At 70.3% G+C, this 110,244-nt stretch carries 113 protein-coding genes, 1 tRNA gene and 2 pseudogenes (2 of these 116 running past the window's edge); 51 read left to right on the top strand and 65 right to left on the bottom strand.

Going from position 1 to position 110,244, the window contains the following annotated elements; all coding sequences use genetic code 11:
* The 5 genes from ACFYMO_RS17930 to ACFYMO_RS17910 all read right to left on the bottom strand — a co-directional run.
* A protein-coding gene (locus tag ACFYMO_RS17930) for a hypothetical protein (RefSeq protein ID WP_366773382.1) crosses the window boundary here: on the bottom strand, window positions 1–670 show its start. 980 nt of this gene lie to the left of the window's left edge; 670 of the gene's 1,650 nt are visible here — the first part of the coding sequence; it begins with the start codon at window positions 668–670; its stop codon lies beyond the left edge, outside the window.
* The gene (locus tag ACFYMO_RS17925) at window positions 670–1,581 is read right to left on the bottom strand and encodes an ABC transporter ATP-binding protein (RefSeq protein ID WP_366773381.1); all 912 of its coding nucleotides are present in this window, start codon (window positions 1,579–1,581) and stop codon (window positions 670–672) included. The genes ACFYMO_RS17930 and ACFYMO_RS17925 overlap by 1 nt, the downstream gene beginning before the upstream one ends.
* Window positions 1,582–1,591: 10 nt before the next feature.
* Window positions 1,592–1,927, bottom strand: coding sequence for a hypothetical protein (locus ACFYMO_RS17920; protein ID WP_366773380.1), 336 nt, complete (start codon window positions 1,925–1,927; stop codon window positions 1,592–1,594).
* 164 nt (window positions 1,928–2,091) lie between these two features.
* A complete protein-coding gene (locus tag ACFYMO_RS17915; protein ID WP_388547290.1) occupies window positions 2,092–3,318 on the bottom strand; it encodes a sensor histidine kinase in 1,227 nt (408 codons plus the stop codon).
* Window positions 3,319–3,394: 76 nt separating this feature from the next.
* Window positions 3,395–4,117: a response regulator transcription factor gene (locus tag ACFYMO_RS17910; protein WP_366773378.1), complete on the bottom strand. Its 723-nt coding sequence runs from the start codon at window positions 4,115–4,117 to the stop codon at window positions 3,395–3,397.
* A 597-nt stretch (window positions 4,118–4,714) separates the two neighbouring features.
* Here ACFYMO_RS17910 and ACFYMO_RS17905 point away from each other — a divergent pair.
* The gene (locus tag ACFYMO_RS17905; RefSeq protein ID WP_388547286.1) at window positions 4,715–4,867 is read left to right on the top strand and encodes a hypothetical protein; all 153 of its coding nucleotides are present in this window, start codon (window positions 4,715–4,717) and stop codon (window positions 4,865–4,867) included.
* Between the two features lie 174 nt (window positions 4,868–5,041).
* Here ACFYMO_RS17905 and ACFYMO_RS17900 read toward each other — a convergent pair whose 3' ends face one another.
* The 5 genes from ACFYMO_RS17900 to ACFYMO_RS17880 all read right to left on the bottom strand — a co-directional run bounded on the left by ACFYMO_RS17900 (window position 5,042) and on the right by ACFYMO_RS17880 (window position 9,255).
* Entirely contained in the window at window positions 5,042–5,365 is a 324-nt protein-coding gene (locus ACFYMO_RS17900) for an anti-sigma factor (protein WP_239105456.1), read from the bottom strand.
* Window positions 5,362–5,919 carry an RNA polymerase sigma factor gene (locus ACFYMO_RS17895; protein WP_164184062.1) on the bottom strand — a complete coding sequence of 186 codons (558 nt, stop codon included), beginning with the start codon at window positions 5,917–5,919 and terminating at the stop codon, window positions 5,362–5,364. Before ACFYMO_RS17895 ends, ACFYMO_RS17900 begins: the two co-directional genes overlap by 4 nt.
* Before the next feature lie 510 nt (window positions 5,920–6,429).
* A complete protein-coding gene (locus tag ACFYMO_RS17890) occupies window positions 6,430–7,503 on the bottom strand; it encodes a methyltransferase domain-containing protein (protein WP_239105454.1) in 1,074 nt (357 codons plus the stop codon).
* A gap of 199 nt (window positions 7,504–7,702) precedes the next feature.
* Entirely contained in the window at window positions 7,703–8,452 is a 750-nt protein-coding gene (locus tag ACFYMO_RS17885; RefSeq protein ID WP_164181925.1) for a TVP38/TMEM64 family protein, read from the bottom strand.
* Window positions 8,449–9,255: a class I SAM-dependent methyltransferase gene (locus ACFYMO_RS17880; protein ID WP_203586176.1), complete on the bottom strand. Its 807-nt coding sequence runs from the start codon at window positions 9,253–9,255 to the stop codon at window positions 8,449–8,451. Before ACFYMO_RS17880 ends, ACFYMO_RS17885 begins: the two co-directional genes overlap by 4 nt.
* Window positions 9,256–9,480: 225 nt before the next feature.
* Between ACFYMO_RS17880 and ACFYMO_RS17875 the strand changes: the two genes are divergently transcribed.
* Genes ACFYMO_RS17875 through ACFYMO_RS17840 form a run of 8 tightly spaced genes read left to right on the top strand, consistent with a single transcriptional unit; the run spans window position 9,481 to window position 17,935 of the window.
* The gene (locus ACFYMO_RS17875) at window positions 9,481–10,890 is read left to right on the top strand and encodes an NAD(P)/FAD-dependent oxidoreductase (protein WP_164181921.1); all 1,410 of its coding nucleotides are present in this window, start codon (window positions 9,481–9,483) and stop codon (window positions 10,888–10,890) included.
* Complete coding sequence (locus ACFYMO_RS17870; RefSeq protein WP_164181911.1) at window positions 10,887–11,345, top strand: MauE/DoxX family redox-associated membrane protein; 459 nt, start codon at window positions 10,887–10,889, stop codon at window positions 11,343–11,345. The genes ACFYMO_RS17875 and ACFYMO_RS17870 overlap by 4 nt, the downstream gene beginning before the upstream one ends.
* Window positions 11,345–12,772: a radical SAM domain-containing protein gene (locus tag ACFYMO_RS17865; protein WP_164181909.1), complete on the top strand. Its 1,428-nt coding sequence runs from the start codon at window positions 11,345–11,347 to the stop codon at window positions 12,770–12,772. Before ACFYMO_RS17870 ends, ACFYMO_RS17865 begins: the two co-directional genes overlap by 1 nt.
* Before the next feature lie 26 nt (window positions 12,773–12,798).
* Window positions 12,799–13,587, top strand: coding sequence for an MTAP family purine nucleoside phosphorylase (locus ACFYMO_RS17860; RefSeq protein ID WP_164181907.1), 789 nt, complete (start codon window positions 12,799–12,801; stop codon window positions 13,585–13,587).
* Window positions 13,584–14,258 (top strand): TIGR04282 family arsenosugar biosynthesis glycosyltransferase, encoded by a 675-nt coding sequence (locus ACFYMO_RS17855; protein WP_164181905.1) that lies wholly within the window; start codon window positions 13,584–13,586, stop codon window positions 14,256–14,258. Before ACFYMO_RS17860 ends, ACFYMO_RS17855 begins: the two co-directional genes overlap by 4 nt.
* The gene (locus ACFYMO_RS17850) at window positions 14,255–14,983 is read left to right on the top strand and encodes a TIGR04283 family arsenosugar biosynthesis glycosyltransferase (protein ID WP_164181903.1); all 729 of its coding nucleotides are present in this window, start codon (window positions 14,255–14,257) and stop codon (window positions 14,981–14,983) included. The genes ACFYMO_RS17855 and ACFYMO_RS17850 overlap by 4 nt, the downstream gene beginning before the upstream one ends.
* A 47-nt stretch (window positions 14,984–15,030) precedes the next feature.
* The gene (locus ACFYMO_RS17845) at window positions 15,031–16,707 is read left to right on the top strand and encodes a radical SAM protein (protein ID WP_164181901.1); all 1,677 of its coding nucleotides are present in this window, start codon (window positions 15,031–15,033) and stop codon (window positions 16,705–16,707) included.
* Between the two features lie 22 nt (window positions 16,708–16,729).
* Entirely contained in the window at window positions 16,730–17,935 is a 1,206-nt protein-coding gene (locus tag ACFYMO_RS17840; protein WP_164181896.1) for an NAD(P)-binding domain-containing protein, read from the top strand.
* Between the two features lie 716 nt (window positions 17,936–18,651).
* On the opposite strand, the gene trxB is transcribed toward ACFYMO_RS17840, so the two are convergent.
* Genes trxB through ACFYMO_RS17825 form a run of 3 tightly spaced genes read right to left on the bottom strand, consistent with a single transcriptional unit; the run spans window position 18,652 to window position 20,735 of the window.
* Window positions 18,652–19,632 carry a thioredoxin-disulfide reductase gene (gene trxB, locus ACFYMO_RS17835; protein ID WP_164181895.1) on the bottom strand — a complete coding sequence of 327 codons (981 nt, stop codon included), beginning with the start codon at window positions 19,630–19,632 and terminating at the stop codon, window positions 18,652–18,654.
* Window positions 19,629–20,042, bottom strand: coding sequence for an arsenate reductase ArsC (locus tag ACFYMO_RS17830; RefSeq protein ID WP_164181894.1), 414 nt, complete (start codon window positions 20,040–20,042; stop codon window positions 19,629–19,631). Before ACFYMO_RS17830 ends, trxB begins: the two co-directional genes overlap by 4 nt.
* A gap of 57 nt (window positions 20,043–20,099) precedes the next feature.
* Complete coding sequence (locus ACFYMO_RS17825) at window positions 20,100–20,735, bottom strand: three-helix bundle dimerization domain-containing protein (RefSeq protein ID WP_360379896.1); 636 nt, start codon at window positions 20,733–20,735, stop codon at window positions 20,100–20,102.
* Window positions 20,736–20,810: 75 nt separating this feature from the next.
* Between ACFYMO_RS17825 and ACFYMO_RS17820 the strand changes: the two genes are divergently transcribed.
* The 3 genes from ACFYMO_RS17820 to ACFYMO_RS17810 are packed head-to-tail and all read left to right on the top strand — an operon-like array spanning window position 20,811 to window position 23,289.
* On the top strand, window positions 20,811–21,119 hold the full coding sequence (locus tag ACFYMO_RS17820; RefSeq protein ID WP_164181890.1) for a helix-turn-helix transcriptional regulator: 309 nt from the start codon (window positions 20,811–20,813) through the stop codon (window positions 21,117–21,119).
* Complete coding sequence (gene arsB / locus ACFYMO_RS17815) at window positions 21,116–22,234, top strand: ACR3 family arsenite efflux transporter (protein ID WP_164181888.1); 1,119 nt, start codon at window positions 21,116–21,118, stop codon at window positions 22,232–22,234. Before ACFYMO_RS17820 ends, arsB begins: the two co-directional genes overlap by 4 nt.
* The gene (locus tag ACFYMO_RS17810; RefSeq protein ID WP_388547273.1) at window positions 22,231–23,289 is read left to right on the top strand and encodes an ArsO family NAD(P)H-dependent flavin-containing monooxygenase; all 1,059 of its coding nucleotides are present in this window, start codon (window positions 22,231–22,233) and stop codon (window positions 23,287–23,289) included. Before arsB ends, ACFYMO_RS17810 begins: the two co-directional genes overlap by 4 nt.
* Before the next feature lie 3 nt (window positions 23,290–23,292).
* Here ACFYMO_RS17810 and ACFYMO_RS17805 read toward each other — a convergent pair whose 3' ends face one another.
* The 3 genes from ACFYMO_RS17805 to ACFYMO_RS17795 are packed head-to-tail and all read right to left on the bottom strand — an operon-like array spanning window position 23,293 to window position 25,304.
* Window positions 23,293–23,772 carry a GNAT family N-acetyltransferase gene (locus ACFYMO_RS17805; RefSeq protein ID WP_164181884.1) on the bottom strand — a complete coding sequence of 160 codons (480 nt, stop codon included), beginning with the start codon at window positions 23,770–23,772 and terminating at the stop codon, window positions 23,293–23,295.
* Between the two features lie 53 nt (window positions 23,773–23,825).
* Window positions 23,826–24,200, bottom strand: coding sequence for a helix-turn-helix transcriptional regulator (locus tag ACFYMO_RS17800; RefSeq protein WP_164181882.1), 375 nt, complete (start codon window positions 24,198–24,200; stop codon window positions 23,826–23,828).
* 42 nt (window positions 24,201–24,242) lie between these two features.
* The gene (locus ACFYMO_RS17795; RefSeq protein WP_164184060.1) at window positions 24,243–25,304 is read right to left on the bottom strand and encodes an NAD(P)/FAD-dependent oxidoreductase; all 1,062 of its coding nucleotides are present in this window, start codon (window positions 25,302–25,304) and stop codon (window positions 24,243–24,245) included.
* Between the two features lie 109 nt (window positions 25,305–25,413).
* On the opposite strand from ACFYMO_RS17795, the gene ACFYMO_RS17790 reads away from it, so the two are divergent.
* From ACFYMO_RS17790 to ACFYMO_RS17780, 3 genes are read left to right on the top strand one after another with little or no spacing between them, the layout of a single operon-like run.
* Window positions 25,414–26,817 (top strand): NAD(P)-binding domain-containing protein, encoded by a 1,404-nt coding sequence (locus ACFYMO_RS17790; RefSeq protein WP_164181880.1) that lies wholly within the window; start codon window positions 25,414–25,416, stop codon window positions 26,815–26,817.
* Window positions 26,814–28,094, top strand: a complete 1,281-nt coding sequence (locus ACFYMO_RS17785) for an MFS transporter (protein ID WP_164181878.1) — start codon at window positions 26,814–26,816, stop codon at window positions 28,092–28,094. Before ACFYMO_RS17790 ends, ACFYMO_RS17785 begins: the two co-directional genes overlap by 4 nt.
* 53 nt (window positions 28,095–28,147) lie before the next feature.
* Window positions 28,148–29,083 (top strand): DUF5655 domain-containing protein, encoded by a 936-nt coding sequence (locus tag ACFYMO_RS17780; RefSeq protein ID WP_360379906.1) that lies wholly within the window; start codon window positions 28,148–28,150, stop codon window positions 29,081–29,083.
* 99 nt (window positions 29,084–29,182) lie between these two features.
* On the opposite strand, the gene ACFYMO_RS17775 is transcribed toward ACFYMO_RS17780, so the two are convergent.
* On the bottom strand, window positions 29,183–29,929 hold the full coding sequence (locus ACFYMO_RS17775) for a site-specific DNA-methyltransferase (protein ID WP_047471334.1): 747 nt from the start codon (window positions 29,927–29,929) through the stop codon (window positions 29,183–29,185).
* Between the two features lie 580 nt (window positions 29,930–30,509).
* Between ACFYMO_RS17775 and ACFYMO_RS17770 the strand changes: the two genes are divergently transcribed.
* The 10 genes from ACFYMO_RS17770 (at window position 30,510) to ACFYMO_RS17725 (ending at window position 40,062) form a co-directional block, all read left to right on the top strand.
* Window positions 30,510–31,655 carry a C40 family peptidase gene (locus tag ACFYMO_RS17770; RefSeq protein WP_358721308.1) on the top strand — a complete coding sequence of 382 codons (1,146 nt, stop codon included), beginning with the start codon at window positions 30,510–30,512 and terminating at the stop codon, window positions 31,653–31,655.
* An 88-nt stretch (window positions 31,656–31,743) separates the two neighbouring features.
* A complete protein-coding gene (locus tag ACFYMO_RS17765) occupies window positions 31,744–32,052 on the top strand; it encodes a DUF6112 family protein (RefSeq protein WP_011029048.1) in 309 nt (102 codons plus the stop codon).
* Complete coding sequence (locus ACFYMO_RS17760; RefSeq protein ID WP_388547264.1) at window positions 32,052–32,732, top strand: hypothetical protein; 681 nt, start codon at window positions 32,052–32,054, stop codon at window positions 32,730–32,732. Before ACFYMO_RS17765 ends, ACFYMO_RS17760 begins: the two co-directional genes overlap by 1 nt.
* Window positions 32,733–32,760: 28 nt before the next feature.
* Window positions 32,761–34,170: an ATP-binding protein gene (locus ACFYMO_RS17755; RefSeq protein WP_358721306.1), complete on the top strand. Its 1,410-nt coding sequence runs from the start codon at window positions 32,761–32,763 to the stop codon at window positions 34,168–34,170.
* Window positions 34,171–34,302: 132 nt separating this feature from the next.
* Window positions 34,303–35,769: an SCO6880 family protein gene (locus ACFYMO_RS17750; RefSeq protein WP_358721305.1), complete on the top strand. Its 1,467-nt coding sequence runs from the start codon at window positions 34,303–34,305 to the stop codon at window positions 35,767–35,769.
* A 25-nt stretch (window positions 35,770–35,794) separates the two neighbouring features.
* Window positions 35,795–36,247, top strand: a complete 453-nt coding sequence (locus ACFYMO_RS17745) for a DUF6238 family protein (RefSeq protein WP_096624770.1) — start codon at window positions 35,795–35,797, stop codon at window positions 36,245–36,247.
* A 26-nt stretch (window positions 36,248–36,273) separates the two neighbouring features.
* On the top strand, window positions 36,274–37,779 hold the full coding sequence (locus ACFYMO_RS17740; protein WP_164181866.1) for an ATP-binding protein: 1,506 nt from the start codon (window positions 36,274–36,276) through the stop codon (window positions 37,777–37,779).
* Window positions 37,780–37,811: 32 nt separating this feature from the next.
* Window positions 37,812–38,507, top strand: a complete 696-nt coding sequence (locus ACFYMO_RS17735) for a hypothetical protein (protein WP_239105453.1) — start codon at window positions 37,812–37,814, stop codon at window positions 38,505–38,507.
* A 129-nt stretch (window positions 38,508–38,636) separates the two neighbouring features.
* On the top strand, window positions 38,637–39,200 hold the full coding sequence (locus tag ACFYMO_RS17730) for a hypothetical protein (RefSeq protein ID WP_164181863.1): 564 nt from the start codon (window positions 38,637–38,639) through the stop codon (window positions 39,198–39,200).
* Between the two features lie 97 nt (window positions 39,201–39,297).
* Window positions 39,298–40,062 (top strand): hypothetical protein, encoded by a 765-nt coding sequence (locus ACFYMO_RS17725; protein ID WP_164181861.1) that lies wholly within the window; start codon window positions 39,298–39,300, stop codon window positions 40,060–40,062.
* A 115-nt stretch (window positions 40,063–40,177) separates the two neighbouring features.
* On the opposite strand, the gene ACFYMO_RS17720 is transcribed toward ACFYMO_RS17725, so the two are convergent.
* Together ACFYMO_RS17720 and ACFYMO_RS17715 are read right to left on the bottom strand one after the other, a co-directional pair.
* On the bottom strand, window positions 40,178–40,882 hold the full coding sequence (locus ACFYMO_RS17720) for a cation transporter (protein WP_164181859.1): 705 nt from the start codon (window positions 40,880–40,882) through the stop codon (window positions 40,178–40,180).
* Window positions 40,883–41,218, bottom strand: coding sequence for a helix-turn-helix transcriptional regulator (locus ACFYMO_RS17715; protein WP_056704932.1), 336 nt, complete (start codon window positions 41,216–41,218; stop codon window positions 40,883–40,885). It abuts the gene before it with no gap.
* 311 nt (window positions 41,219–41,529) lie between these two features.
* Here ACFYMO_RS17715 and ACFYMO_RS17710 point away from each other — a divergent pair, with 311 nt between their 5' ends.
* The 13 genes and pseudogenes from ACFYMO_RS17710 to ACFYMO_RS17650 all read left to right on the top strand — a co-directional run bounded on the left by ACFYMO_RS17710 (window position 41,530) and on the right by ACFYMO_RS17650 (window position 50,862).
* Complete coding sequence (locus tag ACFYMO_RS17710) at window positions 41,530–42,381, top strand: hypothetical protein (protein WP_164181850.1); 852 nt, start codon at window positions 41,530–41,532, stop codon at window positions 42,379–42,381.
* Window positions 42,382–42,476: 95 nt separating this feature from the next.
* Window positions 42,477–42,917 carry a hypothetical protein gene (locus tag ACFYMO_RS17705; protein WP_164181848.1) on the top strand — a complete coding sequence of 147 codons (441 nt, stop codon included), beginning with the start codon at window positions 42,477–42,479 and terminating at the stop codon, window positions 42,915–42,917.
* Window positions 42,918–42,996: 79 nt separating this feature from the next.
* Window positions 42,997–44,265 (top strand): type IV secretory system conjugative DNA transfer family protein, encoded by a 1,269-nt coding sequence (locus ACFYMO_RS17700; protein ID WP_202432747.1) that lies wholly within the window; start codon window positions 42,997–42,999, stop codon window positions 44,263–44,265.
* The gene (locus ACFYMO_RS17695; RefSeq protein WP_164181846.1) at window positions 44,262–44,492 is read left to right on the top strand and encodes a hypothetical protein; all 231 of its coding nucleotides are present in this window, start codon (window positions 44,262–44,264) and stop codon (window positions 44,490–44,492) included. Before ACFYMO_RS17700 ends, ACFYMO_RS17695 begins: the two co-directional genes overlap by 4 nt.
* Window positions 44,489–45,661, top strand: coding sequence for a DnaB-like helicase N-terminal domain-containing protein (locus ACFYMO_RS17690; RefSeq protein WP_164181844.1), 1,173 nt, complete (start codon window positions 44,489–44,491; stop codon window positions 45,659–45,661). Before ACFYMO_RS17695 ends, ACFYMO_RS17690 begins: the two co-directional genes overlap by 4 nt.
* Window positions 45,662–45,813: 152 nt before the next feature.
* Window positions 45,814–45,924, top strand: a pseudogene (locus ACFYMO_RS17685) (DNA methyltransferase); the annotation flags it as partial.
* Between the two features lie 121 nt (window positions 45,925–46,045).
* Window positions 46,046–46,942, top strand: a complete 897-nt coding sequence (locus ACFYMO_RS17680) for a DNA cytosine methyltransferase (protein WP_388547415.1) — start codon at window positions 46,046–46,048, stop codon at window positions 46,940–46,942.
* A gap of 93 nt (window positions 46,943–47,035) precedes the next feature.
* Window positions 47,036–47,635, top strand: a complete 600-nt coding sequence (locus tag ACFYMO_RS17675; RefSeq protein ID WP_164181842.1) for a DUF4913 domain-containing protein — start codon at window positions 47,036–47,038, stop codon at window positions 47,633–47,635.
* A complete protein-coding gene (locus tag ACFYMO_RS17670; RefSeq protein WP_164181840.1) occupies window positions 47,632–48,411 on the top strand; it encodes a glycosyl hydrolase in 780 nt (259 codons plus the stop codon). The genes ACFYMO_RS17675 and ACFYMO_RS17670 overlap by 4 nt, the downstream gene beginning before the upstream one ends.
* Complete coding sequence (locus tag ACFYMO_RS17665) at window positions 48,408–48,884, top strand: hypothetical protein (protein ID WP_164181837.1); 477 nt, start codon at window positions 48,408–48,410, stop codon at window positions 48,882–48,884. Before ACFYMO_RS17670 ends, ACFYMO_RS17665 begins: the two co-directional genes overlap by 4 nt.
* Window positions 48,881–49,546, top strand: coding sequence for a hypothetical protein (locus ACFYMO_RS17660; protein ID WP_164181835.1), 666 nt, complete (start codon window positions 48,881–48,883; stop codon window positions 49,544–49,546). The genes ACFYMO_RS17665 and ACFYMO_RS17660 overlap by 4 nt, the downstream gene beginning before the upstream one ends.
* A complete protein-coding gene (locus ACFYMO_RS17655) occupies window positions 49,543–50,370 on the top strand; it encodes a large ATP-binding protein (protein ID WP_358721296.1) in 828 nt (275 codons plus the stop codon). Before ACFYMO_RS17660 ends, ACFYMO_RS17655 begins: the two co-directional genes overlap by 4 nt.
* 24 nt (window positions 50,371–50,394) lie before the next feature.
* Window positions 50,395–50,862 (top strand): helix-turn-helix domain-containing protein, encoded by a 468-nt coding sequence (locus tag ACFYMO_RS17650; RefSeq protein WP_239105452.1) that lies wholly within the window; start codon window positions 50,395–50,397, stop codon window positions 50,860–50,862.
* Between the two features lie 270 nt (window positions 50,863–51,132).
* On the opposite strand, the gene ACFYMO_RS17645 is transcribed toward ACFYMO_RS17650, so the two are convergent.
* The 12 genes from ACFYMO_RS17645 to ACFYMO_RS17590 all read right to left on the bottom strand — a co-directional run bounded on the left by ACFYMO_RS17645 (window position 51,133) and on the right by ACFYMO_RS17590 (window position 64,052).
* A complete protein-coding gene (locus tag ACFYMO_RS17645) occupies window positions 51,133–51,756 on the bottom strand; it encodes a GNAT family N-acetyltransferase (RefSeq protein ID WP_164181831.1) in 624 nt (207 codons plus the stop codon).
* A gap of 54 nt (window positions 51,757–51,810) precedes the next feature.
* Window positions 51,811–52,791, bottom strand: a complete 981-nt coding sequence (locus ACFYMO_RS17640) for a sugar kinase (RefSeq protein ID WP_164181829.1) — start codon at window positions 52,789–52,791, stop codon at window positions 51,811–51,813.
* Window positions 52,788–53,465: a bifunctional 4-hydroxy-2-oxoglutarate aldolase/2-dehydro-3-deoxy-phosphogluconate aldolase gene (locus tag ACFYMO_RS17635; protein ID WP_164181827.1), complete on the bottom strand. Its 678-nt coding sequence runs from the start codon at window positions 53,463–53,465 to the stop codon at window positions 52,788–52,790. The genes ACFYMO_RS17640 and ACFYMO_RS17635 overlap by 4 nt, the downstream gene beginning before the upstream one ends.
* Before the next feature lie 263 nt (window positions 53,466–53,728).
* Window positions 53,729–54,508, bottom strand: coding sequence for a polysaccharide lyase family 7 protein (locus ACFYMO_RS17630; RefSeq protein ID WP_164181826.1), 780 nt, complete (start codon window positions 54,506–54,508; stop codon window positions 53,729–53,731).
* A gap of 59 nt (window positions 54,509–54,567) precedes the next feature.
* Window positions 54,568–55,644 (bottom strand): nitrous oxide reductase family maturation protein NosD, encoded by a 1,077-nt coding sequence (locus tag ACFYMO_RS17625; RefSeq protein ID WP_164181824.1) that lies wholly within the window; start codon window positions 55,642–55,644, stop codon window positions 54,568–54,570.
* Window positions 55,641–56,228: a hypothetical protein gene (locus ACFYMO_RS17620; protein ID WP_164181822.1), complete on the bottom strand. Its 588-nt coding sequence runs from the start codon at window positions 56,226–56,228 to the stop codon at window positions 55,641–55,643. Before ACFYMO_RS17620 ends, ACFYMO_RS17625 begins: the two co-directional genes overlap by 4 nt.
* Before the next feature lie 10 nt (window positions 56,229–56,238).
* The gene (locus ACFYMO_RS17615; RefSeq protein WP_164181820.1) at window positions 56,239–58,281 is read right to left on the bottom strand and encodes a heparinase II/III family protein; all 2,043 of its coding nucleotides are present in this window, start codon (window positions 58,279–58,281) and stop codon (window positions 56,239–56,241) included.
* A gap of 6 nt (window positions 58,282–58,287) precedes the next feature.
* Complete coding sequence (locus ACFYMO_RS17610) at window positions 58,288–60,042, bottom strand: heparinase II/III family protein (protein WP_388547245.1); 1,755 nt, start codon at window positions 60,040–60,042, stop codon at window positions 58,288–58,290.
* Window positions 60,030–60,797 (bottom strand): SDR family NAD(P)-dependent oxidoreductase, encoded by a 768-nt coding sequence (locus ACFYMO_RS17605; RefSeq protein WP_164181816.1) that lies wholly within the window; start codon window positions 60,795–60,797, stop codon window positions 60,030–60,032. The genes ACFYMO_RS17610 and ACFYMO_RS17605 overlap by 13 nt, the downstream gene beginning before the upstream one ends.
* 54 nt (window positions 60,798–60,851) lie before the next feature.
* Window positions 60,852–61,778, bottom strand: coding sequence for a carbohydrate ABC transporter permease (locus ACFYMO_RS17600; protein WP_239105450.1), 927 nt, complete (start codon window positions 61,776–61,778; stop codon window positions 60,852–60,854).
* The gene (locus tag ACFYMO_RS17595) at window positions 61,768–62,583 is read right to left on the bottom strand and encodes a carbohydrate ABC transporter permease (RefSeq protein WP_239105449.1); all 816 of its coding nucleotides are present in this window, start codon (window positions 62,581–62,583) and stop codon (window positions 61,768–61,770) included. Before ACFYMO_RS17595 ends, ACFYMO_RS17600 begins: the two co-directional genes overlap by 11 nt.
* A 179-nt stretch (window positions 62,584–62,762) precedes the next feature.
* Complete coding sequence (locus tag ACFYMO_RS17590; RefSeq protein WP_164181813.1) at window positions 62,763–64,052, bottom strand: ABC transporter substrate-binding protein; 1,290 nt, start codon at window positions 64,050–64,052, stop codon at window positions 62,763–62,765.
* Window positions 64,053–64,214: 162 nt separating this feature from the next.
* Between ACFYMO_RS17590 and ACFYMO_RS17585 the strand changes: the two genes are divergently transcribed.
* The 3 genes from ACFYMO_RS17585 (at window position 64,215) to ACFYMO_RS17575 (ending at window position 67,973) form a co-directional block, all read left to right on the top strand.
* Complete coding sequence (locus ACFYMO_RS17585) at window positions 64,215–65,273, top strand: LacI family DNA-binding transcriptional regulator (RefSeq protein WP_164181811.1); 1,059 nt, start codon at window positions 64,215–64,217, stop codon at window positions 65,271–65,273.
* A gap of 240 nt (window positions 65,274–65,513) precedes the next feature.
* The gene (locus ACFYMO_RS17580; protein ID WP_164181810.1) at window positions 65,514–66,869 is read left to right on the top strand and encodes an MFS transporter; all 1,356 of its coding nucleotides are present in this window, start codon (window positions 65,514–65,516) and stop codon (window positions 66,867–66,869) included.
* A 615-nt stretch (window positions 66,870–67,484) separates the two neighbouring features.
* Window positions 67,485–67,973, top strand: coding sequence for a hypothetical protein (locus ACFYMO_RS17575; RefSeq protein ID WP_164181808.1), 489 nt, complete (start codon window positions 67,485–67,487; stop codon window positions 67,971–67,973).
* A 4-nt stretch (window positions 67,974–67,977) separates the two neighbouring features.
* Here ACFYMO_RS17575 and ACFYMO_RS17570 read toward each other — a convergent pair whose 3' ends face one another.
* Window positions 67,978–68,313: a hypothetical protein gene (locus tag ACFYMO_RS17570; RefSeq protein WP_388547238.1), complete on the bottom strand. Its 336-nt coding sequence runs from the start codon at window positions 68,311–68,313 to the stop codon at window positions 67,978–67,980.
* Between the two features lie 147 nt (window positions 68,314–68,460).
* Between ACFYMO_RS17570 and ACFYMO_RS17565 the strand changes: the two genes are divergently transcribed.
* The 5 genes from ACFYMO_RS17565 (at window position 68,461) to ACFYMO_RS17545 (ending at window position 70,131) form a co-directional block, all read left to right on the top strand.
* Window positions 68,461–68,808 (top strand): DUF317 domain-containing protein, encoded by a 348-nt coding sequence (locus ACFYMO_RS17565; RefSeq protein WP_164181804.1) that lies wholly within the window; start codon window positions 68,461–68,463, stop codon window positions 68,806–68,808.
* An 88-nt stretch (window positions 68,809–68,896) separates the two neighbouring features.
* Entirely contained in the window at window positions 68,897–69,109 is a 213-nt protein-coding gene (locus tag ACFYMO_RS17560) for a hypothetical protein (protein ID WP_164181802.1), read from the top strand.
* An 88-nt stretch (window positions 69,110–69,197) separates the two neighbouring features.
* Window positions 69,198–69,527 carry an esterase gene (locus ACFYMO_RS17555; protein ID WP_358721316.1) on the top strand — a complete coding sequence of 110 codons (330 nt, stop codon included), beginning with the start codon at window positions 69,198–69,200 and terminating at the stop codon, window positions 69,525–69,527.
* 102 nt (window positions 69,528–69,629) lie between these two features.
* The gene (locus ACFYMO_RS17550; protein WP_164181800.1) at window positions 69,630–69,866 is read left to right on the top strand and encodes a MarR family transcriptional regulator; all 237 of its coding nucleotides are present in this window, start codon (window positions 69,630–69,632) and stop codon (window positions 69,864–69,866) included.
* 31 nt (window positions 69,867–69,897) lie between these two features.
* A complete protein-coding gene (locus ACFYMO_RS17545) occupies window positions 69,898–70,131 on the top strand; it encodes a hypothetical protein (protein WP_164181798.1) in 234 nt (77 codons plus the stop codon).
* A 71-nt stretch (window positions 70,132–70,202) separates the two neighbouring features.
* On the opposite strand, the gene ACFYMO_RS17540 is transcribed toward ACFYMO_RS17545, so the two are convergent.
* The 9 genes from ACFYMO_RS17540 to ACFYMO_RS17500 form a co-directional block, all read right to left on the bottom strand.
* The gene (locus ACFYMO_RS17540; protein WP_388547412.1) at window positions 70,203–70,604 is read right to left on the bottom strand and encodes a hypothetical protein; all 402 of its coding nucleotides are present in this window, start codon (window positions 70,602–70,604) and stop codon (window positions 70,203–70,205) included.
* 109 nt (window positions 70,605–70,713) lie between these two features.
* The gene (locus tag ACFYMO_RS17535) at window positions 70,714–72,486 is read right to left on the bottom strand and encodes a relaxase/mobilization nuclease domain-containing protein (RefSeq protein WP_164181795.1); all 1,773 of its coding nucleotides are present in this window, start codon (window positions 72,484–72,486) and stop codon (window positions 70,714–70,716) included.
* A complete protein-coding gene (locus ACFYMO_RS17530; protein ID WP_164181793.1) occupies window positions 72,486–73,151 on the bottom strand; it encodes a MobC family plasmid mobilization relaxosome protein in 666 nt (221 codons plus the stop codon). Before ACFYMO_RS17530 ends, ACFYMO_RS17535 begins: the two co-directional genes overlap by 1 nt.
* Entirely contained in the window at window positions 73,148–73,372 is a 225-nt protein-coding gene (locus ACFYMO_RS17525; protein WP_003972986.1) for a hypothetical protein, read from the bottom strand. Before ACFYMO_RS17525 ends, ACFYMO_RS17530 begins: the two co-directional genes overlap by 4 nt.
* A 102-nt stretch (window positions 73,373–73,474) precedes the next feature.
* Window positions 73,475–74,542, bottom strand: a complete 1,068-nt coding sequence (locus ACFYMO_RS17520) for a DUF2637 domain-containing protein (protein ID WP_164181791.1) — start codon at window positions 74,540–74,542, stop codon at window positions 73,475–73,477.
* Complete coding sequence (locus ACFYMO_RS17515) at window positions 74,539–75,105, bottom strand: WhiB family transcriptional regulator (protein ID WP_109180474.1); 567 nt, start codon at window positions 75,103–75,105, stop codon at window positions 74,539–74,541. The genes ACFYMO_RS17520 and ACFYMO_RS17515 overlap by 4 nt, the downstream gene beginning before the upstream one ends.
* A gap of 119 nt (window positions 75,106–75,224) precedes the next feature.
* Window positions 75,225–75,932, bottom strand: coding sequence for an ATP-binding protein (locus ACFYMO_RS17510; protein WP_164181789.1), 708 nt, complete (start codon window positions 75,930–75,932; stop codon window positions 75,225–75,227).
* On the bottom strand, window positions 75,932–76,951 hold the full coding sequence (locus ACFYMO_RS17505) for a hypothetical protein (protein ID WP_164181780.1): 1,020 nt from the start codon (window positions 76,949–76,951) through the stop codon (window positions 75,932–75,934). The genes ACFYMO_RS17510 and ACFYMO_RS17505 overlap by 1 nt, the downstream gene beginning before the upstream one ends.
* Before the next feature lies 1 nt (window position 76,952).
* Window positions 76,953–77,279 carry a transcriptional regulator gene (locus tag ACFYMO_RS17500; protein WP_164181778.1) on the bottom strand — a complete coding sequence of 109 codons (327 nt, stop codon included), beginning with the start codon at window positions 77,277–77,279 and terminating at the stop codon, window positions 76,953–76,955.
* A gap of 555 nt (window positions 77,280–77,834) precedes the next feature.
* On the opposite strand from ACFYMO_RS17500, the gene ACFYMO_RS17495 reads away from it, so the two are divergent.
* Window positions 77,835–78,707 carry a helix-turn-helix transcriptional regulator gene (locus ACFYMO_RS17495; protein ID WP_164181776.1) on the top strand — a complete coding sequence of 291 codons (873 nt, stop codon included), beginning with the start codon at window positions 77,835–77,837 and terminating at the stop codon, window positions 78,705–78,707.
* 38 nt (window positions 78,708–78,745) lie between these two features.
* On the opposite strand, the pseudogene ACFYMO_RS17490 reads toward ACFYMO_RS17495, so the two are convergent.
* From ACFYMO_RS17490 to ACFYMO_RS17410, 17 genes and pseudogenes are all read right to left on the bottom strand, one after another.
* Window positions 78,746–78,936 (bottom strand): annotated as a pseudogene (locus ACFYMO_RS17490) (transposase family protein); the annotation flags it as partial.
* A gap of 455 nt (window positions 78,937–79,391) precedes the next feature.
* Window positions 79,392–80,564, bottom strand: coding sequence for a NotI family restriction endonuclease (locus ACFYMO_RS17485; RefSeq protein WP_164181774.1), 1,173 nt, complete (start codon window positions 80,562–80,564; stop codon window positions 79,392–79,394).
* 3 nt (window positions 80,565–80,567) lie between these two features.
* Window positions 80,568–81,620, bottom strand: coding sequence for a DNA-methyltransferase (locus ACFYMO_RS17480; protein WP_388547227.1), 1,053 nt, complete (start codon window positions 81,618–81,620; stop codon window positions 80,568–80,570).
* Window positions 81,621–82,111: 491 nt separating this feature from the next.
* Window positions 82,112–82,741 (bottom strand): HAD-IA family hydrolase, encoded by a 630-nt coding sequence (locus tag ACFYMO_RS17475; RefSeq protein ID WP_164181770.1) that lies wholly within the window; start codon window positions 82,739–82,741, stop codon window positions 82,112–82,114.
* Window positions 82,742–83,023: 282 nt separating this feature from the next.
* Entirely contained in the window at window positions 83,024–84,259 is a 1,236-nt protein-coding gene (locus ACFYMO_RS17470) for an MAB_1171c family putative transporter (RefSeq protein WP_164181768.1), read from the bottom strand.
* Window positions 84,260–84,353: 94 nt separating this feature from the next.
* The gene (locus ACFYMO_RS17465; protein WP_388547223.1) at window positions 84,354–84,812 is read right to left on the bottom strand and encodes a hypothetical protein; all 459 of its coding nucleotides are present in this window, start codon (window positions 84,810–84,812) and stop codon (window positions 84,354–84,356) included.
* 573 nt (window positions 84,813–85,385) lie between these two features.
* Window positions 85,386–85,892 (bottom strand): topology modulation protein, encoded by a 507-nt coding sequence (locus ACFYMO_RS17460; protein WP_164181764.1) that lies wholly within the window; start codon window positions 85,890–85,892, stop codon window positions 85,386–85,388.
* Window positions 85,893–85,935: 43 nt separating this feature from the next.
* Window positions 85,936–86,955, bottom strand: a complete 1,020-nt coding sequence (locus tag ACFYMO_RS17455; protein WP_164181762.1) for a thiopeptide-type bacteriocin biosynthesis protein — start codon at window positions 86,953–86,955, stop codon at window positions 85,936–85,938.
* Window positions 86,937–88,163 (bottom strand): lanthionine synthetase C family protein, encoded by a 1,227-nt coding sequence (locus ACFYMO_RS17450; RefSeq protein WP_164181760.1) that lies wholly within the window; start codon window positions 88,161–88,163, stop codon window positions 86,937–86,939. The genes ACFYMO_RS17455 and ACFYMO_RS17450 overlap by 19 nt, the downstream gene beginning before the upstream one ends.
* Complete coding sequence (locus tag ACFYMO_RS17445; RefSeq protein ID WP_164181758.1) at window positions 88,160–91,222, bottom strand: lantibiotic dehydratase; 3,063 nt, start codon at window positions 91,220–91,222, stop codon at window positions 88,160–88,162. Before ACFYMO_RS17445 ends, ACFYMO_RS17450 begins: the two co-directional genes overlap by 4 nt.
* Window positions 91,223–91,314: 92 nt before the next feature.
* On the bottom strand, window positions 91,315–91,512 hold the full coding sequence (gene fxlA / locus ACFYMO_RS17440) for an FxLD family lanthipeptide (RefSeq protein WP_023416956.1): 198 nt from the start codon (window positions 91,510–91,512) through the stop codon (window positions 91,315–91,317).
* Window positions 91,513–91,564: 52 nt separating this feature from the next.
* Window positions 91,565–92,803 (bottom strand): methyltransferase, FxLD system, encoded by a 1,239-nt coding sequence (fxlM, locus tag ACFYMO_RS17435; protein ID WP_164181756.1) that lies wholly within the window; start codon window positions 92,801–92,803, stop codon window positions 91,565–91,567.
* A 154-nt stretch (window positions 92,804–92,957) separates the two neighbouring features.
* On the bottom strand, window positions 92,958–93,623 hold the full coding sequence (locus ACFYMO_RS17430; protein ID WP_239105446.1) for a hypothetical protein: 666 nt from the start codon (window positions 93,621–93,623) through the stop codon (window positions 92,958–92,960).
* Window positions 93,620–93,820: a DUF5999 family protein gene (locus ACFYMO_RS17425; RefSeq protein ID WP_008746445.1), complete on the bottom strand. Its 201-nt coding sequence runs from the start codon at window positions 93,818–93,820 to the stop codon at window positions 93,620–93,622. Before ACFYMO_RS17425 ends, ACFYMO_RS17430 begins: the two co-directional genes overlap by 4 nt.
* A gap of 44 nt (window positions 93,821–93,864) precedes the next feature.
* Window positions 93,865–94,329, bottom strand: a complete 465-nt coding sequence (locus ACFYMO_RS17420; RefSeq protein WP_008746446.1) for a DUF6302 family protein — start codon at window positions 94,327–94,329, stop codon at window positions 93,865–93,867.
* Window positions 94,323–94,781 (bottom strand): DUF6415 family natural product biosynthesis protein, encoded by a 459-nt coding sequence (locus ACFYMO_RS17415; RefSeq protein ID WP_008746447.1) that lies wholly within the window; start codon window positions 94,779–94,781, stop codon window positions 94,323–94,325. Before ACFYMO_RS17415 ends, ACFYMO_RS17420 begins: the two co-directional genes overlap by 7 nt.
* 39 nt (window positions 94,782–94,820) lie before the next feature.
* A complete protein-coding gene (locus tag ACFYMO_RS17410; RefSeq protein ID WP_008746448.1) occupies window positions 94,821–95,294 on the bottom strand; it encodes an ATP-binding protein in 474 nt (157 codons plus the stop codon).
* A 175-nt stretch (window positions 95,295–95,469) separates the two neighbouring features.
* Here ACFYMO_RS17410 and ACFYMO_RS17405 point away from each other — a divergent pair, with 175 nt between their 5' ends.
* Window positions 95,470–96,861, top strand: a complete 1,392-nt coding sequence (locus ACFYMO_RS17405; protein ID WP_239105445.1) for a helix-turn-helix transcriptional regulator — start codon at window positions 95,470–95,472, stop codon at window positions 96,859–96,861.
* A complete protein-coding gene (locus tag ACFYMO_RS17400; protein ID WP_008746450.1) occupies window positions 96,858–97,745 on the top strand; it encodes a phosphotransferase family protein in 888 nt (295 codons plus the stop codon). Before ACFYMO_RS17405 ends, ACFYMO_RS17400 begins: the two co-directional genes overlap by 4 nt.
* Before the next feature lie 89 nt (window positions 97,746–97,834).
* Here the strand turns inward: ACFYMO_RS17400 and ACFYMO_RS17395 are convergent, their stop codons facing one another.
* Window positions 97,835–98,122 (bottom strand): hypothetical protein, encoded by a 288-nt coding sequence (locus ACFYMO_RS17395; RefSeq protein ID WP_164181751.1) that lies wholly within the window; start codon window positions 98,120–98,122, stop codon window positions 97,835–97,837.
* Between the two features lie 91 nt (window positions 98,123–98,213).
* On the opposite strand from ACFYMO_RS17395, the gene ACFYMO_RS17390 reads away from it, so the two are divergent.
* Both ACFYMO_RS17390 and ACFYMO_RS17385 read left to right on the top strand, forming a co-directional pair.
* Window positions 98,214–98,873, top strand: coding sequence for a helix-turn-helix domain-containing protein (locus ACFYMO_RS17390; RefSeq protein WP_008746452.1), 660 nt, complete (start codon window positions 98,214–98,216; stop codon window positions 98,871–98,873).
* Window positions 98,870–100,486, top strand: a complete 1,617-nt coding sequence (locus tag ACFYMO_RS17385) for a tyrosine-type recombinase/integrase (RefSeq protein ID WP_164181749.1) — start codon at window positions 98,870–98,872, stop codon at window positions 100,484–100,486. The genes ACFYMO_RS17390 and ACFYMO_RS17385 overlap by 4 nt, the downstream gene beginning before the upstream one ends.
* Before the next feature lie 89 nt (window positions 100,487–100,575).
* On the opposite strand, the gene ACFYMO_RS17380 is transcribed toward ACFYMO_RS17385, so the two are convergent.
* The 6 genes from ACFYMO_RS17380 to topA form a co-directional block, all read right to left on the bottom strand.
* The gene (locus ACFYMO_RS17380; RefSeq protein WP_164181741.1) at window positions 100,576–101,397 is read right to left on the bottom strand and encodes a hypothetical protein; all 822 of its coding nucleotides are present in this window, start codon (window positions 101,395–101,397) and stop codon (window positions 100,576–100,578) included.
* Between the two features lie 323 nt (window positions 101,398–101,720).
* Window positions 101,721–101,794, bottom strand: a tRNA-Thr gene (locus ACFYMO_RS17375).
* An 83-nt stretch (window positions 101,795–101,877) separates the two neighbouring features.
* Window positions 101,878–103,440 carry an alpha/beta hydrolase gene (locus ACFYMO_RS17370; protein WP_366773400.1) on the bottom strand — a complete coding sequence of 521 codons (1,563 nt, stop codon included), beginning with the start codon at window positions 103,438–103,440 and terminating at the stop codon, window positions 101,878–101,880.
* 345 nt (window positions 103,441–103,785) lie between these two features.
* Window positions 103,786–104,997, bottom strand: a complete 1,212-nt coding sequence (locus ACFYMO_RS17365; RefSeq protein WP_366773377.1) for a DNA polymerase III subunit delta' — start codon at window positions 104,995–104,997, stop codon at window positions 103,786–103,788.
* A gap of 244 nt (window positions 104,998–105,241) precedes the next feature.
* Window positions 105,242–108,658 carry a dTMP kinase gene (tmk, locus tag ACFYMO_RS17360; RefSeq protein WP_388547210.1) on the bottom strand — a complete coding sequence of 1,139 codons (3,417 nt, stop codon included), beginning with the start codon at window positions 108,656–108,658 and terminating at the stop codon, window positions 105,242–105,244.
* Window positions 108,659–108,881: 223 nt separating this feature from the next.
* On the bottom strand, window positions 108,882–110,244 hold the final stretch of the coding sequence (gene topA, locus ACFYMO_RS17355; RefSeq protein ID WP_388547207.1) for a type I DNA topoisomerase. 1,583 nt of this gene lie beyond the right edge of the window; 1,363 of the gene's 2,946 nt are visible here — the last part of the coding sequence; the start codon falls outside the window, past its right edge — the gene reads right to left on this strand; its stop codon occupies window positions 108,882–108,884.

The raw sequence follows: 110,244 nt of genomic DNA, 5'->3' as shown, positions 1-110,244 counted from the left end.
CGCCCTGCTCCGCCAGGCCCGCGCCGAGGGACTGGACGACGCCGTGCACACCGATGCCGCCGAACGGCGCGTGAGGGGACTGGCCGGCGAGCACGAGGACGCTCCAGACGAAGAACCACAGCATGTTGCCGAGGCCCGCCCTCAGCGGCGGAATCGTCTCGAACAGCAGCGCCGCGGCCGCGGTGAGCGCCATCAGCGGCAGCGCGATGAGCACGAAGGGGCTCAGCAGCCGCCCGGGCTCGACCGCCATGGTCTCACCGCGCGCCCACTGCATGACCAGGGCGGTGACCGCGAGGACGCCCAGCATGGAGGCCAGCACCAGCACGCTGCTGAGGAATTTGGCGACCAGATAGGCCCCCGTCCGCAGCGGCGTCGTCGCCAGCAGGCGGCCCACTCCGGTGGCCTCGTCGCGCGCGACCGCGTTGCGCACGACGTAGAACCCGCCCAGCGGGAGCCAGACGGTGGCGGCCAGCGCGACGACCATGCCGGTGTACGCGCTGTTGTAGGTGCCCCGGTAGTCACCCACCTGCATGACCACCCAGTCGGACTCCGGGGCCGGGGTGGCGAGGTAGCCCAGCCCTACGGCCGCGATCAGGACGACGGCGTAGGCGGGCCGACGCACCCGGTCACGGAAGTCGCCGACGGCGAGCCTGAGAACGGTCTCCGGCATCACTGCCACCCCGCAGACCGGTCGGAGGCGGACGGCGCGTACGGCTGCCCGGCCCGGTTCACGATGGCCAGGTACGCGTCCTCGAGGTCGGGGATGACCTGTTCTGCGCCGCCGTACGGCCGGCCCTGCGCCAGCAGCCGGACCCGCACTCCGCCCGCGGTGCGGAGCATCCTGCTGACGAGCTGCCGCCGCTGGACGTCCGGCAGGTCGCCGGGGTCGACGAGGACCTCCCACACCTGTCCCTCGACCGCCGCCAACAAGTCCTGCGGCGACCCGCGGCGCAGCAGCCGCCCCTGGGCGACCACGGCGATGTCGGAGGCCACGGACTCGACGTCGGAGACGATGTGGGTGGAGAGCATGACGACCCGGTCCGCGGCGAGTTCGCTCAGCAGGTTCCGGAACCGCACACGCTCCTCGGGGTCGAGGCCGGCGGTCGGCTCGTCGACGATGACGACCTTCGGATCGGCGAGCAGCGCCTGGGCGATGCCCACCCGGCGCAGCATGCCGCCGGAGTACTTGCCCAACGGCCGTCTGACCGCCTCCGTGAGGTTGACCAGTTGCAGCAGTTCGTCGATCCGGGCACGGGCCGAGCGGGCCGAGAGCCCCTTGGCGGCGGCCAAATAGGAGAGGAACTCCCGCGAGGTGAGGTTCGGGTACACGCCGAAGTCCTGCGGGAGATAGCCGAGGGAGCGGCGCAGCGCCCCGGGCCTGGCCACCACGTCGGTGCCGTGGAACAGCACCCTTCCACCGGTCGGCCGGGTCACGGTCGACGCGATCCGCATCAGCGACGACTTGCCCGCGCCGTTCGGACCGAGCAACCCCAGCATCCCGGTCTCCAGCCGCATGGTCACGGCGTCCACGGCCCGCTTGCCGCCCCGGTACACCTTGGTGACGTCGACGAGTTCCAGCATGGCGCGCCCCCTACTTCCCGCTGCCGGTGAGCTTCGTGGCCCTGCCGCCGCGCAGCACGGTCACCGACTTCGGCACCTCGACCCGGAAGCGCGTGTCGCAGTTGGCGAACCCTTCGCAGCCCGCCTCCAGGTCCAGTCGGCCGCCCTGGAGCCGCCACTCGGAGTGCGGATCGGCCCCGAAGCCGACGTCGAACCACCGGGTCACCTCGATGTCGTCGCGGCCGGTCGCGACGAGGTCCGCGGGCATTCCGTGGGTCCGCACGTCGAGGGTCCTCCCGTCGAAGGCGAACGTCCTCTTCTCGGGTGCCGCGTCGTCGACATCGGCGCAACCGGGGAGAACGGACAACGAAAGCAGGGCGCCGACAGCCAGGACACTCCGTGACAATCTGCGAGAGAACACATGTACCTCCGGAAAGCTCGACAGGCCGTGTCCAGAGTGATCTTTCCGAGCCCGGCGGACATCTGCCGTTCGGCAGATATCCGGTGTCCGGCCGGTGAGCGGGCGCCCGGTCAGCGGCTGCCGGAGGAGGCCGTCGGCGCGGCCGTCGGCAGCGTCCCCGCGACGCGCCATCCGCCGGCGCACGGACCCGACTCCAGCACCCCGCCCAGGCTCCGGTACCGCTCCTCCAGTCCGACCAGCCCCGCGCCGCCGCCCTTGCGGGACGGGAGCAGCGGCCTGGTGCTGCCGCCCCCTTCGTTCACGACCCGGACCCGTACGACGGCACCGCTCGCCGGCTCGACGGCCACCGTGACCCGGCGGGCCCCGGCGGCATGGCGCCGGACGTTGGTCAGCGCCTCCAGCACCAGGACGTACACGGCCTCGTCGACCTCCCGCGGCAGCGCCCCGGCCAGACCCTCGTCCAGGTCCAGTTCAACCGTGCCGGAGACCGTGCCGGAGCCGGACTCGGCGAACCTGCCGACCAGTTCGGGCAGGTCCGCCACGCCGTACACCCGGGTCGACGGATGCGCGGGCTCCTGACCCCCAGCACCCTCGCGCACTTCCTCGGCCCGGCGCAGGGTCTGCAGAGCGCGGTCCATGGAGTCCAGTGCCCGCAGGCCCGCCTCCTCCACCCGGGACAGCAGCGCCCGGCTCTCGCCCGGGTCCTGCGGCGCGACCTGCGCCGCCTGCACGTCGAGCACCATGCCGGTCACTTCGTGGGCGACGGAGTCGTGCAGGACCCGCGCCATCTGCAGCCGCTGCTCCCGCCGGGCCTGCAGGACCGCCCGGCGCCGCCGGTTGTCCGCGAACCGCAGATAGCTGCCGATGCCGACGGCGCAGGCCACCGGCAGCAGCGTCACCAGCACCATGATCACCACGTCGTCGGCCCCGGCACCCGGCTTCCGCAGGGTGAAGCGCAGCGGCAGGGCGAGCGTGGTGAGGACCGCGAGCAGCCCGGCGGGGAGGAGGTACCGGGATCGCGTATGCCGGACGAGACACCCGGTGAGGATCAGCAGCCCCACGCATTCGAAGGGCATCCACAGCAGCGTGAGGCCCGGCCGGCCGGCGTAGAGGACGTCCGTGAGCAGGGAGACCGCCATGGCCGCGAACGCCGCCGCGCTCGGGGGGACCCTCCCCCACGGCCACCGCAGCAGCGGCACCACCACGACGAGCAGAGCCGATACGGAGACGAGCAGCGCACCGGACGGGCCGAGCAGCGCCGGCGGGACCAGGCAGACGCCCGCCGCGCCGACGGCGAAGCTCCGCCAACCCCCCGGCACCGCACGGCTCGTCGTCATACCGGGCAGCCTATGCAGTCCGCGGAGCGGGGCACCCCTGCGCCGGCGGTTCGATCAGCGGGTGCGGGGCGCCTCGTCACTTCGTGACATACCCCTTCTCCCAGGCCCACACGGCGATCCCGACTCTGTTCCGCACACCGAGCTTCCGTTGGATGCTGGCGACGTGCGTCTTGACCGTGCCCGGTGAGATGAACATCTCCGCAGCGATGTCGGCGTTGGTGAGCCCTTCGCCGACCTTCCCGGCGATTTCGCCCTCCCGCTTGGTGAGCGGCTCGACGGGGGCCGCGGGGACGGCGGGAGTGCCGGACCGGCGCCCGGCTCCGGAGCGGGAGCCGGGTCCTGGCGCGGGCCCGCGGCCGGGCCCCGTACCCGGGCCGGTGACGTGCCTGAGCAGCCGTACCGTGATGGAAGGGCTGATCAGACTGTCACCGGCCACCGCCGCACGCACGGCCTCCACCAGCAGCGTGGGTCCGGAGCGCTTGAGCAGAAAGCCCGAGGCCCCGTAGCGCAGTGCCGGATACACGTACTCGTCCAGGTCGAAGGTCGTGACGATGACGACCCTGCCCGGGAAACCGGCCGCGGGGGCGAGCAGACGGCGTGTGACCTCCAGCCCGTCCGCGCGCGGCATCCGGACGTCCAGGAGCGCGACGTCGGGCCGCAGCCGGATCGCCGCCTCCAGCGCCTCCGCCCCGTCCGCGGCCTCGCCGACCACTTCGATGTCCGCCTGCTGCTCGAGAATGCGGCGCATGCTGCGGCGGACCATCTCCTGATCGTCGGCGATGAGCACCCGAGTCGTCATGGCCGGTCATTCTGGCAGGCGGGGATCGACGGGAGGCGGCGCGGAGGCGGCCGGACGGGCAGAACAGCTCGCTCCCGCTCACCTCGTCCCAGGCAGGGAACGGCGGACGCACTTCGAACTGAGCCGCCGAGCGGGCCCACGTCCGAGACCGGGCAGATCCGCGCGGAACGGGCGAAGCGTCGCCGTCGTATCCGCTGAACCACAAAACCCCAGGCCAGAATTGATCTGACCTGGGGTTCCATGTGGAGCCGCCTAGGGGAGTCGAACCCCTGACCTACGCATTACGAGACCGAGAGCGTTCATGCCGGGTGGTGCCACGCGGTGCTGTTGGGTGACGTTCTTCCTGATCAGACCACGTGCGGCAGCCTCCCCCGTGCGGCCTCGTACTGGCTCGTCCAAAGGCGTCTGTCCACCGGCTGTCCACCGGAGCGCGTCTCCGTGTGGCTGTCAGCGACCATCTGCTTGCGCGGGTGGAGCAGCCGCTACCGATCGGTGCGCTTCCCGACGCTCTTGTAAGGGTCCCACAACCGCCGCACACGCTTCAGACGATGGTCGATCGTGCGGCTGGCGTGGGCACCAGTGGGTCACTCCACATCTATGCCCAGTTCGCTGTCGGTACGGCATCGCGGGCGTGGGGCCGTGGTGGCCACGCTGCTGCTCGACTCGGAAGCCCACTCGCGGCTGCGGAGCAGCCACAAGAGGCGGGAGGTGGCCGCCTCCTTCACTGGGCGTCGCGACGGCTGGGCCTGAGGCCGCCGCTCGGCTCGGACGAGGGCTTTCAAAAATGCCCCAGCAGGACCCGGAGCCGAGGCAGGTCAGAAGGTAGGTCGGGCACGGCAAGCACCGTGCAGAGCTGCCCAGCCTGCTGACCGATGCCCGTGCCGATGCGGCCGAGGTCGAGCGGGGCTGTCCAGCGTCATCGAGCTAGGCGCCTGACGGGGGCGTGGTGCCGTGTTCGGCGTCGCCGTCCCCGATCTGCGGATCGCTCAGGAGCGACGCGCCGAAGGCGTGCAAGCGCTCCACCGCCCGGCTTTCGGGCTCTGCCCGGCGCGCGAGAGCGTCGTGGATCTCTTGGTAGACGGACGCTTCGAGGCCGCAGCGGCGGCAGTCCTCCAGGTGCGCGGCGACCCGGCGCGTGGTGACCTCGTTCGTTTCGCCGTCGAGGTAGGACTGCAGCACTCGCGCGACCTGCAGGCAGTTCATTCGGCGCTCGGCCGCTGGACGCCGCCACCATGGACGCTTGCTCACATCACACCTCGCTTCGGTGCCAGTCCTGCTGTGGCCAGTCGCGCCCGTATCCGATTGCGCGCCCGGTGCAGCCGGCTCATCACGGTGCCTTCGGGCACGTCCAGCAGGTGCGCGGCCTCTGCATAGGTGAGGCCGTCGATGTCCACCAACTGCACCACCTGGCGGTGTTTGTCCGGCAGCGCGCCCAGGGCCTCGTCCACCACCTCGTCGAACGCCTCACCCACCACGATCTCTTCCGCCGATCCGCTCGGGCCCGTGGAGCTGAGGCGGTCCAGATCGGTGTCCGGATCGTCCAGGAGGTGCGGACGCCGACGGCGGTGCCGGTTGATCTCCGCCCGCCGCATGATGGTCAGCAGCCACGCGCGCGGATGTTTCCCGTCGAAGCCGTCGATGGCCCGGTAGGCGCGCAGCAAGGTGTCCTGCACGAGGTCCTCGGCGTCCGCCGGCTGCGCGGTCAGCGTCATCGCCACCCGCAGCAGCACCTCCACCTCCGGCAGCACATGGGCGGCGAACGCCTGGCCCTGCGGGTCCGCAGGATCCGGTGGCGCTGTCACTTGGTCTTCCACACGGCGGAAACCCCTTCGGCCTGGACCCGCATTCCATCTTCTTCCTTCTTCTTGTGTCCTTCGGTCACACCGACGCCGTTGTGGACCGAAGGGGCCGGGCGAGGAGCCCAGCGCAAGCTGGAATGCCGCGTACGACTGGAGGGGTTTCCGCTGCATGACAAGGCAGCGTGTTCCTGGGCCAGGGCGAGTGTGGGCCGAGTGCCGGGAGAGGGTCCGGCATGTGCGGCTGCGCGGCGAGGTGGAGGCGTACGCCGACGGGGAGCTCACCGGTGCGAACCGTATGCAGGTGGCCGCCCACGTCGCCTGCTGCTGGGCCTGCAGTGGGAGTCTGCAGCTTCTGCGACTGATCAAGGCGTCGCTCCGGCACAGTCCCCAGCGGACGCCCCCTTCCCTCGCGTCGGCCCGTGTGAGGCGCTTAGCGCAGGACCTCAGCGCGCCGACGGGCCGGAACCGGCCCAGCGGTTGACGGCCGCCGGTCCCGGCCCGCGGGCAGGCTGATCAGCAACAGCCTCGCGCGGCGCCCGGGCCCGGCGCGGCTGCTCCCTCCGCGGGGGCGCAGGGGAACAGGCCGAAGTGCCGGCTCTTGTCACCGGTGACGGTGAAGTGAGCGGCGTAGCGGGTGGCGGCAAGCATGTCGGCGGTGTTGCCGCAGACGAGCGCCGGTTTGCCGGTCTGGAAGCGGTGATGGTCGTCGAGGTCGAAGGCGTGCGGGTACTCGGCGATGGTGCCGTGGTAGACGGCGACCTGGCCGTAGTCCTCGCAGCGGTCCTCCAAGGGAAGTTTGAAAGCACGGACGGTACGGGAGGTGAAGGCGGCGAAGCCGATCTTCCGCTCGATGTCCGGGTCACTGATCGTCACCGGGGAGGCAGCCGAGGTACGGGCGTCAGGGCAGCCGACGCGTTCCAGGGCACGGCGGAAGTCCTCCGTGTACAGGGCGCCGGCGAGGCATTCGCCGACCAGGACCGGGTCGCCGAGCAGTGAGGCGGGCAGGCGCCGGTCGGAGAAGATGTCGGAGAAGTACAGCTCTCCGCCGGGTTTGAGGACGCGGAAGCTCTCGGACAGGACGCGCTGTTTGTCCGGGGAGAGGTTCACCACGCAGTTGGAGACCACGACGTCCACGGAGGCGTCCGGGATTCCGGCCCCGGCCAGGTCCTCGATGTAGCCGTGCCGGAATTCGGTGTTGGCGTGGCCGAACCGTTCGGCGTGCCAGTCCTGGTGGCGGCGGGCGACGGCGAGTTGTTCCTCGGTCATGTCGACGCCGATCACCCGGCCTGTCGGGCCGACCAGTTGGGAGAGCACGTAGGCGTCCCGGCCGCTGCCACAGCCCAGGTCGAGCACGGTGGCTCCTTCCAGGGCGGGCGGGATGGGCGAGCCGCAGCCGTAGAAGCGCTCCATGACCTCGTCGTGGACCTCGGCGAGCGCCGCGGCGATATGGGGTGGCGGTGCCACGTCCGTGCAGCAGGCCGTTGTCTTCAGGTCCGCGGAGGAGGCGAGGACCCTGCCGTAGTAGTCCCTGACCGATTGCGCGACGGAGGCCTCGGCTGCCTGCTGGTCTGTGGATACGTCGGTCATCGCCATGTCTCTCCCTGATGAGTGAGCTGCCGTGCGCCAGCCGGCGCTTCGCCGGGCCGCGACGGAAACCCGCTGCGCGGCCGTCGCCATTCCCTCTCTGTCAGAGGACGACGGAAAGCTCGGCTGGTTCCGCTGTGCCTGCTGCCCGGCTTCGCCCACACCATCGCCTGGGTCCGGGCCGCGGTGGTCACTGTCGTCGTCACCGGCTATCGGCAGCTGCGCTGCCCCCTGCGCCGCGGGAGCGGATCACCCGTGCCGCCCACCAGCCGCCCGCGCTCAGCACCAGCAGAGCGCCCAGCGCGATCCACAGCCCGGGAGAGCCGGGGTCGCCCAGAGATCCGCCGAGCCCGGTGTAGACGAGGGTGCCCGGGATGATTCCCAGGGCGGTGGCCGCGACGTAGGAGGAGAAACGGACACCGGCCACCCCGGCCCCGTAATTGATCACCGAGAAGGGAAACAGCGGCACCAGCCGCACGAGCAGGACGGCCACGAAGCCCCGGCGCGTCAGAAAGGCATCCAGCCGCGCCAGCCGGCCCGAGCCCGCGTACCGGGCGACCACCGGACGCCCCAGCCAACGCGCCAGTCCGAAGGAGAGGGCCGCCCCCGCCGTCGCGCCCACGAGCACCGCGCCGGCCCCCACCGCAAGTCCGAACAGCGCACCGGCGGAGGCGGTGAGCACAGAGCCGGGCAGGAGAGCCGTCACAGCCAGGGCGTAGACGACCGCGAAGACGACCGGCCCCCACATCCCGAGCGAGTCAACCCACTGGCGCACGTCCCGCAACAGGTCTCCGCCCCCCAGCGCCACCCAGGAGCCGAGCGCCAGGAGCAGAGCCACAAGGAAGGCCAGCCGTATCCACGCCGCACGCGCCGGCCGCCGCCTCTCCTCGTCCGGGTCCGTGGAGGGCGGCGGGAGCTCGGTCGCGGAGGAGCTGGCTGCCGGGCGGTTCATGTCGTCTCCTGTGACTGCTGTTCGATCGGAAGTTCGGCCACGACGCGACGCAGTGGCAGTTCCAGACGCCGCCCCGGGGTCGCCCATCTCGCGAGGGAGCGCTTGGCGGCCTGAGCCCGGTGGGTGGTGAGGCCGGGCAGGTAGAGGGCATCTGCCAGCAGGGCCGCCGCGCCGGCCGAGTCGATGGCGAGGGTGAAGACGTGTCGCTCGTCGCGGCGGACGCGGAACCCCGCTGTGCGCAGCAGTGCGGGAAGTCCGTCGCGGGCCTGCGGGTTGGGCCACGGCTGCCGCACGGCGCGCAGGGCCGCCATCACCCGGACCCAGTCGAGCATGCCCGACGGGGAGAGCCCGGACTGGGAGGGCACCAGCGCGGCGAGCACGCCTCCGGGCCGCAGGACCCGCCGGATCTCCCCCAGCGTCTGCGGCAGGGGCGTGACCACCGGCAGGCACATGGCCGCGCAGACCGCCCCGACGCTCGCCGAAGCAGCCGGGAGCGCGTCCGCTGCGGCCCGCAGCAGCGGCCCGCGACCCTGCCGGGCCGCCTCGGCGAGTTCCGCGGCCGAAAGGTCGACCCCGACCCAGTCGGCGTCCGGCAACTCCTGTCGGGTGGGTGCCGAACCGCAGGCCAGGTCGAGGACCGTGCCCTCGACAGCCCGCAGCGGTTCGGCCAGCCAGGCGTAGGGGGAGGTGTCGGCCAGGGAGAACAGTTGCTCAGTGATGCCGGCGTGCTCCTGGTGGTATGCGGTGATGAAGCGCCGCCAGTCCGGTTCGTCCATCCAGCCCTCGCCCCTCCTGTGGCTCATGGAGGCGGCTCGCGCCCCTGTGCTTCCCTCGGGAACCCTGCCGGGCTGTTCACGCATTCCGTTTCGGACACGCCGCGGGCGCGTGGATGAAGCGGGAGGGCCATCGTGACCGTGATCGTGGGGGCGGGGAAGGGAAGGAACCGACTGCGTCAACGGGTTCCCTTCACGTCCCACGCCCGCGCGCCGGCCGTCCCACGACGGCGCACCGACAGAGAGTTCCGCGCCATGAAGAGGTTCGACCTGGTGGTCATCGGCGGCGGCAGTGCCGGTCTGACCGCGGCCCGCACCGCCGGACGCCTCGGCGCCCGCACGCTGCTCGTCGAACGCGACCGGCTGGGCGGGGACTGCCTGTGGACAGGGTGTGTGCCGAGCAAGGCACTGCTGCATGTCGCCGCCGACGTCCAGGCTGCCCGCCGCGCTGCTGCCTACGGGCTCCCGCCGGTGTCCGGCCCGGCCGACCTCACAGCGGCCATGGCGGAGGTGAAGCAGGCGATCGGCGCGATCGAACCCCACGACTCGGCCGACGCACTGGCCCCGTACGGGGTCCACGTCACCCACGGCGCGGCGTCCTTCACCGGCCCGGGCACCCTGACCGCGGGCGAGCGGGAGGTCTCCTTCCGGTACGCGCTGATCGCCACGGGCTCCTCGCCGGCCCTGGTGCCGATCCCCGGCCTGGTCGAGAGCGGGCCGTTGACCAGCGACACGGTCTGGGAGCTGTCCGAACTCCCGCGCCGCCTGGTGGTGCTCGGTGGCGGGCCGATCGGCTGCGAGCTGGGGCAGGCGTTCGCCCGGCTCGGCTCGCAGGTCACTCTCGTGGAGGCGATGGACCGCCTGGTGCCGCGCGAAGAACCCCGGGCCTCCCAAGTCCTGCGCGAACGGCTGCGGTCCGAGGGCGTCACCGTACTGACCGGCTACCGCGCCGAGCGAGTCGGCACCGACGCCGTCCACGGACCTGGTGGTCCTCTGCCCTACGACTCGCTTCTGGCCGCCACGGGCCGCCACGCCGACACCGTAGGGCTCGGTCTGGAGGCTGCCGGTGTAGAGCTGACCGAGACCGGTCACGTCCGGACCGACGCCCGGCTGCGCACCGCTAACCACCGCATCTACGCCGCCGGAGATGTCACCGGCCGCTCGGCCTTCACCCACCTGGGCGGCACACAGGGCGGAGCAGCCGCCGTCGACGCTCTGCTGGGGGTGCGCCGCCCCATCGACTACCGGGCGGTGCCCCGGGTGACGTACACCGATCCCGAGATCGCCCGCGTCGGCCTCACCTCCGACGAGGCACACGCGAAGTACGGAGACCGCGCGCGCGTCCACACCCTGGACAACGACCGGGTGGACCGGGCGGTGGCCGACGGCCGCACCGAGGGCTTCACCACCCTGGTCCTGGGCCCGCGCGGGAAGATCGTCGGAGCCACGGTCGTGTCACCGAGGGCCGGCGAGACCATCGCCCATCTCGCGGCGGCAGTGCGACTGGGCTGGACTCCCTCCGACTACGCCCGCACCGTGCACCCCTACCCCACCTACGCCGACGGACCCTGGCACACCGCGCTCACCGACGTCTACGCCCGTCTCGCCCGGGGCAGCGGCCCCATCGGCGCGCTGCTGAAACTCCGCAGAGGAGTGATCAGGTGATCCTTCGTCCCGTCCTAGGCCTGCTCCTGGCGGCGATGGCGCTCGGCCAGGCCGCTTCGTTCGACGCGATGCCCGCCATCCTGACCACCTACGGTCTGACATCCGGTGCGGCCTCGACCGCCCTGGCCGTGGCGTTGATCAGCGCCCAGGCCGTAACGGCCCTCTGGTTCCTCGCCCGGCCCCGCTCCCGCGCCACCACACCCGTATGGCTCTACACCGCTGTCGCGGTGGCGTGGTCGGCCCTCGCCTCCCAGGCGTTCGCCCGCGGGCTCGTCCTGGACAACTGCGGCTGCTTCGGCACCTACCTCGCCCAGCCGCTGCGCTGGTACGTCCTCGTCGAGGATGCCCTGATGCTGTTGTACGCCGGGCTGCTGTGGCGCGGCCTGCGCCGGGCCGGGCCCACCTCGTCGCCCGCCACGGCTCGTACAGCTCGAACCCCGCAGGAGAACCCCTGATGCGGATCACCGCGAAACTGCGCGCCCTCGAACGTGCCACCCGCCCCTACGACACCGAGTTCGCCGCGGCGATGGAGCGCCGCTGGGCGGAACTCCCCGACGCGGCCCGGACCCCCGGCCAGATCCTCGGCCGGCACGGCGTCGGCTGTGAGGGCACCCACGGCGTCTTCCCCAAGTGCAACCTCAAGTGCACCCCCTGCTACCACTCCAGAGACGCCAACCAGGTACGCGTCGACGGCCCCCACACCCACGAACAGATCGCCGCGCAGATGCGCCTGCTGCGCAAGCTGCGGGGCCCACGTGCCCACACCCAGCTCATCGGCGGCGAGGTCAGCCTGCTCACCCCCGACGACCACGCCGCCGCCCTCGCGATCATGCGGGACCACGGCCGGGAACCGATGAGCTTCACCCACGGCGACTTCGACTACGACTACCTCACCCGCCTCGCACTCGGACCGGACGGCACACAGCGCCTCGGACGACTGTCCTTCGCCGCGCACTTCGACAAGTTCATGTACGGCCGGCGCGGCATCGAGCGCCCGCCGGATGAGAAGTCGCTCAATCCCTACCGCGCCCGGTTCGCCGCCATGTTCCGCCGCCTCCGGCGCGAGCACGGTGTGCGGTTCTTCCTCGCCCACAACATGACCGTCACCCCCGGCAACCTCGACGAGGTCGCGAGCATGATCCGCGACTGCCACGCCATGGGCTTTGGCATGTTCTCCTTCCAGCCCGCCGCCTTCCTCGGCGACGAGCGCCGCTGGAAGGAGAAGTTCCGCGAGGCGACCCCGGACGCGGTGTGGGCGGAGATCGAGCGCGGTGCCGGAGCCCGGCTGGACTACCGAGTCTTCGAGAACGGCGACGTGCGCTGCAACCGCACCGCCTACGGCTTCTACGTCGGCAGCCGCTGGTATCCGTTCCTCGACGGCGACGACCCGCGCGACCTCGCCGTGCGCGACGCGTTCTTCCGCTACTTCGGGAAGGTGACCTTCACCGGCACCCCGCCCGCCCTCCTCGCGGCAAGGATCGTGCGGGTGGCGGTCCGCCATCCGTCCACCGTGGTGACAAGTTTTCGCTGGCTGGGCCGCACCGCCCGCCGCGTCGGGCTGCTGCGGCTGGTCCGCCACCGGATGCGAGTGCGTACGGTCACCTTCGTCATGCACCAGTTCATGGACGCCGACGTCGTCGCCCCGGCCTGGGAAATGATGCAGCGCGGCGAACAGGCCGAGGAGCCCCGGCTGCGCGAGACCCAGGAGCGGCTGGCCGCCTGCCACTACGCCATGGCCCACCCCGAGAACGGAACCCTCGTCCCCGCCTGCGTCCAGCACGCCGTCCTCGACCCCGCCGAGAACGCCGCTCTGCGCACCCTGCTGCCGATCGTCGAGGTCCGCACCCCCACACGCCGCTCGCCCGGCACGTCCGACATGTAACCGAAGAACCGAAGGAGAAGCAGTCCATGCGCATAGGTGTCATCACCGGCTCCGGCAGCTACGACTGGCCCCACCTGGAGGGTGCGGCCGAGCGGACCGTCGTCACCGAACACGGCGCGGTCACCGTCACCGAGGGGCGCCTCGGGGGCGCGGAGATCGTGCAGCTGCCCCGGCACGGCACTGGCCACCACCGCCTGTCCAGCCAGGTCGACCACAAGGCGAACCTCGCCGCTCTGCTGGCCGTCGAGGCGGAGGCCGTGGTGTCCTTCACCGTCTGCGGCTCCCTCGACCCGGACCTGCGGCCGGGCTCGCTGGTGGTCTTCGACGACCTGTACTTCCCCGCCAACCGGCTGCCCGACGGCACCCCCTGCACCTGGTACGACACCCCCGGCGGGACCGGACGCGGCCACTGGATCTTCGACCGGCCCTTCAGCGAGCCCCTGCGCCAGGCGCTGATCACCGCCGCCGACCAGACCGGGGTACCCGTCGCCACACAGGGCGTGTACGGACACGTCGACGGTCCCCGGTTCAACTCGCGCTCGGAGGTGGCCGCGCTGGCCGCAGCCGGGATCAGCGCGATCAGCCAGACCGCGGGCCCGGAGGCCGTCCTGGCCGGTGAGGCCGAACTGCCCATGGCCCTGGTCGGTTTCATCACCGACTACGCCAACGGCGTCGCCCCCGAGCCGGAACCTGTACAGGCACTCCTGGACCGCATGGCGGCCAGCAAGGAGGTCTTCGCCACGCTGGCCGGGCACGCACTGCCATCCCTGGACAGCGTGAGCGCGGCAGGCTTCGTCTACCGGTTCGACACGTGAACGCCACCGCTCACCGGGGCACCCCCGCGATCCTGATCATGGCCAAGGAGCCCCGCCCCGGCACCGTCAAGACCCGGCTGCATCCCCTGCTCGGCCCGCAGCGCTGCGCCGAACTCCAGGCCGGGCTCATCCGCCACACCCTGGAACTGACCACCGTCCACGCTCCGCGGACTTACCTCGCCTACGCCCCGGCCGACGGCGGCGACGCGATCGGCACCACGACGCCGGCAGGCGTCCGGCTGCGCCTCCAGCGCGGCGAAGACCTCGGACAGCGCCTGGCTGCCGCCGTCACCGACGCCTTCACCGACGGCGCGGGCCCGCTCCTGGTCATCGGCACCGACGCGCCGACCCTCACCGGCGACCACCTGACCGCCGCCTTCACCGCCCTGGAAAGCCACGACGTGGTGCTGGGCCCCGCGCTCGACGGCGGCTACTACCTGATCGGCCTGCGCGCCCCCCACACCTCGCTCTTCGCCCTCGACGCGGATGTCTGGAGCACAGACCGGGTACGGACGGCGACCCTCGGCGTCGCCCGGCGCGAAGGGCTGAGCGTGAAACTGCTGTGCCCACTGCGGGACCTGGACACCCCCGAAGACGCATCCGCCCTCCTCGCCGATCCGGCGCTGCCCGCGCCGATCGCCGCTCTGATCCAGCCGGTGGAGGGCCCATGACACAGGTGTCGATCATCGTCCCGGCACTCAACGAGGAAGCCGCGATCGACCGTGCGGCCAGCCGCCTGTGCCGGGACTTCCCCGACTGCGAGCTGATCGTCGTGGACGGCGGTTCCACCGACGCCACCGCCGAACTCGCCGCCGCCCACGCCACCGTGATCACCAGTGAGCGAGGACGAGCCCGGCAGATGAATGAGGGCGCACGGCACGCGTCCGGCGACATCCTGTGGTTCGTCCACGCCGACACCGACATCGCCCCCGAGGCGCTGGACCAGATCCGGGCCGCACTCACCGACCCGGCCGTGGTCGGAGGCGGCCTCACCCTCCGCTTCGACCGCAGAACACCCGCCCTGAACTACCTCGCGTGGACGTCCAACGCCCGCGCCCGCCGCCTCCACCACATCTTCGGCGACCAGGCCATGTTCATCCGCCGCAGCGCCTTCGACGAACTCGGAGGCTTCCCCGACCTGGCCATCATGGAGGACCTGGAGATGTCACGGCGCCTGCACCGCCGCGGCCCGCTGCGCCTGCTGCCCGCCACCTCGACGGCCTCCTCACGCCGCCTGACCGCCCACGGCACCTGGCGCATGATCGCCTTCATGCAGTACCTGAAACTGCTGTACTTCGCCGGCGCAGACCCCGAAGCCATCCGCGCCCGCTACGCCGCCGGCCCCCGCCTCTTCCCGAAGAGAACCCCGGCCGTGCCACGCACCAGCCGTCCCTGAGCCCTCTCGTCCCGCACGATCTATACGACTCCTTGGAGACCGACCTCATGCGCATCGCAGTCTGCGGAGGGCCCTACGGAAACCCCTACGCCCTCCAGGCATTCGTCGACGACGCCCGCGCCCGGGGCGCAGAACGGCTCTTCTGCCTGGGCGACCTCGGCGGCTTCGGCGCCGACGTCAACGCTCTGTGGCCCATCCTCACCGACAACACCGTCGAGTGCGTCGCCGGAAACTACGACGTGGCCATCGCCCGCGGCGACACCGACTGCGGCTGCGGCTACCGCGACCCGAAAGACAACGAGTACGCCCAGCTGATCTACGACCACACCCTCGCCACCACCAGCCGCGACTTCGCCGCCTGGATGGACACCCTGCCCACCGAACGCCGGGAAACCATCGACGGCGTCGACGTCCACATGGTCCACGGCTCGACCCTGGCGCTGAACGACTTCTGGTGGGAGTCACTGCCCGAGGAGCAGCACCGCCTGCGCACCGACGCGTCCGGCGCCGCTGTCGTCCTGTGCACCCACAGCGGCCTGCCCTGGCAGCGGCGCATCGGCGACACCCTCGCCGTCAACGTCGGCGTGCTCGGGAAACCCGCCAACGACGGCCGACGCGACGTCTGGTACGCGATCCTCGACCTGTCCGACGGGCACGTCACCGCCGAGCTGATCCCCCTCGCGTACGACTGGCGGGCACAGGCCGCCTCGATGCGCGCCGCCGGGCTGCCCGAGATCTTCGCCGAGACCATCGAGACCGGCTGGTGGACCACCTGCCTGGAAATCCTGCCGCCACGCGAACGATCCCGGGGCCGCTACCACCTCTACCGCTCCACCCTGCCCTCCGGCTTCCGCCCCGCGAACGACGGCTGGGGAGAGACCACGCCCCAGGCCCTTCGGAGCGACCGGCCGGTGGTCCCGCTGTTCGGCACCCCGTACTTCCCCTCCCGGTTGTGGATCTACACCAACTTCCACTGCAACCTGGCCTGCGACTACTGCGCGGTCGCCTCCTCACCGAAAGCACTCGCCCGCACCCTGCCCACCGATGCCTTCCGTGCCCTGGTCGACGAGGCCGCACAGGCCGGGTTCACCGAGCTGTACCTCACCGGAGGTGAGCCCTTCCTGCACCCTGACATCGTCAGCCTCCTCGACTACGCCTCCGCCGTACTGCCCACCGTCGTGATGACCAACGCGATGCTGCTCCGCGGCCGCCGCGCCGACGGCCTCGCGGACCTGGCCGACCGCAAACTCACCGTCCAGACCTCCCTGGACGGCGCCACCGCCCACACTCATGATCTTCATCGCGGCTCGGGCTCATGGCAGCGCACCATCGACGGCATCCGCCACCTGATCGACCTCGGCCTGCCCCCGCGCGTCGCCCTCACCGAGACACCGGACAACACGCACGAGGTCCCCGCGGTCGCCGAGCTGCTGGCCGAACTCGGTCTGCCTGCCGACCACTTCGCGGTACGCCCGCTGCTGCGACGCGGCCTGTCCGACACCGGCGTCGAGATCGGCGAGGACTCCAGCATCCCCGAACTGACCGCCACCGCCGACGGACTGCACTGGCACCCCGCCGGAGCCGACCTCACCACCAGCCCCGACATGCACCTCGCACCCGCCGGCACCGCGCTCGCCGTGGGTCAACAGCTCGTCACCGAACGGTTCTTCACCGCCCGCCTCACCGACGGCACCCTGCCCCGCCCCGTCCACTGCGCCATCTGACCTCTTTGGAAGGAAGTCCACCATGCAACAACACGTCGCGATCCTCGGCGCCGGACCCGTCGGTCTCGACGCAGCACTTGCCTGCGCCGACGCCGGATGGACCTTCACCGTCTACGAAGCCGCGGACACCACCGCCGCGCACGTGCGGGCCTGGGGCCATGTCCGGCTCTTCACCCCATGGGACCTCAACGTCTCCCGCAGGATGCGGGCCCACCTGTCGTCCGCCCCGACCGGCGACGACTGCCCCACGGGCACCGACCTGGCCAGCCAGCTCCTCGGCCCGGTCGCCGCGCTCCCCGCTCTCGAAGGCCGCATTCGGTACAGCAGCCGCGTCGCAGCCATCGCCCGCACCGGCCTCCTCAAACATGAAGAGATCGGCACCAGCACCCGCGCCGCCGCCCCCTTCACCCTCCTGCTCGACACCCCCGGCGGCGAGGACACGGCGGAGGCCGACCTCGTCCTGGACTGCACCGGCACCTACTCCCACCCCAACACCCTCGGACCCGGCGGCATCCCCGCCCCCGGCGAACGCGCCCTCGCCGACCACATCACCCGTACTCTCCCGGACACCGAAGACCCCGACCGCTGGGCCGGAACCGTCCTCCTCGTCGGCGCCGGAAAATCCGCCCAGACCGCAGCCCGCGACCTGGCCGCCCTGCCCGGCACCCGCGTCGAGTGGGCGGTGCGCAAACCAACACCCGACTGGGGCGCCGTACCCGACGACACCCTGCCCGGCCGCCAGCACCTCGTCGACACCTCCCAGGCCTTCGCCAACGGTGTCAACGACCGCGTCACCGTCCACACCGGTGCCCATGTCCGGGCCCTGCACCCCGCCGACGACCGGGTACGCGCCATACTCGCCACCGACGACGGCCCTCGCACGGTCGTCTGCGACCACGTCGTAGCGCTGACCGGGTACACCGGCGACACCTCCCTCTACCGGCAGTTGCAGGTCCACGAGTGCTACGCCACCGGCGCCCCCATGAACCTCTCCGCCGCCCTCCTCGGCTCCGCGGGCGGCGACTGCCTCACCCAGCCGTCCGCCGGGATCGAGGCCCTGCGCAACCCCGAACCCCACTTCTACATCCTGGGCGCCAAGTCCCACGGCCGCCTCAACACCTTCCTGCTGCGCACCGGATACCGGCAGATCGACCAGTTCGCCGCTGCGTACGCCGACGCCCCGAAACCCACTACGGCTGTCGGGACGGCACAAGGCCGGGACCGCTGATCGAAGCACTCGGACCGCCCGACCGGCACGAGAACCCGGGTACGGCGAGAGGTTTCCTGACCGCCCATCACGCACAGCTGTCCACGGGCTGTCCACCGAAGACGTCGAGATCTTGCCGGACTCCGTGGTTCGGCTGAGCAAAGCAGCAGCTCACAGGCCTGCGGCAGTTTATCGACGGCAGCACGTGAAACTGCGACCTATGCATTGCGCTGCGCAAGCCGCCAGCGCCCGTTTCACCCGAATTCCAAGGTCACTCCATACAAGAAACCCCCGTTTCAAAGGCCTGACCTGAGGTTCTTCAGAGAGCCGCCTTCGGCATTCGAACCCGAGACTACGCTTTACGAGACCGAGAGCGTTCATGCCGGGTGCTGCCGCACGGTGCTACCCGATCACGTTTTACCTGATCAGGGCATGCGCGGTGGTCTCCCCCGTGCAGTCTGGTGCTGGCTCGTCCAAAGGCGTCTGCCCACCGGCTGTCCGCCGGAGCGCCTCTCCGTGCGGCTGTCAGTGGCCTTCTGCCTGCTCCGATGGAGTGGCAGATACCGATTTCGTCGGCACGCCGAGGCACTTGTCAGGATGCGACAATCCCACACGCGCTTCAGGTGACGTCGATGCTGTGGGCACCATGGTCAACCCGCTTGCCAGGGCCTGTGACTGGAGCGAGTCATCGGTGCCGTGCCTGAGAGCCATGGCGGTCGATCCTGAGGACTCGGTGTTCAGGCTGCGGCGGGTGTCTTGTCCGGTTCCGTAGTCTGCGAGGTTTCGCTAAGGGCTGCAAGGTAGCGCTCGGCGTCCAGAGCTGCTGCGGCTCCGGTACCGGCGGCGGTGATGGCCTGACGGTAGGTGTGGTCGACGACATCGCCAGCGGCAAACACCCCGGGCAGGTTGGTACGCGTCGTCGGAGCGGCGACGGTGACGTAGCCCTCGGCATCAAGGTCGAGCTGGTCCGCGAACAGCTCGGTGCGCGGGTCGTGGCCAATCGCGATGAACAGCCCCGTCACATCCAGATCGCGGGTGGCACCAGTGAAGACTTCACGCAGGACGACGCCGCCGAGCATGCCGTTCGTCTCCTTGATCTCGGCGATCTCGCTGTCGAACGCGAAGGAGATCTTGTCGTCGGCGAACGCCCGGTCCTGCATGACCTTGGAGGCGCGCAGGGTGGAGCGGCGGTGGACGACTGTGACGGAACGGGCGAAGCGGGTGAGGAAGGTAGCTTCCTCCATGGCGGTGTCGCCGCCGCCGACCACGATGATGTCGCGGTCGCGGAAGAAGAACCCGTCGCATGTGGCGCACCAGGACACCCCGCGGCCGGACAGCGCCTCCTCGCGTGGGAGGCCGAGTTTGCGGTAGCCGGAGCCGGTGGCGATGATCACCGTCCTCGCGCGGTGGACGGCGCCAGCGGAGTCGATGAGGAGCTTGATGTCGCCGGTGAGGTCGACGGAGACGATGTCGTCGTCGACCATCTCAGCGCCGAACTTCTCGGCCTGGGCCCGCATGTTCTCCATCAGGACGGGGCCATCGACGCCGTCGGGGAAGCCGGGAAAGTTCTCGACCTCGGTCGTGGTCGTCAGCGAGCCGCCGACGAAGATGCTGCTGCCGAAGAGCAACGGCTTCAACTGGGCGCGCGCGGTGTAGAGGGCGGCGGTGTATCCGGCGGGTCCGGAGCCGATGATGACGACCTCGTGTATCTCGCTCACGCCGTCTTCTCCGGGGCGATCTCGGCGATGAGACCCTCGACGAGGGTCTTGATCTCGTCGCGGATGGGGCGCACGGCCTCGACGCCCTGGCCGGCCGGGTCTTCGAGCTTCCAGTCCAGGTAGCGCTTGCCGGGGAAGACGGGGCAGGTGTCGCCGCAGCCCATCGTGATGCAGACGTCGGACTCGCGGACCGCGTCGACGGTGAGGATCTTCGGGGTCTCGGCGGAGATGTCGATGCCGACCTCGGCCATGGCCTCGACGGCGGCCGGGTTCACGGCCGTGCCCGGGTTGGAGCCAGCGGAGCGGACCTCGACGCGGTCTCCGGCCAGGTGGGTCAGCCAGGCGGCGGCCATCTGCGAGCGGCCGGCGTTGTGGACGCAGACGAACAGAACGGAGGGCTTGTCGGACATCGTTGTTCCCTTGGTGAAGTGGTGAGGTGGATCAGCAGGTGGGGCGGACGGGATCGGTCAGGCGTCCGGCAGGACGGCCAGGAGGTCGGTGATGCGGGCGTCGATGTCGCCGAGGATGGTGCGTACGACGCCGATCGGAGCACCGTCAGGGTCGGCGACAGACCAGTCGAGGTAGTGCCGGCCGGGGGCCACGGGGCAGGCGTCGCCGCAGCCCATCGTGATGACGTAGTCGGCGGCCTCGACGACCTCGCTGGTCAGGGGCTTGGGGTAGGCGTCCGTGACGGCCAGGCCCGCCTCCAGGAGCGCCTGAGCGACGTGGGGCTCGACCTCGGCGGCCGGGTCGGTCCCGGCGGAGGAGACGACCACGCGCTCGCCCGCACGGTGGGCCAGCAGGGCGGCGGCCATCTGCGAGCGGCCGGCGTTGTGCCCGCACACGAACAGCACGCGGACCGCACCCCCGGCACCCGGCGTCTGGGTATGAGCGAGGGCATCGAGGCGCTCTGCGGTCAGGCGCTCGGCCAACACCACCAGGTGCGTGCGGACCCGGGCGTTCTCGGCGAGGAGCCGGTAGGAGTCGGTGAGCAGCTGCTGCACGGTCTCCGCCGAGAAGTGCCCTTGGTGGCGGGAGGCGAGGCGTGCGGCCCCGGCGCTGAGCCGCTCGTCGGGCCAGGTGGGAGATGGTGGGACGGACATGGGAACCCCTTCGACAGGCCCAGCAAGTTCAGTACGGACTGGTGTCAGTGCCGAATGATGTGACAGTATCAGTCCATGATGACGTCAGTCGACACTGATCTGATCCGGGTTCTGGCCGACCCGCTCAGGCTCAAGATCGTGACCCTGCTCGCCCGCGAGACCCTGTGCACCACGCACCTGGTCGAGGAGACCGGCGCCAAGCAGACCAACCTCTCCAACCACATGAAGGTCCTGCGCGAGGCCGGCGTGGTGGACACCGAACCCTGCGGCCGGTTCATCTACTACAAGCTGCGCCCCGAGGTCCTGGCCGGGCTCTCCGAGCAGTTCGCCGCGCTCGCCGACTCCGCCCGCACCGCTTCCGAGAACAAGAGGGCCTGCCCGTGACCTCCACCGAGCCCACCACCACCCCGACCCCGGGTGCCAGCCCGGCCGGGGACGACTCGATCGTCAAGAAGCTCTCCACCCTCGACCGCTACCTCGCGGTGTGGATCCTGCTCGCCATGGCCGTCGGCCTGGGCCTGGGCCGCCTCATCCCGGGGATGAACGACGCGCTCGCGAAGATCGAGATCGGCGGGATCTCCCTGCCGATCGCGCTCGGCCTGCTCGTCATGATGTACCCGGTCCTCGCCAAGGTCCGCTACGACCGGCTCGACCGCGTCACCAGCGACCGCAAGCTGCTCATCTCCTCGCTGGTCATCAACTGGGTCGTCGGCCCCGCCGTCATGTTCGCCCTGGCGTGGATCTTCCTGCCGGACCTTCCCGAGTACCGCACCGGCCTGATCATCGTCGGCCTCGCCCGCTGCATCGCCATGGTCATCATCTGGAACGACCTCGCCTGCGGCGACCGCGAAGCCGCCGCCGTCCTCGTCGCACTGAACTCGGTCTTCCAGGTCATCGCGTTCGGCCTGCTGGGCTGGTTCTACCTCGACCTGCTACCGCGCTGGCTGAACCTGGGCGACGGCCAGGGTCTGGACGTATCCGTCTGGCACATTGCGCTGAACGTCGTCATCTTCCTCGGTATCCCGCTGCTGGCTGGCTTCCTCACCCGACGCATCGGCGAGCAGAGGATGGGCCGCGAGGGCTACGAGGCGAGATTCCTGCCGAGGATCGGCCCGTGGGCCCTGTACGGGCTGCTGTTCACGATCGTCATTCTCTTCGCCCTGCAGGGGAAGACCATCACCTCGCAGCCGCTGGACGTCGTGCGGATCGCGCTGCCGCTGCTGGTGTACTTCGCGATCATGTTCTTCGGCACCTTCCTCCTCGGCAAGGGTCTGGGCCTGGCCTACGACCGCACCACGACCCTGGCGTTCACCGCGGCGGGCAACAACTTCGAGCTGGCCATCGCGGTCGCCATCGCCACCTTCGGCGTCACCTCCGGTCAAGCCCTGTCCGGCGTCGTCGGACCGCTCATCGAGGTCCCGGTACTGATCGGCCTGGTCTACGTCGCGCTCGCCTGGCGAAAGAAGTTCGCCGCCGACGCGGTGACGACGGCCCCATGACGCACCGGGTCGACGTGGTGGTGGTCGGCGGCGGCCAGGCCGGGCTCGCCGCCGGCTACCACCTGCGCCGCCAGAACCTGGACTTCACCGTCCTGGACGCCGGTCCGGCTCCGGGCGGGGCCTGGCAGCACATGTGGGACTCCCTGCACCTGTTCTCCCCCGCAGAGCACTCCTCGCTGCCGGGGAGGCTCATGCCCGCCCAGGCGGGCGAGATCTACCCGGACGCCGGGCACGTGGTGGACTACCTGGCCGACTACGAGAAGCGCTACGACCTGCCCGTGCAGCACGGCACCCGCGTGAATGCCGTACGCCGGGAGGGCGAATCGCTGCTGGTCGAGGCGGACACCGGTCTGTGGCGGGCCCGCGCGGTCATCAGCGCGACCGGCACCTGGTCGCGGCCCTTCCTCCCTGCCGTTCCCGGCCGCAGCGCCTTCACCGGTCGGCAGCTGCACACGGTGAACTACCGCTCGCCGGCCGACTTCACCGGTCAGCGGGTCGTCGTGGTCGGCGGCGGGAATTCCGGCGCACAGACCGCCGCCGACCTCGCCCTGGACGGCCAGGTCGAGGTGACGTGGGTGACCCAGCGCCCGCCGCAGTTCCTGGCCGACGACTTCGACGGCCGGACCCTGTTCGACGTGGCCACCGCCCGCCGCCGCGCCCTCGAAGAGGGCCGCAGGGACACCGGCGGGGTCGCCTCGCTCGGTGACATCGTCGCCGTGCCGCCCGTCCGTGCCGCCCGCGACGCAGGGCTCTTGGTCGCGAAGCCTATGTTCGCCCGCCTCGCCGCCGACGGTGCCCGGTGGGCCGACGGCAGTCATTCGGGCGCTGACGCGGTCATCTGGTGCACCGGCTTCCGCCCGGCGCTCGCCCATCTCGCCCCGCTGAACCTGCGCAGCGCGCGGGGGCACATCCCCACCGACGGCACGCGGGCGCTCGGCGAACCGCGGCTGCACCTGCTCGGCTACGGCGACTGGACCGGCCCCGCCTCAGCCACGCTCATCGGTGTCGGCCGCCCGGCCCGTGACGCTGCACAGGCGATCGCTCAGCTTCTCTGACGGTCAGGTGGCGGCGGGGCTGCGGCGTTCGATGAGGACGACGTCGCGCCAGATGCCGTGATGGCGTCCGATCCGCTCCCGGGTGCCGATGACGCGGAAGCCGGTCCGCTGGTGAACGGCGAGGCTGGCGGCGTTCTCGGGGAAGATCCCGGACTGGATGGTCCAGATCCCGGCCTGCTCGGTGGAGTCGATCAGGGCCTTCAGCAAGGAGGAGGCGACGCCGCGACCGCGGGCGGCGGGGTGAACGTAGACGGAGTGCTCGACCACACCCGCGTACGCGCACCGGTCCGAGACCCGGCTCGCGGCGACCCAGCCCAGCACCGCTCCGTGCTCGTCGAGAGCGGCAAAGCGGTGCTCGGGCAGCTTCGTGGCGTCGAACGCCTCCCACGACGGTGGGGTGGTCTCGAAGGTGGCATTGCCCTCGTCGATGCCGGCCTGGTAGATGGCCAGCACCTGCTCGGCATGCTCCGCCGTCAGCGGCATGACCGCCACACTCAGCGCCCGACTCACTGCTTCCCCCTCTGTCCTGTCCAGTGTCAGGCCGCGGCCGGCACGGCCAGCAGCTTGCCCATCGCGGCGAGCACCGACGGCTCGACCCGGTAGTAGACCCAGGTGCCGCGCCGCTCGGAGGTGAGCAGCCCGGCCTCCTTCAGCTTCTTCAGGTGATGGGACACCGTGGGCTGGGAGACGCCGACATCGGAGATGTCGCATACGCACGCCTCCCCGCCCTCGTGCGAGGCCACGGCGGAGAACAGCCGCAGCCGGACTGGGTCGCCCAGCGCCTTGAACATCCGCGAAGCCGTCTCGGCCTCCTCTGCGGTCATGGGGCGCTCGGTCAGCGGCGGGCAGCACGGCGCGACACCCTGGCCGCCGGTGAGGTCGAGCAGCGGCAGTACCTTCGCATTCGACATACGTCTATGTTGACACACGTCGAACCAGCGCCGCGAGAGTCGTCACCGGCGGGCAAGGCAGTCAGCCAGGCGCCGGGCGATCCGCTCCGCGTCCCGTCCGACCCCGCGCAGCGAGTTCGACGACAGGCTGCGCTGCCACTCAAGCCCCACGAACGCCAGCCCCGGCACCCCGATGGCGAGCCCCTCGCGGTGCTGCGGCTTCCGTTCGGAATCGAGGGCGTCGCCGAGGTCGCTGAGGTAGGGCAGGTCGGGGCGGTAGCCCGTGGCGAGCACGATCACGTCGACCTCCTCCCGCTCTCCGTCCGGCCAGAGGAGCTTGGCCCCGTCGGAGCCGGTGAACAGTGATCGCCGGTCAGGTTGCCCGGCGGCCAGGGCTGCGCGGTAACGGCCGTCATCGAGGACCGGCTGTGCCGGCGGGCGCGGCAAGAGCCGGCCGAGAGGTGCGATGTCCACGCCGGTGCGGGCCGTCCAGAAGTGCAGGTCTCGGCCGAGGATGCGCTGCGCCGCGAACTTCACCGGTCCGCGGGTGGCGAGCGTGACGTGCGCGGTGCTTGCAAGCTCGGCGGCGATCTGCACTGCGGAGTTGCCGGCCCCGACCACGACCACCCGGCGGCCGGCGAACGGCGACGGGCTGCGGTAGTCGGCGGCGTGCAGCACCCGGCCGGTGAACTCCCGAAGGCCCGGCAGTGCTGGCCGGTGCGGTCGCCCGAAGGTTCCGGAGGCCGCGACGACGGCGCGGGCCGTGAGCCGGCCGCCAGCGTCGAGGGTCAACTCGAATTCGGATCCGGCCCGGCGTACGCAGGTGACGCGCTGGCCGGTGCGGATGTCGGCGTCCAGGCGGTCGGCGTAGGCAGTGAGGTAGGCGACGACCTCGTCACGGTGCGGGTAGCGGTCCCGGTCAGCTCCGGGAAACGGCATCCCGGGCAAGGAGCTGTACCGGGCGGGCGAGAACAGCGTGAGGCTGTCGTAGTAGCGCGGCCACGACCCGGCCGTACCGCCGGATGCCTCCAGCACCACCGGCCGCAGCCCACGGCGGAGCAAGGTGTGGGCGGCGGCGAGCCCGGACTGACCGCCGCCGATCACGGCGACGTCGATGCGCTGCATCAGGAATCCCCCTGGTTTCGATGAATGTCTATGTTGACGCTCATCAATACAGGTGCGATGCTGGGCCGCACAAGCCATCGACAGATGTCGAAACACGCAAGGAGTCGCCGTGAACGCGCCCGCCACCACCGAGCTGCCCGTCGTCGTGATCGGAGCCGGACCCGCCGGTCTGGCCGCCGCCGCCCACCTCATCGACCAGGGCATCGAGCCCCTGGTCCTGGAAGCCGGCCCAAGCGCCGGCGCTGCGGTGCGCGAGTGGTCGCACGTGCGCCTGTTCTCCACCTGGGCCGAGGTCGTCGACCCCGCCGCCGAGAAGCTGCTGGCCCCCACCGGCTGGACACGGCCCGACCCGGCCACCTACCCCTCCGGCGGCGACTGGGCCGACCTCTACCTCCAGCCGCTCGCCGACGCCCTCGGTAACCGCGTCCGTCTCGGCGCCACCGTCATCGGCGTCTCGCGCAGCGGCCGGGACCGCATCGTCGACGCCGACCGCGAGCAGCAGCCCTTCGTCGTGCACCTCGCCCACGCAGACGGCCGTGAGGAGCGCCTCTTCGCCCGCGCCGTCATCGACGCCTCCGGCACCTGGGACACGCCCAGCCCCGCCGGCGGCAGCGGCCTCGCCGCCCTCGGCGAGAAGGCCGCAGCCGACCGGATCACCTACCGCGTCCCGGACCTGAAGAACCCGGCCGTGCGCGCGCGGTACGCGGGCAAGCGCACCGCTGTGATCGGCTCCGGCGCCTCCGCCTTCACCGCTCTCGCCTACCTCGCCGACCTCGCCAAGTCCAAGGACGGCGCAGGCACGAAGGGCGTATGGATCCTGCGCCGGGGTATCTCGGGTTCCACCTTCGGCGGGGGCGAGGCCGACCAGCTCCCGGCCCGCGGAGCCCTGGGCCTGGCGGCGAAGGCCGCAGTCGACGAGGGCCACGCGGACGCGGTCACCGGCTTCCGCACCGACGCCTTCGAGCGCGACGCAGACGGCGCCCTGGTCCTGATCGGCGAGGACGGGCGCCGCCTGGACCCGGTCGACGAGGTCATCGTCCTCACCGGTTTCCGCCCCGACCTGTCCTTCCTGGACGAGCTGCGCCTGGGCCTCGACGAGCGCCTCCAGGCGCCCGTCGAGCTGGCTCCGCTGATCGACCCCAACCAGCACTCCTGCGGGACTGTCTACCCGCACGGCCACCGCGAGCTCTCCCACCCGGAGACGGGGGTCTACCTGGTCGGGATGAAGTCCTACGGCCGCGCTCCGACGTTCCTCGCGATGACGGGATACGAGCAGGTGCGCTCCGTGGCCGCCGCGATCGCCGGCGACATCGAGTCCGCCGACCGCGTGGAACTCACCCTGCCCGAGACCGGAGTCTGCGGCGGTGCCGGCCTGTTCGACACCCCCGACACCCAGCAGGCCGACGGCGGCGGCTGCTGCGCGCCCACCCCGCAGCTCGTCCAGCTCGGTGCCCCCGCCACGATCGGAGCAGCTGCCGAAGAAGCCCCCGCAGGTGGCTGCTGCGGCTCGTGACCGACCTAGGCACCCCCACGCGCGGGGCCGCGACCGGAATAGGGGGCCGGTCGCGGCCCCGCGCCGCCCTGCCCGCCCTGTGCATCACGCAGATCGTGAGCTGGGGCATCGTCTACTACGCCTTCCCCGTCCTCAACCCCCAGATCAACGCCGCGACCGGCTGGCCGGCCGGGGCAACCACCGCGGCGTTCTCACTCGGCCTCGTCGTCTCCGCCCTCGCCGGGATCCGCGTCGGGCGCATCCTCGACCGACGCGGACCGCGCACCGTCATGACCGTCGGCTCCGTGCTCGGCGTGGTCAGCCTGCTGATCGTGGCCGCAGCCCCGAACATCCCGGTATTCATCGTCGGTTGGGCGCTCGCCGGACTCGCGATGGCGGCCACGTTCTATCAGCCCGCGTTCGCCGCTCTCACCCGCTGGTGGGGCCCCGACCACGTGCGGGCCCTGACTGTCGTCACCCTTGCCGGCGGGCTCGCGTCAACCGTCTTCGCACCCCTGACTGCAGCACTCGCCGACCATCTGTCCTGGCGCCACACCTACCTCGTGCTCGCTGGCATCCTCGCCGCCATCACCATCCCCGCCCACGCCCTGGCCCTGCGCGCGCCCTGGCCCGACGCCCCAACCGGCCCTGCCCACACGGCCGCAAACACTGCCGAAGTCGCTCGCAGCCGACCGTTCCTCCTGCTCGCCGCCGCCTTCACCCTGTCCAGCTTCGCGATGTACGCCGTCGTCGTCGCCCTCGTTCCCCTCCTCCTGGAACGCGGATACACCACCAGCCAGGCCGCCTGGGCACTCGGCATCGGCGGCGCCGGACAAACCCTCGGCCGCACCCTGTACGCCACCCTCTCCCGGCGGACCACCGTCACGGCCCGCACGACGATCCTCATCGCCCTCGGTGGACTGACCACCGCCGCCTTTGCAGCCGTCCCCGGTCCGTACGTACTGCTAATCGCTGTGTCGATCCTGGCCGGAGCGGTCCGCGGCAACCTCACACTCCTACAGGCAACCGCCATCACCGACCGATGGGGCGCAACCCACTACGGCCGCCTCTCCGGACTCCTCGCAGCGCCAGCAACTACCGCCGCCGCGCTCGCACCCTTCGCAGGCGCAGCCCTCGCCGCGCCCCTCGGTGGCTATGGACCACTCTTCGCTCTCCTGGCCGGGCTCCCTCTCATCGCAGTCCTCTTCACGGCATGGACCAATCCTGTCGAGCGATCGAACCTCGCTGACAAAAGGACCCGTACAGTTCTGCCCTCGGACCGCCCGCGAGCGGAATAGCCAGGGCGTTCGTTCGATTGGTTTCCTTGTAGAGATCGCGGGAGGGGGCGCTGGTGGCCGAGCTGATGATGTTCCGGCAGGGCGCGGACGGACGGGATGTCGAGCTGGCCGGCTCGACGGTGGCGCTGGAGGTGGAGCTGCAGCGGCGGGTCGAGGCCGGCCTGGATCAGATGCTGGGCGTCCGTTTCCTGGCCTCGGAGTATCCGACCGGGCCTTGGCACCGGGGGCGGATCGACACCCTGGGGCTCGATGAGAACGGCAGCCCGGTGGTGATCGAGTTCAAGAAGGGCTCGGACAGCGGGGTGGTGTCCCAGGCGGTCTCCTACCTGTCCTGGCTGGAGTCGGCGCACCACGAGTTCGAGGCGCTCGTGCGGAAGGTGCTGGGGGCGGAGGTGGCCGAGTCCGTCGACTGGTGTCGTCCGCGGATGATCTGCATCGCGGCGGGCTTCTCGCATCACGACCGGGTGGCGGTGCAGAGGTTGCCCGAGCGGATCGACCTGGTGCGCTACCGGATCTTCGACGGTGGCCTGCTGGGGCTGCTGCTCGTGGACTCCGCGACCGGCTTCCCGAGCGCTGCCTCTTCTCGCCGGGGCCGGGAGCGGGCACCCGTGGCGGACAGCGTGCCGACGTCTTCGGCGATCTCTGCGCCTGCGGGTGGAGGAGCGGTGCCGGAGTGCCTGCGGGACCTGTACGCGGAACTGGACGCGGCGCTCACGGCCTGGGGCGAGGTGGAGGTGGCGCCGTTGCGGCACTACATCGCCTACCGGCGGTTGGTGAACGTGGCGTCGGTGATCTTCCGTCCGAAGCACGAGGCGATCCTGGTGTACCTCAGACTCGAACCGGACACGGTCGAGTTGGAGGAGGGCTTCACCCGGGACATGCGCGGTATCGGACACCTCGGGACCGGCGACCTGGAGGTCCGCGTCGTCTCGGCAGCCGACTTGGAGAAGGCGGCGCCGCTGATCCGGCGGGCGTTCGAGGCGGCCTGACGTAACAGGAGGGGCGGCTGGTGCATCGGTTAGTCGATGCTCCAGCCGCCCCTTTGGCGTCTGTGGGCCGCCGGCCCTGGCCTCTCTCCGCTCTCACGATCATGCCTCCGGTCCGGCCAGCTCGAAGTCGTCCTTCGTCAGTTCTGCCCGCAGCCGCTCCTCGGCGACGTCCGCGTAGTGCGCGGACAGCTCGACGCCCACGAAGCGGCGTCCCTCGCGCAGGGCCGCGACCCCGGTGGAGCCGCTGCCGGTGAACGGGTCAAGGACGGTGCCGCCCTCGGGGCAGACCTGGACGAGCTGCTGCATGACCTCGACCGGCTTCTGGGTGATGTGAACCCGGCCCTTGCGGGGCTGGGAGGCGATGTAGTGCCCCGGCAGGTAGAGGTCGCGGGTGTTGTCGAGGGAGCCCTTGACGCCCCAGATGATGAACTCCGAGTCCTGCTTCGGCCCGCCCTTGCGGGGCCGGCTGGACGGCTTGATCCACGGGATCGTGCCGCTCCAGGTCCATCCCGCCATCTGAAGGGCGTCGGAGGTGGTCGGCTCCTGGCGCCAGTCGGTGAAGACCATGGCGACCGCGTGCTCGGTCGAGGCCCGGTAGGCCTCGGTGAGCAGTTCGGTGAGCCAGGAGCGGTAGGAGCGCTGGTCGCGGTTCTCGCCGGGGAAGTTGGCGAGGTCGTGCGCCGAGTTGCTCGTGACGTACTTGGCACGTGCGGTACGGCCGGTCCGGTCGGAGCTGGTGCGGCCCCCGGAGTTGTACGGCGGATCGGTGATCACCGCCTGGACGCTCTCGTCCGGGAGGGACTTCAGGACGGTCAGGGCGTCGCCTCGGTGCAGCGTGTAGCTCATGGGGAGGGCCTCTCTTCGGGCGCGGCGGAGTCTGGACCTGCTCCGGGCAGCGCTCAACGGCGTGCATCCGGTGTGAGGTTGCAGCGGAGGTTAACGGCGAATTCCGGCCGCGCCTAACGAGGTGGCTCCCTGCTTCGGGCCCCTGGATGGCAGTCGTTTGGCGCGGCCGGAATCCCGGTCTACTGTCTCGCCGTGCCACCGGGAAGGAGCGCTGCTCCACCCCCGTTGAGCTGTGCTTATCCGTGCTGTCTCGTCCAATCGGGCGGTGTCGGGGGCATGTTGCCCATCTGCCCTTGAACGCCGTGAGGAGGCCACTGTGCACTGCCTGAGATTACGAGCGCGGCTGGCTGCCGCGCGTGACCTGAAACCGGCGTCTCGGAGCTACCAACTCCTCTGACCTGGGCCCGCCGAGAGGCGGATGCACATCGGCGCGGTGCCGACGGCTTTGCACGAGAAGTCGGCACCGCGTCTCCTTCGATCACCGAGGAGCCGCTGCGGTGCAGCATGCCCTGACACACCCGTGCCCCGACCCACCTCCCTCGACCGGTCCGCACCGCCGCCGCGCTGAACGGGGGTGGCCGTGAAGAAGACGACGGGAGCCCTCGTCGGTCTGTGCGCCACCGGACCGCTCCTGCTGGCACTGCCGATTCTTGGCATCGGGGCCGGGACGGCCTCGGCTTCGTGCTCGACCGACGGTGCACAGGGTGTGGACGCCTCCGCCGTCGCCAAGCAGGTGAAGGCCATCCTGGACGGCGGCGACAGGGGCTCGGTCTCCGTGCCGGGTCTGGACGCGCCTGCCGACCAAGTGCCCAACGCCAAGACGATCCAGGCCACGGGCGTTGCGATGAACATCCCCGCCCGAGGGCAGGTCGTCGCCTTGGCGACCGCGCTGCAGGAGAGCGGCCTGCGGAACCTGACCTACGGCGACCGCGATTCGCTGGGTCTCTTCCAGCAGCGGCCGTCGATGGGCTGGGGTACGGCTAGCCAGATCCTTGACCCGGTGCACGCCTCGACGAAGTTCTACGAGGGGCTCAAGAAGGTCTCCGGCTGGCAGTCCCTCTCTGTCACCCAGGCCGCGCAGGCGGTACAGAAGTCGGGCTTCCCGGAGGCGTACGCCAAATGGGAGCCGCTGGCCACCGCCCTGCAGAAGGCCATCGAGCCCCTGCTGCAGAAGGCCGGCGGCGCATCGCCGAGCCCGTCGCCGTCCGGCTCTGCCGACACCGGGAGCCCCTCTCCCGATTCCGCGGGGGGTTGTTCGGCGGACGGCGACGGGACGGACTTCGGCACCATCCCGGCGGGCGCCCAGCCGGACGAGTACAAGATTCCCGCCTCCGCGCCGCCGAAGGTACAGGCGGCGATCCGGTGGGCGCTCGGCCAGCTCGGCACCCCGTATCAGTGGGGCGGCACGTGCACCGACTCCCGCGGCAAGAACCCGATGGGCCGCTGCGACTGCTCCTCCCTGATGCAGGGCGCGTACAAGGCCGCCGGGGTCACCCTGACGCGGACCACGTACACGCAGGTCAAGGGCGGCAAGGCCGTCTCGGTCGATGCCCTCAAGCCGGGCGACCTCCTCTTCACCGAGGGGACGGCCGCCGTACCGGAACACGTCGGGATGGCGATCGGGCAGGGCCTGATCGTCCACGCCCCGCACACCGGTGACGTCGTACGGATCGCCACCGTCGCGTCCTGGAAATCGCGGATTCTCGCGGCCCGCCGAGTCGTCTGACCGGCGCTCCTCCCCCTCCTCACCTCCCCTCGCACCGCTGGTTCGCCCCTCCGGGCTTTGGCGTGCGCTCATTCGAACTGGAGTTCCCGTGTATCTCGCTGAACAGGTCATACAGCTCGCCTACGACCCCGGAATCAAGCCCAACGAGGGCGGGCTTCCGGGCCTCAACGTCCTCAAGCAGGTGATGGGCTCGATCAACTTGTTCGGGCTCATCGCCGTGGTCGGAGCCCTCGCCGTCAGTGCGGGCGTGTGGGCCTGGGGTCACCACTCCGGTGGTCACCAGGCCGAGGCGAACGGGAAGAAGGGCGTGCTGGTCAGCGCGGGCGCGGCCCTTCTTCTCGGTGCGGCCAACGGTGTAGTGGCGTTCTTCTCGACGCTGGGGACGCAGGTCCACTGATGGCTCAGCACTCCGCCCACCCCGGCGGCGCATCTCGCGTGCGCCGCCGGGCGCTGCTCGGCACTGCCGTCCTGGCGGTGCTCGTCGCCCTCGTCGGCCTGGCCGCCTACCTCACCCGCGAGGGCCGAAGCCCCTCCGATACCGCTTCTCCACCGCCGAGTTCGCCCACGGCGTCCTCGTCGCCCGCGACACCGTCCGGGCCGCACACCCGGCCCCGCGCTCTGCCCGTTCCGCCGAAGACCCACGACCCGATCACGTACGGGAAGGCCGCCGCCGCAGCGCTGTGGTCGTACGACACCCGCGCGTACTCGCAGCCCGAGCTGCGCAAGGCGCTGCGCGGCTGGCTGACCACGGAGTCGAAGTACGCCGATCCGGCCTCCGTCGATCAGGAGGTCCCCTCGGCCGTGCTGTGGAAGGAGATGGCGGCCAACAAGCAGGTCGCCACCGCCAAGATCAACGAGGGGCACTTCCCGCATGCCTTTACCCAGGCTCTCCAGGACGACCCCGGGGCGATCACGCAGGCGTACGTCTACGCCGTCACGGTCTCCGGCAAGCAGTCGATTCGCTGGAAGGGCTCGGCTGCCGGCGGCGCGGAGAGCCGGTCCACCACCCTCGCGGTCCAGTGTCGGCCCAACCACTCCTGCGCCCTGGTCGGCGTCATGCCGTCCGTCGCGCCCTGACCCTCGCCCCAGAACGGAGGTACGACCCATGGGAGTCTGCGACTTCCCGCTGATGGACAAGGTGTGCGGCGCTGTCGACTTCGCCACCAACCCCGCCGGCACCGTCACCGACGGTCTCGGCGCGTGGATCGCGAAGTCGGCGGGCGAGCTGGCGTCCAGCGCGGCCGACCTGGCCGCCAAGGCCGTCAACAAGACGACGGCCATCGACCTCAACGCCGGTTGGTTCCGCGACAACTACGAGCTGCTGCTGCCCATCGGCCTCGCCCTGACCGTCGGCATCTTCTGCATCCAGCTCATGACCGCGGCCTGGCGCCGCGACGAACGCGCTCTCGCCAAGGCGGCGTTCGGGACCATGACCGGAGTCCTGTTCAGCTTCTCCGCCATCGCCTTCACGACCGTCGCCATCACCGTGGTGGACGCGCTGTCCGACGGCCTCTTCAAAGCCGCCAACACCTCGATCGACGACGCGATCCGTCGTGTGATCAAGGTTGATCAGATGGGGGCCATGTACGGCCTCGGCTGGGGTGTGCCCGCGCTGGTGGCCTTCGGGTGCGCGATCGGCGCTTTCCTCTATTGGGGCGTGATGGTGGCCCGCAAGGTCGGCGTCCTGATCATGGTCGCGCTCGCGGTGTTCGCCGGGGCGGGCGGCGGCTGGGAAGTCGCCAAACGGTGGCGGCGCGGCTGGATCGAGGCCACCGGCACCCTGATCGTCTCCAAGCTGTTGATGACCGTGGTCTTCCTGATCGGCGTCTCCGCCATGGGCAAGACCGACGCCAGCGACGGAATGGCGGCCCTGTCCGACGCGATGGCCGGCATCGTCGTGATGGTCCTGGTGTTGCTCTGCCCCTACGCGACGTACAAGTTCGTTCACTGGGCCAGCGATGGCGGCGGCCACGACGACATGCACCGCACCGGTGTCGCCGGCATGGCGGTCGCCGCAGGAGCCGCGAAGACCGCAGGCAGCCTCGCGCTGCGGGCCGGTACCGGCGCCCCCGCTCCGCAGGGTCCGAACCAGGTCCCCGGCGCGGGCACCGATGGCGTCGCCTCCGGCATCAACCCCTCCGGCGGCAACCTCAGCAAGGAGGGCATCGACGCCGGGCCGCCCAAGCAGCAGACCCGCTTCCGGTACGGCGAAGACCAGGACGCGAGCGGCGACAAGGGCCGGGCTCTGATCCAGCGCCCCGGGATCCCGCCGCTGATCACACGTCCTGGCGAGGACGAACCGGAAGGTTCCGAGCCGACTGCCCAAAGCGTTGCGGGCGGCTCCGGTCACCTCGCAGCCGCATCGGCTCCGGGCGGCGACATGACCTCCATGCCGCCGGCCGACCCCGGACCCTCGGCCTCGGGCACTCCGGCGTCCGGGTCCGGTCCGTCGGCCACCGGCTCCGCGACGCCGACGAACTGGGTGTATCCCACCCAGCCGCCGTCGGGTTCCTGACCCACATCCCCGGGGGCGGGCCGCACTCCACGGCCCGCCCCCGCCTCCCCACCAGCAGGAAGGTTTCGCCATGACGTCCAGAAGAGCGCCGCGCGCCCCGTCCTCCGCCCGCTCCCACCGTCTGGAACCACCATGTCCGGCAAGCACCAGTCCTCCACGCCCACCGTGAAGTTCCCGCACCGCAGCAGGCGCGGCGTCCTGCTCGGCCTGTCCGTCCCGCAGTTGGTCGTCGCCGGGCTCACCGGCCTTCTCCTTCTCGTCGTGATCCTCGCCCGCGGTGTGGTCGGCGCCCTCCAGCTCATCCCGCTGTGGGCCGTGATCGCCCTGCTCGTCTTCGTCCGCCACCGAGGCCGTGCTCTGGCGGACTGGGCCCCGATCGTCGTCCGGTACGCGCTGCGCCGGATGCGAGGCCAGCTCGTCTGGCTCACCCGGCCCTCTCGCCGGCCGACCCGCGAGGGACTGCTCCACCTTCCCGGCACCGCTGCCAGCCTGCGCGTGACCACTGCTCCCGACGGCAAGTACGGCGCCGTCCACAACCCGCACACCGGGACGCTGACCGCGGTGGTCAAGGTCTCCTCCCGCGCCTACGCCCTGCTCGACCCCGGCACCCAGCAGGCCAACGTCGGCGGCTGGGGACGCGCGCTGGCAGCTCTCGCCCGTACCGGGCAGATCGCCCGCATCCAGGTGATCGAGCGCACCATCCCCGACTCCGGCGACGCGCTGCGCCGCTACTGGGAAGAGCACGGCCGCCCCGACACCCCGATGGCCGGCGCGATCTATAACGAGCTGATCCAGAGCGCCGGTCCCGCAGCCGCCCCGCACGAGGCGTACGTCGCGGTGTCCCTGGACACCAAGGCGGCCCGTCGGCTGATCAACCAGGCTGGCGGCGGTCTCACCGGTGCCTTCAGCGTCCTCGCCCAGCTCACCTCCACGTTCGACCAGGCGGCGCGGACCGCCGGTCTCACCCCGACGGGCTGGCTCACCGCCCGCGAGATCGCCGCCGTGGTGCGCACTTCCTATGACCCGAAGGCGCTGGCGACACTCGACCGCTGGTCCACGGCCGGTCGCCCCGAGGCCGAGCCCGCCGCCGCCGGACCCGTCGTGGTCGTCGAGAAGGCGGATCACATCGCCACCGACTCCGCCGTGCACGCCACCTACTGGGTGGAGAACTGGCCGCGCACCGAGACCAGCGCCGGCTTCCTGCACCAGCTCCTGTTCACCGGCGGGGTGCGGCGCACGCTGTCGCTCTCCTACGAGCCGAAGAACCTCGACGCCGCCCTGCGCGACGTGCAGCGCAAGAAGTCCAGCGTGATCGCCGACGCCGCCGAACGGGCCCGGCGCGGCCAGGTCGACTCCGAGGCGGACTCGATCGAGTACCAGGACATCAAGTCCCGCGAACGCCAGCTCATCGCCGGGCACGCCGACGTCGCCCTGACCGGTCTGCTGACCGTCTCGGCCGACACCGAGGACGAGCTGCGCACCGCCTGCGCCGTCGTGGAGACCGCCGCTGTCGGCGCCCAACTCGATCTCCGGCCGCTGACCTGGCAGCAGGCCGAGGCGTTCACCGCCGCCGCCCTGCCGCTCGCGCTCGCTGCCTGACCCTTCCCTTCGAAAGAGCACCCTCATGTACCGCACCGCCAGCCCGACCGCGCAGGACTTCGTGCCCTTCGCCACCGCCGCGCTCGACTTCCACCGGGCGCTCAACATCCCGGGCGGCCCGCTGGTCACCACCCGGGCCGAGCTGGACGCCCTGCACGCCCACCTCGTTTCGCTGTACGGGCTGCTCGACGCCCACACCGGTCGCACCGGGCAGCTCGTCGCGGTCGAGGGCGACCAGCTCCGTACCGCCCGCACCCGCATCTGGCAGGCCGCCGAGCACCTCCACGCCGCCTACCACGCGGCGCCCCGGCCGGACTCCGGCGAGATCCCCACACCAGAGGCGTGCCAGGCCGGCCTTCCGGAGGGAGCACCGGAACTGACCATCTGCCAGCGCCACCAGCGCACCGCTCATCTCGTCCGGCGGCGCACCACCCCGGCCGACCTGCACGCACCGTTCACCGGCCTCGTCCGCCGCTGACCCACCCCTCATCTGGAGAAACGCTCATGCCCCGTACCCGCGCCAGCGCCTCCCCCCTGTTCGTGCCCCGTAAGACGACACGCGCCGAACAGCGAGCCGCCCGAGCCGGTTTCACCGAAGCCCGCCGCCAGGCACGCCTCGCCGGAAACCCGCCCAAGCACCGCGCCGAGCAGACCCTCGACCCGGATCTGCGGCCCACCTACCCGCCCGCCGGTCGCCCCGGTCCGGCCTCCGCCCGCGGCGGCAAGCTCGCCCTGCCCGCCCACCGGATGACCACCGCCACAGCCAGCGGCGCGTACCCGTTCGTGGCCGAGGGTGGCCTGGGCGCCGAAGGGGTGTTCATCGGCCGCGATGTGCACGCGGAGGCGGCCTTCTGCTTCGACCCGTTCTCGCTCTACAACAGCGGCAGGGTGGAGGGCTTCACCAACCCCAACGCGGTCCTGGCCGGGATCATCGGCATGGGCAAGTCGGCGCTGGCGAAATCGATCGCCACCCGGTCGATCGCCCACGGCTACCGGATCTACATCCCCTGCGATCCCAAGGGGGAGTGGACCGGCGTCTCGCAGGCCCTCGGCGGATACAGCATCGCCCTGGGCCCGGGGCTCCCCGGCCGGTTGAACCCGCTGGACGCCCCGGCCCGCCCCGCCTCCGTGAGCGAGGAGGACTGGTTCACGGAGGTTCGCAAGCGCCGTCTGCTGCTGCTGGCCAGCCTCGCCCGCACCGTGCTGAAGCGCGACCTGCTGCCGATGGAGCACACCGCCCTCGACCTGGCCCTGGATCTGGTCGTCGCCGACGCCGCCGCCCGGGGCACGGTGCCGCTGCTCGGCGAGATCGCGCACGTACTCGGCTCCCCCGAACGCCTCGACCACGCCCTCGGCCACCAGGCGGGGCACCTAGGTTCAGCCGCCCAGGACCTCGCCCACGCCCTGCGACGGCTCGTGCACGGCGACTTGAGCGGCATGTTCGACGCACCGAGCACCGTGTCGTTCGACCCGACCACACCGATGCTGTCCATCGACCTCTCCCGTCTCGGCGGCTCCGGTGACGACACGGCACTGGTGCTCGCGATGACGTGCGCGAGCGCGTGGATGGAGTCAGCCCTCAGTGATCCCGATGGCGGTCGACGCTGGGTGATCTACGACGAGGCGTGGCGACTGATGCGGCACGTCGGGCTGCTGGAGCGGATGCAGAGCCAGTGGAAGCTCTCCCGAGGGCTGGGCATCGCGAACCTCATGGTGATCCACCGGCTCAGCGACTTGCTCTCGGCGGGCGACGCCGGTTCACGCGGCCGAGTCCTGGCCGAGGGGCTCCTCGCGGACTGCAGCACGCGCATCATGTACCGCCAGGAGCCCGACCAGCTCGCCGCCGCTGCATCTCTGCTCGGCCTGACCGGCGTCGAGACCCAGGCGGTGTCCGCCCTGACCAAGGGCCGGGGCCTGTGGAAGGTCGCCGGCCGCTCGTTCATCACCCAGCACATCCTCCACCCGGCCGAGCGGGAGCTGTTCGACACAGACGCCCGCATGGCCGCCTAGCCCAACGACCAGCACAGCAACGGGAATCGATCATGTCTTCTTCTTCCACTGCTTCCTCCGGCGACAACCAGCCGTCGCAGGCCACCGACCCTTTGGCGTGGCAACGGCACCTCCCGGCACTGGCCACGGCCGCCGCCGGGATCAACGAGGCGTGCGACGCCTGGGACGCGGTTTCGGACTCCCTCTGCGACGCGGACGGCTGGCCGCTGGACGACAAGGTCTACGGGGACGGGAAGGTCAAGCGGGACGCCGAAGCGTGGAAGCACGCCGAAGTGTTCCTCGACCACGGACCCGAGGTGCTGGCCGGGGTCCGCGCCGCCGCCGACGGCCCCGACTACGTCGAGGGGCCGATCAGTGACGACCTCCGTCGGATACGCGGGATCGACACCATCCTGTTCCGGGCAGAGGAACTGCGGCACGAATGGGACGGCGTCATGGCGCTAATGGACGGTTCGCAGCCGAGCGTGCTCCACCTCTACAAGGAGCGTGCCGAGGAGCACCGCAACACCGAAGGCTGGCACTACTCACACGAACTGGGTTCCAAGGGACCAGCGTTGGTGCGCGTCGGCGAATACCTCGCTCACCGAGCGGACACCGAACGGCCGGCGCAGACCGAGCGGGCTCGCGCCGCCCTGACCCGCTCGACGCGCAACGCCCCTGCCGTATCACCTGCTTCGCCCCAGCTCCCGCCGGCATCGCATCCGCCGGCTCCCGGTCGCTCGCGGTGATCCCTAGCACGCAGTCGCGGCAGCGCCAAACTGCCCGATCACCGGATCCTCATGGACCACCGCACTTCTTCAAGCTCCACGCCCCGTCGGCTCCCGCCGTGCGGCGGGATGTTCGCATCGGAGAACTCCATGCACCTCGAAACCTCGCCCCCGACCCCCGTGTCCGATCCGCGTCGCCTTCAGGCTGCCCTCTGTTCCGCGCTGGGGCAGCGCGGCCTGGAGGGCACCGTCGAGTACGGCCTCAGCGACTACATCGTCCACGCCGAGCATCCCGACGGCAGTTCGCTGATCATCTCGCCGCCGCAGGAGCCACCCTCCGAGCATCCCGAGTCCCCGGAAAGCTGGATGGTCACCCGCCACCGGTCCGCCGAGCCCGCCGTCTACGAGGTGATCTACGACTCCGAGCCGGACGGTCCGCATGCGCGCCACGGCGGCAGCGTGCCGGACCTCCTCTCCGCTGTCGACGCCCGCCTGGACCACCTTGGCGTGCCAACACGCCAGGAGCAGGAACGTTCCGGCAAGGCGCGCGCCGCCACCGTGCTCCCGCCCGGCTCCGCTCCATCCCGGGCGAGTGTCGCTCTCGCCTCCTCGCCGTCGGTCGGCCAGCGCGTGCTCCCGACCGGTCCGCCGCCGGAGTCCTCCACGCGGACCGCGCCGCCGTCGGCCAGTTCCTCATCTGCTCCCCGGCTCTGACCGACCGCGTTCCAGGAGTCCTCCGTGCACCGCACCCTCAGAACTGATCCGCCCGTCGCCCGCACCTGCAACCGCACCCGCCTCGGATGGATCTGCCATGCCCAGCCACTACGACGTGCTGCCCGACCTGGCCTTCGGCCACCACCCCGTCCACGGCATCGTCGCCGCGAACCCGAAGAACCTCGCGGCCAGCACCTGGATGCTCAAGGGATTCGACTTCCATCCCGTCCCCGACCAGCCGACGTTGTACGCGCTAGCCGACCAAAACCGTGACGGACACGGCCGTACAAGCCAGGCCATCGAGCTGCTGCGCAAGGCCGGCTACCAGGTCGATGTGGACGTCGCACTTGACCCTGCACCGGCGCCCGACACGGCACGGGTACGCGACCGCGGTCCGCTCGGTGAACCAGACGTCGCCTTCGCCGATCACCCACAGCTCGGCATCGTCGCAGCCCTCGACGGCCGTGTCTCCGGCCTCAGCGGGCTGGCGCTGGTGGACGACGGCTGGCGGCACAACTCGAGCCTGGACATCTACACGCTCCCCGCGACCACCGATCGCGTCGAGGCGCTGGGGAAAGTCGCCGACGCCACGGTGGCCCTGCACCGTTCAGGGCTCCAGGTCGCAGTGCAGCCCCGCCTCGCTCAAGAGGTGACGGCTCGGCCCCGCCCTGCTGCCACGCCGACCGCCGGCCGCGAGCGCGGCCGTGGTCCCGCCCGCGCGTCTCCATTGAGCGCCGCCGCGCCCGCCGCCAGCCCGGCCCGTGCCGGTATCCCGGGCAGGGCGCCGGTCCCCGCCGCCGCCGTCACCACACCGGCGGTCCGGCCGGTTGACCCCCGCGTCGCGTACTCCCGCGACCGCTGATCCAACTCCTCAAGGAGGCCCTTCCATGGCCGTTGTTGGTAACCCTGGCTATCAGAAGTCGTGGAATGGCTGGGGTGGTGGCCCGTCGTTCCTGGGCCACCACCGGTGGGAGCGGTCAGCGGCAGCTGCATCCCGTGGCGCAGCCGCATGCGTCGCCAGCGGACGCGGCGGGTTCGTGGCCGGTGTTGGGAGCGCAGCAGCCCTTGCCTTGCCAGGCATCGCGGCCTTCCTTGACGGCGAGGGCGGCGATGACGAGGGCGGCGATCGGGTCGGCCCAGGACCAGCCGAGCAGCAGGTTGGCCAGGAGGCCGACGAGGAGTACGGCCGAGAGGTAGGTGCAGAGCAGGGTCTGCTTGGAGTCGGCGACCGCCGAGGCGGAGCCGAGTTCCCGGCCGGTCCTGCGCTGGGCGGCCGACAGGAACGGCATGATCGCCAGCGAGATGGCGGCGAGCACGATGCCGGGGAGCGAGTGGTCGGCTTCGCCGGTGCCGGTCAACGCGCGTACGGAGCCGAGGGAGACGTAGAGCGCCAGGGCGAAGAAGGAGACGGCGATGATCCGCAGGGTGCGCTTCTCGCGGGCTTCGCGAGTGGTGTGGTCACGTGCGGAGAACTGCCAGGCGACCGCCGCGGCGGACGAAACCTCGATGACGGAGTCGAGGCCGAAGCCGATCAGCGCGGTGGAGGAAGCGATGGTCCCCGCGGTGATGGCAACGATCGCCTCGATGACGTTGTAGGCGATCGTCGCGGTGACCAGCAGGCGTATCCGGCGGGTGAGCAGGTCGCGGCGGGCGGGGCTGGGGCCGAGGGATATCACGGTCATTCAGCAGCAGCCCTTCTCGTCGGCATCGGCGCAGGTGCGGTCGGCTTCGACCGCAACCACGGCGGCACGGAGGTCGTCGAGTGCGTGGCCGAGACGTTCATCGGCGAGTTCGTAGCGAGTGCGGCGGCCATGGGGGACGGTGACGACCAGGCCGCAGTCGCGCAGGCAGGCCAGGTGGTTCGACAGCCGGGTGCGGGAGATGCCGAGGCTGTCGGCGAGGTCGGCCGGGTAGGCCGGGGCCTGGCGCAGGGCGAGCAAGATGCGGCAGCGGATGGGGTCGGCGAGGGCGCGACCGAACCGCGCCAGCACGTCGATGTCAGCGGCGAGTGTCAGCACCCTCCGACAATACAGAAATTCCTGAATTCAGGAAACCGTGGACCATTGATCGCTGCCGGAAAGCCCGGCCAGCATGAGCTGTGGCATGCCGAGTCAGCGGCGGCTGACTTCTGTGGCGTAGTCGGCGCCGAAGCCCTGGCCGTTCTACCCGCCACGTCAGACGACTGATCGCCTACACCACCACAAGGGACATGACCCCGTGCGGCCTCTACCAGCGATTCTCGGCCGCACCAAACCCAGGATTTGCTGGACGCTCTGCCCACTGGCCCACCTCCAACGGGTCCTTCGCTCCCTCTGCCCCGGAGACTTCCGTGCCTGCCTCGATCACCATCACGTCCGAGTACAGCGGCAGCGTCGTTGCCAAGGGCACTACCGATGACCTCGCCGCGCAGCTCCTCCGTCACGCCGGTTTCAAGCAGATCGACGACTGGCACGGCCGACGCCATCGCCTGCCCACCACCACTCCGCTCGCCGACCAGGTCGGCATCGCCAGCCATGCGGCCGAGATGCTTCGAGCCGCTCGCTATGACGTCACCCTTCCGTCGTCTCTCGACACGGCCCGGATAAGCCCTCCGGTGCATGCGCTGGGGCCCTACGCCGCCGGAGCCGAACTCCTCAGCATCACGGACCAGATCCGTGCGGCCGAAGACGGAGCCAGCCTTCAACGGGCAGTCGACCACCTCCTTCACCCCGAGCACGGTGCGCTGGAGCGTGTCCGGGAGGCGCTGGAAGCAGCGGGAGAACAGGTCAACGACCTGGACGACGACGCGTATGCGCTCGCCGACCGGTTCGGCTTCGCCTCGGAGTTCGTCAGCTCGGCCCAGTCCGAACTCGTCGACTTCGAGGCCGAGCTACGCCGCGTCGGCGCTGCTTCGACGAGCTACTCCCCAGCACGGACCGTCCGTGATCACCGTGGTGCCGCTCTCGCCACTTCTCCTGCGGCGAACCAGGCCAAGGTCTCCTCGGCGTCCAGTTCCCCGTCGGCGCCTCGCTCTGGTGCCGAGGCTGCTCCGGTGCCGTCCGCTGCCCAGAACGTCGATGCAGCCCGGCAGCGGGCGGCCCGCGCCTCGTCGCCGCGCGCCGGAACATCGCCGTCGACCGGCAGTCCGCCGGCCACCGCAGCACCTCCGCCCGCGCCTCGTTCTGCCGGCCGACCCCGCTGAAACGTTCCGCCTCAGACGTCCAGGAGTACCCCCATGATTTGCACGAGAGCCGAGCGCGCCCCGCCCCTGCCCGCTCGCACACCCAAGGAACCGCCGTGTCTTCCCCGCGCACCAGCGCGCCCTCGACCACCACCGGGTCGGACGCGCTCCTCTACCTCCTGTTCGGCATCCTCGGCGCCGCCATGGCCTTCGGCTCCCTGGCCTGGCTGACCGGAAATCTCACCAACACCTTGGTCGGGAGCGGGACATGGGCCCCCTTCCGCATAGCGGATGCGCTGCTGCACCCGGAGGTGCTGTGGCCGGCCCTGAGCACCAGCATGCTGATGGTCGGCGCCCGCGTCGTCCCCGCCCTGTTCACCGTTGCCCTGGTCGTCACCGCTGCCGTGCTGTGGATGCGGTGGCGTGCCGGGTCCAAGTCCGGCCTCGCCCGGAAGGCGGACCTGGCGCCGCTGCTGGACAAGGAGATCGTCGCCAAGGCGAAGAGCCTGCGCCCGAGCCTGGGCGGCCGGGAGAGTAAAAGAGGTCCTGCCCGCTGACCGCGGCATCCTGCTCGGCACCCTCGATCTCGGCCGTGCGGAGGTCCGCGCGTCCTGGGAGGACGTGATCGTCGCGATCATGGCCCCGCGTTCCGGCAAGACGTCCGGGCTGGCGATCCCTGCGATCCTCTCGGCACCGGGCCCGGTCCTGCTCACCAGTAACAAAGCCGCGAACGACGCCTTCACCACCACGGTGGACGCCCGCGCCGAGGTCGGCACGATCTGGACCCTCGATCCGCAGCAGATCGCCCACCACCCGCGCGAGATGTGGTGGGACATCCTCGCTGACGCCCGCGATCTCGCCGGGGCCAAGAGGTTGGCGGGGCACTTCGTGACCGCGAGCGTGGACGAGTCCAGCGGCTCCGACTTCTGGTCCACCGCCGCGAGCAACACCCTGGGTGCCCTCTTTCTCGCCGCCGCATCCCACCGGCGGCCGATCACCGACGTCCTGGCCTGGCTCGCGATGCCGGCCGACCGCACCCCGGTGGACCTGCTCACCGACGCCGGCCACCATGCGGTCGCCGCCCAGCTCCAGGGCACCGTCTCCGGCGCGACCGAAACACGCGACGGCATCTATGAGACCGCGAGGCAGTACGCGAGCTGCCTGCTCGACCCGGACGTCGCCGCCTGGGTCACCCCCAACGACGACCTTCCCGAGTTCCAGCCGTTCGCCTTCGCCACGTCCCGCGACACCTTGTACCTGCTGAGCAAGGACGGCGGCGGCAGCGCGTCCGCGATCATCGCGGCAGCGGCCGACGCCGTGATGCGCGCGGCCGTGATCGTCGCCGAGCGCTCCGGCGGGCGACTCGACCCGCCCGCCCTGTGCGTCCTCGACGAGGCAGCGAACGTCTGCCGCATCTCGGACCTCCCAGATCTCTACAGCCACCTGGGCAGCCGAGGCGTCATCCCGATGACGATCCTGCAGTCCTACCGTCAGGGCCAGCGGTGCTGGGGCGAGGCCGGTATGGACGCCCTGTACTCCGCCGCCACCATCAAGATCATCGGATCTGGCATCGACGACGCGGACTTCGCCGACCGGCTCAGCCGTCAGGTCGGCGACCATGACGTCCAGACCACCTCGGTGTCGACCAGCGAGGGCGGCAAGTCCACGTCGGTGAGCATGCGCACGGAACGGATCCTTCCGCCGGACGCCATCCGCGCCCTCCCCAAGGGCAAGGTTCTGCTGCTGGCCACCGGCATCCGGGTCGCCATGCTCAACCTCAAGCCCTGGTACAAGGAGCCCTCCGCCAAGGTGGTCGGCCCGGCTTCCGCTCGCGCCACGAAGGCCATCACCGAGCGTGCCCTCGCGAAGAGCATCGGCCAGGACGATCTTGGACTGTCGGCATGAGCGCGCCCACACCACAGCAGGGGCGGTTGGCCCACGCTCCGGTCGTCCTGCGCGGTGGCCGGTGGTGGCTCGACGGCGGGGCCGGCTCGGTTCCCGCCTCCGATCCCGCCTTCACCGCCGTCCTGGACGACTTCGCGCTGTCGATGGCCGCCGCCGACCAGGCAGTCGCCAACCTCCTCATCCGGCAGGACAAGGCGCCCTGCGTTGATCCCGGAGGCCGGCGGTGAACCCGCTGATGAGTGCCGAGCAGGCGGTCCTCGGTGCCGCACTCCTCGACCCCGAGCAGCTCACGCACCTGGAGTGGCTCGCTGCGGACCACTTCTATCGGCCCGTCCACCAGGCGCTGTTCGACGCCCTCCGCAAGCTGCGCAACGACGGGCATCCCGCGCTCTCGGCCGCTGGTCCGTTGCCGCTGTCGTGGGTGACCGACGCGGTCGAGGAGGCCGGACAGCACGTGCGCGGGCTGACCGCGGCGTACGCCCACACCCTGATCCAGGCATGTCCCCGAACCGAGCACGCCCCGGTGTACGGACGCATGGTGCTGGAGGGGGCGATTCACCGCACCGTCGCCCAGCACGCGATCCGTCTCCACCAGGCGGCTCGGGCCGACGCCGTCCAGGGCGAGGTCGAGGGAGCCTTGCGCACGGCGGACGTTCTGACCGGCGTACTCACCGACCTTGCACGACGCTGGGGAACCGACCCTCGACCGGTCCCACCCACCGCTGGGCCCTCTGCCGCCACAGACATCCCGCCTCCGGCGCAGAGCGGCCAGGTCGCCGAGGACGAGCGGTTCCTCCTGGCCGTCCTCGCCGAACAGCCCGGGGCCATGGGCGAGGTGGTGGCCTGGCTGCGGCCGGGAGACTTCGCCGACCCTACCCACGGGCAGCTCTACCGGTGCCTGGGCGCGCTGCACCACCGAGGCGAACCCATCGACCGGATCACCCTGCTCTGGGAGGCCCAGCGACGCGGTCTGCTGGCCGACGGCACTGTGTCGAGCGAGCAGCTGACCGCCGTCTGCGAAGGCATGGTCCCCGGCAGCGCTGACTGGTACGGACAGCGGGTGATGCGCTCCTCCGTCACCCGCACCGCCGCCGCCTCCGCGCGAGCCATCCGGACCCTGGCCCAGGACGAGGTCCTGGGGCCCGGCCGGCTGATCAACCACGCCCTGCACGAACTCGGTCCGCTCGACGAGGTACGTGCCCGCTGGGCCACCGCGAACAGCAGTCCGGCTCCGAAGACCACGGCATCCGCTCCGTCAGCGGCCGAGCCGCCGCCCGACCGAGTGAAAGCCGCCCGCGCCCGCAGCACACCCCGCCCAGGCGCGTCACCCCCAGCCCCGGCCAGCCGTCTCCCCACGCTGTCAGCAGCCCGACCACCCTCGCGCGGCCACCCTTGAGACCCCCTCCCCACCAGCCTCTTCTGCCCCTGGAACTCGCCTTGATCTACCCCATCTCCGCAGCCGCGCCGGACCTACGCATCACGGCCCCGAGCCTCGCCACCCCGTTGATCGGGTCTCTCTGCTCGGGGTACGGCGGCCTCGACCTGGGCGTGCAGTCCGCGCTCGGCGGCACGCTCGCCTGGCACGCCGAGGTAGACCCGAACGCCTCACGCATCCTGGCCCGCCACTGGCCCGGCGTCCCGAACCTGGGCGATATCACCGCCGTCGACTGGCGCACCGTCCCCCGGGTGTGCGTCCTGACGGCCGGCTTCCCCTGTCAAAGACGTCTCGGTCGCCGGCCGCCGGGCCGGACTCAACGCCCAGACCCGCTCCGGGCTCTGGCTGCACGTCGCCCGTGCGGTCGCAGCCCTCCGACCCTGCCTGGTTGTGATCGAGAATGTGCGCGGCCTCCTCACCTCCCCCGCCGGTTCCCCTGGCGACGTGGAACCCTGCCCGTGGTGTCTGGGAGACACCGCAGGTCAGCCTGCTCTGCGGGCACTCGGTGCCGTACTCGGATCCCTGGCCGACCTCGGGTACGACGCGAAGTGGCTCGTGCTTCGCGCCTCCGACGTCGGGGCCCCGCACCGCCGCGAGCGGACCTTCCTCGCCGCATGGCCCGCCGGGCACCCTGCTGAAGACGCCGACCAGCAACATCGGCAAGAACGGCGGCAGCCAGCATCCATCGAAGAGGAAGAGCGGGGGCCACGGTCCGAACCTGGCCGACGAGGTCGAGTGGCTGCTGCTGCCGACCACGAAGGCGTCGGACGGAATCAAGGGCTCACCGAACCAGCGGCACGGCAATGGCGACATGACCCTGCCCAGCGCGGCTGCGTCGTTGTTGCCGACGCCGAGGGCCAGCGACACGGGCACCCCGGGCCGCCGCCCCGGGAAGGGATGGCGGCCTCCCTTGTCGGCGGTGGTCCTGCCCCTCTGGACGCAGGAGAAGCCGGAGGCGGAGGCGCGGACCGGCGATGGGGAGCGTACGGATCCGCCATCACCCGATGGGAGAGCCTCACCCGCCCGGCCCCGGCTCCCACGGACGCGGCCGGTCGGCTCCGCGCGGACTTCGTGGAGTGGATGCAGGGCCTTGACGCCGGCTGGGTCACCGCGACTCCGGGGCTCGGCCGTCCAGCGCAACTCACCGCGCTCGGCAACGGTGTCGTCCCACAACAGGCTTCGCACGCCTTGCAGTTGCTGGCGCCACCCTTCCCCCGCTGTCCCCGCTGCGCCGACCGATAGCGCTCCACTACCGCGATTTTCCGGCCGCACCAAAACGCTGATTCTCCGGATCCTCTCGGGCATGTCGCCGTCTCACAGATGGAGCACACCCTCATGGCCGACACCAGCCCGACCTCCCCCGGCCCCGAGCCGTACCGCGTCCCCGACGCAGACCTCGACGACCTCGCCAGCACCCTCGCCAAGACCATGGCCGAGGTCAGGCAGCACGGCATCATCCTCGACCGCCTCGGCTCCGAGCCCGACCCCGGCGCCATCCAGCCGCCGGACGGCGCTCCGGAAGCCGAGGCGGCTGACGGGAAGAAGCCCGACGGCCCCGCCTCGGTGTTCATCCTCGCCCTGGGCGGCAAGGAGTATGCCGTCGAACTCGCTGCTCTCAGCGACTGGGTGAACTACCTCTTCCTGCCGGTGTACGGCCGGGAGATCAGCACGAGCCGTCCCTGGTGCGCGCACTGGCACGAACACCCCGAGGCCGTCGCCCGGCTCCACGCACTCTGGCTCGCCTGGCAGCAGTTCACCGACACGGAGGCCGGCCTGTCCGGCCCCTCGACCTGGCACCGCGACCACCTGGACCAGACCCTGGCGCACCTGCGTGCGCCCGACGGTCCGTTCGCGGCCTGCACGACCAGCGCAACTCGCCCCAATCACCGGGTGCTGGCCACCCCGGCGCCCGAGCAGGCGGGGGTGGCGGCGTGAACGACCTTCTCGACTTCGGCCTCGACGATCTCTCGCCGGTCAACGACGACTCCGAGGAAGCGATGGAGGCTCTCTGGGCTGGCGACCTGACGGTGCTGTCCCAGCACCACACCACGCCCAACGGTTCGCACAGCTTCGTCCTCGCCCACGACCGATCGGTCACCTGGGGGATACCCGGCGAGCCACAGCTCGTTGCGATCGCGGTCGCTCGGGATCTGCGGCAGTCCACGTTCACGTTCGAGACGAGTCACCACGCCACGGCGTCCTTCGCGCAGAACTGGCTGGCAGAACGTGGCTGCCCGCTCGAACGGATCGCACTGCACGGTGGCGACTACATCGAGCCCGCCGACGACCTCACCCTCCAGGTGGAGCAGCAGATCCAGAAGTCGGGCAGCCGCTACGAGGTCCTCGACACCTACACCTCTGACGACAACCCCAGCGAGGCGTGGACACTCGTCAACGACTCCCAGGCCACCCAGGCACCGGTTCGCCTCTTCTACGAGGAGTGGAACCACGGTGCCGGCACGTACACGATGCGCGAAGGGGCCTTCCCCGACGTCGGCGTCGCCCAGACCTGGCTGGACGAGCGCAGTGAACCGCTGCCCGAGCCTCCGGAGTACAGCGACCACAACGGTGCTGTCGTCCGGGCTCGCATCGCTCGCATCGCCCTTTCCCGGTCCGCCGGAACCTCTCCGACGCCGCAGACCGGGCTCGACGCGCCCCGCGCGTCAGCGGCGGTACCGGTCCAGCGCGCGGTCCAGGGGAGGCCGCTGTGAGCCGCGCCCGCTTCGCCTTCGCCGCGCACCCTGACGCCATCGCCGACCTGCGGGAACTCCCCTCTGAGATGCGCGATTTGGCCTTGCTGGAGCTGCAGAACCTGGTCCACGGAAGCGACGACTGCTTGCCGTTGAAGGGCCGTCTCGCCGGCTTCCACAAGGTGTACGTCGACCCGGCGGTCTCTTACCGGCTGGTCATCCAGTTCCGCCAAGCGCCACCGACCTCGACCCACAAGCGCGAGATCTACCTCGTGGCGGCTGGCAGCCGGAAGGACTACGCGGTCTACCGCGCGGCCCACCTGCGGACCGAGCCTCAGCAAGGGCTCGGCCCGGACTCCGCCACGGAGGCCCGCGTGCAGGCCGCCCGGTCTCGCTCGACGCTCACCACCGAACGGCCGGCAACGGGCCGCGCGGCTGCCCCGTCACCAGCGCCACCCTCGGCCACTGCTTCTCGAAAGGTCGCCCAGCGATGACCAACGACCGTACTGCGCTGACCCGTTCAGAGCTGGCGGATCTCCTCACCGAGGCCGCTCAGAACGTCGGCGGCATCCCTGCCGCCGAGTACCCGACGGCCGCCGCCCGCTCCTACCTGCATCCCGTCTTGGGTCCGCTGGCCGCTGGGCCCCGCGTGATCACCGAGCTGAACGACCGGTTCGAGGGCTTCGTGGCCACCGAGCCACTCCCTGCTGGTTCGGCGGGCCTGTTCGCCCTGGCCTCCTACGCCTCCGCGCTGGGGTGGCTCACCGAGTCGTTCGCCGAGCTGACCTCCTCGGTCGACGAGATCTGCACCCGCGTGGGCATCCCCGCGGAGCCCTGCGCAACGATCGGCGCCCCGACCGGCCGAACCGATCAGGACGACGAGTTCGACTTCGCCTTCAGCGCAGTTGAGTTGGAGGCGGTTCGCAACGCAGCCGAGGCCGCCGGTCTCGCGCCGGATGACTACGTCGAGGTTCTCTCCCAGTCGCTGCTCGCCGCCGCCCGGATCACCGACGCCTGCATGGAGATCTCCAGCGGCCTGCTCGATGACGCCGATCTGCTCCGCGAAGCGAGCGACCGCCCCCGGCTCGGTGACGATCCCGGGAGCCTGCCCGCTCTGGTCCGCTCCCTGCTCGCCCGGATGGAGGCGACGGTGTGAACCCGTACGACGCAGACACACACCCTGGCCCCTATCTCGTCGTCGAAGTGCTCGGTGTCGGGGACGTCAGCGTGCCCGCCCTCGCACATGGTCCGGAGGAGCCGCTGCACCAGGCCGCTACACGCGTCATCGAAGCCGCAGCGGCGCTGGACGAGCGACACGAGAGCGTACTCAACGCGGTCCAGCGCGCTCAGCGGCTGCTCGAAGGCACTGGTCGGGGTGAAGTCGGCCGAGCCCAGGTCTCGTACGCGCTGCTGCACACAGCTCTCCCGGACCTCGGAGACGGCCTGGCCCAGCAGGACCGGGCATACAGCCAGCTCGTCGAGTCCCTGTCCGCCTACCGCCGGCTTCTTTCCTCGCCCGAGCCTGCTCAACACGCGAGCAACAAGAGCCACGGGCAGGGCCAGAAGACGAGGCCTCACCGGGACGACGACTGGGCCGTCGCCGGGGAGCGCGGGCTGGTCGCCCTCGAAGCGGTTGCGGCCGGAGGTGTTCGCTTTCGCCACAACGCGATGGGCGAGGACCCGTACATCTCGCGGGAGAAGGCCCAGTGGCAGGACCCGGCGGTCTTCCCGCAGACCGTGCAGCGGCTGGTCGCCGACGGGCTACTGCATCAGGACATCACCGAGAACGTGTACCGGCCCGGCCAGCTCCTCTCGCTCACTGCGCAGGGGGAAGCCGCCCTGCGTGATGGTCGCGCGACGACCTCCCGTGTGTCCGCCGCCCTCGGCCGCACCACCACGCGGACCACGTCAGGCGCGCTCTCCGCCCCGGCCGCCGTGCCCGTCGCAAGGACCTCCCTCGCGACCCCCCGCTCACGCTGACCTCATCCCGATAAGGACCCCACCATGGCTACCCCCGGCCTGCCTCCCACCTTCTCCATCGCTTCCATCGACGCCCAGCGCGTCGAGGAGGCTCTCGCCCGGATCGGGCCCAAATGGACCACCTGGACCGCGATGACCCTGGCCCAGGTGAAGGGCCCCGTGCGCGTTCGCGACGTTGCTGCGCAGCTCCCCTTCGTCAGTGAGCAGTTCGTCGGCAAACGGCTGGCCACGATGCACGCTGACGGACTGGTGATCCGCGATGATGACCGGCGGGGTGCGCCGTACCGGCTCAGCGCGCTCGGCACGTCTCTGGCCCCCGTCCTCCGCACGGTCTCGGACTGGTCCCGCACCCACCTGACACAAGAACCGATAGCCGAAGCCGAGCGTGTCGAAGACGCGCTGCGCCGCCTGCATCTTCGGCACTCAACTGCCGTTATTCAGGCCCTCGATTCGGCTGACGGCCAGATGCGGTTCGTCATCGGAAAGTGTTGACCTGAGCGCATCTCGAAAATTGCCAGGTCAGATACCCCTGCTTCGGTCGCTGTGCGACGTGCGGACGCCCAGAGCGTCACGGCAACCAATCCGTCCGTCCTCTTCAGGTGGAGAGCTGGCCTGCCCAGCGCGCGCGTACGAGCCCGCTCCCGCTGGGTCCGCACGCTGCGGGCCCTCATGACCCTCACCGCTTCTTCCGCCGCCTGGTTTTGTAACCGGCGCGGTGGATCTGCCGCCGCACATGGCCGAGCCCGCCGTACCGCAGGCCTGCTACTTGTCGTCGAGGTCCGCGGCGCGGCGTGCGCCTCGTCCGGCACCGGGCCGAGGAGCCGGCGGTCCCTCCACACTTGCGTCAACACAGCTCCCGGCTCCGGCACGCCATTCCTCTTCGAGGATGCTGAACACCAGGCTGTCCCGCCAGCCGTCCCGGATCCACGCCGTGTGCCGATGGTGCCCCTCGTACGTCATGCCGAGCTTCTCCAGAACGCGGGAAGATCCCCGATTGCGGGGGTCGCACGTGGCGTGGATCCGGTGGAGTCCCCACCGGTCGAAGCCCAGCGAGATCAGCGAGCGCCCGATCTCTGTGCCGATGCCCTGCCCCCACACCCTCGGATGCACGACGTAGGAGACCTCACCCTGGCGCTGCGTGTGACTGCGGACGTGCAGCACGCCCATACCGACAACGGCGTTCCCGAGGCGCGCCACGTGGGCCAGTCTCCGCAGCGGTTCGTGTGTCCAGGCTTCGGCCGCCGCCCTCACGAAATCGCGGGTCTGCTCCTCGGTGTTCGGCCCCCAGGGCTGGAACCGGCAGGCGTCGGGCCGGCCGGCCCACGAGTGGACCGCCTGCCAGTCGGTGAACACGATCCTGTGCAGAGTCACCGGTACTCGGCTCATGGGCTGATCGTCTCAGCGGGAGCCGCGCTGGTGGTCGGTTTCACGGGCATCCGCTCATCGCAGGACGTCCCCGGTGGTCAGGAAGCTCGCCAGTTCACCGCGTGTCGGGAGCAGTTCGCAGTCACCGGGGACGGACACGGCGTAGGCGCCCACGGCGCAGGCTGTCCGGAGCCGTTGGACTGGGCCGGCTCCGCTCAGGCGTTCTGCCAGGTATCCGGCGACGAAGGCGTCGCCGGCCCCGACGGTGTCGACGACGGGAACGGACAGCGCCGGTTCCTCGTGGATCGCGCCGTCGATGTGGGCCGTGCAGCCCCTGGCGCCGGTCTTCACGACCACCTCCCGCGGCCCGGACGCCGCCAGGTCCACGGCCAGACGCTCCGGAACCTCCGTCTTGGAATCGAGCACGAGTTGGGCTTCCTCGAGCCCGGCGAAGACGATGTCCGCCTGCGCGACGAGCCGTCGCAGCTCGCGTCCGGCGGTGTCCGGGTCCCAGAGCTTGCTGCGGTGGTTCACGTCGATGCTGACGAGTACGCCGTTCGCTTTCGCCACGGCGACCGCGTCCCGGGCGGCCTGGCGGGCGGAGGCGCTGAGGGCGGGGGTGATGCCGGTGAGATGCAGGATCGCGGCCCGCCGGACCGCGTCGACGGGGATGTCGCGGGAGGTGAGGCGGGAGCCGGCCGATCCGGCCCGGTGGTAGTCGACATGGACAACGGTGGCGGCACGGTGGTGGCGGACCATGAGGCCCGTGAAGGAGTCGTCCCGGAGCGCCATGGTGTGAATGCCTTCCGCCCTCAGGCGGCGTCCGACGAGATCTCCGGCCGCGTCGCGCCCCACCCGGCCGATCCAGGTGACCGGGGCCCCGAGGCGCGCGGCGCCGATGGCCACGTTGCTCTCGGCACCGCCGATACCGAAGGTGACATCGCGTGCGTATTCCAGGGTGCCGATCGTGGTCGCGGTGATCAGGCCCATCGTCTCGCCGAAGGTGAGCAGACCGCCGTCGGTTCGCGGTGCGGGCGTGGCTGGGGAGCCTGTCACCGGGCGGCCCTGCCTTCCCGGACGGCCGCGAGGGCCTGACGGCAGCGGCCAGCGAGGCGGTCGTCGACGCCCTCCGTCGCCGCCGTCCCGATCAGCGGCGTGCCCAGGCCCACGGCGGCGACCCCGGCCGCGATCCATGCCGGGATGTCGGCCAGGGAGATACCCCCGGTGGGGATGAGGGGGATGCCGGGAAGCGGGCCGAGCAGGTCCGAGACGTACCGGGGCGAGACCGCCGAGGCGGGAAAGAGTTTCACGGCGGGTGCGCCGGTACGAGCGGCGGCATGGATCTCGGTGGGGGTGAGCGCGCCGGGGTAGGCGGCCACGCCTGCGGCGCGGGCCGTTCGGACGACGTCGGGCGCCGCGACGGGCGAGACGAGGAAGCGGGCACCGGCATCGACGCAGGTCTGCGCCTGGCCGGCGGTCAGGACCGTGCCCGCTCCGATGACCGCCTCCCGGCCGTAGGCGGCCGTGAGTTGACGGATGCACCGCAGGGCTCCGTGAGTGGTGAGGGTGATCTCGATCGCGTGGACCCCTGCGTTGAACAGCGTGTCGGCGATCGCGGGGAAGTGCTCGGCGGTGGGGGCGCGCAGAATCGCGATCAGACCTCGGGAGGTGATCTCCGTGGTGATCGGGCATTCCGGCTGCGCGGGCGCCGGGGCGTCGGCACTGGTCATTCCGCTTGATGTCCTGTTCTGGGGTGGATGCCTGGTTTCCGGGACCGGCCCGTGTGCGGGCGATCGCGGGCTGTGTGCACCGGGAGAGGTGCGAATCGGCAGGGGGCCGCGCTCCGCCGGCGACGGGAGCGCGCGCCCGGAAGCACCTGCTCCTCGGAGGGCGGTCGGCGGCCGACGGGCGGAGCAGGATGCGGGTTCCGCTCGTTGTACTGTGCCGGGAGGTGCCGGGCCTCCTAGTCCGAGGCCCGGCACCGTCTCGCCGCTCAGGCGTGGGTGACCTGGAGCTTGTAGATGGTCACCTGACCGTAGTTGGAGCTGCTGCACGGGGAGGAGTTGCCGCAGTTGGCCTGGGTGTAGCCGCCGGCCTTGAAGTAGTTCCCGGACGCGGTGTGCGCGATGGTCGTCTGGAGGACGCCGTTGTAGTACACCTTGATCTGGCCACCGCTGACGACGAACTTGCCCTCGAAGACCGTGTTCAGCTGGTAGTTGCTGGTCACCAGCTTGTGGTGGGTGTTGTCGCCCTTGGTGATGTAGAGGCTGGTGCCTTCCAGACGGAAGACGGTGACGTCGTCGTCGCCGTCGTGGATCTGCGCGCCGACGACGTGCGGCTTGTCGTTGGGCAGCTTGTTGAACGCCTCCCGGAAGGTCATGGTGTGGGTGCCGGACGTCGCCGACCACGAGGCGTTCTTGGTTCCGTTGTCGGTCATCTCGCGCAGCTCGGCGCGTCCGTAGCTGGAGTTGGGTGTCGTGACGGCGTTGACCGCCGACCGAAACTGGACGCCGGTGCACTTGGAGTTCACCGTGAACCAGGGGCTGGACGAGAAGGTCGCGAGAGCGGGCTGCTTGACCTCGGTGGGCGAGCCGCTGGAGCCGGTCGGCAGGGTGACCTTCCAGTTGGTCAGGTTGAGCTGCTGGGCGGGGTAGTCGCACGGGGCGGCCGCGGTGGCGGTGCCCCCCGTGACGAGCGGGAGGGTCAGGGCGGCCAGGGCGGAGAGTGCGGCCACTCCGGTGGTGGCGAGAGTGCGCTTGCGGGTGCGGCTCATGTCTGTTGCTTCCTCACTGTCGTTGTGACTCTCGGTTGTATCGGTGCCTTCTTCTGCGGTCAGCAGGGACGCGACGGCTCGTACTCGTTCCCGTACGTGCCCGTCGCGTCGCCGCCGGTGTTGCCGGCCAGGGTGTTACCGCACACCCGGCCCTGCGGGGTGGCCTCGAACTTGATGCCCCCCGCAGCGTTGGAGAGGAGGACGTTGCCCTCGATGGTGTTGCCGGTGCCGTCGCTGGGGGTGTCGCCGCCGACCCGGACCCCGGCACCGACGTTGCCGTACGAGCGGTTGGCCCGGAATGTGTTGCCGCTGCCGCGCGCGTCCAGGCCTGCGGAGTTGGGGTCGAGCTGGCCCGTACAGTCGTTGTGCTCGACGAGGTTCGCGGTGGAGTTCTCCTTGATGTCCACGCACTCGTTGCCCTGGGTGTCGATCCTGTTGTGGTGGATCCAGTTGTCCCGGCTGACGTCAGGCCGGTCGTCCGGGGCGCCGTTGAGCCCCTGCTGCTCGGGGGCCGTGCCCAGGTAGACGCCCTCACCGACCTTGCCGCCGTCGGCGAATCGGAAGTCCCACACCCCGCATCCGGTGATCCGGTTGTGGGCGACCTCGGCGCCGGTGATGAGGTAGCGCAGCCGTACGCACTCCTCACCGGCGTTGCGGAAGGTCATCCGGGAGATACGCAGCCCGTCGACACCGTCTCCCGGTGTCAGGCTCATGACATACAGGAGCTTCTTGCGGTAGCCGGACTTCTCGTCGGCGTCACCGACCAGGCCGTCGATGGTGAACCCCGTCAGCCGGACGCGGTCGTGCTGGATCTCCCCGATGGCACGGCCCTGACCGGATCCCTGGACCACGGCGGACGGGGGCCCGGTGAGGGTGACCCCGGGGCTCCGGCTGACGAAGTTCTGCAGGTAGCGTCCCGGTGCCAGGTGCACGGTCGATCCGGGTCCGGCCACGTCCAGGGCCCGCTGGATGCCGGCGAAGGGAGCCCGGCGGGTGCCGAGGTTGGTGTCGCTGCCGCCCGGTGACACGTAGATGTCGTGTCCGCCCCGGGGTGCGGCGGCGGACGCCGCGGGCACGGAAGTTCCGGTCACCGCTAACAGGGCGGCCGCAGAAGCGAAGTACCGGATGAGTCTCATGCTGGTTTCCTCGGGTTCAGAGGTGCGTACAGGGACAGAGCCAGAAGAAGGGGAACGGTGGGCCCGAGCAGCAGGGGGCCGAGAGGAACGGGCAGCATCGCCGGCGGCACAAGCAGCAGGGCGAGCAGCAGAACCAGGCCGCGTCGCGGCGAGGCGAAGGCGAGGACGGCCGCGCGGCGGTGGAGCCCGTCCTCAGTACCGACCGCGAGCGAAGCGGCGAGTGAGAGCGTGTAGACCGCCAGGGCGGCCATCAGGGCGAACTGGACGGGAAGCAGGACCCATGCCGTCGCACTTGCGCGGCCCAGCAGGAAGAGGCAGTTCATCGCGAGGACGGCGATCAGGGCGCTGGCTGCGAGGGCGTCCTTCCACAGGGCGCGCCAGCAGCGCGGGAAGGCACGCAGGGTCCCGGTGAACGGCCTGCCACCGCCGTCCTTGCGCCAGTCCTGCAACGCGACGGCCGCGGCGGCCAGGGCCGGAAGCCAGGTGACGACGCCGAGTGCCAGCAGGCAGAACGCCGCTCCCGCGAGTGCCGGCTGTGCGACGAACTCCATGGCGCGCAGTGCACCTCGCTCCCAGCCCTTCATGGTCTGCTCCCTACGCGCCGGTGGTCTCGGTGGGCAGTACGCCGGTGAACGGCTCGTCGGACCGGAGCCCCACGGCGCCGTCGATGTCGACGCGGCTCGCCCGTACGGCGGCGACCCGCGTGCCGGAGAGGATGACCGCGGCAGCGTCGGCGCTGACGCGTTCCGTCTCAATGACCCCCGCCCGGGGAGCGAGGAGGACCAGTTCCGTCTCGCCCCCCTGGCCGACGGACACCGCGTGCCCCTGGTCCGAGGCCAGGAGCACGGCCGGGTCCGGCCGCGGGCCCAGCGAACCCGTGCTGTCGAGGACGGTCAGGAAGGTGGCCGTGCGGGTCCTGGGTGTGGTGAGGCGCAGGGTGTGCATGGTCTTGCTGACCTTGAGGCTGGGGGTGCTGGAGGTCGGGTTCGCCTCCACCTCGGTGCGGTCACGCATGGCCGTCGCGTCCGTGGGCAGCAGCCGGGTGAGCCGTGCGCTCGCCGGCCCGGACTCCAGTCGCCAGCCGTCGGGGTCCAGTTGTGTCGTGGGCCAGTCGGAGTGCAGCAGATACGTCCACTCGCGCGGCCCCTCGGCCTCGAGCTCGTCGAGGACGACCACGCGCCCCAGAGGCGTCACCACCAGCGTGCGGTCGACGCGCCGTACGCCGAGCCCTTCGGGGAACATCGCCGCGGACTCCGCCGTGGCGTGGGCGAATCCGTCCTGGGCGAGCACGTCGCGTACCCGCGCCCGGCGCTCCTCGGGTATCCCCTCGTACACGTGGTAGCGGCCCTCGTCCGCCCAGCCCTGTCCGTCGACCAGGACCAGGTTGTGGTGGGCGGCGCGCTTGTGGTTGCTGTAGCCCTCGTCCACGGCGAGGAAGGCTCCGTGTGAGTGGAGGACGAAGGCGCCGGCGTCGGGGTGGTGGTGGCCCGCGCTCATGGCGTCCCAGTCGCCGACGGCCTTCAGCCGGTGCCCCTCGTCCCAGGCACGGTGGCCGCCGCCGGGCGCGGCTTTGAAGCTGACGCAGGTGGCGGCGCTGTCCCAGCCGGTGCGTGCGGTGATCTGCCCCAGGTCCGGGAAGTACGCCGTGCCTGGCTCATGGTCCGGTGCCACGGGTGTCACCCGCGGGTCGTACCAGAGCAGTTCGAGGAAGGCTTCGGGCATGACACCGGGACGTACACCCGACTCGTACGCCTCGCGCCAGAAGTGGCGCTCCGCGACGAGGTTCCCCAGCCACTGCGCCGTGCCGTCCTGGTAGGCGGAGGCCAGACGGTAGTAGAGGGCGACGCTGTGGCCGCTGCGCCGGTCGTGGCAGTCGCCGTGGTCGATGTTCTCCTCGAAACCCGGCGCGCTCTGGTGCAGGCGCCAGCGCGTGGTGTTGCGCAGGAACCCGCCGATCGACCACAGATCGGCCCGCTCCTGGCGCTGGATGAGGTCGGTGTGGATGGCGAGCCACGGCACTCCGTACCGCCAGTAGACAACGCCCTCCGCGTCCGAACCGTCCTCGGGAAGCATCCTGAGGACGGTCTCCAGGTTGGCCCGGGCGGCCTTGCTCCACTCGGAGCGGCCCAGGGCGTAGCCCGCGGTGGCGATGCCGGTCCAGCAGATCCAGTTGTGGTTCTGCCAGTACGCGCTCGACCACCAGCGGCCGGAGGTCTCCTCCGCGAAGGAGTGCAGCCGCTCGCCCTGAAGTTCCAGCTTGGCGCGCAGGATCTCACGCCGCTCCGGCTCCAGGTCCTCTCCCAGCCAGGAGTACGCGAGGGAGAGGCCGTGCAGCAGCCAGCCCGCGTCCAGGTCGTGGTCGGGCATGTGGGCGCGCCCCCAGTGGGGGAAGGCCACGCAGGTGGAGATCCAGCGCCACGCCTCTTCCAGGTACCCGCGCTGGCCCGTGAGCCGGTAGGCGAGCGCCAGGTTCGCGGCGGCGGGGCCGAAGTAGGTGATGCTCGCCTCGGGGTGCTCCGTGGGCGGGTTCTGGCGGCGGTACCAGTCGCACTGCTCGTGCAGCCTTCGCCACTGCGCGGCGTGCGTGCCGTTCAGCTCGCCGCGCAGTGAGTCGAGTCGTCCCTCGAGAAGCAGCATGCGTTCTCACGCTCCGATGGGATGGGTGGCGACGGTTCCGTCGGCCAGATCGATGTGGACGGTCCGTTCGGACAGGCTCACCCGGCGGACGGGTGGCGCCGTCTCGGCGCGCTGGTAGACGGACACGAAGACGGCGCGTCGGCCGGTGAGGGACCAGTCGACGCCCTGCCGGGTCAGCGCCGGATCGTCGGCGGGCCCGGGGTGGGCGACGACGGTGAACTCCGCGTGCGGACGCGAGGCGTGGCAGCCCGTCAGGACGGCGGACTCGCCGTCGCCCCAGACCGTGCGTGCCCGGTCGGGGCCCTGGGCCACGACGTCGAGATCGGTGCCCGGACGCAGCTGGGCGGTGAGCCGGCGCTCGGTGGCGGCCTCGAGGACGAGGATGTCGAGCAGGTAGCGCCGGTCGGTGACGACGCGCCGTGTCGCCGTGACGCCGTCGTACGCCTGCTCGCACCGTCCGGTGTCGCCGTCGAGGACGGCTTCGCAGGGGCGCTGTTCCGTCTCGTCGACCCGGAAGGCGGGGTGGGCCGCCGTACTCGCGTAGTACGCGCGCAGGTTCCGGTGGGCGTACGGGACCTGTCCGGGGTCCGGTTGCCAGGCGGTGCCGTCGTCCCCGTACAGATAGAGCGCCAGCTTGTCCTGGTGCCCGTGTCCGCCGCCGTGCGGTCCGGCGTCCAGCAGGGCGTGGACGCCCGCGGAGCGGAAGACCGCGAACCCGGCGTCGGGGAAGGTGTGCCGCGGCGGCGGCGCGGGGAGCGGGACGCCGGTGAACCACCCGTCGAGGTCCGCGGGGAGTGCAGCGGTCGAGTCGCGTTCAGCTGCCCGGTCGACGGCTTTCAGCGGGGCGTCCGCGAACAGTTGGGCGGCGAGCGCCGCCACCTCCCTGATCTCGGCCGCCTGTGCCTCGCGCCGGTAGGGGCCGTCGTGCAGGGCCGGCAGGGTGCCGTCCGGAGCGGCGATGCCGCCGAGCGCCGAGACCATCGCGCCCAGTACGTTCGCGATGTCGGCGGGCAGCTGCTCCGGGCGGGCGCCACGCAGCGCGAGCAGATAGGCGTGCAGGACGAACAGGTGGTAGTAGGTGCTTGCCTCCCACTCCCAGCCGTCCCGGTGGACCGCTGTCCGCATGTGGGCGGCGAGACCGTACTCCTGGGCGAGACCGATCGCGTCGGGCTCCGCCCCGGTGATCAGATCGGCCGCGCAGCGGCAGGTGATCTCCGCGGCTGCCAGCCAGGCGGTGTAGTTCGAACGGGCCTCTCCCTTCCGCAGGAGCTCGGCCCGCGCTGCTCCCGCCGCTTCCCGGAGCGATTCGAGGAAGGGGACGAATTCGTCCAGTCCGGGGCCGTCGGGGTCCTCCGCCAGCGTGCGTACCGCGTGGGCGATGTTGACGGCCCAGATGGCCTCGGTCAGCGCCTGGTGGAAGAGGCGTCCGCGCAGCATCCAGTCGTCGCCGCCCGTGTGCGTGCCGGGCAGACCGGCGTAGAGCTCCGCGTACTCGCACAGCACCGCCACGGCCTCTCGACGTTCGTCGGGCGGGCCGGATGCCAAGTGCCGCAGGCACCGGGCGGCCTCCTGATGCGCCAGTACGGTCCACGCACCCCGTATGGCGTCCGTACCCAGACGGCAGCCGTACCGGCAGGCGGCCCCGCCGCCGGGGAAGGCACCACCGAGCAGGTCGCCGTGGTCGAGCTCCACGCCGTGGGCCGGGCAGACGTAGGCGTGCCACCACCCACCGGGCTCCGACGGGACAGTCAGCGCGGCCATGCGCCGCCGCCGATGTCGAAGGTGGCGCCGGTCACATATCCGGCCTCGTCCGAGGCCAGGTAGACGGCCGTGCCCGCGACGTCCTCCACGGCGCCCGCGCGGCCGATGGGCAGCTTCTCCACAATGCCGCGGCGGGCCTCGGGTGCGGTGAACGTGCCGTGGAAGGCGGTGTCGCCGATGTAGCCGGGAGCTAGGCAGTTGACCGTCACCCCGGAGCCGCCTACCTCCTTGGCCAGCCCCTTGGCGAAGCCGACCACTCCGGCCTTGGCCGCCGCGTAGGCGGTCGCGCCGGGACCGCCGCCGTCGTGGGCCGCCTGCGAGGCCATCAGGATGATCCGTCCCGCGCGCCCGGCATCCCGCACGTGCGGCAGCGCGGCCCGGCAGGTACGGAACGCGGAGACGAGATTGACGTCGATCACGCTGCGGAAGTGTTCCTCGGTCATGTCGGAGACGGGGACCCGTCCGACGAGATGCCCGGCGTTGGCGACGACGATGTCGAGGCCGCCGAGGAAGGCGACGCTCTCGTCGACCAGGCGTTCGACAGCCGTCGCGTCCGTGACGTCCGCGGCGACGGCGGTGGACTTCCGTCCGAGCGCGCTGATGTCGGCCACGACGCGCTGGGCGGCATCGGCTGAGTGACCGTGGTGAACGATCACGTCGGCGCCCGCCCGGGCCAGGCCGAGCGCGACGGCCGCGCCGATGCCGTGCCCGGCGCCGGTGACGAGCGCACGGCGCCCCGTGAGGTCAAAAGGCATGAGGAGTTCTCCGGTTGGTCTGTCGGATCTGATGTGTCGCGTTGAGCAAGGGGCCTATTTGATGCCGGAGTTGGCGAAGCCCTGTACGAAGTACCGCTGGGCGAGCAGGAACAGCGCCACCATCGGGACCGTGGCGAGCGTCGTGCCGGCCATCATGTAGGCCCAGGCGTTCTGGTCGGCCTGCTGGAAGGCGGAGAGTCCCACCTGGATGACGCGCAGGTCGGTGTCGGTCGTGATGATCAGGGGCCACAGGAAGTTGTTCCAGCTGCTCTCGAAGGTGAGCAGGCCGACGGTGGCGATGGCTGGCTTGACCAGGGGTGTCATCACTCGCGCGTAGATGCCGAACTCCCCCATGCCGTCGATGCGGGCGGCCTCCTCCAGCTCGCGTGGCAAGGAGAGGTAGAACTGCCGGAAGAGGAAGATGGCGAAAGGCGTGAGCGCGCCGGGAATGATGAGACCCCACCAAGAGTCGAGCCAACCGTGGCCGCCTCGGCCCAGATAGTCGTTGCCGCCGAAGAACGGGATGCCCTTGGCGATCAGGTACTGGGGCACGATCTTGGTGTAGGTCGGAATCATCATGGTGGCCAGGACGCCCATGAAGACCACGGTGCTGCCCCGGAACGGGATGCGGGCCAGGGCGTATCCGGCCATGGACGCCAGAGCCAGATTGAGCGCGGTGTGCCCGAGCGAGATGAACAGGCTGTTGCGGAAGTAGGTACCGAAGGGGGCGTACTCCAGGGCCTCCGGGTAGTTGTCCCAGTCCCAGATCCGGGGCAGCAGCCCAGGGGGGTAGGAGGCCAGGTCGGGATCGGTCTTGAGCGATGTGATGATCATCCACAGAAAGGGGATGGCCATCGCCAACGACACCGTGCCGAGCACCAGGTGCAGCGCCACGCGTCGCAGTCGCCGGGCGAGCAGGGGTCTGCTCGTACGCGGCGGCACCGCGGTTGCGGCGCCGGCGGAGAGCTTCTCAGCGGACATCGTCTTCCTTCCCGGTGAGACGTCGGCTGATCAGCATGAGCACCAGCAGGAAGGCGAACAGCACCACGCTCTGAGCGCAGGCCGCACCCATGTTGAACTCCTTGAACGCCGTGCGGTAGATCTCGTACGTCATGACCGTGGTCGAGTTGCCGGGCCCTCCGTCGGGCGTCAGCACGTACAGCTGGTCGAACGCCTGGAAGGAGTCGATGATCGACACCACCAGGACGAAGAACGTCGCCGGTTTCAGCAGCGGCAGGGTGATGGAGAAGAACTGCCGCACCTGTGAGGCGCCGTCGATCCTCGCCGCCTCGTACACGTCGTCCGGCATGGCCTGCAGGGCGGCCAGGTAGATGAGCATCTTGATGCCGATGCCCTTCCAGATGCTCACCACGATCACGGCGGTCAGCGCCCAGTCCGGGTCGGCCAGCCACACCGGCCCGTCGATGCCGACCCAGCCGAGCATCGTGTTCACGACACCGAGCCGGGGTTCGAACATCCACATCCACACCAGGGCGATCGCCACGGTCGCGGTGACGTGCGGCATGAAGACCGCCGTCCGGTACCAGGCCGCCCCCCGCATCTTCACGTTGAGCAGGAGTGCCAGGACGACCGCGATCGCCATGGCCACCGGCACGGTGAAGAAGGTGAAGACGACCGTGTGCCAGATGGACGCGTTCCAGGTCGGGTCGCTGAAGATCTCCTGGAAGTTGTCCAGACCGTTGAAGGTGACTGTGCCCGCGAGGATGTCGTAGTCGGTGAACGCCAGGGCGAAGGTCGCTACTACCGGGATGCCGATCCACCACACGAGATGGATGGCCGAGGGCGCCAGCAGAAGGAGGGCTACCCGGCGTCGTTCACGCCCGAACTTCCCCTCGCGCCGGGGCCTTTCACCGCGCTGCGTCGCCCCCGGCACTCTGGTGGATCGATGCACCGGGGCCGGGCGTCGACTTGCCGTCTCTACGACCGGATGGCTGGGCACCAGGGTCACGCCCCCTTGGCGATGATGGCCTCGGCCTTCTCGGCCAGTCCCCGCAGGGCGTCGGCCGGGCTGGACTTGCCGAGCAGGGCGCTCTCCAGAGCCGGCTTGAACTCCTCACGGATCTCCAGCCAGGTCGGCACCCCGCCCTCGGAGAAGGCGTGGTCCAGGTTGTCCACCGCGAACGAGACGAGCTTGTTGCTCCGCACGTAGTCGGAGTCCGCCGCACTGAGGACCGCGGGGATGTTGCCGCGCTGCTCGGCCGCCTGCGGCGACACCTTCTCCCCCGACAGGAACTCCACCAGGGCCTTGGCCTGCTCGGGATACCGCGTCTTCGCCGACAGAGTGGCCAGCGTGCCACCCTGGAACAGCGCCGGACGCTGCTGCTTCAGCATGAACCCGGCGATCTTGTCCTCGGCGATCAGCTCCGGCGCACTCTCGGAGACCTGCCGCCACATGTCGTTGTGGCCGACCATCATGGCCGCCCGGCCCTGGACGAGGGGCGCGACGACCGCTCCCTTCTGGGTGAAGCCGTAGTCCTCGATCTTCTCCGTGCGGATGATGTCGACCATCCACTGGAGGGCGTCCACGGCCTCGTCCGAGTCGAAGACGGGCTTGCCATCGGCGAACAGGTCGGCGCCGTGCGCCCACATGACGGGAAGGTAGGTCTGGCGCAGGTCGTTGCTGAGGATGTCCACGCCGGCCCGTGTCAGCTTGCCGCCCTTACGGACGGTCAGCTCCTTGCCCATCTCCTTCAGCTCGGTCAGATCTTTCGGCGGCGCGTCGATCCCCGCCTCGGCCAGGATGTCCTTGCGGTAGATGCCCATCCGGGTGTCGAGCAGGATGGGGCGGGCGTACGTCTTGCCCTCGTAGATCCCGGGCTGCACCACACGCGGGTTGTACAGGCGGTCCAGCTCGGACTGACGCGCCCCGAGATCGGCGAGCACACCCTTCTCGACGAAGGGCGGGATCCAGCCGACACCCATCAGCATGACGTCGTAGGGCTGTCCCCCCACGATCGACGTGGCGAGCTTCTCGTTGAGCTTTCCGTACTCCGTGTAGTCCACCTGGACCCTGACACCCGGGTGGTCCTTCTTGAAGTCCGCGAGCAGCGAGGTGAGCAACTTCTGCCCGTCCGCCCGGTCGAAGATCGGGGTGAGCAGCCGCAGAGAGGCGTCACCGCCTCCCTTCTCCTGAGGTGCGGGACCGCCGCACGCGGACAGCGCGGCGCCTGCCGCGGCCGCGGCACCCAGTCCGAGGAGTCTTCTTCTGGAGAGGGGCGACGTACGTGGGCGCATAGGAGACTCCCGGCTGAAAGGTACGTACTGAGCGGGTGACGAACTTGCGTTTTGAGTAGTGCATCGATTTACTGGTGTTTCGATGCACGAGACTAGGAACGGCAGTACGGGCTGTCAACACAGCGGAAACATTTGGTTTCCGATTCATAGGGAGTGGGGTCAGTGGCCGGGGTAACGATCTACCAGGTGGCACAGGAAGCGGGGGTCTCCCCGAGCACGGTCTCCAACCTGCTCAACGGCCGGAAGGGCAAGATGCTGCCCGAGACACGGTCCCGGGTGGAGTCGGCGATCCGCCGCCTCGGCTACCGCCCCAACCGCGCCGCCCAGCAGCTGCGCACCGGACGGATCCAGATGCTCGGCCTCATCGTGCCGTCCGTGGCCAATCCGTTCTGGGGCACGTTCGCCCGGCATCTCGAAGCGGCGGCGCTGGCGGAGGGCTTCTACATGCTCCTGTGCAACAGCGAGCGAGACCCGGACCGGGAGCGTCGCTACGTGGAGGAGCTCTGGGGCGACGGCATCGGCGGGGTCGTCCTGTGCTCGTCCCTGCCCTCGCTCGACCACGTGAAGCCCACCGTGGAGGCCGGACTGGGACTCGTGGCCTTCGACCGCACCGCGCAGCCCGGTGATCCGCACCGCACGGTGAACATCGGGACCGACAACGTTCTCGGCATGCGCCTGGCGACGGAGCACCTGCTGGCCCTGGGCCACACGCGCCTGGCCTTCGTGTCGGGTTCGATCGGAAGCGTCAACCGGGCCGAGCGCTACAACGGTTTCCGGCAGGCCCTCGACGCCGCCGGTCTCCCCCGGTCGGCCGGCCTCGTGTGGTCGGGAGCCGACACGGTCGACTTCGACGACCGGGACGCCGCCGAACTCGGACGTGTCGCCGCGCTTGAGATCCTCTCTGTGCCCCGGCCGCCGACCGCGATCGTCGCCATCAACGACATGTGCGCGCTCGGCGTCATCGCGGGCGCCAGGGAGGCGGGCCTGGCGGTCGGCCGCGACGTCTCCGTGACCGGTTACGACGACATCATGCTCGCGGGCATGGCCATGCCCGCGCTCACGACGGTGCGGCAGCCGGTGGAGGAGATGGCGGCCACCGCGTTCGCCAGGTTGCGCCAGGTCATGGATGGTGACGGGGAGACCGGTCAGTCGATCCTGCACCGGCCGACCCTGGTGGTCCGCGACTCGACCTCGGCGCCCGCGATGTTCCCGGTCGCGTAGCCGTACCGCTTCTTCTCGCCACGACCCGGACCTGGGCTCTTCATCACCGCACCCGCTCAAGCAACAGGCCCGCCCCTCGCGTCGAGGTGCCGACAGACTGACGCGCTGACGGTCGACGGGCGGTCACGGCCGCCCCGGCGCTTGTCGAGGGCAAACCGCCGGCGCCCCCGGTGGCGCCGGGAGCCGTGCCCTGAAGCCCCGCCCGGCGCCCATCGGACGACGACCAGGAGGCGAACCCGATTGACTACGGAACCCGGAACCGGTTCCGCCCCCACACCCGACCCACGTCCTCCGTCCCGCCCCCTCTCCGCCAAGGCCCCTATGCTGTCCTCACTGAAGGTGAGGAACTACCGGCTGTTCTTCCTCGGCCAGGTCGTCTCCAACAACGGCACCTGGATGCAGCGCATCGCCCAGGACTGGCTAGTCCTCAGTCTCACCGGCTCATCGACCGCCGTCGGCATCACCACCGCCCTGCAGTTCCTGCCCCTGCTGCTCTGCGGCCTGTACGGCGGCGTTCTCGTCGACCGCCTGCCCAAACGCCCCATACTCGTCGCCACCCAGGTGGCCATGGCCCTCACCGCGCTCGCGCTCGCCGTCCTCACCCTGACCGACCGGGTCCACGTCTGGCACGTGTACGCCGCCGCCTTCGCCGTGGGCCTCGCGACCGTGCTCGACAACCCCGCGCGCCAGTCCTTCCTCTCCGAGCTGGTCGGCCCGGAACTGCTGCGGAACGCGGTCGGCCTCAACTCCGCGAACTTCCAGTCCGCCCGACTGATCGGTCCGGCCGTCGCAGGCCTGCTGATCACGGGCATCGGCACGGGCTGGGCGTTCCTCCTCAACGGCGTCTCCTTCGCCGCGCCGCTGGCCTGCATGACGCTGATGCGGCGCCGCGAACTGCACGCGGTCGAGCGCGCCCCGCACGGAAAGGGGCAGCTCCGGGAGGGCCTGCGGTACGTCGCCGGTCGCCCCGACCTGGTCTGGCCCATCGTTCTCGTCGGCTTCTTCGGGACCTTCGCCCTCAACTTCCCCGTCCACCTCTCCGCCTTCGCCGACGACGTGTTCCACGCCGGGGCGGGCGCATTCAGCCTCTTCAACACCCTGGTCGCGGCGGGCTCCCTGGCAGGCGCGCTGCTCGCCGCCCGACACGAGAGAGCGCGGCGGCGGCTGCCCTTCCTCGCCGCACTGGCCTTCGGCGCGCTGCAGACCGTGGCCGCCGTGGCACCGACCTTGTGGAGCTTCGCGCTGCTCATGATCCCCATGGGCCTGTTCGCCATGGTCGTCAACGTCACCACCAACGCCACCATGCAGACCTCGACCGCCCCGACCTTCCGCGGGCGGGTCACCGCGCTGTACATGATGGTCCTCCTCGGCGGCGCGCCTCTCGGCGCTCCGGTCGTCGGCCTGATCACCGACACATACGGCGCCCGGTCCGGCCTCGCGGCGGCGGGCACGGTGGCGGCTGTCACCGCGACGGCGACCGGCCTCCTCCTGGTCAGAGCCGGCGGCCATCGGCTCGCGGTCGGCTGGAGCCGCCACGTCCCACGGATACGAGTCGTGCCCCGAGAGGCGGACGGGAGAGCGGACACGCGTCCGTGACCGGCATCCGCCCCGGCGGGGCGGATGCCGGTCGGATCGCCTTCGGTCACGCCCCAGGCGTCGCCGTCGCGCCGCACGGCGTCCCACGTGGGCGCCATGCTGGACCGTCAGGCCGTAGCGCATTTCGTACCCGCACGGGCACGGGAACTGAACTGCTCGTCGTCGGTCGAGGTCGCTGACTGCGCGCGTTGGGATGCGGGCCCTCGGCAAGGACGTACTCCAGCCCGCGCCCACCGTACGGAACCTTCTCGATGCGGCGTCTTTTCGGCTGCATGCTGTACTGCTTCGCGTAGTCGACGACGCGCCGCCACTCCGCGACCGCGTCGTCGCTCGAGTCCGCGAACCGAACTCGCCCTCCGGCCGAGAGCCGCTTGACCAACTCCCGTGCCTTCGCTCTCCGTGCTTGAGCGACGGCACGCACCACTCAGCAGCCGACCTCCGGGTGATGGCGGCGCAGAGCCGCTCCACGGGGCGGCGCAGAAACGGACGGGACACCCCGCGCCCGCGACCTCTGCCCGGCTGCCGGCCAGCTCGCCGACGCCCCGGCGCGGACGCTGACTCCCACCCAAGGCCGCACTCCACTCGCGACCGTCCCCGCCCAACAGGAGTTCCACCATGCCCACCACCACCATGCTCGACCAGGCCACGGCCATGATCGAGAACGCCTGGGGCCAGCCCATCGAAGCTCTTGAGGTCCTGGGGGTCCGCCGCCCCAGCGAGGACCCGCTCCTGCACTGCGCCATGCACACCCGCGCAGCCCTGGCCATCACGGACAGCGCGGTTACCGTTCACCAGGACCGTCTTCACGCCCTGTCCCGGCATGGGTACGTGCCTGACCCCTACGAACTCGACCGGATCACCGAAACGGCGGTCAAGCTCCGCGTCGCCCACGCGGAGAGCCGTGCGTATCTCCAGGCGACCCGGCGCGTGGTGGAGGCCCGGGGGGCCACCGCACCCGAGGTTGAGGCACCGGCGGTTCGGCTGGCTCAGGCCACTGTCGCCCGCTCCGGGAAGACGCGGCACGCCCCGGGGGCCGCGCCCGAACCGTCCTCTCCGGCGGCGGTCGTAGGGCCGTCAGCGCCCACAACGGGGCCCCGACGTTGAAGGCTTAGCTCCGATTCTCGTCGCGGTGGCCCTCTTCGGCCCGGGGGCCCACCGCGCGGGCCAGCTCCTCCACCGTCAGCTCCACGCGCCGGCCTTCGGCGACCCGGTGCTCCACCGTCTCCTCGTCCGGCCACCGGTCGGGCTGTGCGCCGACTCCCCACTGGCCATCGGCGACCATCGCGATGTCGCCCACGGTCCAGGGCCGTCCTGCGGCGCGGATCTTGCGTTCCAGTCCGGCGCCGTCCCAGTGTCTGCTCGCCTCGGCCATCCCCTGCTCCCCTTCACCGACCTGCGGTCCCTCACCGCAACCCAGGTACGACAACCGCGGTCGCAGATCCATTCCCGGCCAGTCGACCGCTCCGCTGTGGTCTCCAGTTCGCCCACGGCAGACGGCATCCCCGGGAAACGACTACGCACTTCGGCATGCCGCATGCCAACGTACGGGTGTTGGGAAAAACCCGCAGGTCAATGAAGGGATCGTCCAACCGTGAACGCCTCTGCCACCCTCCTGCCCGCCGTCGTCCGCCCCGCCGTGGAAGACCGCCAATGGCTCTCCTCAGACCACTGCGCCGCTCCGGTGCTCGACCTCTTGGACGGTCTCGGCTGGACGATCGCCGAGACCCCGGAGGCCAACATTCACATGACCAGCCCGGAAGGCGGCGTCTACGTCGGCTGGCTTCCCGAAGACCCCTCCGCCTGGGCGCGCGAGATCGTCTGGCGCGTCCAGGTGTTGCCCGCCGACGGCGAGGTATGGGTCCAGGAGTTCGGCGTCCACACCCCTTCCGAGGCTGTCGCCGGATTTCTCGCCGCCCTCGTCACCCACTCCTCGCGCTGACCGCCGGACCACGAGGCGGGCCGACGACGGCCCGCCCCGTACACCGCGCTGGTTCCGGCCCCGTCCCCCACTGCTCTCGGAGTTTCCCTTGCCTCAGTATCTGACCGTCGGCCATTTGGTCCGTCAGCTCCAGGAACTCGACCCCCACCTGCCTGTCCGTCTCGCCGTCAACCCGGACTTCCCCTTCGCCCACTTCGTGGGGGCCGAGGTCGTCGTCCGCGACGGCAAGGCGTACATCGCCGATGACGGTCAGGAGGACTACCTCCCGGTAGGGGCGCGCGACGCCCTCACCTGGGCTTGATCGCTTCCCTACCACCACGGAGGCTTCCATCTCGTCGCTCTCGCGCCCCGCACCTCGTCTCGCGCTGCACGATGTCGCCGTGCGCCGCATGCCGTTCGGCGTGCACAGCGCGCTTCTCCAGCGCATCTCCACCCGCCCCGACGGCCCCCTCGACGTCACCTGGCTCGCCGCCAAGTCCCCCCAACTTCCCCTCGGGCGCATCCGGCTGCGCTGGGAGCCCGCCTCGCGCAGCGGCTGGGACGTCACGGCGTACCTGGGGCTGACCACGGCCGAGGTACTCCTCGGTTCCTGGCCCGCCGCCCCGGACGACTGGCCGCGCCTGATCCGTCCGACCCTGTACGAGGTGACCGGCCTGTGCGCCGCCCTCTCATGCGCGACCGACGCCCTCGAACTCTCCAACCGGCTCTCCGGAGTCTGACCGAGGACCGCCGAAGGCCGCCCCACGCCGCTCAGGCTGGGGCGGCCTCGTCGTGCGTCCACCCGTTCGTTCCGTACGCTCGACCCGACGAAGGAGGACACCATGGCCGACGACCAGAGGCTCTGGGAATACCCAGAGGTCGCCGCCCACCTGGGTATCAGCGTCGGCGCGACCCGCAGCCGCAAGAGCCGGGGCAGCCTGCCCTCGCCCGACGACGACAGCGTTCCGGACCGTCCCCGCTGGAAGCCGTCCACGTTCCAGAACTGGAGGCCGGTCGGCCGGGGATTTCGCAGCGACCTGCACAGCTCCCCCCGACAGGCGACCACGTCGACCGACTGACCGAGCGGGTGCTCGCCCGTAGGCTGCGGGCATGACGCCCGACTCGCAGATGCCCTCGCCCCCGTTCCCCTCGACCAACAACGCCGTACTCGGGTTGATCGTCGGCGGAGCCATCGAGTCAGTCCGTAGCGGCGAGGCCACCGTGGAGGAGGCCATCCTGCGTGCGGCGGTCCACGGCTGGTACGAGGGACACGTCCAGGGTGAAGACGAATGCCCGGGGTGCGACTTCCGGGGTGTGCTGGCGAAGGACAGCGCACGCGGCTGAACCTCACCTGCACGCCGAAGGGCGCCACCGACATGCCGGTGGCGCCCTTCGGCGTTCCGTCTGGTGCTCGCCTACTCCAGGTAGATGCCGGCAAATACGCCGTCGAACCCGAGCGCGGTCAAGCCCGCCTCGACACTCGGGTAGGTCGTCCCGTGCGGGCCGCCGACCAGGGCATCGAAGTCGGCGCGGCCGATCTCGGGCTCGAGCCACTGGTTGCCGCACCGGCAGCGGACCCAGACGTTGCGCCCGTGGTTGATGAGCAGCCAGTCGCGTCGGGCACGGCAGGCGGAGCACATCACGGGCATGCCGCCGAGAGCGAGTTCGCGTGAGTGGCCGACGCAGCGGATTGCCCCGGGGCCGTCGGCCGACCGCGTCTCGGCCTGGAGCTGCAGCAGGGGGTCGGTACCAGTGGGGACGACGGGCAGGACGGGTGCCGGCTCCGTGGTGCGGGTGGTGGTTCTGAGCACGAACATCATCTCCCGGTTGTCGGTCCTGTCTTCATCCGTAACAGCCGGTGGAACCGGCTGTCCATACATTTCGCGGCGTCCGCTCGGCCGGTGGTCTCCGTCCGGTTCGACGTGGTCAGCGACGTGGCAAGCGGCGGTTGGGGTCTTGAGCAGTTCCGAGCGGTACGGCTGCCGTCGCGTTTCGTTCACTGGTGCGGCTGCTCGGCGTAGTGGCCTGGCGGGTGGCGGCCTGCGGACGACGGGCACTGTCACCCGGGTGTGCCGGGAGCTGGGCGATGCGCCGCAGACGCCAGACCAGGACGTCGTTCACGTCGTCGGCGCTGTCGAGTTCGCGCATGTCGATGGCCTGGCGCAGGAGGGCTTCGGAGTCATGGCCTGCCCGCTCGGCCTGGGCGAGGGTGACGACCAAAGCGTCGGTCCTCGCTTGCGTGCCTCCTGCCCGTACGAGCTTCTCGGGCAGGACGGCGCGAAGGGTGGCCTCGTGCATGAGGCGCTGGGCGTCAGGAAGGGCGCGGCCTTGGTCGTGCAGCATGCGCATCGGGGTGGCGGCGGCCTGGCGGTAGGCGGTGCGTAGGTGCGCGGCGGCTTGTCGGGAGGCGTGGGCCTGCTGGGCGTGTCCGCGGGCGGAGTGCCAACGGGCGGCGGCGAGGGTGACGAGGACGAGGGTGGAGAGGAGCATGGCGGTGGTTCCGCCGTCCTCGCCTCGGCCGAGCGCCCCGCCGGCCTGGACGATGCCTCGGGCGGCTGAGCGGAGGGCTCGGGTGTCGGCGCGTTCGGCGCGGACATGACTGCGGGTTGCCCGTTCGAAGGCGCGAGCTGCGGCGGCCAGCTCGGTGCGGGTGGTGGCCGGTGAGGTCTGGGCCACTGCGTCGAGGAGTTCTCCAACGCCGACGAGTTGGGGGGCGGCCTCGCCGTCCTCGTCGCGTTCCAGGAGCGTGGCCGAGCGCTCTGCGATGAGGGCGGCGTTGCGTCGTTGACGGGCGGGCGGTGACCAGTTCGTCCGGTCAGCGCCGACCGCGGGCGCGCTCGGCTCGGCGGCCCCGTCGGTGAGGCGTAGTCGGATCTTCGGAAGGGAGAGGTCGGGGGCCAGTTTGGAGCCGGGGTACCAGACCGGGTCTCCGTCGCGGTTGCGGTCGCCGGGCAGGGCCACGTTGTAGCCGAGCGCGTCACCGGACGGTGCGTGCCGCAGCTTCACCCGAACCCCCGCTTCGCGGAGCCGCGTGAAGAACTCCTCTTCCGAATCCGCTCCCGCCACGGCTCGACGAGCGGCCTCGCGGAGCGTCTCGCGCGAGGTCTCCGGGCGGCCGGTGCGCTCAGCCTTGAACTTCTCGGCGCTGCTGGGATTCTTCGCTGCGGTTCCGTCGCCCGCGTTCAGGCGCCGCAGGCCCATCTCCTTCTCGATGCGGCGGCATGCGGCCTGGGCCTTGTTGAAGTCGTAGTTCAGGCGCGGGTTGCACAGGTCGCCGCGTACGAGGGTGGCGACGATGTGGATGTGGTCTTCCGCGTGGCGGACGGCGATCCACCGGCAGCCGTCGGGGTCTCCATCCGGTGCGATGCCGGTGGCGTGGACGATGCGCTGGGCGACGGCGTTCCACTCCTCGTCGTCCAGCCGCCGGTCCCCGGGGGCGGTGCGGACCGAGCAGTGCCAGACGTGCTTGGCGGGCGCACGGTCGCCGGCCTGCTTGACCCGCAGGTCCAGGGCGGCGGTGAGCCGGGCGAGGGTGGCCTTCGGGTCGGGGTCGAGGCCGGTGTCGCGGCCGGGGTCGGGGGCAAAGCCGTCCCAGGAGCCGACGAGGTGGGCGTCGGTGTGCTCCTCTCGCCGCCCGGGGCCGTACAGGTAGACGAGCAGGCCGTGGGTCCGGGAGCCGCGTCCGATGTCGGGAACCATCACAGCCGCCGGGTCACCAGGTCGTTCGCCGCGTCATCAACGCGGGCGAGAAGTCCGGTCAGCGCGCCCAGCGCGTGTTCGAGTTCACCGGCGCGCGGCTGGCCACCACTGTTGAGGACGAAGGCGATCTGGTTGATGTTGTTGCCGATGCGGGCCAGCGCGGTGCGCAGAGCGGCGAGTTCGTCGATGGCGGTGTCGAGCTGGTCGTTGCTGTGCACGGCGGCGCATCCGCGGGCGGCGCTCAGGCCGGAGACGGCGAGGAAGCGAGCGACGGTGACGCCGCGCTTGGTGGCGGCCTCGGCGATCTCGGTCTTCTCGGTGTCGGAGAGGCGGGTGGTCGTCTTGCGGGTGCGCTCGCTGGGGTTGCGGGTGCGGCGGCGCGGTTTGCGGTCGGGGTAGGCGGGCGTGCTCGGGCTCGGCTGCTCGCGGTGATCGTCGCGATCGGCTTCTCCCCCGGTGACCGGCGCCCCCTGGTGCCGGTTGCCCGGCTGGTCCCCGTGCGCCCTCGCTCGGGGACCAGCCGGGCTTCCCCCGCCCTCCTGGGCGGGGGCAAGTGCGTACGTCGGGCCGTAGGACCGTCGTACGCGATAGCTTGCTCCGCCAGGAGCCGTGGTGGGGTCACGCTGCTGTCCAGCGGAGGTGGCCACCGGGTCGTTGGTGTTCACCGGCTCGTCTCCGGGTCCTGCTGCTGGATTTCACGGACGAGTTCCTCGATCCAGTCCATGGCGAGGACCGGGTGGTGCAGCGTCCAGGGCCGGTCATGCTGCTCGCGTTGCACGATCCAGGTGGTGTCGGGGCCGGACTGGGCGCGGTGGAGGTGTCCGTGCTGGTGCAGGACGGTCAGCCAGGAGTCGACTTCGGCGGGCGTGGCCGGGTGAGTGCGCATCGGGTGCTCTCCGCTTCTGCTGTGGCGGGGTATGTCGGTGACATGCGGAGTGGGTGACCGGCCGGGGTGACCGGTTCGGTCACCCACTCCGTGGAGGTTCGGTCAGGGCCGGGAGGAAGCGACCGGCTGGCGGTGCTGCTCGCGCAGCTGAGCCATCAGCGCGGTCAGGGTGTCGCTGGACAGCGGGATCTGCTGACCTCGGATCGCCTGGGCGACCACCTTGCGGGTCAGTTTGTCCTCGGCCCTGACCGCCGACCGGGCGATCGCCAGCAGCTCCTCGGTGTCCGGGTCAGGACGCCGGTCACCAGTCGGCCGAGCGGCCCGGTCAGTGACCGGAGGCGAGGTGACCGGCGCGGCACTGACCACCGCCGGGCTGTCCTGGTCACCACCGACCGGGGCCGCGCTGCCGGGGCGGTCAGTGACCGTCCGGCCCTTGTCCGCCTGTCCCGGCAGGTCAGGGGCACCATGGCTGCGGTTGTGGTGGTCGGTGACCGACTGGCCGCTGGTCGCCGGGGTCGAGTCTCCGGTCACTGACCGGGCGGCGGTGTCCTCGTCGGTCGGGGACAGTGGCAGCCGGTCGGTCAGAGCGGTGACCGACTGACCGGACGTGACCTGACCGGCCGCTGACCGCTGCTGACCGGCTCGGTCGGTCCGGGTGACCTCGATGGCGTCGCTCCGGTCGGTCTCACCGAGGTGACCGGGCTGACCGAGGTTCTGTCGGCCAGAGCCCTCGACCGGGCCCCGGGCAATGATGATGTAGAGGTGGACCGCTCCGGCCAGTGCGAGCGGGGCGATGGTCGAGAGCACCGCAACCACCGCGTCCCCGAGCTTTAGGCCGGTGCCGACGACCGTGTCCTGGTTGATGCGCACCGCGTGGAGTGCGTTGGCCCAGATGCTGGCGGCGGTGGCCGTGCCGAAGAGCGTCCAGACGTAGAGCCGGGCGCGCAGTGGTGCGTTGCGCAGGACCAGGAGGGCTCGGATGCCGTAGGCGATGAACCCGTCGATCACCAGGGGGAACAAGTAGGTGAGGAAGCCTCGGATGTGGATGGCCACGGCCATCTGCTGCAGGGCGTCGTACGACAGCGCGCACCCCGCGCCCCCGAGCGCCACGACAGCCGCGCGGTCCCACCCGGATATGTGCGCCGTCTTCGACGCGCTTGCGATGTTCATGCCGCCGTCCCGAAGTCGTCGCGGATCAGGCGCTCGCCGCTGGTCTCGGGGGGTGTGGTGTTCGTGGTGGGCTGGTTCAGGGTTCGGTTGCGCTCGGCCCGGCGGATCTCGCGGTACCGCTTCTTGGCGTGCTCCTCGGTGACCTTCAGAAGCCAGGCCAGGCGCTGCTCGCTCACCCCGTGGCGGTAGGCCGCGTACTCGACCGCGCGGCGCTCCGTATGGGTGAGGTGCACGTCGCGTCCGGCGATGGTGGCATTGACGCGGCTGTAGTCGAGGCGGCTGGCGAGCTTGTCGTGCAGCGGCCCGCGCTCCTCTTCCGTCAGGCCGCCACGGATCCCGTCGGTGTCACCCCCTTCGAGAGCGGCGTCCAGGCAGGTGCGCCGGACCGGGCACTGGCCGCACAGGGCCTTGGCCGTGGCGATCTTGGCGGTCTCGTCGGGTTCGGGGAAGAAGACTTCGGGGTCCACCGGGTTGTACTCGGTGCTCTGGCAGACGGCGTCGGCCTGCCAGGTCTGGTCGCCGAGCTGACGGTGCTGGGCGGGGCCGTTCATCGTGCTGGTCATGCGGGGTGCTCCGATCGCTCTCCGCGCGCAGGGGCGTCGGCGGAGAGGTGCGCTGGCGGTAGGTGCCCGGGAGGGACGGCGGTGCGAGGGCGCGGTCCGGCGGGGTGGCCTGTGGAGGGTCAGGCGGCGGCGCTGTGGCGTCTGCGGTCGACGGCCTCGAACTCGACTCGGGTGGTCATCTGCGCGAGCCTGCTGGCGACTCGGTCCCCGAGGTAGGAACGCAGGTCCTTGATCGCCAGGTTGGTCGTGATCAGCGTGGGGAGTTCGTAGTTGTACCGCCGGTTGATCAGCCGGTACGTGATCTCTTCGACCCACTCGCTCGCCTTGGCCGCGCCGAGGTCGTCGATGATCAGCAGCGGGCACCGGCTGACGGCCGCCAGCTCCCGCTCGCTGTCGACCCCGGGCCGGGGGCGGAGATCGGCGTAGAGGTCGGCGGCGGTGGTCGCCCGCCAGCGCGCGCCGACCCCGCTCTGCACCAGCGCTCGGACCGCGCCGTACGCCTGGTGCGTCTTGCCCGCGCCGACGACCCCGGCCATCAGCAAGCTAGGGCCGGTGGTGACCTGTCGTCGGGCTCCTCGGCTGGGGGCGACGGCCGCCTCGGTGACCTCCGCGACCCAGTCCAGGACCCTCGGATGGTCGGCGACGGCCGTCTGGTAGCGCGGGGGCATCCCGGCCAGGAGGGCGTCGAGCGGGGAGAACGGCTCGGGGTCGTCGGGGAGCGCGGCGGCGTCGGCCGGGTCGATGTTGCGGGCGGCCAGGATCCGGGCCATGCGCTCCAGGGTGCCTTCGTTGCCGAGGAGCTGCGGTTCGCGGTGACGGGTGTGCATCACAGCTCCTCGGCGTAGGCGGCAGAAGCGTTGGCCGGGTTGGTCCACGCCTGGTGGGCGGGCACGTTAGGCCGGATTCCCGGCCGCGCCAAACCGCCGGGGCGAGCGTGCATCGCCTCGTTGACCATGCTGGTCAGCACGCTCGGGTGCTTGGGGTTGGCCGTGAAGTTCGCCAGCCCGGCTCGGATGTGCGCCGGTGCGATGCCCTCGTCCAGGAGCTTCTTGATGATCCGGCCGAGGTGCCCGATCACGTCGCTCGGGGGGCGCTGGTCGCACCCGGCGACGTACTCCCCGACGAGGTCCTTGGCGGAGATGCCGGCTGCGGGCGCTGTGCGCCCCGTAGGGACAAGAGATCCAGGATCCAAGATCCTAGATCCAGGCGCCGAGCCTTCGGAGAGGCTTCGGGGAAGGTTCGGGGAGTCCTCGGAGAATGCGGTCTGACCTGCACACTTAGCACCAGCTCGCCCCGCTGTGCCGATCGCGCCGTCGGCAGCCTCCTGCCGGTCGGCGACGGACTCGTCTGCGTGGTCCGGCGTCGTCGAGGCGGGTGCGGCAGGCAGATCGAGGGCTCGGGGAGCCCTCCCGGAGGTCTCCCCGAGCCCTCGGGGATTTGTGGACGACCCCTCGGTCCGCCGGGAGCACGAGCCCTTGCACGGTGCGCACCGGTCGGCGGCCTGGTGCTGCGGGCACGAGGGCAGGCGCGACTGGCTCGGCTTGTCGATCTTCTGGTGCTCGGACCAGGTCACGATGTGGAGGTAGAGGCGGCCGTCGCATCCGGTGTATCGGCAGATCAGTCCGGCGTTCGCGAGCTGGTGGAGGTCGTCTTCGACGTGGACCGAGGTGTGCTCGGCGCGCAGGGGCCAGAGAAGCCCCGCGATGATCGCGGCGTTGTCCCGGTGGCGGCCATGGTCGTCGGCCTGGGTGAGCAGGCCGAAGAAGGTCCGCTCGGCCGCCACGGTCACTTCGGCGAGTGACTCGGACGTGAACGCCTCGGGCTTGACGGTTCGGATCCGAGCCATCTCAGCGGCCCCGCTCAGCGGCGACCAGGTCGCTGCGGGTCAGGGTGGCGTCGACGAGGCAGAAGGTGTGGGGGCGCATCCAGTCCACCTCCGGCCAGACCCGCAGGATCCAGCGTGCCGCGACCCTGGCGGTCGGGCGGCCCAGCTCCAGGGTCTTTCCGGCCTCGTCCTTGACGACGGCGTGCAGATGAGGCCACGTCTGTGTCGGGTCTGTGAGGCTGACCCGGATCGTGGCCGCCCCCGGGATCATGTCGGCGAGCTGTGCGGCGAGGCGGCGCGGACGGCCGTCGTCCGCGCAGGCCGGGCTTCCGCTCGGCGTGGCGAGCATGCGATACTCCGTTGTTCGAAGGAGCGCGGTGCGGCGGTCTCGTGCAAGAAGCCCTGCCGCCCGCGTGATGTGTAATTGGCGCCCTCTGGGTGCCAGCCCGGCGCTTGGGAGTTGGTAGCTCCTCGGCGCCGGTTTCAGTTTTGGGGTCAGATCACGGGTCGTATGCCGGCATCCGTTCCGCCTCCTTTTCGCTGGTCATCGGCCCCTTTCCGGGGCGCTGCCCGGCGTGGGACGACGAACATACGTAGACCCCGCGGACAAGTCCATCCCGTTGCCCGGAAGATCATTTGCGGGCGTCTCACCTCGTCTCGGCCGCACTCGCGAGGGCTATGCCGGCGTGGATCCGCGCCACCCGACGAGCGCTGTAAGCGCTTGTTGCGTGAGCAGTTATGACAGGGAAATATGCACAGAGGTCCCCCAGGGCTAGGCACCGTAGAATTGGGCCTGATCAACAGGTGCGATACGGAAACGTACGTCAGTTTCGAAAATGCATCAACCCTGGCTTACAGTTGACCCCGACACCGAGCCCATCGCCACCTCGCACCAGGAGTCCCAGTGCCCCCTCGTCAGTTCGACGGCAGCCTCGTGCGTGCTGTCCGCCGACGCAGGGACATGCACCAGAGGCAGCTGGGCGAACTGGTGGGGGTCAGCGGCGCTACCGTCGCACGATGGGAGTCCGGGAACGACTTCCCCAAGGGCGAGAAGCTGCCAGCGATCGCCACGGCGCTCGACGAACCACTCGACGAGCTGTTCCCCCACGACGGGCCGCCGGACCTACAACTCCTGCGCTGTGACGCCGGTCTCAGCGTGGCGGAGGCCACCGAAATCATCGGCGCAAGCCGGGGACCGGTGAGCAACGCCGAGTCCGGGCGGCGCAGGCTCAACGCCAGCTATGTAAAGCCGCTGGCGGCGGCGTACGGGGTGACCGAGGAAGAGCTGCTCGCGGCGCAGGACCGCTCATTCGGCATTCGCACCGCTGCCTCACATGGTGATCAAGAGGCCGCGCCTCGCACGATCGGGGAGAAGATCAACTTTCTCCTGCAGTACGGCTCCACCGACGAGGAGACGCTCTCCGACGCGGAGATCGCGCGACTCGTCAACGAGCATGCGCCGACCGCAGCCGTCACCGCCGAGGGCATCGGCGAGCTACGCGACGGAACCGAAACCGCGGCATCCGATGAAGTGCGCGCCGGCCTGGCGCACGCCTTCCAGGTCCCCTCCTGGCTGTTCGGCGATGACGCCGAACTAAGTCCCGTCGTCCAGGAGTTCCTGGAGGCTGTTCGCTTTATCGGCTCGATTCACCAGGGGCACATCCTCGGCCTGGCCGCACGCGGCAGCGAGATCCTCTCCCGGAGATCGATGGCCGACATCAACAGGCTCGTGGGAGAGCTGCGGCACGCTCTGTCCGAGGTTCAAGACAAAGAGTGAGCCTCGGTCTGGGCTAGCCGGACGCAGGGTGGGGAGGCAATCCCGAAGCCGACGGCGAGCCGGGCGTAGGTGTCCCCGCGCCGTAGGTGGGCCAGGACCAGCAGGGCCTGTCGCCCGGCCGGGAGCCGACGCCACCGGGTGCCCCCGTTCGCGGCGCCGGGCGGCCAGCGCTCGGTAAGAACCTGAGGCTGGCGCTGGACAGATCGAGGCTGGCTGGGTAGCCAAGCACGCGGCAGCTCCTAGACGGACAGGTGGTCTTGGTCGACAACCCGTCCACCAGGAGCATCCGTGCGCCTGGCCCCCGCCCGCACCATCAACTCCCGTGCCGGGCAGGCAGGATGGAAGAGGCCCCTTGGCGCGAGTCTCGAACGCTTGGCCTGGCCCAGACGACGAGGAACTGGCACGAGCTCGTTTTCGGGGCCCTATCTGGAGCTGCCCCGCTGGCCACCTTGGACGCGGTCCGAACGGCAACGCTCCTCGTCGGCAACCGCATCACCCCAGCCGCGCGAGGAGCTGACAGTATTGCCCGCCGGGTCATTGGAACAATGGCCCCTCAGTCGGCGCGGCGGGGCGTGAGCCCCACCGTTCGGCCATTCCACCGGTATTGGACAACCTTCGAACCGCCTCCCACGCCGTGGCCAGCCGTTGCCTCCGGCATCGAGCACGATGCAGCCGCGGCTGACCTCACAACTTGGTCTGTCCTGGGGAAACACCGCTCGCCTTGCTTGGCCTGCCCTTCGGGGCGGGCCGAAGCTCCGGAAGGTACTTAGCCAGCCGAAGTGTGATCGTTTCGCGGAGGCGGCCGACGGACCCACCGCTAGCCAGGGCAGCTTCCGGTGAAACGTCCAAGGTGTAGTGGCTGAGGGTGGCTGCGTCGGTTCCGATCACTCGCCAAAGGTTCAGCGCATTGGGCGTCTGCGTCTGAGACTGTTCGACGTCGAACACATAGATCCATGCGGGCGGATTGTCATCGGGCTGATGTCCGTCCTGCACCAGGCGCCAGGTGCCGTCCGTGTGCTGTATCAGGTCAGGGCGGCCCAGATGCCGCTGCCAACTCTCCCAGACCGCACGCGGGATTGCGAAGATGCATCCTGCGGAGGCATCGTGCGCACCGATCTGAAACTTGAACATCATTTGATAGAAGGTGCGCTTGAAGGCGTTCGCGATGTTGGGGCCTTCAATGCCTTCCGCAAGCCACTGCGGGTGGCTAGCCACGCTTTCTCCGAACTCTCCCTTGTGCGCGTGACGCGCCCAGCGAAGGAGTTCGACCGACTTCCTGTATGTACCGTGGAAGTCCATAGTCTGGATCTCGAAAATCCCGTATCGACCCACAGCTAGCGAACCATTGGAGTCCGGGAGCAACTCGATCATGGTTGCATCGAAGGAGAATTCCGGAGATCGATCCGTGGGGCTGATGGAGATTTCCCCACCTAGCTTGTTCTGAAAGTAGACGATCGACGCCTTTTTTTCGGCGACCCGCTTGCGCAAGTCGTCGGCCACCTTCTTGTCAGCAAGAACAGTAGCCGCGATGATCTTTACATCATCGCCCGCCGTGTACCCAAAGAGTCGATGGGCCGCGTCTTGTAGCATCGAGTCATCCAGAGCGCGGAACGGACATGCCAGCCAGTCCTGACGCTTGCCGTTACTCGTGCTGCTAATCGTGCAGACACCCTTAGAGTTCTTCTGCTTGACGCAGTCGGTTTTCTTACCGGTCGCCCTCGTAATAAACGGGCAACGCTCGGCCTCTTGGTCACTAAGGCTCTCCGGCGTCTCTGCAACAACCGGGAAAACTCGATGCCCGAACCACTCGCCGATAACGTTGTTCGCCGACTTGTTCCCGGCGCCTCCCCCAGACAACTATTACTCCCCTGTCTCGTTGCTTTCGTCGAACGTGAGTTGCCCCTGCGAAATTGCAGCTTCCGCATTCTTTACTGCGGCTTGCTGGAAAGATTCCGTAAGTTCAAATCCGATCGCGTTACGCCCTGTCGATGCAGCCACAGAGAGCGACCTGCCAGTCCCGCAGAACGGGTCAAGCACGGTGCCCCCGGGAGGGCAAGAGGTTAGAATTCGTGGCTTGATGAGATCGATGGGGAACGTAGCCGAGTGGCCGTCAGAGCCGGAACGGGCTCCGACCTTGACCACGTCGGCTGCACCATCCTCCGCCTCATCGACGTCGTAGTAGACGACATCTTGCGCACCGCTCTCGACTTCTTCGAAGTCGTAGTAATACTTGGCGCGACCTTCCTTCGGGCGCTTCACGAAGTGGAAGAAATGTTCGTGAGTCAGTCGGAGGCGGTCCTTTTCCGGCCGAGGGGGAACATTCGGCTTATGCCAGATCAGGTCATTACGCAAGATCCACCGGAGGTCCTGCATGGCGATGGCGAAGCGGGCGGGGATCAGAAGCATTTGCTTCTCTTGGCGAAACCCACCCATCGGGGTGCGTCGCCGCGACCGCGGGTTGTCGCCGAGCCCTTGCCGGCCGTCGTGGCGAATGCTGGACCATCGAGCGAAGTAGGTGTCCCCGATGTTGATCCACATACTTCCGCCCGGCTTCAGGGCCGGAGCGCCTCGCTGGAGGATCTCGACGAGGTGACCAATGAACCACTCCGGCAGTGGCTCCAACCCGAGCACCCCGCCGTGCTTCCGATACCACTCGTAGGGTGGCACATCCGTCTGCACTCGCGAGCTGTCCTCGGCAAGCCACTCCTTGAGGATCTCCTCATTGTGGTCCAGGCCATAGCTGCGGAGGCCCCAGTACGGAGGGGACGTGATCAGCAGGTCGATGGACTCTGGAGGAAGGTCCGCCATGAGGTCGTAAGCATCCCCGCGGTGGACCTCAATCCGGGCATCGCTCGGGCCGTCGTTCGCCTCGGGCGTTGTGCTCTGAGTCATCTCTTCTACCTGTGCTACCACGCATGCAGCCTAGAGGGTTGGCGAGGTGGAGGCGAACAAGTCGCCCTGAGACGGAGTTGAGCCGTAGCGCGGGTCTTCCTCATACGAAGAGTCGTCGCCCGATGTCGCAACCACCGCGTCTACACCCCTCACTGATCGCGACGTGCGACGCATCGCACGGACTCTCGGCACTCTGCGGCTCCGGCGCTGCCAGTACGTAACCCGCCGTCGGATTGGTGACCGTCACAGTGACCGTCGTGTCGGCACTCTCGTCGGCTGGAGTCGCCGGAGCGGTGATCTCGGTCCGCACCGCCACGTGGGCGCTCATCTGGGATTCGGCGACGACTGTGACCAGTAACCCCGCCAGTAGCGGGCGGGTGCAGTTCCTTTGCGGTACTGCCGCCTTGCAGGCGCGCCCGAGGACCCCTGACCGCCTATCGCTGATCGGCTCCGGCCGGCCACCACATGTTTCGGAGCCGAAGTCCCTTCGTGCGGACAGCATCGACGCCGATCTATGAAGCGCCCAGGTCGACGTCGAACAGCTCGGACAGGGCTGCGACCGTCTGCTTCGGGTCCTGGTTGTGCACTCCCGCGAGGCCGAGCTGCTCCGCTGCCTGGACGTACGCCTCGGTGTCATCGACGAAGACGCACTCTTCGGCAGGCAGGTCCATCAGCTTCAGCGTGGCCTCGAAGAGCTGGGCGTCGGGCTTGCGCATCATGTGGTGCTCGCTGATGACGACGACGTCGTACAGCTTCTCCAGCTCGTAGCCGGCATACAGGTCCCACGGCTCCAGGCCCACGGAATTCGACAGGATGCCGACCTTGATCCCGGCCCGGCGGGCTGCGGCGGCAGCGTCGATCAGCAGCGGCTCAGGGCGGAGGTCGCCGAAGATCCTCCCCATCAGCCCGTCCGTAGGCACATTCAGCATCCTGCCGGCGAACTCGTTCCACTCGCGCTGGGACACCACTCCGCGTTCCAGATTGCTGGTGATCCGGACGCCCTCCGGGTCCTTGTACAGGGCAGTGAGGCAGGCCCCCTGGGGAAGCCCTTCACGCTGCTCGAACGCCAACACAGCGGGCAGCAGGGGGGTGGTGAGAACGCCTCCGAAATCAAGAATGAGGCCGGTACGGCGGTTGGACATGCGGGGAACTCCATTGCTGAGATTTCGGACGCCTATCCAGACCGGACAGCGTCACGGACCCGGCGTACATGGCGGTCACAGAATCTGCGCATCGCAGGCCAGGAAGTGCACTTACAGGGCGGAGCAGAACCTCTTTGTCCGCCTTGCCCACGGTACCAGTCGCGACCGCACGCTCGGTGGTGCCGAATCTCACGCAAGCCTTACAAGATCGCATCTCTGAGTGACAGGGCGCACACGCCGAAAACACGGATACGGCAACCCGGAACACACCGTGCTCCAGAACTACCGCCGAGATTCCGATTCCAACTTCTCGGAGTCATGAAGAACTTCTCGCGCTTGGTCGCCGGTGATCTGCGTGTAGGCCGTGCTGACTCGCACGTACCACGCAGCTTCACTTTCGGTGTCCACGAACGGCTTGTCTCTCATCAGGGTGGCCGAAGACGGCCTGACGGACTCCGCGTTAACGGCGAGCAGGCCAGCCTTTATCCAGTAAGCCTCCGCAGCAGGCTCGGGATCGGAGTGTGGGGACGCCTTGTCCTCCGCAGCAAACATCAAGTCGCTCGGCACGTAGTAGCGCAGTTTCTCGCAGGCGTCGGAGATATCCTGCGTCCATCGGTCCAAGCGAACATCAATGGGGACGCGAAACTGCAAAAGTTCCGTGATCCGTCGGCCGGGAGGGTAAAGGCTTGTTCCGGGAAAAGCCTCGACTAGATCGAACCAGAGCGGATAGATCAAGTTCAGGGTTCGAAACGTCTTCCATCGCGCAGCAGCCGCGCGGGTCGTCGGGATGCTCGCCCCTACTGCGACGATAACGAAAAGGAGATTCATCCAGATCGCAGTGGCATCGACCAGGAATCGCACCGTCGATTGACTGAGAGGGAATATTACGGCACTCCACAAGATAGCGATTCTAGCTATCGTGTGAACGAGCCCCATCCACATCGCGAAACCCATCAAACCGAGCCCGATGCGCATGCTTGTGCTCTCAGCTCGGCGTGCCGCCCTCGTCCACTGATAGCCGCATACGGCGGTGGTGACTAGCGGAAAGAAATAGAACACGGTCATGTAGACCGCCACGCCCCATTCTCCCGCATGGTCAACGAGGAAGTCCTCGCTCGGCCGATCTCGTTGGACAACGGTAAAGAAGAGGATCGCGAGCAGCACCACGCCGACGGCTCCGGCCTTGTACGACGCTCGGGCGATCCACCGTGAGAACTCCACGTGCCTGGGCACGACCGCCTCAGCGGTCTTGCCGTAGCTGGTGGCGACATAGGTCAGAGCCGCCATGATCGCCGCCGTGCTGGCAAAGTGCCGGAGCAGGGCGCTGAGATCGACCACCGGAATACGATCGACCGCGTCCATTGCTGCTGGGGTGTACAGACACAGGGCCACTGCAAATCCGGCGTAGCCGCCCCAGAGCGCCCTACGATGCGCATCGCCATATCTGACAGCCGGGAAACGCCATATGGATATCAGCGTCATGACTGCCGCAGTGAAGTACTTGAAGAAGTCGAACACGGAATCAGTCGATCTATAGGTGCCACACCTGTCGCCGCTCACGGGCCCTGCAGAGTGCAGACTTGGTCAGTGCGAGATTGCGGATCGTATGGAGCTACCGCCGACGTCGCGGCGGGGCAACCGGATGCGCCAACGAATACTCCAACAGGCTGATCACGTCGTCTCCGGTGGCAGACTGGCGACGCGCTAGGCGCTTGATCAGTGACGCTGAAAGCTCAGCCTGCTTCTCCTCGTGGCTGTCGAAATCGACGCGTGCTTGGATGAGGGCTGATGGGTAGCGCCGAAGCACTTCTTGCCGGATGCGCTCAGGGACGTAGCGCTCGATTTCAACGGCCGTCAGAGAGGTGCCGTGATCCATCCACTCATGCGCGATCTCATGGAGGATTATGTGTTCTGTTTGGTTTCTGCTTGAGCGGCGACGATAGAGAATGATGGTTACCTCCGGCGTTTTAACCCGAAGGCCGCACGCTGTCCCTAGGCCCCCGTCGGGGTCGTCCAGTGGGACCAACTGAATCTGACGCCCCAGCGCGCTTTCCATATTGCTCACAAGCATCTCGACGCTGAAGGGGGTTGGTATAGGGAGATCGGCGAGCTTCCTCTCGCATTCCCTCACAAGGGCGCGACGTGAAGGACCCCTACGCCAACGCATAGTCGCTCCATTCTCACTGCAAACCCCATACCTCAACGCGCGTACGCGAGGCGCTGGCAGGCTGGAGCCCGCATTCGATGCGCACGGTGCCAGACCGGCACGCACTGTCCGCGCCTAAGCGTACAAGGGGCATTACGTGATCTCGCCGGAGGGTCATGTTGCGAAGGTCACCCCGCGCCATTCGACATTATCGTTCCAAGATCAAAGGCGGCAGGCACACGTAACAATCGATCTTGGATTCGTTCTCTGGGATGATGCGCTCCGCGCACGGTGAGCGCATCCCATCACGCATGTCTGTGCCCAATCAATTTGATGTCCCGCCGCTAAGCGCCCCCCTCAATCACCTAGTTGAGGGGAAGGCGCGTGAACAGAGCGCTCCGCGTTGCCTATTGCGGGCTGCGCCCGTGGGACATGGACCGTCTGTACGGCGTATCCGGGTTCCACTTGAGGCCCGGGGCGTGCATAGAAGGGGCAACGTCACTGCTCACCAGCCACCCTTCGCAGCCAGCGGTGCGTCTGGCGCCGGTTTGCCAGCAGCACCACTTCGGCGCCCGAGTTGAACTCGTTGATCTTCGCCATCACGCGGGGGCGCATCATGCGCCGGTACGTGGCGACGTACTTGATCACGCCCCAGTGAATGCGGTTATGCACCCCGTTGCCCTTGTGCCCGGCTCCGTGCCGGACCTGCCGGGAGAAGATCCCGTACAGCGCCGCCACGGTCGACACGTCCATCAGGACCACTGTGTCGCAAGCTTCGAGCCGTACCTGCAGCGTCGAGTTGTAGTTGCCGTCGATCACCCACCGCGGCTCCGCGACCAGCTCGCTCTGCACTCGGGTGAACTCGTCCATGGGCAGCGCGTTCCACTCGTCGTCGTAGAACACGGCATCCAGGTGCGTCACCGGGGCATTGAGAATCCTGCCGAGCTGGCGGGCCACGTGGGACTTGCCGCTGCCTGCGCAGCCGACGATGGCGACCTTCTTCATGGTGCTCCAGCGTAGAGACAACAAGTGCTGGGTCGTAGCGTCGTCATACTCCCTGGCTCCCCTGGTGATCGACGCCGTGCAGGATGGCCGCCCGGGCTGCCCAGGCCAGGATGCTCTGCCCTCGCATGGACAGGCCCAGCCGGTTCCAGTGGAAGATCACGTGGTAGCTGAGCACCTGCCGTAGGCCGCGGTCCAGCGTCCCGACCTGTACGGCACGGCGAAGTTCTTGCCCCGTGCTGCGGAAGGCGCCGACCCACTCGGAGACGGGCTCCAGCAGTCCGCCGGGGCGCAGCAGGACGTCGCTGTCAGCGAAGAGCAGGGGCCGGATCTCTTGGGCGCGGGCGTCGAGCCGGTCCCCTGGGACGTCGCCGACGGCCGAGCGGTGCTCTTCCGTGATGACGCGATGCCAGACGTCCCCCTGCTCGTACCACTCCAGGCCGGCGGCGCGCATCATGATCGTGCAGAGGAGAACAGACAGCTCGCGCGGCCCCACAGCCAGGTCCCCACGTTGTCTGAGTTGCGCCGCCTCTCGGCTGTCGGTGATGAACAGGGCGTGCGCGGCCGTCATGCTGGCCTCGCCCCCGAATGCCGCAGTCTCGGGCTCGTAGATCCCGGGCCACCAGCGCGCGAGGTGCCCGTCGGCCACAAGGCGGTGCAAGCCGAGTCGGTCCAAGCCCTCCGCGGCGCCGATCTTGGCGCCGATCCCCGGCCGGACGCGGAGACGTAGACGCCAGCAGGGGTGCTTCCTGGTGTACCACCAGCCGCCGATGAGGCCGGCGGTCTCCGCCTCTTGGAGCAGGGGCAGGACGTGCGCGGTGAAGGTCTCGTCGGCTTTCGTCCAGTCGGTGAAGTGGAGGTACACCTGCCACCAGTCGTCCGTGGAAGCGTGCCGGGCCAGGGCCTCCCGGCCGGCCTGGTCGTAGACCGCCAGGGCGTCGGACAGGGTCGTCGGTTCCATCCCGTGCTGGGCTGCGACTTCGGGGATCGGCAGGCTGGTGAGGGCGGCCGTGACCGCGCGGTGGATCGGGCTCGGCTCCGTCGAGATCAGTTGATCAGCAGACATGCGTCCCATCCGGTGTTCGGGGCCTGCTGCGAGGCGTGGGTGGTCAGGGCGAGCGCGGTGCCGGCGTCACCGTTGATCAGGCCGGGCTCGGGAAGGCCGGGCCGGGCGCTCGTGGCGAGGGTGTCGCCGAGGCTTCTCGGGAGGGCCTGGAGGCGAGGGTCGACGGCATCAGCGGCGGCGCGGGTGGCGGTCTGGTAGATGCCCGCCCAGCCGTGGCACAGGCCCGAGTCAGTGACCTGCGCGAGCTGTTCGGGGTCGGTCAACGCCCGGTACAGGGCGTCCTCGTAGAACGCCTGGACGTCGGGAGCGTGCAGGGCGAGTCCGGCGAGTTGCCCGGCTCGCGCGATTCCGGTGGTTCCGTAGCACCAGCTCGGCCGGGCGGGAGCGTCGTGGTGGGGGCGCCCGAGGTCGAAGTCGCGGCGCGAGATGTGCTCGGGCCACCAGGGACCGGAGGGGCTGAGCTGGCACCAGGTATCGAGGTGTTCGCAGATGCTCCAGATGGCTTCGCGGTGGCCGCCGACGGTGATGCCGCGGCGCATGGCCTGGGCCAGCAGAAGGAGCGGGCCGGTGATGCCGTGGGCTGCGCCGAAGTTGCCGTGGCCGCCCGGAAAGTGGGGGGATTCGCCGCGGGCGGGGTCGTGGCGGACCCACCAGCCCGGCAGGCCGCGGCCGTCGGGTGCGAGGGGGCGGGTCAGGGCGACGAGGTACTTCAGAACTCGTTCGAGGGGGAGCCCCTCGGGGTCGGTGCGCAGGAGGTACGCCCCGATGCCGGTGAGGCCGTAGAACAGGTCGTACTCGGCGAACGCGGGCAGGTCGCCCTTGCGGATACGGGTGAGCGCGGCGTCCACGCGGCGGTGGGTCAGGTCAGTGATGTGCTGGTGCAGGGTCCGCCGCGCCGGTTCGTACAGGTGCTGGAAGGACGGCGGGACAGTGGTGAGGACGAAGCCGAGGGCCGGGGCGCCGAGGAACAGTCCCGCAGTGTCGGCCGCGCTGATGTGGCCGGCCGCCGCGGCGGTGATCCACCGGTGGGCGGGGCGCCAGGAGCCGCCGTGACGGCTGACCGTCTCGATGTGCAGCAGGCTGATCCCGGCGGCGCCGTCGGCGAGGGACTGCACTGCCCACGGCTCGTCCGGAGGCGGGGGAGCGGGTTGGGCGAGGTGGGCGGTGTACTGCTCCAGGATCGCGGTGGTAGCGGCCAGCGCAGTCATCGAGCCGCCCTCCGGTGCTGGAGGGCCGCGGTTCGTACGAGCCGGATGGTGGTCTCCTCGGCGCGCGGGTCAACGCCCAGGGCCCGGACGTGGTGCTGGTGCAGGAGCGACCGGGCGACGTCGAGCGGGTCACGGTGGTCGGTCAAGGCCGTCCGGTAGGTGTCGACGGCGGCGGCGCGGGCCCGCCACGCTTCGACGACCGCAGGGCCGCCGGGGAGGGCCGCGAGCACGGAGTCGCCATTCGGCGCGGCGAGTTCGAGCACCTGGGCACGCAGGGCCCGGTTCAGCCGTCCCGTGCCCTGGGGGAGGTTGCGCACCAGCCACTCCTCGGCCGCCGCGGTGTCCGGCGCCAGGGGGGCGACGAGGTGCAGGGCGCTGGCCGCGGCGAGGGCCTGCGGGGCGAGCGCGTCGGTGCGCTCGGTGAGCTGGATCTGCGCGAGGGCGACGGCGGAGTCCGCGGCGAACACCCGGTGCGCGGCGTCCATGGCTGTCCCGTGGCCGAACCGCCCGGTCTGCGGCTGGTAGGGAGCCAGGACGAGCCCGGCCGCCAGACCGGTCCCGTGCAAGCTGTCCGCCCACCTGCGGACGTGCTGGGCTGCTGCCCCGTACGCGTCGGGCGGCAGGTGCAGCGTGAGGTCGAGGTGCTGGTCGGCGTCCGGGCGGGCCATCTCCCGGTGCCGGGTGAACCACCAGAGGGGCGGGGCGTCGCCGAACGCGGCGAGGAGGCTGGGCAGGCGGCGGCTCAGGATCTCGTCGTAGCGGCGCGGGTGGGCGTGGAGCTGCGCGAGGAGGACGTCGCCGGCGCCCGGAAGGTGCCGATCGGGGGCCGCTGACGGGGCTGTGCGCGGCCGGGGTACCTCGGCGGCCGGCTCCGAGCGGCCCAGGGAGAGCCAGATCTCGTGTGCCCGCCCGATCCAGCCGTGGGCGTCTGCGTCCGGTAGCTCGCGTAGTTCCAGGCGCCGGGTGTTGTCGAGGTGGGCGCGTAGTACCCGGAGGTGGACCGGGTGGGACAGGTCGAGGGGGAGGCGCTGGTCGTACTCGATCATGGCGACCTGCTCCGGGGCCCGCAGCCGGTCCCGCCAGGCGGCGAAGGCGCTCTCCCACTCCTGGATCGAGGCTTTGCGGCCGGGCAGGTCGTCGGCCATCAGCAGCCATCGGGCCTGCGTGAGGATGGTGCGGCGGTAGCGCACCCGCGGGAGGAACGGGAGCCGGGAGCCGGCGCCGAAGTCGAATGGCTTGTAGGCGGCGAACCGTCCATTGGCTACTTCGGCGAGGAATCGGGCGAGCGGCGGGGTCTGCGTGCCGCCTTCCAGGGCGTGCAGGACCCGGACGTCGATGCGTCGGCCGGTGGAGAGTTGTACGAGGTGGAAGCTGCGCGGGTCGACGGTGACGGCGATGTCGGCGAGCGGGATCGTCGTCGCGTCTGTCTCCTGGTGGCCGGACAGCTCGATGACGTGGGGCAGCAGCCGCAGCGTGCGGGTGACGTTCTCGTTGCGGTGGCGGCGCGGTGGGAAGACGAGCTGCGCCGTGAGGCTGTTCGGCGCTCCGTGGTACGTGGCGGCGAGCGCGTCCTGATGCTCGGGCGGCAGGGCGTGGGCGAACCGGCCGGCCATGCTGCTGCCGGGCCGGGGGACCGCGGTGAGGAGGATGTCGAAGGCGCCACTGGAGAGTGCCCGGGTGCTGGGGGAGTGGACTTCGAAGGCGACCTCCACCCGGGGTACGAACAGCCGCTCGTCCTTCCCGGCAGCCTTCTCCAAGGCGTCGACCATGTCGTCCGTCAACCGCAGTTCACGGCCGCCGTCGAGGAGAACCTGCTGCATCATCGCGAGCAGCAGTTCGTCGCGGTCGGTGCGCACCTTCAGGGCGGCTCCGCGTTCGGAGCCGACGTATCCGGCGGGCAGGCCCAGGCCGCTGTCGGCGACCAGGTCCATCACCGGCACCAGGGCGCCGACGCCGTACCGGGCCCGGAAGCGGCGGTGGTAGTCGCGCCAGTGCTGGTAGCCGTAGGGCTGCGGGGTGGTGCGGTAGAGGGCCGAGACGGCTGCTTGCGCTTCCGCGATCACGGCCTGCGGGAGCGTGGTCTCGCAGTCGAGGGCGGTGTCAATGAGCAGCGGTGTCGGCGTGACGGGGGTGAGGGCGCGCATCCGCGTGGCGACGGTGCTCACGCTGGTGTCGGAGAGGGTCGGCTGGTGCGCGGACAGCTCGTCGCGCAGGGCGTACAGCTCGTGGACCAGGTCCCGCACTTCGGGGATGTTGTCCGCTTGGAGCCGGTCCAGTTCGCGGCACAGGTGCTGGAAGGCGTCCACGGTGGTCATGGGGGCCCACAGGCTGGTGATGAGGAACTGCTGCTCGACCAGGCTGGCGAGAAGTGCGTCGATCTTCTCCGGAGTGGCCTGCGGAAAGCGGGCGCGCAGGTCGCCGTGGAGACCGCTGTATGGGATGGGGGTGTAGGCCGCGTCCACGGCGGCGGCCACCGGCCGGGCGTTGCGGACGGATATCTCGACCGGAGCCAGGAGGACGGCGTGACCGTCGGAGGGCGGGCCCGGCGCCACGAGCCGGTCACCGCGGGCGCGGGCGGCGTTGTTGGCGACGAGCGGTAACCGCTTCAGCAACGCCGGGGTGCGCTGGAGCCGGAGGACCATGTCGGTGACCCATTCGGCGTCCGGCCGGATCACCGCACGGTGCTTGTCGCGCCACCGTGCGCTCGCCCGGGGCCCGACGGACACCGGGGCGGTGCCGGCGAACAGGCCGTGCGGTGTCGGCCGGTGCTGCCACCGAAGGAGGTAGGAGACCGTCGACAGTGCGGTGCGGCGGACCTGACGGGGGTCGGTCTGCCGGCCCCGGACGACGGCCTCGATGGCGTCGGACAGGACGGGGGTGGCCAGCTCCAGCGCGCTGCGGAAGTCCTCGCGCTGCCAGATGCGGTTCAGCCATCCGCGGGTGACGGCCACGTTGTCCAGGTCGAGGGTGCGGGGGATGTCTGCCGGCCCGGGGCTGGTGGTGGCGCGCAGCATCGCAACGCCTTGCCACAGGTATCCGGCGGCTGCTCGGGAAGCCATGAGGCCCTTCCATGAGGCGGCGCGGGAGGAGAGGGGGGCCTGTGGCCGGGCGAAGCCCTTCGCCCGGCCACAGGTGAGGAGGTCGGCCTGGATCAGGCCGGGTCCTCGGTGAAGGAACCGCAGGCGGAGGCACCGGTCGCGCAGGTGGTGCCGCAGCCGTCGCCCGTCGAGCACATGAGGTGGCCGTACGAGTGCTCGGCGATGACGACCTTCACGTCCAGGGGCGCGAAGTCGTCCTCCAGGTCCGCCGCAGGCGCGACCGGGGGCGGGGCAAGAGTGGCGCTCGTCATGTTGGTGCCCTTCTTCTCGTTGGGGTGGTGCGGGATGACCTGGCTCTCGGCGTTACGCCGAGGGCCAGGAGAGCGAGATCCGGCTGTGCACCTTGTCGATGACCCGGTCGGCCGGGATCTGCTCATCGGGGGTGCTGGCCGGATAGACCCGGATGACCGGGCTGGGGCCGCCGCGCCGGTTGGCCTCCCAGTCGCGGAGCACGCCGGCGATCTTGTCGGCGAACTGCTCCGCGTGCGGGCCGAGGGCGTGCACGCCGTACTCCAAGTGCTTGTTGTCCTCGGTGCGGCGGGTAACGAGGTAGGCGAAGGTGTCGTCCTCGACGGCCGCGAGCGCGAACCGCTTGTTCACGGGGGCGACCAGGCCCGTGTCCGAGTTCTCATCGACGGCCATGGTGCAGAAGCCCGGCAGGCTGATCGCCATCGCCATCTGGAGGGTGTCGATGAGTTCCTGGATGCGGACGCTGACGCCGGTCCACAGCTCGTGGCGCGGGAACGTGACGGCGTTGTCGAGCCGGTGCGGGTCGGCCGGCAGGCCGTCATCGAACTTGAGCCCGATCTCCGGAGTGCCGTTGACCAGGAGGAGTTCCTCCCGGTGGGCGGTGGAGCCCTGCATCGGGACGAAGCCGCAGATCTTCGCCGACTCGCTCGCCAGGTAGGGGCCGTGCTCGCCCTCGACCTGGATGAAGGAGACCGACCGGGTCAGGCCCCGCATCCGCAGCGGCACCACGAGCCGGCCGCCGGACTTGAGCTGCGCGGTCCAGGCCGGGGAGATGTCCCAGGCCCCGGCGGTCACCATCACGACGTCGACCTCACCGAGGTCCGGGATGGGCTCGGCGGCGTCAACAGTGACGACGTGCACCCGACCGTACCCGTGGTCGTCCAGGAGCCGGCGCGCGCGGTCGGTGACCTCGGGGTCGATGTCGACGGTGACGACTTCACCGTCCTCACCGACGAGTTCGGCGAGGTAGGCCGCGTTCAGCCCGCCAGAGCCGATCTCCAGGACCCGCATCCCGGGCTTCACCTGCGCCTGCTCCAGCATCATGGCCTGAATCTGCGGCGCGGAGACGGAGCTGATCTGCACACCGTGCTCGTCCGTCTTGGTGATCACGGCGGCGTACGTGTCGTACGCCTTGTCCAGCGGCGTGTCGGCGGGGGTGAACTCGTGCCGCGGCACCTTGCGCATCACCGCTTCGATCTCCGAGGAGGAGATGTTGCCGTCCGCGCACAGCTCGTCCACCACCTTGTTCCGCAGGCGGGTCGCCTCGTCGGGCTTGACGGTCGTGTTCGTCATGGACTTCCTTCGGTCGTTCGTGTTCAGGGGGAGGGGGTAGGTCGGCACGGTGTGCCAGTGGGCCGGGAGGCTATCGGCGAACGCTCTCCGTTCGGCGCCGGTGGTGAGCCGCCCAGGAGCCCCGTCCGTATCACTCAGGGCCCCCGGCGGCCGTCTAGGCGGCGGGTACAAGATCGTCCAGATTGACGACCTCGTAGTCCCTCAGTTCGCGTATGAGTTGGCTCGCCAGGAACCAGCCCGACTGGGGGTGCCCGTACGCCACGGGCGCGTCATCGTCGTCGGCAGGAAGGGGTTCCAGGCCGGTGGCGGTGAGGCGGTACCGGGTGCCGATGACGCCCCAGGGGGACGTCGCCCGCGCGCGGAAGGCGATGTGCCCCTTCCGTAGATGCGGGCACAGCTCTATGGACGGTCGCAGGTGCTTCAGGCACACCGGCGGCTGGGCCGTCCTCACCGGCTCACCAGCACGGTGGGAAGCGCCTTCCGAATTCCCGGCGAGGAAGATGTAGCCCTGGTCGGTCTCGGCCGGGCAGAAGCTGACCTGGCACCGAAGCTGCTCCATCGCCTCCCGCTGCCGGACGGGATTGACCATGCGCCACTGCGGCCTGCCCGTCGGCTTCCCGGCCGCGTTCAGCGACTGGGAGCACCGGGCCCACAGCTCACCGCGGGGCCCGCGGTCAGCCGGGGTCTCGTCCTGGTAGGCGAGACGCACGGCGCCGAAGGCGTTCATGCTCAGCGTGAGTTCCGACTCCAGCCCGCCGTACTCGCCCTCGCGCTGGGTGATGTACGGGACCAGCCGGGGCGCCGCGCTGGTCCGCTTCACGCGACTGCCCTCGCCACGTTGAGGGCGCGGTGCGGGGCGATGACCTGGCCGTCCGGCAGCAGCTCACCGGTGTCCTCGAAGAGGAGCACTCCGTTGCACAGCAGGCTCCAGCCCTGCTCAGGCCGGTGCGCGAGGGGCCGCGCGGCCTCCCTGTCGGGAGCCTCAGCCGTGGGGCACGGCGGGTTGTGCGCACACATGGTGCTCGTCCTCTCGGGTGGGAAGTCGGGCCCTCTTCGGCCAGCTACGGTGCCGTGGGGGAACACGGGGCGGGCGTGGCCGAAGGGGGAGTCTGGTGGTGCCGCTGCGTGAAGGCGGCTATCGCTGCATCGCTGTAGCCGTAGAAGCGTCCGAAGACCGCATCGTCCTCCCGCCAATCGGGAGCGGGGTCGCCCCACTCGACGGTGTGGCAGGTCTCGCGGTATGGCGACCATCGAACGCGCAGGCGCGGGAAGCCGGGGTGCTCCGCGAGGAGGGCATGCGTCGCTGTCGCGTGCGTCAGCAGATCGAAGGACATGTATCCGCCGCGGCGCGGCCCGCCGGCGGGGACCGCGAGGAGCGGCGCCCGGAAAACACGGACTGCTACGGCGTCCGCGAGGAGAGCAGGTTCGGCGAGACGGCTGCGGAAGTATTCGTAGTCGTACGCTTCCGCAGCCGGGCGCAGGGAGACGGCGGGGCGGCGAGGCAGCGTTGCGGCGGCGGTCAGCATTCGATCTGCCCCTTGATGTACCGGGCTTCGATCAGTTCATCGACCAGGTCGGAGGTCACGAAAGCGAGGCGACGAGCGAAGCCGACAGCTTTCTGGTGGTCGGCCGGCGTGCGCTCATCCCGCATAGGGCGTCCCAGTTCAACGAGCCGGGCCATCTCTACGGTGGGAGCAAACTGCTTGTCAGCGACAGCGATGTCACTGAGTCGCTTCAGGTGGTCGCGGAGGCGTTCGATCAATGCTCCGGTCGCAGCCACGGGCGGCGGCTGGTTGCCGATCGTCATGTCGAGATCATCGAAGATCGCCTCGACGTCGAGGGGCTTCCATGCGGTGATCCGCTCCAGGACCAACTTCAAGCTGCCGGCGTCAAGTGGAGGTGTCCACTTCGGGACGCCGGGCTCGTTGGCTGGCGGAGGAACCACGTCGTTCTCCGGTACCAGAGCGGTGAGGGACATCGGGAACTCCTGGGGAGGGCCAAGTGCCGGCCGTGGGGGCTAGAAGTGCTCGGTCGATTCCGGGGTCCCTATGAAGACCCACACGTCCTTGCCCGCTGAGGTCATGGAGACGGACGCGTCGTCGGCCAGGGCACGGAGCAGCATCAGCCCACGCCCCTCTTCGGCCAGGGGGTCCGGCGACGAGTACACCGGCGGGTGGGGGTCCTGGTCGCGGATGATGGCGGTGACGCCGTCCGGCACCTTCTGGAGGAGCAGGCTGGCCATCCGGCACCCGTCGGCGTCCGCAGGGGTGTGCTGCAAGACGTTGGTGAGCAGTTCGTTGACCACGGTCAGCATGCGGAACGCGGTGCCGTTGTCGACGCGCCACCAGCAGAGGTGCGCGGCGACGATGTCCCGGACGGTTCCCAGGTCTTCGGCCCGGACGTTGAAACTCATGTCGAGTTGGCCGTCCACACTTCTGGACGTGGCTCGAACAGAAGCATCCCGCTCGCGGGTGTCGACGAGTAGTTCCATCGCTGCTTCCTCCGTTCTGCCAGAACCCCTTCAGCAGGGGTGGGTTGCGGTGTGTACTGGTCTAGAACCGATCAGCAACCATTTAGGCAGAGCGCACCGAGAACGTGCAGAGCCTGATGCCGAGAGGTGAAGAGTTCGGCATCGACGACTTCGGGGACAGGACATGCCGCAGCCAATGAAGCAGCTCGTTCCGGGGGCGTCCCCCCAGGAGTGGTTCGGCAGCGAGCTGCGCAGACTTCGCCTGGAACAGGGGCTGTCGGCCAAGGCGCTTGGTCGGTTAGTGCAGGTCAGCGACGACATGATCTTGTCGATTGAGAAGGGCAAGTACCCGAGCTGTCGTCGCGACGTGGTGCAGCGGCTCGATGACGCCCTCGGCACGGGTGGGCTCCTTGACCGGGCGTGGCCGATGGTCTTCGGCGACGGCGATGCCGATAAAAAGCGGGCCGATGCCGATAAGGCTTCCGCGCGCCGGGGGGAAGTGCGCGTTCAGGCGCCCGCAGGCCGCATCCTGGGCGGAGACGAACCGACTCTTCGCCCTGGGAGCCATGAGCCCGTGATTCGACGCTCGTTCCTCGGAATCGGCGGCCTCGCCGCCATAGCCCCTCTCAACTTCACCGATGTCTTCGCGCCCGCCGAGCTGTCTCTCCCGACCCACGTCAACCCGAGCCACGTCGACCAGGTCTTGGCCGTGGCCAACGCCCTCAGCAGCATGGACAACGAGCTGGGTGGCGGGGGCGTGGTACGTGACGTGGCCGCCCGAGCGATGCAGTGGTCGGCCGGCCTGCTGCAAGCGCAGTTCCCAGAGCACCTACGAACCGACCTGTTCGCCGCCGTATCGCGCCTCGGCATCGTGGTCGGCGCCTCTGCCTTCGACGCCTACCACCACGACGAAGCCACCAAGACGTTCCGATTCGCAGCGGATTGCGCCGAGGAGGCCGGCGACTGGCATCTGCGGGCCAAGACGTACTCGTTCCTCGCACGGCAAGCCGTATGGATCGGAGCCCCCGATGACGGCCTCACCTACGCCGAGAAGGGGCTCGTGCGCTCCGACCGCTTGACGGCGACAGAGCAGGCGATGCTTCACACGGCGCGGGCCAGGGCCTTCGGGAAGATGGGGAATGTCCGCGACACCATGGCGGCCGTCGGCGCCGCGGACGAAGCGTTCACCCGGGCCCGGCCCGCCGAGGACCCGTCGTGGATGGCCTACTACGACGAGGCGCAGCACAACGGGGACACGGCTCACGCCCTGTTCGATCTCGCGATCCTGGCCGGGCAGGACCCGGGCCGGGCCGCTCGTCGATTCGACACAGCGGTGAAGGGACACGCAGACGCCTACAAACGGTCTCGTGCGATCTCACGGACGAAGCTGGCCTCTCTGCTCATGGCCAAGGGTGACCCTCGCCAGGCGGCGGCGCTCGGCCACGACGCCCTCAACGAGGTAGGCCGGCTCACCTCCCGGCGCGCTGCCGACGATCTGCGGCAGCTCGGCCGCTTCGCCTCGAAGCATCGGACCGTCCAGGAGGCTTCAGCGCTGCGAGATCGGATCGCCGCTACGGTTTCGGCATGACTTCTTCGGCAGCCGCACCGGCGCGTCACGCCCTGAAGCAGGCATGTTCCGCAGTCGGATTGGACTCCGCCGGAGCGGAACCTCTTCGCCTGGCCGAGAACCAGATATGGCGGCTGCCTCATCAAGGGGTGATCGTGCGGATCGCCCGGGAAGGACAGAGTGCTGCGGCAGCCCGCGAGGTGCGCGTCGCACGCTGGCTCGACCAGGAGAACGTCCCCGCCATTCGTCTGGTCGACGTGGAGCAGCCGGTCGAGGCAGGCGGCAGACCCGTCACCTTCTGGGCAGAACTCCCCCCGCAGGAGCACGGCTCCGTTGAAGACGTCGCTCAGCTCCTCGCACAGCTCCACTCCTTGCCCACACCAGACATCGAGTTGGGGTACCTCGACCCCTTCATCCGGGTCGACGAACGGCTGCAAGCGGCCACCACGATTCGCGATGATGACAAGGAGTGGCTGCGCGCTCTTCACCGCGACCTCGCAGCAGCCTGGGCCGAGCGGCCGGCCGGTCTCCCCGACCGGGCTGTGCACGGCGACGCATGGCCCGGCAACATCGTCCGCACGGCCGACGGGGTCCTGATGATGGACCTGGAGCGCTTCTCGGTGGGGCCTCCAGAATGGGACCTCGTATCCACCGCCGTGCGCGCGAAGACCACCGGAGCCGTCAGCAGCGGCGAGTACGACCGGTTCTGTGCGGTGTACGGACATGACGTGGCTGCGTGGGAGGGCTACCCCATCCTCGCGCGTGCCCGTGAGCTGCGGATGGTGACGTACGCGGCGCAACACGCAGCCAGCAATGCGGAGTGGCGGAGCCAGGCGCAGTTTCGGATCGACTGTCTGCGTGGTCGATCCGGACCGCGGCCGTGGTCGTGGAGGGGCATCCTCTGATCAAGGTGTTCGTGCACCTCATCCCTGCAAGCTCCCTGCCCTTGCGAGACTGGCCGGATGGGGCTGCGCCATCCTTCGCGGCGTACGGACTACGCAGCGAGGCCGTGCCGCTCGCTGTCGCTCGCCTCCTGGCTTACTCCAGAGTGCCGGTGCCCCAAGCCCAGCAGCTTCAGCAGGTCGGCCGTGACCACTCGGTAGGCGTTCCCTAGGCGCAGCACCTTAACCGGGTACTCCCCCTGCTTCGCGAGCCCATACCCGGTGGACCGTCCGATCATCAGCGCCTTGTTCGAGGTGTCGAGATCGATCACCGCCGGAAGAGCGAGCAGCTCGTCGCTCGTCAGTCCCCGCCCCGCTCCTGCCATCTTAGGTGCTGCCATGACACTCTCCTGACGTTTCTGCGTGCCGTAGTGACGCGAAAGATGTATCACGGAGTTGCGGCAGCGCCTTTTCGCTTCTTAGGGTGTCACCATGACACCTGATCAATGGTCGACAGCGTTCACCGGTCGGATCGCTCAGCGCCTACGAGACTCGCGCCGGGCCGCCGGCCTCACGATGGCCGAGGTCGCGCAGGAGTGCGCGGCCCGCGGCATGCCGGAAATCACCGAGCACTCGATCAAGAACCTGGAGTCCGGACGCAAGACGAGCGTCAGCGTGGCGGACGTCGTCATGCTTGCCGACGTACTGGACGTCCCGCCGGTCACCCTGCTGTTCCCGCTCGGTTCTTCGGCGGCGGTCGAGGTTCTACCGGGCCGCGAGCTGTCCACCTGGGACGCGGTCGCGTGGTTCACAGGTGAGACACCTCTGGATGATGCGGCCCCCGAGGGCTCGCCCCGGGACGTGCTCGACAGCTTCCGACACCATGGCGACCTCGTTGCCGCGTCGATGTCCTCGTACGACTTGGCGCAGGAGCGGCGACGAGTAGCCAGCACCACTCTGGACCGCAGTCGCCGAACCACGCTTCTTGAGCGGGCCGAGGGATACGAGGCGCACGCCTTCGAGGACGCCCAAGAGCTGCGCGCGTACCGAGAGCGGATGCGTCAGCGCGGCCTCACCCCTCCGGCCCTTCCTGACCGACTCGCCTTTGTCGACGAGCCCCACATACACCCCGAGGCTGAGGAGCGTGAATGAAGAAGGGCACCATCACGCGACGGTGCCGGTGCACTGACCCCGAGACCGGCAAGGACCTCGGGGCGTCGTGCCCGAAGCTCCAGTCGCGACGGCACGGGACCTTCGGGGTGTTCCAGGAGCTGGACCCCGCCCAGGACGGCCGACGACGGCGGTTCCGTCGTGGTGGCTTCGAGACCTCCACCAAGGCCCAGGAGGAGCTGGGCAAGGTCCGCGCCCTCATGGCGATTCCTGAAGAGGACGACGCGTGGGGCAGGACGCAGATCAGCGACCTGCTGGAGGACTGCGTCAAGGAGAAGGCCCCTCTGCCGGACTACGACGAGACCCGTCGCCGGTTCCAGACGGGTCAGTCGCTCAACTCGAAGACCACCGTCGGGGAGTGGCTCGACACCTGGCTGGCCGGGCGGAAACGTCTGCGCCGTGGCGGTGCGTCGCGCTACGAATGCGACATCCGCGTCCACCTCAAGCCGCACCTCGGGCACCTTCGCCTCGACAAGCTCCGAGTCCACCACATCGACAAGATGTTCGACGCCATCAACGAGCGGAACATCGAGATCCAGGAGCAGAACGCCCAGCGACGCGCGGTCGCCGACGAGCTGAAGGCCACCCCGAATAAGGGAGCCGAGAACCGGGCGCGCCGGAAGTGGTTCCGCGCACAGCTCGACGCGATGCCGCCGTTCCGTCGAGTCACCGGGCTGAACACCCAGCCTCACATCCGCGACACGCTCCGGGCCGCGCTCAACGTCGCCATCGCTCAGCAGGTCATGCCCGCCTTCAACCCGGCCGCTCACGTCGAGCTGCTGCCCGGTACCAAGCCGAAGGCCCTCGTCTGGACCGAGGAGCGCATCGCTCGTTGGCAGGAGACCGGTAAGCGGCCGTCGCCGGTCATGGTCTGGACCCCGGAGCAGACCGCCGTCTTCCTCGACTTCGTCGCGGGAGACCGGCTGTACTTGCTCTGGCGACTCATTGCGTTTCGCGGTACTCGGCGAGGAGAGGCGTGCGGTGTGCGCTGGGAGGACTACTCCGCGAAGCACTGCTCGCTGGCCATCGCCACGCAGCTCGTCCAAGACGGCTGGGAGGTCCACGAGGGTGCGCCCAAGACCGACAGCGGCCTCCGACTGATCGCCCTGGACGGCGAGACCAACGAGGGCCTCCTCACGCATAAGGCGCGCCAGCAGACCGAGCGCGAGGCATGGGGTGAGGGCTGGCAGAACACCGGTCGGATCTTCACCCAGGAGGACGGCTCTCTCCTCCACCCGGGCAAGGTCAGCGATCTGTTCGAGCGCCTCGTGGAGGCGGCTGGCCTTCCGCCGATCCGCCTTCATGACCTCCGGCACGTCGCTGCGACGCTGATGCTCGCGGCGGGCGTCGACATCAAGGTCGTCTCGGAGACCCTCGGCCATTCGGACACGCGGATCACGCGGGACATCTACCAGTCGGTCCTCGACGACCTGGCGCGTGACGCCGCCGAGAAGGTCGTGCAGCTCGTCCCTCATGCGCGTAAGGCGCTGGCGGCTGTTCCGGACGTCGTGCCGCAGGTAGACCCCGCGTCTCGCCTGCCGAGGATGGCGCCGCCACGTAAGGACGACCCGACCCAGCAGAATCGTTCCGCCTGACGGTGGACGGAGAAGGAGCCCCGGTCAGAGGGAAGCTGACCGGGGCTCCGGCTTGTGCGCGAAGCCGCTTCATGGCCTCGCTGGGCTGCTCAGAGAGGGTCATCCACGACCGTCAACAGCGCTGCGGCGATGGCGATCAGCGCTTTCGCCTCGTCCCGGCTGTAGCTGAACGCCGACGTCACCGCGTCCTTGTGAACCGCTGCGCTCGTCTGGTCCTCGACGGCGAGACGGATCCAAGCCCAACGTTCGTCTTGCGTGCGCTGCAACCTGTCCTTGCCGCCGGGCCACTTCCAGCCGCTGTGGTCCTTGATCCATTCAAGCGCGCGACGGGCCTCCAGGATCGCGCCTTCGATGTCGTCGTCCAGGAGTCGACGCTGGGCTGAGCGCAGGAACCGGGCGGGCGTCGCGCGGGGGTCGTCCTCCAACGGGAACGGGACCTGCATCTCGAACGCGACCGCGGGGCCGAGGGCGGAGACCTGTTCGATCCAGCGGCTCTTTGCCACGCTGAAGTGCAGGACCTCCGTCGTGCTACCGGGGTAGCCGGGGGCCTGCGGAAGCGTGCCGGTGACCTCCAGTTCCATTCGGAGGTCGCCGTCGCGAGCCTCGTTGATGGCGTGGAGTTGGGCCGAGGTGAGGAGGAACTTGAGGACGGGCCGCTCGACTCCGGTCTCCGGCGTGAACGCGAGCACTTCCGTGCCCCGTCCGACGAGCGTCCGCTGGTAGGGGTTCGCGATCCCGTACAGGTCGGTCTGGAGAGCCAGGAACCTGCCGGCCTTCGTCGCACTGGGTGCCTTCACATCCAGCCCGACCTGCAGACAGATCGTGCCCATGCCCCGAAGGAGCTGGACGCTCTCCTCCCGGACGCCGAGGACGAATTCGCCGACCTCCGCGTCGAAGCGCATCACGTTCACGACCGCCCCCTCCACCGTGATCTTCCGACCGACCGATTCTCTACCAGGCGGCGCGGTGACGACGTCGGTTTATAGGAACCCCCCAAGAGCACTCACGACGGATTACGGCCCGTCGACCGCAGATGCGCTCTTGAAGTCGCCTCCCCGTTGCCGGTCGGCCGGCCCCCGCCTGTCCACCGCTTTGCACGCCCGCTGCACGCCTGTCCACCGGTTGTCCACCGGTGGCGATCATGGTGCCCCGAACGGGACACATCACCGCCGAGAATGGATCAAGAAAAGCACAAAGGCCCAGGTCAGAGGCTATCCGTCCTGGGCCTTCTCGGAGCCGCCTTCGGGATTCGAACCCGAGACCTACGCATTACGAGTGCGTCGCTCTGGCCGACTGAGCTAAGGCGGCAGTGTGCGTACGGCCAGTCTGGGGGCCGCTGCGGCGATAAGTCTACAGGGTTTGCGGGGGTGGTCGGGACGGGGGTGGCGGGGTCAGCCGCAGGTGGTGCCGTCCTCGGGGGGCTTGCCCTGCAGCAGGTAGGCGTCGACGGCCTTGTCGATGCATGCGCTGCCGCGGAGGTAGGCGGTGTGACCGTCGCCCTTGTAGGTGAGGAGGCGGGCCGAGGAGAGCTGGCCGGCCAGGCCCTGGGCCCAGCGGTAGGGGGTGGCCGGGTCGCGGGTGGTGCCGACGACCACGATCGGGTCGGCGCCCTTCGCAGCGATGCGGTGCGGGGCGCCCGTCGGCTCGACCGGCCACTCGGCGCAGTTCAGCGCCGCCCAGGCGAATCCGCGGCCGAAGACCGGGCTGGCCTTCTCGAAGGAGGGGACGGCCTTGCGGGCCGCTGCCGCGCCGGAGAAGGCCGGGGGCAGGTCGAGGCAGTTCACGGCCGGGTTGGCGTACATGATGTTGCTGTACTCACCGTCCGGGCCGCGCTCGAAGTAGTCGTCGGAGAGCGCCAGCAGCGGTGCGCCGTCGCCCTTGCCAGCGGCGGTCAGGGCCTCGCGCAGCATCGGCCAGGAGCCCTCGTCGTACATGGCGCGGATCACACCCGTGGTGGCCAGGGACTCGGTGAGGGTGCGCGCCGGGTCGTCGGTCTTGAGGGGTTCGCGGTCCACGCGGGCGAAGAGCGCGCTGAGCTTCTTGCCCGCCTGCTGGACGCCGTCCGTGCCCAGCGGGCAGTCGGACATCTTCACGCAGTCGCGCGCGAACGCCTTGAACGCCGTGTCGAAGCCCGCCGTCTGCTCGCGGTTGACGCGCCGCGCCGAGAGGGAGGGGTCCATCGCGCCGTCCAGCACGAGCCGCCCGGAGCGCTCCGGGAACAGGCCCGCGTAGGTGGCGCCCAGATAGGTGCCGTAGGAGGCGCCGACGTAGTTGAGCTTCCGGTCGCCGAGCACGCCGCGCAGCACGTCCATGTCCCGGGCCGCCTCGACCGTCGAGACGTGGCCGAGGAGCTTGCCGGTGCGCTTCTCGCACCCCTTGGCGAACTTCTCGTACGCGGCGGTGAGCGCGTCGGTCTCCGAGGCGTCGTCCGGAGTCTGGTCGACCCGGGTATAGGCGTCCATCTGCTTGTCGGTGAGGCATTCGACGGGCTCGCTGCGGCCGACGCCCCGCGGATCCATGCCGACCAGCGTGTAGTGCTCCCGCACCTGCTGCGGATAGGCCAGGGCCACCGACTGCTGCACGTACTCGATCGCCGAACCTCCCGGCCCGCCCGGGTTGACCTGCAGCGAACCGCCCTCCGGCGGCTTCTTGCCGCGCTGCTTGGTGCGGGTCACCGCCAGGCCCGCGGTCGCCGCGTCGTCGCCGGGATCGTCACCCGGCTTGTCGTAGTCCAGCGGCACCCGCAGCGTGGCGCATTCGAACTGGGCCGGGCCGCAGTCGTGCCACGACAACTTCTGCTCGTAGTACGGGCGCAGCTCGTCGGGGATCTTCGCGGGCAGCGGTTCGAGCGGGGAGGCGTCGGCGCCCGCGTGGGTGCCCTTCGCCGAGGGGTCGGTGCCCGGCTCGGACGAGTCGTCGTCCGAACAGCCGGAGAGCAGCAGTGCCGTGGCCATGAGGACCGCGGCGCTCCCGAGACGGCCGCGGGACCGGGTCCCGGAACAGCCGCGGGACGCGCCCCCGTAGCGGATACGGGAGGCGGGTGGCTGACTCATGGGGCATCCCTCCGGCGGCGGCACGTGCTGGGAGCGTACCCAGCCGGGCACCTGCCCGTCGCCCGCGGGGGCGCTGTGGCGCGTCAGTCCGCCGGTCGGCGCCGCTCCCGGCCGCCCCCTGTGTGGCCGTGCCGGTCGTGCCGATCGGCTCACGCCGCTCTCCCGGCAGCCCGTGGGCCGCGGTCGTCCGGTGGCCGGAGCCTGACAGGCAGCCAGTTGTCGCCGGGGGCCGCGTCGGACAGGGGGTCAGCCGGCCCGCAGCGCCATCGTCATCGCTTCCACCGCCAGCAGCGGGGCGACATTGCGGTCCAGCGTCCTGCGGCACTCCAGGATCGCCTCGATCCGGCGCAGCGTCTGCTCCGGACGGGACGTCGCGGCGAGTTGACCGATCGTCCCGGCCGCGTCGTCGTGCGACAGGGCGACGGACGAACCCAACTGGCGGGCCAGCACGTCGCGGTAGAACGCCGTCAGGTCGGTGAGCGCGAGGTCGAGCGAGTCGCGCTGGGTGCGGGTGGCGCGGCGCTTCTGCTTGTCCTCCAGTTCCTTCATCGCCCCCGCCGTGCCGCGCGGCAGCCGCTTGCCCTCCGCCGCGCCGAGGGCGGCCCGCAGTTCCTCGGTCTCCTTGGCGTCCAGCTCCTCGGCGACCTGCTTGGCGTCCTCCGTCGCGGCGTCGATCAGCTCCTGCGCGGCCCGCAGCGCACTGCCCACGTCGTCGACCCGGGACGGCAGCTTGAGCACCGCCTGCCGTCTGGCGCGGGCCCGCTCGTCGGTGGCCAGCCGCAGCGCATGGCCGATGTGCCCCTGGGTGGCCCGTGCCGCGGACGCGGCCGTCTCCGGCGCGATCCCGTCCCGCCGCACCAGCAGGTCCGCCACCGCGTCGACCGGGGGCGTGCGCAGCGCCAGCTGCCGGCAGCGGGACCGGATGGTGGGGAGGACATCCTCGGTGGACGGCGCGCACAGCAGCCACACCGTGCGCGGCGCCGGTTCCTCGACGGCCTTCAGCAGCACGTTGCCGGCGCCCTCGGTCAGCCGGTCGGCGTCCTCCAGGACGATCACCTGCCAGCGGCCGCCCGAGGGGGACATCTGCGCCCCGCGCACCAGTGCGCGCGTCTCCTTCACGCCGATGGTCAGCAGATCGGTGCGGACGATCTCGACATCCGCGTGGGTGCCGACCATCGTCGTATGGCAGCCCTCGCAGAAGCCGCATCCCGGGCTGCCGCCCAGCGCCCGGTCCGGGCTGACGCACTGGAGCGCCGCCGCGAACGCGCGGGCCGCCTGCTCGCGGCCCGCACCGGGCGGTCCCGTGAAGAGCCAGGCGTGGGTCATCGCGGAGCCGGACAGGTCCGCGGAGCCGTGCGCCGCGGCCTCCGCCGTCACATACGCGTCCGCGTCCCGCGCGGCAGCGACGAGCTGCTTCGCTGCCCTGTCCTGGCCCACCAGGTCGTCCCACACCGCCATGGGGACCATTGTCGCGGATGGCGGTGACAGCCGGGTCCGCCGGATGCCGGGGCGGGACGGCCCGCCGAGGGCCGGGCCGGGGCGACGTCCGGGGTTCCGGCCGGGGTGCTGCGCGCACCCGGCCGAGTCGACGGCGCGGTCGGCCGAGCGACGGCCCCCGACACCCTCAGCGGCCGGCGGACGGGTCGGCGGGCCAGGGGCCCGCCGGCCGGTCGTCCGCCCTCAGCCGTCATGCCGTCCGCCGTCAGCGACGGCGGCGGTCCTCGTCGTGCTGCGGGTCGTGCGGGCCCAGCAGCTCGTCCGCCAGCGTGGGGACGTCGTCCATGGGGGTGTCCTCCGCCCAGGAGGGGCGGGGGCGCTCCCCCTCGTCGACCTGGGGCAGCTCCCGGGTACGGTCCTCGGCGTCGTCCGAACCGGAGGCGGAACCGGAACCGGAGGCGGAATCCGCGTCCGCGTACCGCTCCCGGGGGTCCACCTGCGGGAGGACGGCCGTCTCGCCCGCGTCCTGGGACTCGGGGACCCGGGGGACCGCCGTCGTCGTGTCGCTGTCCGCCCCGCCGTTCTGCCCGCCGGACCCGTCGGAGACCTGGGGCAGCACGGTCGTCTCGTCGTCGGACGGGCCGCTGCCGGGGCGCGGCAACTGCGTGGTGTCCTCCGCGTCCGGACCGGGGGCCTCGTCCCGCGAGCCCACGTGCGGGATCTGCGCGGTGTCCGCCTCGGCGCCGTCCGGCGAGCGGTCCTCGGAAACCGGCGTACCGGAAGCGGAACCCCCGGATGCCGCACCGGCGCCGGAAGCGGAGTCGGCACCCGGCGCCTCGGCGGACTGCGCGGCGTGCGCGTCGGCCCCCTCGCGCCGCGCCCGCTCCGCGGCCTCCGCCTCCGCCTCCGCGTCCGCCTCGGCCTTGGCCTTGGCCTCGGCGGCCGCGGCGGCCCGCGCCTGCTCGGCCTTCAGCAGGGCTTCCTCGGCCTTGCGCTGCCGCTCCAGGCGACGCTCCTCGGCCTCGGCCCGGAGCCGCTTCTCCTCCTCGGCACGCTTGCGCAGCCGCTCCTGCTCCTCCTCGTGGGCCCGCTGCTCGGCCTCACGCCGCTCGCGTTCCTCCTCGGCGATCCGGCGGGCCTCCTCGGCCTGCTTCCGGGCCTCCTCCGCCCGGCGGGCCTCCTCACGCTGGCGCGCCAGTTCCGCTTCGCGGCGCTTGCGCTCCTCCTCCTCGCGGCGGAGCTTCTCCAACTGCTCCTGGCGCTCGCGCTCCTTGCGCTCCTCCTCCGCCTTGCGGCGGGCCTCCTCCTCGGCGCGCCGCCGCGCCTCTTCCTCGGCCCGCTTGCGTGCCTCCTCCTGGGCCTTCTTCTCGGCCTCGGAGAGCGGCAGCACCTGATCGAGCCGGTGCCGGACGGCGGTGGTGACGTTCCCGGGCTCCTGCCCGGCGTCGACGACGAGGTAGCGGGCCGGGTCGGCGGCCGCGAGGGTGAGGAAGCCGGACCGGACCCGCTGGTGGAACTCGACCGGTTCGGACTCCAGCCGGTCCGGCGCCTCCGTGAAGCGCTCGCGGGCGGTCTCGGGCGCGACGTCGAGCAGCACGGTCAGGTGCGGCACCAGTCCGTCGGTCGCCCAGCGGTTGATCCGGGCGATCTCCGCGGGGGACAGGTCGCGGCCCGCGCCCTGGTAGGCGACGGACGAGTCGACGTAGCGGTCCGAGATGACCACTGCGCCGCGTTCCAGCGCGGGGCGGACGACCGTGTCCACGTGCTCGGCGCGGTCGGCGGCGTACAGCAGGGCCTCGGCGCGGTGCGAGAGCCCGGTCGAGGAGACGTCCAGCAGGATCGAGCGCAGCCGCTTGCCGACCGGGGTGGAGCCGGGCTCCTTGGTGACGACGACCTCGTGGCCCTTGGCCCGGATCCAGTCGGCGAGCGCGTCCACCTGCGTGGTCTTGCCCGCGCCGTCGCCGCCCTCCAGGACCAGGAAGAATCCGCTCCCGGCCGGGGTCTGCCGGGGGCGGCCGCCGCCGAACGCCGCCACCAGATCGCGCCGCAGCGGCACGCCCTGCCGGTCGTCGGTGCGGCCCAGCAGGATCGCCCCGACGGGCAGCAGCAGCGCGCCGACCAGCATCAGCGTGAACGAGGCGCCGCCATGGTCGAAGACGAACGACCCGTTCTCCACCCGGTGCGGACCGATGAACGCGGCCAGTACGGGCGCCACGATCGCGCCCACGGCCAGCGACAGCCGGACGACCGCCTGGAGGTGCTCGGTCGCCCGGGCGCGGCGGGATTCCTCGGTCTCCTGGTCGAGCAGGGTGTGCAGGGTGTTGGCCGCGATGCCGCCGCCGAGCCCGGCCAGCAGGGCCAGCGCGATGACGGTCGCGGTGTCGGGCACCAGTCCGGCGGCCAGCAGCAGGATGCCGGTCAGCCCGGTGACGAGCGCGAGCAGCCGGCGCCGGGAGAGGGACGGCACCGTGTGCGGCGCCAGTCGGATCCCGGCGACGGTGCCGCCGGTCAGCATCAGCGCGAGCAGCCCGAAGGCGACGGGCCCGCCGCCCAGGTCGGCGGCTTGCAGCGGGGCGAGGGCGACTGCCGAGGCGATGGCTCCGCCCACGGCGCCACCGGCGACGACGAGGAGCGGCACGGCTCCCGTGCGCCCCTTGTCGGAGCCGCCGTCCGCCGTCCGGGGCCGGCGCAGGCCCTCCAGCGGGGAGCGGGGGCGCGGGGTCTGCCCGTCGGGCAGTTCGAGGAAGTACCCGACGGCGGCCGCCGCGGCGAACAGGCCGGCCGCCACGTACGAGGCGAGCGCGGCCTGGTGCGAGCCGAACCAGTCGACCCCCGTGGCGAGCAGATTGCTGAGCAGGGTGACGACGACGAGTCCCGCCGCCGCGACGGGCAGTGCCACGAAGCCGGAGCGCAGCCACAGGCGGCGCAGCGCCTCGCTGTGGTCCGGCAGCGGCCGCAGGGCCGTGCCCTCGGGCGGCGCGGCCGGCAGCAGTGCGGGGGCCGCGCTGTCCCTGGTCACGGTGGAGACCCGCTCGGCGACGCCCGTCACGAAGACGGTGATGAGCACGACGGCGAACGCGCTGCCGGGCGTCCAGTCGACCCACAGCGGTGCGATGATCAGTGCGGCGACACGCAGTGCGTCGGCGCCGAACAGCGTCCACCGCCGGTCCAGGATCTTCTTTCCGGCGCCGGACCCGCCGCCGCTGGTCTCGCCGTCGCGGGCCGGGACGCCGCTCTTCCCGGCGTCCGCCCCGGGGCTCGTTCCGTCGTCCGCACCGGCGTGCGGTGCGGGGTTCGTCCCGGAGTCCGTTCCGGTCTGCGTTGCGACTCTCGTCCCGCGGTTCTCCTTGACTCCGCTGACCAGCGCGGAGACCGGGCCCAGCAGGACGGCGCCGAACAGCAGCGTGGACAGCAGCCGCAGCCCGAAGACCGTGGCCACGACCAGTGCCATGCCGCGGTATCCGCCGCCGAAGACCGGGTCTCCCGCCACGCCGCGCACGGCCGCCGCCTGCATCGCCAGCAGCAGCAGCACCAGGAGGCCCAGCATGTCGCCGATCCCACTGGTGAACTGCGCGGTCCACAGCCGCCGCAGCGGGGGGAAACGCAGCAGCGCGGTCACGGCACCCTCGCGGGATTCCGCTGCGAGGGCGTCGTCCGGGGCAGTTGGGGGCGAAGACTTCATCCCGCCAGCGTATAGGGAGGAGGCCGGCACCTGGATCCGTACCCGAACATCTGTGTGCTACAGCTCCGCAACCGCTGCGTCGTCACACCGCCGCGGCGCGCTCCTCGGTCCCTCCGGCGTCCCGGCGTCCCGGCAGCCTGACGTCCCCGCGTCCTGGCCCGGCGTCGCGGACCCCGGAGTCCGGGGTCCGCGACGTGCCACGGTGCGGCGGCGCCGGGCCGGCTCACTCCTCCGCGGACTTCTCGGCGGGCGTCTTCTTCGCGGTGCTCTTGGCGGCCGTCTTCTTCGCGGACTTCGCGGGCGCCTTGGTGGCCGCCTTGGTGGCGGTCTTGGTGGCGGTCTTGGTGGCCGTCTTCTTCGCCGCCGTCTTCTTGGCAGGCGCCTTCTTCGCCGCCGTCTTCTTCGCCGCCGTCTTCTTCGCGGGCGTCTTCTTCGCGGGCGCCTTCTTCTTGGCGGGGCCCTTGGCCCGCTTCTCGGACAGCAGCTCGAAGCCCCGCTCGGCGGTGATGGTCTCGACGTCGTCGTCCCGCCGCAGGGTCGCGTTGGTCTCGCCGTCCGTCACGTACGGCCCGAACCGGCCGTCCTTGACCACCACGGGACGCTCCGTCTCCGGATCGGTCCCCAGCTCCTTGAGCGGCGGCTTCGCCGCTGCCCTGCCGCGCTGCTTGGGCTTGGAGTAGATCTCCAGCGCCTGCTCCAGCGTGATGCCGAAGATCTGCTCCTCGCTCTCCAGCGAGCGGGAGTCGGTGCCCTTCTTCAGATAGGGGCCGTAGCGCCCGTTCTGCGCGGTGATCTCGTTGCCGGACTCGGGGTCGACCCCGACGACCCGCGGCAGCGACAGCAGCTTGAGCGCGTCCTGCAGCGTGATGGTGTCCAGGGACATCGAACGGAACAGCGAAGCCGTCCGCGGCTTGACCGCGTTCTTGCCCGTCTTCGGCGTGCCCTCGGGCAGCACCTCGGTCACATACGGCCCGTAGCGCCCGTCCCGTGCCACGATCGGGCGGCCGGTCTCCGGGTCGGTCCCGAGTTCGAAGTCGCCGCTGGGCTTGGCCAGCAGCTCCTTGGCGTAGTCGACGGTCAGCTCGTCCGGCGGCAGGTCGTCCGGGACGTCGGCACGCCGGCCCGGCTCGCCCTCCTGCTGGCTGGGCCCTTCCACATAGGGGCCGTACCGTCCGACGCGCAGCATGATGCCCTCGCCGACGGGGAACGAGGACACGCCCTTGGCGTCGATGGCGCCGAGGTCGGAGACGAGTTCCTTGAGGCCGCCGAGGTGGTCGCCGTCACCGTTGCCCGCCGTGGCGGCCGCACCGGTCTCCTCCCCGCCCTCGCCGAAGTAGAAGCGCCGCAGCCACGGCACGGCCTCCGCGTTGCCCGCGGCGATGCGGTCGAGGTCGTCCTCCATCCGGGCGGTGAAGTCGTAGTCCACGAGCCGGCCGAAGTGCTTCTCCAGCAGCCCGACCACCGCGAAGCTCAGGAAGGACGGCACCAGCGCGGTGCCCTTCTTGAAGACGTAACGCCGGTCCAGGATGGTGCTGATGATCGACGCGTAGGTGGAGGGGCGCCCGATCTCGCGCTCTTCCAGCTCC

The sequence above is a fragment of the Streptomyces sp. NPDC007025 genome, from assembly GCF_042869455.1.
Lineage (GTDB): Bacteria > Actinomycetota > Actinomycetes > Streptomycetales > Streptomycetaceae > Streptomyces.
Note: the sequence above shows the minus strand (reverse complement) of the source record. Positions and strands in the feature narration are given on the sequence as shown.

Excerpts from the sequence above, each read along its gene's own strand:
- ACFYMO_RS17925 (WP_366773381.1), bottom strand. The coding sequence starts at position 1,581 with ATGCTGGAACTCGTCGACGTCACCAAGGTGTACCGGGGCGGCAAGCGG.
- ACFYMO_RS17915 (WP_388547290.1), bottom strand. The coding sequence starts at position 3,318 with ATGACGACGAGCCGTGCGGTGCCGGGGGGTTGGCGGAGCTTCGCCGTC.
- ACFYMO_RS17910 (WP_366773378.1), bottom strand. The coding sequence starts at position 4,117 with ATGACGACTCGGGTGCTCATCGCCGACGATCAGGAGATGGTCCGCCGC.
- ACFYMO_RS17905 (WP_388547286.1), top strand. The coding sequence starts at position 4,715 with ATGCCCAGTTCGCTGTCGGTACGGCATCGCGGGCGTGGGGCCGTGGTG.
- ACFYMO_RS17890 (WP_239105454.1), bottom strand. The coding sequence starts at position 7,503 with ATGACCGACGTATCCACAGACCAGCAGGCAGCCGAGGCCTCCGTCGCG.
- ACFYMO_RS17885 (WP_164181925.1), bottom strand. The coding sequence starts at position 8,452 with ATGAACCGCCCGGCAGCCAGCTCCTCCGCGACCGAGCTCCCGCCGCCC.
- ACFYMO_RS17880 (WP_203586176.1), bottom strand. The coding sequence starts at position 9,255 with ATGAGCCACAGGAGGGGCGAGGGCTGGATGGACGAACCGGACTGGCGG.
- ACFYMO_RS17875 (WP_164181921.1), top strand. The coding sequence starts at position 9,481 with ATGAAGAGGTTCGACCTGGTGGTCATCGGCGGCGGCAGTGCCGGTCTG.
- ACFYMO_RS17865 (WP_164181909.1), top strand. The coding sequence starts at position 11,345 with ATGCGGATCACCGCGAAACTGCGCGCCCTCGAACGTGCCACCCGCCCC.
- ACFYMO_RS17860 (WP_164181907.1), top strand. The coding sequence starts at position 12,799 with ATGCGCATAGGTGTCATCACCGGCTCCGGCAGCTACGACTGGCCCCAC.
- ACFYMO_RS17850 (WP_164181903.1), top strand. The coding sequence starts at position 14,255 with ATGACACAGGTGTCGATCATCGTCCCGGCACTCAACGAGGAAGCCGCG.
- ACFYMO_RS17845 (WP_164181901.1), top strand. The coding sequence starts at position 15,031 with ATGCGCATCGCAGTCTGCGGAGGGCCCTACGGAAACCCCTACGCCCTC.
- ACFYMO_RS17840 (WP_164181896.1), top strand. The coding sequence starts at position 16,730 with ATGCAACAACACGTCGCGATCCTCGGCGCCGGACCCGTCGGTCTCGAC.
- ACFYMO_RS17830 (WP_164181894.1), bottom strand. The coding sequence starts at position 20,042 with ATGTCCGACAAGCCCTCCGTTCTGTTCGTCTGCGTCCACAACGCCGGC.
- ACFYMO_RS17825 (WP_360379896.1), bottom strand. The coding sequence starts at position 20,735 with ATGTCCGTCCCACCATCTCCCACCTGGCCCGACGAGCGGCTCAGCGCC.
- ACFYMO_RS17820 (WP_164181890.1), top strand. The coding sequence starts at position 20,811 with ATGATGACGTCAGTCGACACTGATCTGATCCGGGTTCTGGCCGACCCG.
- ACFYMO_RS17810 (WP_388547273.1), top strand. The coding sequence starts at position 22,231 with ATGACGCACCGGGTCGACGTGGTGGTGGTCGGCGGCGGCCAGGCCGGG.
- ACFYMO_RS17805 (WP_164181884.1), bottom strand. The coding sequence starts at position 23,772 with ATGCCGCTGACGGCGGAGCATGCCGAGCAGGTGCTGGCCATCTACCAG.
- ACFYMO_RS17800 (WP_164181882.1), bottom strand. The coding sequence starts at position 24,200 with ATGTCGAATGCGAAGGTACTGCCGCTGCTCGACCTCACCGGCGGCCAG.
- ACFYMO_RS17795 (WP_164184060.1), bottom strand. The coding sequence starts at position 25,304 with ATGCAGCGCATCGACGTCGCCGTGATCGGCGGCGGTCAGTCCGGGCTC.
- ACFYMO_RS17775 (WP_047471334.1), bottom strand. The coding sequence starts at position 29,929 with ATGAGCTACACGCTGCACCGAGGCGACGCCCTGACCGTCCTGAAGTCC.
- ACFYMO_RS17760 (WP_388547264.1), top strand. The coding sequence starts at position 32,052 with ATGGCTCAGCACTCCGCCCACCCCGGCGGCGCATCTCGCGTGCGCCGC.
- ACFYMO_RS17755 (WP_358721306.1), top strand. The coding sequence starts at position 32,761 with ATGGGAGTCTGCGACTTCCCGCTGATGGACAAGGTGTGCGGCGCTGTC.
- ACFYMO_RS17750 (WP_358721305.1), top strand. The coding sequence starts at position 34,303 with ATGTCCGGCAAGCACCAGTCCTCCACGCCCACCGTGAAGTTCCCGCAC.
- ACFYMO_RS17745 (WP_096624770.1), top strand. The coding sequence starts at position 35,795 with ATGTACCGCACCGCCAGCCCGACCGCGCAGGACTTCGTGCCCTTCGCC.
- ACFYMO_RS17740 (WP_164181866.1), top strand. The coding sequence starts at position 36,274 with ATGCCCCGTACCCGCGCCAGCGCCTCCCCCCTGTTCGTGCCCCGTAAG.
- ACFYMO_RS17735 (WP_239105453.1), top strand. The coding sequence starts at position 37,812 with ATGTCTTCTTCTTCCACTGCTTCCTCCGGCGACAACCAGCCGTCGCAG.
- ACFYMO_RS17730 (WP_164181863.1), top strand. The coding sequence starts at position 38,637 with ATGCACCTCGAAACCTCGCCCCCGACCCCCGTGTCCGATCCGCGTCGC.
- ACFYMO_RS17725 (WP_164181861.1), top strand. The coding sequence starts at position 39,298 with ATGCCCAGCCACTACGACGTGCTGCCCGACCTGGCCTTCGGCCACCAC.
- ACFYMO_RS17720 (WP_164181859.1), bottom strand. The coding sequence starts at position 40,882 with ATGACCGTGATATCCCTCGGCCCCAGCCCCGCCCGCCGCGACCTGCTC.
- ACFYMO_RS17700 (WP_202432747.1), top strand. The coding sequence starts at position 42,997 with ATGGCCCCGCGTTCCGGCAAGACGTCCGGGCTGGCGATCCCTGCGATC.
- ACFYMO_RS17695 (WP_164181846.1), top strand. The coding sequence starts at position 44,262 with ATGAGCGCGCCCACACCACAGCAGGGGCGGTTGGCCCACGCTCCGGTC.
- ACFYMO_RS17675 (WP_164181842.1), top strand. The coding sequence starts at position 47,036 with ATGGCCGACACCAGCCCGACCTCCCCCGGCCCCGAGCCGTACCGCGTC.
- ACFYMO_RS17660 (WP_164181835.1), top strand. The coding sequence starts at position 48,881 with ATGACCAACGACCGTACTGCGCTGACCCGTTCAGAGCTGGCGGATCTC.
- ACFYMO_RS17650 (WP_239105452.1), top strand. The coding sequence starts at position 50,395 with ATGGCTACCCCCGGCCTGCCTCCCACCTTCTCCATCGCTTCCATCGAC.
- ACFYMO_RS17645 (WP_164181831.1), bottom strand. The coding sequence starts at position 51,756 with ATGAGCCGAGTACCGGTGACTCTGCACAGGATCGTGTTCACCGACTGG.
- ACFYMO_RS17635 (WP_164181827.1), bottom strand. The coding sequence starts at position 53,465 with ATGACCAGTGCCGACGCCCCGGCGCCCGCGCAGCCGGAATGCCCGATC.
- ACFYMO_RS17630 (WP_164181826.1), bottom strand. The coding sequence starts at position 54,508 with ATGAGCCGCACCCGCAAGCGCACTCTCGCCACCACCGGAGTGGCCGCA.
- ACFYMO_RS17625 (WP_164181824.1), bottom strand. The coding sequence starts at position 55,644 with ATGAGACTCATCCGGTACTTCGCTTCTGCGGCCGCCCTGTTAGCGGTG.
- ACFYMO_RS17620 (WP_164181822.1), bottom strand. The coding sequence starts at position 56,228 with ATGAAGGGCTGGGAGCGAGGTGCACTGCGCGCCATGGAGTTCGTCGCA.
- ACFYMO_RS17615 (WP_164181820.1), bottom strand. The coding sequence starts at position 58,281 with ATGCTGCTTCTCGAGGGACGACTCGACTCACTGCGCGGCGAGCTGAAC.
- ACFYMO_RS17610 (WP_388547245.1), bottom strand. The coding sequence starts at position 60,042 with ATGGCCGCGCTGACTGTCCCGTCGGAGCCCGGTGGGTGGTGGCACGCC.
- ACFYMO_RS17605 (WP_164181816.1), bottom strand. The coding sequence starts at position 60,797 with ATGCCTTTTGACCTCACGGGGCGCCGTGCGCTCGTCACCGGCGCCGGG.
- ACFYMO_RS17600 (WP_239105450.1), bottom strand. The coding sequence starts at position 61,778 with ATGTCCGCTGAGAAGCTCTCCGCCGGCGCCGCAACCGCGGTGCCGCCG.
- ACFYMO_RS17590 (WP_164181813.1), bottom strand. The coding sequence starts at position 64,052 with ATGCGCCCACGTACGTCGCCCCTCTCCAGAAGAAGACTCCTCGGACTG.
- ACFYMO_RS17575 (WP_164181808.1), top strand. The coding sequence starts at position 67,485 with ATGCCCACCACCACCATGCTCGACCAGGCCACGGCCATGATCGAGAAC.
- ACFYMO_RS17570 (WP_388547238.1), bottom strand. The coding sequence starts at position 68,313 with ATGGATCTGCGACCGCGGTTGTCGTACCTGGGTTGCGGTGAGGGACCG.
- ACFYMO_RS17555 (WP_358721316.1), top strand. The coding sequence starts at position 69,198 with ATGCCGTTCGGCGTGCACAGCGCGCTTCTCCAGCGCATCTCCACCCGC.
- ACFYMO_RS17550 (WP_164181800.1), top strand. The coding sequence starts at position 69,630 with ATGGCCGACGACCAGAGGCTCTGGGAATACCCAGAGGTCGCCGCCCAC.
- ACFYMO_RS17545 (WP_164181798.1), top strand. The coding sequence starts at position 69,898 with ATGACGCCCGACTCGCAGATGCCCTCGCCCCCGTTCCCCTCGACCAAC.
- ACFYMO_RS17540 (WP_388547412.1), bottom strand. The coding sequence starts at position 70,604 with ATGTTCGTGCTCAGAACCACCACCCGCACCACGGAGCCGGCACCCGTC.
- ACFYMO_RS17535 (WP_164181795.1), bottom strand. The coding sequence starts at position 72,486 with ATGGTTCCCGACATCGGACGCGGCTCCCGGACCCACGGCCTGCTCGTC.
- ACFYMO_RS17525 (WP_003972986.1), bottom strand. The coding sequence starts at position 73,372 with ATGCGCACTCACCCGGCCACGCCCGCCGAAGTCGACTCCTGGCTGACC.
- ACFYMO_RS17520 (WP_164181791.1), bottom strand. The coding sequence starts at position 74,542 with ATGAACATCGCAAGCGCGTCGAAGACGGCGCACATATCCGGGTGGGAC.
- ACFYMO_RS17515 (WP_109180474.1), bottom strand. The coding sequence starts at position 75,105 with ATGACCAGCACGATGAACGGCCCCGCCCAGCACCGTCAGCTCGGCGAC.
- ACFYMO_RS17510 (WP_164181789.1), bottom strand. The coding sequence starts at position 75,932 with ATGCACACCCGTCACCGCGAACCGCAGCTCCTCGGCAACGAAGGCACC.
- ACFYMO_RS17505 (WP_164181780.1), bottom strand. The coding sequence starts at position 76,951 with ATGGCTCGGATCCGAACCGTCAAGCCCGAGGCGTTCACGTCCGAGTCA.
- ACFYMO_RS17500 (WP_164181778.1), bottom strand. The coding sequence starts at position 77,279 with ATGCTCGCCACGCCGAGCGGAAGCCCGGCCTGCGCGGACGACGGCCGT.
- ACFYMO_RS17475 (WP_164181770.1), bottom strand. The coding sequence starts at position 82,741 with ATGTCCAACCGCCGTACCGGCCTCATTCTTGATTTCGGAGGCGTTCTC.
- ACFYMO_RS17465 (WP_388547223.1), bottom strand. The coding sequence starts at position 84,812 with ATGCTTGTGAGCAATATGGAAAGCGCGCTGGGGCGTCAGATTCAGTTG.
- ACFYMO_RS17460 (WP_164181764.1), bottom strand. The coding sequence starts at position 85,892 with ATGAAGAAGGTCGCCATCGTCGGCTGCGCAGGCAGCGGCAAGTCCCAC.
- ACFYMO_RS17455 (WP_164181762.1), bottom strand. The coding sequence starts at position 86,955 with ATGTCTGCTGATCAACTGATCTCGACGGAGCCGAGCCCGATCCACCGC.
- ACFYMO_RS17450 (WP_164181760.1), bottom strand. The coding sequence starts at position 88,163 with ATGACTGCGCTGGCCGCTACCACCGCGATCCTGGAGCAGTACACCGCC.
- ACFYMO_RS17445 (WP_164181758.1), bottom strand. The coding sequence starts at position 91,222 with ATGGCTTCCCGAGCAGCCGCCGGATACCTGTGGCAAGGCGTTGCGATG.
- fxlA (WP_023416956.1), bottom strand. The coding sequence starts at position 91,512 with ATGACGAGCGCCACTCTTGCCCCGCCCCCGGTCGCGCCTGCGGCGGAC.
- fxlM (WP_164181756.1), bottom strand. The coding sequence starts at position 92,803 with ATGACGAACACGACCGTCAAGCCCGACGAGGCGACCCGCCTGCGGAAC.
- ACFYMO_RS17425 (WP_008746445.1), bottom strand. The coding sequence starts at position 93,820 with ATGTGTGCGCACAACCCGCCGTGCCCCACGGCTGAGGCTCCCGACAGG.
- ACFYMO_RS17420 (WP_008746446.1), bottom strand. The coding sequence starts at position 94,329 with ATGCTGACCGCCGCCGCAACGCTGCCTCGCCGCCCCGCCGTCTCCCTG.
- ACFYMO_RS17415 (WP_008746447.1), bottom strand. The coding sequence starts at position 94,781 with ATGTCCCTCACCGCTCTGGTACCGGAGAACGACGTGGTTCCTCCGCCA.
- ACFYMO_RS17410 (WP_008746448.1), bottom strand. The coding sequence starts at position 95,294 with ATGGAACTACTCGTCGACACCCGCGAGCGGGATGCTTCTGTTCGAGCC.
- ACFYMO_RS17405 (WP_239105445.1), top strand. The coding sequence starts at position 95,470 with ATGAAGCAGCTCGTTCCGGGGGCGTCCCCCCAGGAGTGGTTCGGCAGC.
- ACFYMO_RS17400 (WP_008746450.1), top strand. The coding sequence starts at position 96,858 with ATGACTTCTTCGGCAGCCGCACCGGCGCGTCACGCCCTGAAGCAGGCA.
- ACFYMO_RS17395 (WP_164181751.1), bottom strand. The coding sequence starts at position 98,122 with ATGGCAGCACCTAAGATGGCAGGAGCGGGGCGGGGACTGACGAGCGAC.
- ACFYMO_RS17390 (WP_008746452.1), top strand. The coding sequence starts at position 98,214 with ATGACACCTGATCAATGGTCGACAGCGTTCACCGGTCGGATCGCTCAG.
- ACFYMO_RS17385 (WP_164181749.1), top strand. The coding sequence starts at position 98,870 with ATGAAGAAGGGCACCATCACGCGACGGTGCCGGTGCACTGACCCCGAG.
- ACFYMO_RS17370 (WP_366773400.1), bottom strand. The coding sequence starts at position 103,440 with ATGGCCACGGCACTGCTGCTCTCCGGCTGTTCGGACGACGACTCGTCC.
- ACFYMO_RS17365 (WP_366773377.1), bottom strand. The coding sequence starts at position 104,997 with ATGGCGGTGTGGGACGACCTGGTGGGCCAGGACAGGGCAGCGAAGCAG.
- tmk (WP_388547210.1), bottom strand. The coding sequence starts at position 108,658 with ATGAAGTCTTCGCCCCCAACTGCCCCGGACGACGCCCTCGCAGCGGAA.